At 68.2% G+C, this 112,430-nt stretch carries 108 protein-coding genes and 1 pseudogene; 61 read left to right on the forward strand and 48 right to left on the reverse strand.

The window, feature by feature from the left end:
• From ASD34_RS28255 to ASD34_RS14370, 4 genes and pseudogenes are all read left to right on the forward strand, one after another.
• Positions 1-261, forward strand: a pseudogene (locus ASD34_RS28255) (methyl-accepting chemotaxis protein); the annotation flags it as partial.
• A gap of 123 nt (positions 262-384) precedes the next feature.
• A complete protein-coding gene (gene flgK / locus ASD34_RS14360) occupies positions 385-2,337 on the forward strand; it encodes a flagellar hook-associated protein FlgK (RefSeq protein ID WP_235510071.1) in 1,953 nt (650 codons plus the stop codon).
• A 35-nt stretch (positions 2,338-2,372) separates the two neighbouring features.
• Positions 2,373-3,584, forward strand: a complete 1,212-nt coding sequence (gene flgL / locus ASD34_RS14365) for a flagellar hook-associated protein FlgL (RefSeq protein ID WP_056578530.1) — start codon at positions 2,373-2,375, stop codon at positions 3,582-3,584.
• Between the two features lie 121 nt (positions 3,585-3,705).
• Positions 3,706-4,599 (forward strand): DMT family transporter, encoded by an 894-nt coding sequence (locus tag ASD34_RS14370; protein WP_056578533.1) that lies wholly within the window; start codon positions 3,706-3,708, stop codon positions 4,597-4,599.
• 58 nt (positions 4,600-4,657) lie between these two features.
• Here ASD34_RS14370 and ASD34_RS14375 read toward each other — a convergent pair whose 3' ends face one another.
• Positions 4,658-5,566 (reverse strand): LysR family transcriptional regulator, encoded by a 909-nt coding sequence (locus ASD34_RS14375; RefSeq protein WP_056578536.1) that lies wholly within the window; start codon positions 5,564-5,566, stop codon positions 4,658-4,660.
• A gap of 273 nt (positions 5,567-5,839) precedes the next feature.
• Between ASD34_RS14375 and ASD34_RS14380 the strand changes: the two genes are divergently transcribed.
• The 3 genes from ASD34_RS14380 (at position 5,840) to ASD34_RS14390 (ending at position 8,519) form a co-directional block, all read left to right on the forward strand.
• The gene (locus ASD34_RS14380) at positions 5,840-6,871 is read left to right on the forward strand and encodes an alpha/beta hydrolase (RefSeq protein WP_157609735.1); all 1,032 of its coding nucleotides are present in this window, start codon (positions 5,840-5,842) and stop codon (positions 6,869-6,871) included.
• 71 nt (positions 6,872-6,942) lie between these two features.
• On the forward strand, positions 6,943-8,073 hold the full coding sequence (locus tag ASD34_RS14385) for an MFS transporter (protein WP_056582354.1): 1,131 nt from the start codon (positions 6,943-6,945) through the stop codon (positions 8,071-8,073).
• A gap of 95 nt (positions 8,074-8,168) precedes the next feature.
• Entirely contained in the window at positions 8,169-8,519 is a 351-nt protein-coding gene (locus ASD34_RS14390) for a cyclophilin-like fold protein (protein ID WP_082548692.1), read from the forward strand.
• Here ASD34_RS14390 and ASD34_RS14395 read toward each other — a convergent pair.
• Positions 8,516-9,427: a LysR family transcriptional regulator gene (locus ASD34_RS14395; RefSeq protein ID WP_056578543.1), complete on the reverse strand. Its 912-nt coding sequence runs from the start codon at positions 9,425-9,427 to the stop codon at positions 8,516-8,518. The two genes, ASD34_RS14390 and ASD34_RS14395, sit on opposite strands and share 4 nt — an antisense overlap.
• Positions 9,428-9,563: 136 nt before the next feature.
• On the opposite strand from ASD34_RS14395, the gene ASD34_RS14400 reads away from it, so the two are divergent.
• Positions 9,564-10,055 carry a cupin domain-containing protein gene (locus ASD34_RS14400; RefSeq protein ID WP_056578546.1) on the forward strand — a complete coding sequence of 164 codons (492 nt, stop codon included), beginning with the start codon at positions 9,564-9,566 and terminating at the stop codon, positions 10,053-10,055.
• 94 nt (positions 10,056-10,149) lie between these two features.
• Entirely contained in the window at positions 10,150-10,815 is a 666-nt protein-coding gene (locus ASD34_RS14405) for a carboxymuconolactone decarboxylase family protein (RefSeq protein WP_056578549.1), read from the forward strand.
• Positions 10,816-10,867: 52 nt separating this feature from the next.
• Here the strand turns inward: ASD34_RS14405 and kdsA are convergent, their stop codons facing one another.
• Positions 10,868-11,719, reverse strand: a complete 852-nt coding sequence (kdsA, locus tag ASD34_RS14410) for a 3-deoxy-8-phosphooctulonate synthase (protein ID WP_056578552.1) — start codon at positions 11,717-11,719, stop codon at positions 10,868-10,870.
• A gap of 242 nt (positions 11,720-11,961) precedes the next feature.
• Here kdsA and ASD34_RS14415 point away from each other — a divergent pair, with 242 nt between their 5' ends.
• Positions 11,962-12,393, forward strand: coding sequence for a GNAT family N-acetyltransferase (locus ASD34_RS14415; RefSeq protein WP_056578555.1), 432 nt, complete (start codon positions 11,962-11,964; stop codon positions 12,391-12,393).
• Positions 12,394-12,556: 163 nt separating this feature from the next.
• Here the strand turns inward: ASD34_RS14415 and fliR are convergent, their stop codons facing one another.
• The 13 genes from fliR to fliF all read right to left on the reverse strand — a co-directional run bounded on the left by fliR (position 12,557) and on the right by fliF (position 23,569).
• Complete coding sequence (gene fliR / locus ASD34_RS14420; protein WP_056578558.1) at positions 12,557-13,354, reverse strand: flagellar biosynthetic protein FliR; 798 nt, start codon at positions 13,352-13,354, stop codon at positions 12,557-12,559.
• Positions 13,351-13,620: a flagellar biosynthesis protein FliQ gene (gene fliQ / locus ASD34_RS14425; RefSeq protein WP_056578561.1), complete on the reverse strand. Its 270-nt coding sequence runs from the start codon at positions 13,618-13,620 to the stop codon at positions 13,351-13,353. Before fliQ ends, fliR begins: the two co-directional genes overlap by 4 nt.
• Positions 13,617-14,348 carry a flagellar type III secretion system pore protein FliP gene (gene fliP / locus ASD34_RS14430; protein ID WP_414929887.1) on the reverse strand — a complete coding sequence of 244 codons (732 nt, stop codon included), beginning with the start codon at positions 14,346-14,348 and terminating at the stop codon, positions 13,617-13,619. Before fliP ends, fliQ begins: the two co-directional genes overlap by 4 nt.
• Positions 14,349-14,371: 23 nt before the next feature.
• Positions 14,372-14,854, reverse strand: coding sequence for a flagellar biosynthetic protein FliO (fliO, locus tag ASD34_RS14435; RefSeq protein ID WP_056578567.1), 483 nt, complete (start codon positions 14,852-14,854; stop codon positions 14,372-14,374).
• Positions 14,851-15,279: a flagellar motor switch protein FliN gene (gene fliN / locus ASD34_RS14440; protein ID WP_056578569.1), complete on the reverse strand. Its 429-nt coding sequence runs from the start codon at positions 15,277-15,279 to the stop codon at positions 14,851-14,853. Before fliN ends, fliO begins: the two co-directional genes overlap by 4 nt.
• A complete protein-coding gene (gene fliM / locus ASD34_RS14445) occupies positions 15,272-16,273 on the reverse strand; it encodes a flagellar motor switch protein FliM (RefSeq protein ID WP_056578572.1) in 1,002 nt (333 codons plus the stop codon). The genes fliN and fliM overlap by 8 nt, the downstream gene beginning before the upstream one ends.
• Before the next feature lie 30 nt (positions 16,274-16,303).
• Entirely contained in the window at positions 16,304-16,819 is a 516-nt protein-coding gene (locus ASD34_RS14450; protein WP_056578574.1) for a flagellar basal body-associated FliL family protein, read from the reverse strand.
• Between the two features lie 117 nt (positions 16,820-16,936).
• Complete coding sequence (locus ASD34_RS14455) at positions 16,937-18,229, reverse strand: flagellar hook-length control protein FliK (RefSeq protein WP_157609688.1); 1,293 nt, start codon at positions 18,227-18,229, stop codon at positions 16,937-16,939.
• 19 nt (positions 18,230-18,248) lie between these two features.
• Positions 18,249-18,710: a flagellar export protein FliJ gene (fliJ, locus tag ASD34_RS14460; protein WP_056578580.1), complete on the reverse strand. Its 462-nt coding sequence runs from the start codon at positions 18,708-18,710 to the stop codon at positions 18,249-18,251.
• A complete protein-coding gene (gene fliI, locus ASD34_RS14465) occupies positions 18,707-20,134 on the reverse strand; it encodes a flagellar protein export ATPase FliI (protein ID WP_056578583.1) in 1,428 nt (475 codons plus the stop codon). The genes fliJ and fliI overlap by 4 nt, the downstream gene beginning before the upstream one ends.
• 4 nt (positions 20,135-20,138) lie before the next feature.
• The gene (gene fliH, locus ASD34_RS14470) at positions 20,139-20,903 is read right to left on the reverse strand and encodes a flagellar assembly protein FliH (RefSeq protein ID WP_056578586.1); all 765 of its coding nucleotides are present in this window, start codon (positions 20,901-20,903) and stop codon (positions 20,139-20,141) included.
• Entirely contained in the window at positions 20,890-21,891 is a 1,002-nt protein-coding gene (fliG, locus tag ASD34_RS14475; RefSeq protein ID WP_056578589.1) for a flagellar motor switch protein FliG, read from the reverse strand. The genes fliH and fliG overlap by 14 nt, the downstream gene beginning before the upstream one ends.
• Positions 21,884-23,569: a flagellar basal-body MS-ring/collar protein FliF gene (gene fliF / locus ASD34_RS14480; protein WP_056582355.1), complete on the reverse strand. Its 1,686-nt coding sequence runs from the start codon at positions 23,567-23,569 to the stop codon at positions 21,884-21,886. Before fliF ends, fliG begins: the two co-directional genes overlap by 8 nt.
• A 281-nt stretch (positions 23,570-23,850) precedes the next feature.
• Between fliF and fliE the strand changes: the two genes are divergently transcribed.
• The 24 genes from fliE to ASD34_RS14600 all read left to right on the forward strand — a co-directional run bounded on the left by fliE (position 23,851) and on the right by ASD34_RS14600 (position 47,938).
• Positions 23,851-24,171, forward strand: a complete 321-nt coding sequence (gene fliE / locus ASD34_RS14485) for a flagellar hook-basal body complex protein FliE (RefSeq protein ID WP_056578592.1) — start codon at positions 23,851-23,853, stop codon at positions 24,169-24,171.
• 164 nt (positions 24,172-24,335) lie between these two features.
• Complete coding sequence (locus tag ASD34_RS14490; RefSeq protein ID WP_056578595.1) at positions 24,336-26,012, forward strand: FliC/FljB family flagellin; 1,677 nt, start codon at positions 24,336-24,338, stop codon at positions 26,010-26,012.
• A gap of 169 nt (positions 26,013-26,181) precedes the next feature.
• Positions 26,182-26,541 (forward strand): flagellar protein FlaG, encoded by a 360-nt coding sequence (locus tag ASD34_RS14495; protein ID WP_056578597.1) that lies wholly within the window; start codon positions 26,182-26,184, stop codon positions 26,539-26,541.
• A gap of 55 nt (positions 26,542-26,596) precedes the next feature.
• Positions 26,597-28,045 (forward strand): flagellar filament capping protein FliD, encoded by a 1,449-nt coding sequence (gene fliD / locus ASD34_RS14500; protein ID WP_056578600.1) that lies wholly within the window; start codon positions 26,597-26,599, stop codon positions 28,043-28,045.
• A 14-nt stretch (positions 28,046-28,059) separates the two neighbouring features.
• The gene (gene fliS / locus ASD34_RS14505; RefSeq protein ID WP_056578605.1) at positions 28,060-28,479 is read left to right on the forward strand and encodes a flagellar export chaperone FliS; all 420 of its coding nucleotides are present in this window, start codon (positions 28,060-28,062) and stop codon (positions 28,477-28,479) included.
• Positions 28,479-28,844: a flagellar protein FliT gene (locus ASD34_RS14510; protein ID WP_056578609.1), complete on the forward strand. Its 366-nt coding sequence runs from the start codon at positions 28,479-28,481 to the stop codon at positions 28,842-28,844. Before fliS ends, ASD34_RS14510 begins: the two co-directional genes overlap by 1 nt.
• Before the next feature lie 40 nt (positions 28,845-28,884).
• A complete protein-coding gene (locus tag ASD34_RS14515; protein ID WP_056578612.1) occupies positions 28,885-30,096 on the forward strand; it encodes a flagellar hook-length control protein FliK in 1,212 nt (403 codons plus the stop codon).
• On the forward strand, positions 30,093-30,377 hold the full coding sequence (locus ASD34_RS14520) for an EscU/YscU/HrcU family type III secretion system export apparatus switch protein (protein ID WP_056578615.1): 285 nt from the start codon (positions 30,093-30,095) through the stop codon (positions 30,375-30,377). The genes ASD34_RS14515 and ASD34_RS14520 overlap by 4 nt, the downstream gene beginning before the upstream one ends.
• Positions 30,378-30,719: 342 nt before the next feature.
• A complete protein-coding gene (gene flhD / locus ASD34_RS14525) occupies positions 30,720-31,100 on the forward strand; it encodes a flagellar transcriptional regulator FlhD (protein WP_235510072.1) in 381 nt (126 codons plus the stop codon).
• Positions 31,101-31,161: 61 nt separating this feature from the next.
• Complete coding sequence (flhC, locus tag ASD34_RS14530) at positions 31,162-31,752, forward strand: flagellar transcriptional regulator FlhC (RefSeq protein WP_056578621.1); 591 nt, start codon at positions 31,162-31,164, stop codon at positions 31,750-31,752.
• A 62-nt stretch (positions 31,753-31,814) separates the two neighbouring features.
• A complete protein-coding gene (gene motA, locus ASD34_RS14535; protein ID WP_056578624.1) occupies positions 31,815-32,675 on the forward strand; it encodes a flagellar motor stator protein MotA in 861 nt (286 codons plus the stop codon).
• 13 nt (positions 32,676-32,688) lie between these two features.
• Positions 32,689-33,597, forward strand: a complete 909-nt coding sequence (gene motB, locus ASD34_RS14540) for a flagellar motor protein MotB (protein WP_056578627.1) — start codon at positions 32,689-32,691, stop codon at positions 33,595-33,597.
• A 56-nt stretch (positions 33,598-33,653) separates the two neighbouring features.
• Positions 33,654-35,669, forward strand: coding sequence for a chemotaxis protein CheA (cheA, locus tag ASD34_RS14545; RefSeq protein ID WP_056578630.1), 2,016 nt, complete (start codon positions 33,654-33,656; stop codon positions 35,667-35,669).
• Between the two features lie 25 nt (positions 35,670-35,694).
• Complete coding sequence (locus ASD34_RS14550) at positions 35,695-36,981, forward strand: EAL and HDOD domain-containing protein (protein ID WP_056578633.1); 1,287 nt, start codon at positions 35,695-35,697, stop codon at positions 36,979-36,981.
• Positions 36,982-37,072: 91 nt separating this feature from the next.
• A complete protein-coding gene (locus ASD34_RS14555; RefSeq protein WP_056578636.1) occupies positions 37,073-37,900 on the forward strand; it encodes a CheR family methyltransferase in 828 nt (275 codons plus the stop codon).
• Positions 37,897-38,490, forward strand: coding sequence for a chemoreceptor glutamine deamidase CheD (gene cheD, locus ASD34_RS14560; RefSeq protein WP_082548698.1), 594 nt, complete (start codon positions 37,897-37,899; stop codon positions 38,488-38,490). Before ASD34_RS14555 ends, cheD begins: the two co-directional genes overlap by 4 nt.
• A 2-nt stretch (positions 38,491-38,492) precedes the next feature.
• Positions 38,493-39,584: a protein-glutamate methylesterase/protein-glutamine glutaminase gene (locus tag ASD34_RS14565; RefSeq protein WP_082548939.1), complete on the forward strand. Its 1,092-nt coding sequence runs from the start codon at positions 38,493-38,495 to the stop codon at positions 39,582-39,584.
• A gap of 37 nt (positions 39,585-39,621) precedes the next feature.
• The gene (gene cheY / locus ASD34_RS14570) at positions 39,622-40,014 is read left to right on the forward strand and encodes a chemotaxis response regulator CheY (protein ID WP_056582361.1); all 393 of its coding nucleotides are present in this window, start codon (positions 39,622-39,624) and stop codon (positions 40,012-40,014) included.
• Positions 40,011-40,655: a protein phosphatase CheZ gene (gene cheZ / locus ASD34_RS14575; protein ID WP_056578639.1), complete on the forward strand. Its 645-nt coding sequence runs from the start codon at positions 40,011-40,013 to the stop codon at positions 40,653-40,655. Before cheY ends, cheZ begins: the two co-directional genes overlap by 4 nt.
• Positions 40,656-40,789: 134 nt before the next feature.
• Positions 40,790-41,932: a flagellar biosynthesis protein FlhB gene (flhB, locus tag ASD34_RS14580; protein WP_056578642.1), complete on the forward strand. Its 1,143-nt coding sequence runs from the start codon at positions 40,790-40,792 to the stop codon at positions 41,930-41,932.
• Complete coding sequence (gene flhA / locus ASD34_RS14585; protein ID WP_056578645.1) at positions 41,929-44,040, forward strand: flagellar biosynthesis protein FlhA; 2,112 nt, start codon at positions 41,929-41,931, stop codon at positions 44,038-44,040. Before flhB ends, flhA begins: the two co-directional genes overlap by 4 nt.
• Positions 44,037-46,370 (forward strand): flagellar biosynthesis protein FlhF, encoded by a 2,334-nt coding sequence (gene flhF / locus ASD34_RS14590; RefSeq protein WP_056578648.1) that lies wholly within the window; start codon positions 44,037-44,039, stop codon positions 46,368-46,370. Before flhA ends, flhF begins: the two co-directional genes overlap by 4 nt.
• 5 nt (positions 46,371-46,375) lie before the next feature.
• Positions 46,376-47,179, forward strand: coding sequence for a MinD/ParA family protein (locus tag ASD34_RS14595; RefSeq protein WP_056578651.1), 804 nt, complete (start codon positions 46,376-46,378; stop codon positions 47,177-47,179).
• A gap of 24 nt (positions 47,180-47,203) precedes the next feature.
• Positions 47,204-47,938 carry an RNA polymerase sigma factor FliA gene (locus tag ASD34_RS14600; RefSeq protein WP_056578653.1) on the forward strand — a complete coding sequence of 245 codons (735 nt, stop codon included), beginning with the start codon at positions 47,204-47,206 and terminating at the stop codon, positions 47,936-47,938.
• Between the two features lie 6 nt (positions 47,939-47,944).
• On the opposite strand, the gene ASD34_RS14605 is transcribed toward ASD34_RS14600, so the two are convergent.
• The 5 genes from ASD34_RS14605 to ASD34_RS14625 form a co-directional block, all read right to left on the reverse strand.
• Positions 47,945-48,808 (reverse strand): isocitrate lyase/PEP mutase family protein, encoded by an 864-nt coding sequence (locus ASD34_RS14605; RefSeq protein WP_056578656.1) that lies wholly within the window; start codon positions 48,806-48,808, stop codon positions 47,945-47,947.
• 29 nt (positions 48,809-48,837) lie between these two features.
• Positions 48,838-50,031 carry a 2-methylaconitate cis-trans isomerase PrpF gene (gene prpF / locus ASD34_RS14610; RefSeq protein WP_056578659.1) on the reverse strand — a complete coding sequence of 398 codons (1,194 nt, stop codon included), beginning with the start codon at positions 50,029-50,031 and terminating at the stop codon, positions 48,838-48,840.
• 2 nt (positions 50,032-50,033) lie between these two features.
• The gene (gene acnD, locus ASD34_RS14615) at positions 50,034-52,628 is read right to left on the reverse strand and encodes a Fe/S-dependent 2-methylisocitrate dehydratase AcnD (protein WP_056582364.1); all 2,595 of its coding nucleotides are present in this window, start codon (positions 52,626-52,628) and stop codon (positions 50,034-50,036) included.
• A gap of 61 nt (positions 52,629-52,689) precedes the next feature.
• The gene (gene prpC, locus ASD34_RS14620; protein ID WP_056578662.1) at positions 52,690-53,847 is read right to left on the reverse strand and encodes a 2-methylcitrate synthase; all 1,158 of its coding nucleotides are present in this window, start codon (positions 53,845-53,847) and stop codon (positions 52,690-52,692) included.
• A complete protein-coding gene (locus ASD34_RS14625; RefSeq protein ID WP_056578665.1) occupies positions 53,844-54,254 on the reverse strand; it encodes an acyl-CoA thioesterase in 411 nt (136 codons plus the stop codon). Before ASD34_RS14625 ends, prpC begins: the two co-directional genes overlap by 4 nt.
• 120 nt (positions 54,255-54,374) lie before the next feature.
• Here ASD34_RS14625 and ASD34_RS14630 point away from each other — a divergent pair, with 120 nt between their 5' ends.
• A complete protein-coding gene (locus ASD34_RS14630) occupies positions 54,375-55,802 on the forward strand; it encodes a short-chain fatty acyl-CoA regulator family protein (RefSeq protein WP_056578668.1) in 1,428 nt (475 codons plus the stop codon).
• Between the two features lie 12 nt (positions 55,803-55,814).
• Here the strand turns inward: ASD34_RS14630 and ASD34_RS14635 are convergent, their stop codons facing one another.
• The 4 genes from ASD34_RS14635 to ASD34_RS14650 all read right to left on the reverse strand — a co-directional run bounded on the left by ASD34_RS14635 (position 55,815) and on the right by ASD34_RS14650 (position 62,522).
• Positions 55,815-57,275 (reverse strand): efflux transporter outer membrane subunit, encoded by a 1,461-nt coding sequence (locus tag ASD34_RS14635; protein WP_082548701.1) that lies wholly within the window; start codon positions 57,273-57,275, stop codon positions 55,815-55,817.
• Entirely contained in the window at positions 57,275-60,445 is a 3,171-nt protein-coding gene (locus ASD34_RS14640) for an efflux RND transporter permease subunit (protein WP_056578671.1), read from the reverse strand. The genes ASD34_RS14635 and ASD34_RS14640 overlap by 1 nt, the downstream gene beginning before the upstream one ends.
• A 9-nt stretch (positions 60,446-60,454) precedes the next feature.
• Entirely contained in the window at positions 60,455-61,678 is a 1,224-nt protein-coding gene (locus tag ASD34_RS14645) for an efflux RND transporter periplasmic adaptor subunit (RefSeq protein ID WP_056582367.1), read from the reverse strand.
• A gap of 442 nt (positions 61,679-62,120) precedes the next feature.
• On the reverse strand, positions 62,121-62,522 hold the full coding sequence (locus ASD34_RS14650; RefSeq protein WP_056578674.1) for a phage holin family protein: 402 nt from the start codon (positions 62,520-62,522) through the stop codon (positions 62,121-62,123).
• 185 nt (positions 62,523-62,707) lie between these two features.
• On the opposite strand from ASD34_RS14650, the gene shkS reads away from it, so the two are divergent.
• The gene (shkS, locus tag ASD34_RS14655; RefSeq protein ID WP_056578677.1) at positions 62,708-64,123 is read left to right on the forward strand and encodes a surface-behavior sensor histidine kinase ShkS; all 1,416 of its coding nucleotides are present in this window, start codon (positions 62,708-62,710) and stop codon (positions 64,121-64,123) included.
• Between the two features lie 82 nt (positions 64,124-64,205).
• On the opposite strand, the gene ASD34_RS14660 is transcribed toward shkS, so the two are convergent.
• The 7 genes from ASD34_RS14660 to ASD34_RS14690 form a co-directional block, all read right to left on the reverse strand.
• Positions 64,206-64,808, reverse strand: coding sequence for a LuxR C-terminal-related transcriptional regulator (locus ASD34_RS14660; RefSeq protein ID WP_056578680.1), 603 nt, complete (start codon positions 64,806-64,808; stop codon positions 64,206-64,208).
• Between the two features lie 76 nt (positions 64,809-64,884).
• Positions 64,885-66,216, reverse strand: a complete 1,332-nt coding sequence (locus tag ASD34_RS14665) for a tryptophan--tRNA ligase (RefSeq protein WP_056578685.1) — start codon at positions 66,214-66,216, stop codon at positions 64,885-64,887.
• A 17-nt stretch (positions 66,217-66,233) separates the two neighbouring features.
• The gene (locus ASD34_RS14670; RefSeq protein ID WP_056578688.1) at positions 66,234-66,905 is read right to left on the reverse strand and encodes a site-2 protease family protein; all 672 of its coding nucleotides are present in this window, start codon (positions 66,903-66,905) and stop codon (positions 66,234-66,236) included.
• 43 nt (positions 66,906-66,948) lie between these two features.
• The gene (locus ASD34_RS14675) at positions 66,949-67,584 is read right to left on the reverse strand and encodes an L-threonylcarbamoyladenylate synthase (RefSeq protein ID WP_056578691.1); all 636 of its coding nucleotides are present in this window, start codon (positions 67,582-67,584) and stop codon (positions 66,949-66,951) included.
• 130 nt (positions 67,585-67,714) lie between these two features.
• The gene (locus tag ASD34_RS14680) at positions 67,715-68,692 is read right to left on the reverse strand and encodes a DMT family transporter (RefSeq protein WP_056578694.1); all 978 of its coding nucleotides are present in this window, start codon (positions 68,690-68,692) and stop codon (positions 67,715-67,717) included.
• Positions 68,689-69,546, reverse strand: a complete 858-nt coding sequence (locus ASD34_RS14685) for a 3',5'-nucleoside bisphosphate phosphatase (RefSeq protein WP_056578697.1) — start codon at positions 69,544-69,546, stop codon at positions 68,689-68,691. Before ASD34_RS14685 ends, ASD34_RS14680 begins: the two co-directional genes overlap by 4 nt.
• 106 nt (positions 69,547-69,652) lie before the next feature.
• A complete protein-coding gene (locus ASD34_RS14690) occupies positions 69,653-70,687 on the reverse strand; it encodes a transporter (protein ID WP_056578701.1) in 1,035 nt (344 codons plus the stop codon).
• 194 nt (positions 70,688-70,881) lie between these two features.
• On the opposite strand from ASD34_RS14690, the gene ppk2 reads away from it, so the two are divergent.
• From ppk2 to ASD34_RS14765, 15 genes are all read left to right on the forward strand, one after another.
• Positions 70,882-71,808, forward strand: a complete 927-nt coding sequence (gene ppk2, locus ASD34_RS14695) for a polyphosphate kinase 2 (protein ID WP_200937613.1) — start codon at positions 70,882-70,884, stop codon at positions 71,806-71,808.
• Positions 71,809-71,867: 59 nt separating this feature from the next.
• Positions 71,868-72,902 carry an alpha/beta hydrolase family esterase gene (locus tag ASD34_RS14700; RefSeq protein WP_056578703.1) on the forward strand — a complete coding sequence of 345 codons (1,035 nt, stop codon included), beginning with the start codon at positions 71,868-71,870 and terminating at the stop codon, positions 72,900-72,902.
• A 20-nt stretch (positions 72,903-72,922) separates the two neighbouring features.
• Entirely contained in the window at positions 72,923-74,407 is a 1,485-nt protein-coding gene (locus tag ASD34_RS14705; RefSeq protein ID WP_235510074.1) for an MFS transporter, read from the forward strand.
• A 45-nt stretch (positions 74,408-74,452) separates the two neighbouring features.
• On the forward strand, positions 74,453-74,776 hold the full coding sequence (locus tag ASD34_RS14710; RefSeq protein WP_056578706.1) for a nucleotide pyrophosphohydrolase: 324 nt from the start codon (positions 74,453-74,455) through the stop codon (positions 74,774-74,776).
• A 117-nt stretch (positions 74,777-74,893) separates the two neighbouring features.
• Positions 74,894-76,162 carry an urea ABC transporter substrate-binding protein gene (gene urtA / locus ASD34_RS14715; RefSeq protein WP_056578709.1) on the forward strand — a complete coding sequence of 423 codons (1,269 nt, stop codon included), beginning with the start codon at positions 74,894-74,896 and terminating at the stop codon, positions 76,160-76,162.
• Between the two features lie 161 nt (positions 76,163-76,323).
• On the forward strand, positions 76,324-77,871 hold the full coding sequence (gene urtB / locus ASD34_RS14720) for an urea ABC transporter permease subunit UrtB (protein WP_056582373.1): 1,548 nt from the start codon (positions 76,324-76,326) through the stop codon (positions 77,869-77,871).
• Positions 77,868-79,082: an urea ABC transporter permease subunit UrtC gene (gene urtC, locus ASD34_RS14725; protein WP_056578712.1), complete on the forward strand. Its 1,215-nt coding sequence runs from the start codon at positions 77,868-77,870 to the stop codon at positions 79,080-79,082. Before urtB ends, urtC begins: the two co-directional genes overlap by 4 nt.
• On the forward strand, positions 79,079-79,957 hold the full coding sequence (urtD, locus tag ASD34_RS14730; protein ID WP_056578715.1) for an urea ABC transporter ATP-binding protein UrtD: 879 nt from the start codon (positions 79,079-79,081) through the stop codon (positions 79,955-79,957). The genes urtC and urtD overlap by 4 nt, the downstream gene beginning before the upstream one ends.
• Positions 79,958-79,973: 16 nt before the next feature.
• Positions 79,974-80,666 carry an urea ABC transporter ATP-binding subunit UrtE gene (gene urtE / locus ASD34_RS14735; RefSeq protein ID WP_056578718.1) on the forward strand — a complete coding sequence of 231 codons (693 nt, stop codon included), beginning with the start codon at positions 79,974-79,976 and terminating at the stop codon, positions 80,664-80,666.
• 109 nt (positions 80,667-80,775) lie between these two features.
• Positions 80,776-82,032, forward strand: coding sequence for an MFS transporter (locus ASD34_RS14740; protein ID WP_056578721.1), 1,257 nt, complete (start codon positions 80,776-80,778; stop codon positions 82,030-82,032).
• 191 nt (positions 82,033-82,223) lie between these two features.
• Positions 82,224-83,234: an aldo/keto reductase gene (locus ASD34_RS14745; RefSeq protein ID WP_056578724.1), complete on the forward strand. Its 1,011-nt coding sequence runs from the start codon at positions 82,224-82,226 to the stop codon at positions 83,232-83,234.
• Between the two features lie 149 nt (positions 83,235-83,383).
• Positions 83,384-84,322, forward strand: a complete 939-nt coding sequence (locus ASD34_RS14750; protein WP_056578727.1) for a VTT domain-containing protein — start codon at positions 83,384-83,386, stop codon at positions 84,320-84,322.
• A gap of 34 nt (positions 84,323-84,356) precedes the next feature.
• Positions 84,357-85,721: a cache domain-containing protein gene (locus ASD34_RS14755; RefSeq protein ID WP_157609689.1), complete on the forward strand. Its 1,365-nt coding sequence runs from the start codon at positions 84,357-84,359 to the stop codon at positions 85,719-85,721.
• A gap of 5 nt (positions 85,722-85,726) precedes the next feature.
• Positions 85,727-86,398 carry a response regulator transcription factor gene (locus tag ASD34_RS14760; RefSeq protein ID WP_056578732.1) on the forward strand — a complete coding sequence of 224 codons (672 nt, stop codon included), beginning with the start codon at positions 85,727-85,729 and terminating at the stop codon, positions 86,396-86,398.
• A 53-nt stretch (positions 86,399-86,451) separates the two neighbouring features.
• The gene (locus tag ASD34_RS14765; protein ID WP_056578735.1) at positions 86,452-86,934 is read left to right on the forward strand and encodes a GreA/GreB family elongation factor; all 483 of its coding nucleotides are present in this window, start codon (positions 86,452-86,454) and stop codon (positions 86,932-86,934) included.
• Between the two features lie 276 nt (positions 86,935-87,210).
• Here the strand turns inward: ASD34_RS14765 and ASD34_RS14770 are convergent, their stop codons facing one another.
• Positions 87,211-87,720: a DUF1993 family protein gene (locus tag ASD34_RS14770; RefSeq protein ID WP_056578738.1), complete on the reverse strand. Its 510-nt coding sequence runs from the start codon at positions 87,718-87,720 to the stop codon at positions 87,211-87,213.
• A 293-nt stretch (positions 87,721-88,013) separates the two neighbouring features.
• On the opposite strand from ASD34_RS14770, the gene ASD34_RS14775 reads away from it, so the two are divergent.
• A complete protein-coding gene (locus ASD34_RS14775; RefSeq protein WP_056578741.1) occupies positions 88,014-88,661 on the forward strand; it encodes a DUF938 domain-containing protein in 648 nt (215 codons plus the stop codon).
• A 98-nt stretch (positions 88,662-88,759) separates the two neighbouring features.
• Positions 88,760-89,317, forward strand: coding sequence for a C40 family peptidase (locus tag ASD34_RS14780; protein WP_056578744.1), 558 nt, complete (start codon positions 88,760-88,762; stop codon positions 89,315-89,317).
• Between the two features lie 18 nt (positions 89,318-89,335).
• Here the strand turns inward: ASD34_RS14780 and ASD34_RS14785 are convergent, their stop codons facing one another.
• From ASD34_RS14785 to ASD34_RS14825, 9 genes are all read right to left on the reverse strand, one after another.
• Entirely contained in the window at positions 89,336-90,637 is a 1,302-nt protein-coding gene (locus tag ASD34_RS14785) for an FAD-dependent oxidoreductase (RefSeq protein ID WP_082548704.1), read from the reverse strand.
• Between the two features lie 107 nt (positions 90,638-90,744).
• Complete coding sequence (locus ASD34_RS14790; protein ID WP_056578748.1) at positions 90,745-92,124, reverse strand: DUF5666 domain-containing protein; 1,380 nt, start codon at positions 92,122-92,124, stop codon at positions 90,745-90,747.
• Complete coding sequence (locus tag ASD34_RS14795; protein ID WP_056578752.1) at positions 92,121-92,969, reverse strand: DUF6502 family protein; 849 nt, start codon at positions 92,967-92,969, stop codon at positions 92,121-92,123. The genes ASD34_RS14790 and ASD34_RS14795 overlap by 4 nt, the downstream gene beginning before the upstream one ends.
• Before the next feature lie 119 nt (positions 92,970-93,088).
• Positions 93,089-93,619, reverse strand: a complete 531-nt coding sequence (locus ASD34_RS14800; RefSeq protein ID WP_235510075.1) for a GspH/FimT family pseudopilin — start codon at positions 93,617-93,619, stop codon at positions 93,089-93,091.
• A gap of 4 nt (positions 93,620-93,623) precedes the next feature.
• Positions 93,624-96,713 carry a pilus assembly protein gene (locus tag ASD34_RS14805; protein ID WP_056582379.1) on the reverse strand — a complete coding sequence of 1,030 codons (3,090 nt, stop codon included), beginning with the start codon at positions 96,711-96,713 and terminating at the stop codon, positions 93,624-93,626.
• A 26-nt stretch (positions 96,714-96,739) separates the two neighbouring features.
• Positions 96,740-97,363, reverse strand: coding sequence for a PilX N-terminal domain-containing pilus assembly protein (locus ASD34_RS14810; protein WP_056578755.1), 624 nt, complete (start codon positions 97,361-97,363; stop codon positions 96,740-96,742).
• Positions 97,360-98,490, reverse strand: coding sequence for a PilW family protein (locus tag ASD34_RS14815; RefSeq protein WP_056578758.1), 1,131 nt, complete (start codon positions 98,488-98,490; stop codon positions 97,360-97,362). Before ASD34_RS14815 ends, ASD34_RS14810 begins: the two co-directional genes overlap by 4 nt.
• Entirely contained in the window at positions 98,487-99,041 is a 555-nt protein-coding gene (locus ASD34_RS14820) for a prepilin-type N-terminal cleavage/methylation domain-containing protein (RefSeq protein WP_056578760.1), read from the reverse strand. Before ASD34_RS14820 ends, ASD34_RS14815 begins: the two co-directional genes overlap by 4 nt.
• On the reverse strand, positions 99,035-99,442 hold the full coding sequence (locus ASD34_RS14825; RefSeq protein ID WP_056578763.1) for a type IV pilin protein: 408 nt from the start codon (positions 99,440-99,442) through the stop codon (positions 99,035-99,037). Before ASD34_RS14825 ends, ASD34_RS14820 begins: the two co-directional genes overlap by 7 nt.
• Positions 99,443-99,667: 225 nt before the next feature.
• Between ASD34_RS14825 and ASD34_RS14830 the strand changes: the two genes are divergently transcribed.
• Together ASD34_RS14830 and ASD34_RS14835 are read left to right on the forward strand one after the other, a co-directional pair.
• Positions 99,668-101,740: a carbon starvation CstA family protein gene (locus ASD34_RS14830; RefSeq protein ID WP_056578765.1), complete on the forward strand. Its 2,073-nt coding sequence runs from the start codon at positions 99,668-99,670 to the stop codon at positions 101,738-101,740.
• Positions 101,741-101,757: 17 nt separating this feature from the next.
• Positions 101,758-101,964: a YbdD/YjiX family protein gene (locus ASD34_RS14835; RefSeq protein ID WP_056578768.1), complete on the forward strand. Its 207-nt coding sequence runs from the start codon at positions 101,758-101,760 to the stop codon at positions 101,962-101,964.
• A gap of 52 nt (positions 101,965-102,016) precedes the next feature.
• Here the strand turns inward: ASD34_RS14835 and ASD34_RS14840 are convergent, their stop codons facing one another.
• Positions 102,017-102,910 (reverse strand): LysR substrate-binding domain-containing protein, encoded by an 894-nt coding sequence (locus tag ASD34_RS14840; protein WP_056578771.1) that lies wholly within the window; start codon positions 102,908-102,910, stop codon positions 102,017-102,019.
• A gap of 70 nt (positions 102,911-102,980) precedes the next feature.
• Here ASD34_RS14840 and ASD34_RS14845 point away from each other — a divergent pair, with 70 nt between their 5' ends.
• Both ASD34_RS14845 and ASD34_RS14850 read left to right on the forward strand, forming a co-directional pair.
• A complete protein-coding gene (locus ASD34_RS14845) occupies positions 102,981-104,033 on the forward strand; it encodes a YeiH family protein (protein ID WP_056578773.1) in 1,053 nt (350 codons plus the stop codon).
• A gap of 114 nt (positions 104,034-104,147) precedes the next feature.
• Positions 104,148-104,567, forward strand: a complete 420-nt coding sequence (locus ASD34_RS14850; protein WP_056578776.1) for a sel1 repeat family protein — start codon at positions 104,148-104,150, stop codon at positions 104,565-104,567.
• Positions 104,568-104,569: 2 nt separating this feature from the next.
• Here the strand turns inward: ASD34_RS14850 and ASD34_RS14855 are convergent, their stop codons facing one another.
• From ASD34_RS14855 to ASD34_RS14865, 3 genes are read right to left on the reverse strand one after another with little or no spacing between them, the layout of a single operon-like run.
• Positions 104,570-105,400: an urease accessory protein UreD gene (locus ASD34_RS14855; protein WP_056578782.1), complete on the reverse strand. Its 831-nt coding sequence runs from the start codon at positions 105,398-105,400 to the stop codon at positions 104,570-104,572.
• A gap of 22 nt (positions 105,401-105,422) precedes the next feature.
• Positions 105,423-105,950, reverse strand: coding sequence for a nucleoside deaminase (locus ASD34_RS14860; protein WP_056578785.1), 528 nt, complete (start codon positions 105,948-105,950; stop codon positions 105,423-105,425).
• Positions 105,947-106,981, reverse strand: coding sequence for an ABC transporter substrate-binding protein (locus tag ASD34_RS14865; protein ID WP_056578787.1), 1,035 nt, complete (start codon positions 106,979-106,981; stop codon positions 105,947-105,949). Before ASD34_RS14865 ends, ASD34_RS14860 begins: the two co-directional genes overlap by 4 nt.
• 352 nt (positions 106,982-107,333) lie before the next feature.
• Between ASD34_RS14865 and ASD34_RS14870 the strand changes: the two genes are divergently transcribed.
• The gene (locus ASD34_RS14870; protein WP_056578789.1) at positions 107,334-108,416 is read left to right on the forward strand and encodes an aromatic ring-hydroxylating oxygenase subunit alpha; all 1,083 of its coding nucleotides are present in this window, start codon (positions 107,334-107,336) and stop codon (positions 108,414-108,416) included.
• Positions 108,417-108,441: 25 nt separating this feature from the next.
• Here ASD34_RS14870 and ASD34_RS14875 read toward each other — a convergent pair whose 3' ends face one another.
• Positions 108,442-109,746 (reverse strand): D-amino acid dehydrogenase, encoded by a 1,305-nt coding sequence (locus ASD34_RS14875; RefSeq protein WP_056578793.1) that lies wholly within the window; start codon positions 109,744-109,746, stop codon positions 108,442-108,444.
• A 128-nt stretch (positions 109,747-109,874) separates the two neighbouring features.
• On the opposite strand from ASD34_RS14875, the gene ASD34_RS14880 reads away from it, so the two are divergent.
• Together ASD34_RS14880 and ASD34_RS14885 are read left to right on the forward strand one after the other, a co-directional pair.
• On the forward strand, positions 109,875-110,342 hold the full coding sequence (locus ASD34_RS14880) for a winged helix-turn-helix transcriptional regulator (protein ID WP_056578796.1): 468 nt from the start codon (positions 109,875-109,877) through the stop codon (positions 110,340-110,342).
• Between the two features lie 76 nt (positions 110,343-110,418).
• Positions 110,419-110,820 carry an OsmC family protein gene (locus ASD34_RS14885; RefSeq protein ID WP_056578800.1) on the forward strand — a complete coding sequence of 134 codons (402 nt, stop codon included), beginning with the start codon at positions 110,419-110,421 and terminating at the stop codon, positions 110,818-110,820.
• A gap of 13 nt (positions 110,821-110,833) precedes the next feature.
• Here the strand turns inward: ASD34_RS14885 and ASD34_RS14890 are convergent, their stop codons facing one another.
• Positions 110,834-111,187 (reverse strand): winged helix-turn-helix transcriptional regulator, encoded by a 354-nt coding sequence (locus ASD34_RS14890; RefSeq protein ID WP_056578804.1) that lies wholly within the window; start codon positions 111,185-111,187, stop codon positions 110,834-110,836.
• A 124-nt stretch (positions 111,188-111,311) separates the two neighbouring features.
• On the opposite strand from ASD34_RS14890, the gene ASD34_RS14895 reads away from it, so the two are divergent.
• Entirely contained in the window at positions 111,312-112,187 is an 876-nt protein-coding gene (locus tag ASD34_RS14895) for an NAD(P)-dependent oxidoreductase (protein ID WP_056578807.1), read from the forward strand.
• The last annotated feature ends 243 nt before the right edge of the window (positions 112,188-112,430 follow it).

Here is a 112,430-nt window from a genome sequence, read left to right on the forward strand (position 1 = left end):
TTGGTGGAAGAGGCCTCGGCGGCGGCGCAGTCGCTGCAGGAGCAGGCCGGCAGCCTCGTGCAGGCCGTGAGCGTGTTCAAGCTCGACGCGAACGCGGTCGCGACGACCCGCGCCGGCTTCACGCGCATCACGCCGATTCCGAAAGTACCGAAGCCAACGCCCAAGCCGCGTGCGAAGGCGCTGCCCACGCGCCGCGAGCCCACCGGCACGCCGCAGCTCGCCATGGCCGGCGACGCCAAGGGCGACTGGTCGGAGTTCTGAGCAAGTCGGTATGAGTGCACGCGCCCTCAACTTCGGGCGCGCGCTGCCGATAACTACGGGGAGGCATCACGCGATGCCGCTCCCACACACCCCTTTGACAGGTAAAGCCATATGTCCGGAAGCATGTTCTACACAGGTCTGAGCGGCCTCGCGGTCGCCCGCACCGCGCTGATGACCACGGCCCACAACACCGCCAACGTGTACACGGCCGGCTACAGCCGCCAGATTGCCGAGATCGCCACGGCGGGCGGCATCGCCAGCGGCTCGGGCTTCATCGGTTCGGGCGCCAACGTGACGACCGTGTCGCGCAGCTACGACCGCTACCTCACGGCGCAGCTGGCCACCGCGCAGTCGCAGTCGGCCGCGCTCGCCACCAATGGCGTGCAGGTCAACCGCATCGACACACTGCTGGCCGACAAGACCTCGGGCATCGCGCCGCTGATGCAGAGCTTCTTCACCAGCGTGCAGGGCGTGGCCAACACGCCGGCCGACCCGGCCGCGCGCCAGCAGATGATCAGTGCGGCGCAGTCGCTGGCCAGCAAGTTCCGCGCAACCGACCAGTACCTGTCGGACCTGAACACCTCGGTCAACGAGCAGATCGTGGGCAGCGTCAGCCAGATCAACACCTACGCCGCCAAGATCGCCAGCCTGAACCAGCAGATCAGCCAGATGAGCGCGGTGGCCGGTGGCCAGGCGCCGAACGACCTGCTCGACCAGCGCGACCAGCTCGTGAGCGAGCTGAGCCAGGTGGTCGACGTGCGCGTGCTGCAGCAGGACAACGGCAAGTACAACGTGTTCATCGCCACCGGCCAGTCGCTGGTGGTGGGCGACCACGCGTCGAAGATGGCGGCGGTGGCGTCGTCGTCGGACCCGACGCGCCAGGTGGTGGCGCTGTCGGGCTTTGCCGGCAACACCGTCGAGCTCGATGACGGCGCCTTCACCGGCGGCGTGCTCGGCGGCCTCATGGCCTTCCGCAAGGACACGCTGATTCCCACGCAGAACACCATCGGCCGGCTCGCCATGTCGGTGGCCGACGCAGTGAATGCGCAGCACCAATTGGGCGTGGACCTGAACGGCGTACTGGGCCAGAACTTCTTCTCGCAGGCCGTGCCGGGCACGATCGCCAACGCCGGCAACACCGGCACCCTCGAGTTGGGCGCCACGCTGAGCGACGCGTCGAAGCTCACCACCAGCGACTACAACGTGAGCGTCACCGACGTGGCGGGCACGCTCACCTATACGGTCACGCGGCTTTCGGACAAGACGCCGATGGGCAGCTTCACGACCTTCCCGATCAGCTTCGACGGCGTGAGCCTCGCGGCCGCGAGCGGCACGGCGCAGGCCGGTGATTCGTTCCTGGTGCAGCCCACGCGCACCGGCGCGCGCGACCTCGACGTGCTGGTGCGCGACCCGGCCAAGGTGGCCGCCGCGTCGCCCGTGATCACCGGCAACACCGCGGGCAACAAGGGCAGCGGCGTGCTGGGTGCGGCCACCGTCGATGCCGCCTACCCGGGCGCGCCGCTGGCCGGCACCGTCACGCTGAGCTTCAACGCGGGCACCGGCACGCTGTCGGGCTTTCCCGCCGGCTCGGCCGTGACCGTCACGCGCGCCGACGGCACCACCACCAGCTACCCGGCGGGCACACCCGTGCCGTACACGGCGGGCGCGAAGATGAGCTTCGACGGCATCACCGTGGGCATGACGGGCACACCCGCGCAGGGTGACACCTTCACCATCGGCAAGAACACGGGCGGTGTTTCCGACGGCGGCAACGCGCTGCTGCTGGGCGCACTGCAGCGCAAGACCACGATGTCGAACGGCACCGCGACCTTCAACGGCGCCTACTCGCAGTTGGTGAGCGACGTCGGCAACCGCGCCATGTCGATCAAGGTGGCGGCCACCACGCAGGACAGCGTGACCGGCCAGATCAAGGCCAGCCAGCGCGCGATCTCCGGCGTCAACCAGGATGAGGAAACCGGCAACCTGCTGATGTTCCAGCAGATGTACCAGGCCAACGCCAAGGTGATCCAGACCGCCTCGGCGATGTTCGACGCCATCCTCGGCATCCGCAGCTGAGCGCCACACTTCACGCCAAGATTCCAGGACCCGCGATGCGCATCAGCACCCAATCCTTCTACGAACAGAGCCTGCAGTCGATGGGCTTGCAGCAGCAGAAGCTGTTCAAGGTCCAGCAGCAGCTGGCGACCAACTCCAAGTTCTTGTCGGCCGGCGACGACCCGGTGGGCGCCGCGCGCGCGCTCGGCGTGAGCCAGACGCTGGCCGAAGGCGCCCAGTTCGCCACCAGCCGCCAGCGCGCGGCGCTGGCGCTGTCGACGGAAGAGAACGCGCTCGACTCGGTGACGTCGATCCTGCAGCACGTGAAGACGCTGGTCGTGCAAGCCGGCGGCGGCAGCCTCTCCGACGCCGACCGCGCCTCGCTCGCCACCGCGATCCAGAGCAGCCTGGAGCAGCTCGTGGGCGTGGCCAACAGCGACAACGGCAACGGGCAGTACTTGTTCGCAGGTTTCAAGAGCGGCAGCCCGCCCTTCGTGATGGCCGACGGCGGCGGCGTGCAGTACGTCGGCGACCAGGGGGAGCGGCTGATGCAGATCGACGTGGCGCGGCAGATGTCGACCTCGGACGACGGTCGCAGCATTTTTCAGACGGTGCAGGGCGGCGCGGGCTACGTGGCCTCGGGCGCGCCCGCCAACACCGGCTCCGGCGTCTTCGGCGCAGTGAGCACCACCGATGCCACCGCACCGAACCACGGCCGTGACTTCACCATCCGCTTCAACGGCACCGACTACACGGTAATGACCAGGGACACGCCACCCGTGCTCGCCGCGAGCGGCCCGTTCACGGCCGGAAGCCCGATCACGTTCGGCGGTGTGCAGATCGCGATCAGCGGTACGCCCGCCGACGGCGACAGCTTCGACGTGTCGACCGCACAGAACGCCGGCACCGACATCTTCGCGGCCCTGGGCGAGCTGGTGACCGCGCTGCGCGCACCGCTCGATGGCGGCGGCGCCGCAGCCCAGGCGCAGCTGCGCAACGCCTTGAGCACGGCCAACGTGAAGGTGACGAACGCGCACGACAACGTGCTCACCGTGCTGTCGTCGGTGGGCTCACGCCAGGTCGAACTGGAGGCGCTCGACAGCGCGGGTGCGATGAACAAGCTGCAGGAAGAAAGCTACCTGTCCTCGATCGAGGACCTCGATCCGTACGCTGCAATTTCGGATTTCTACCAGCGGCAGGCCTCGTTGCAGGCGACGCAGATGACGTTTGCGCGGTTGAACAGTATTTCGTTGTTCAACTACCTGTGAGCGTGGAAGGGGCGACCGTGGTGACGGTGGCCCCTGAAGAACCAGGCGTTCGCAGGGCCTATGCTTGGCGGTCAAGAACAAGCCCCGTCTCTGCCGGCCACGGCCGCGAGACAACGTCACCATGCACCCGACCGGAACCCTGCGCGGCATTGCCGCGATGCTGTTGGCTTGCGCCTTCTTCGCCTGCATGGACGCGCTGCTCAAGAACCTCGCCGGGCACTACCCGCCGGTGCAGGTGATGGCATTGCGCGGCCTCACCGCGCTGCCGTTGGTGTGCCTGTACATCGCTTGGCGGCGCGAGGCAGCCGGCGTTTTCAACCGCCGGCTGCGTTGGCCTTTGCACCTGCTGCGCACTGGGTTGAACATGGCGATGCTCGTGCTCTTCGTGCATGGCCTGAAGACCCTGGGCCTGGCCGAGGCCTACACGCTCACGTTCATCGCGCCGCTGCTGATGGTGCTCATCGCCGTGCCGCTGCTGGGCGAGTCGATTCTTCCGCGCCATTGGATCGCGATCGGGCTGGGCTTCGCCGGTGTCGTGATCGCACTGCGGCCCGAGCAGGACGCCTTTCTTTCGACGGGCGCCGTGGCGATTCTGGTGGCCGCCGTCTGCTACGCGCTGTCGAACATGCTGGGCCGGCTCATCAGCCGCACCGAACCGAGCACCGCGGTGGTCTTCTGGACCACCGCGGGCATGGCGCTCGGCGGGAGCCTGCTGGCGGCGCCGCACTGGGTGCCGATCCAGGCCGAGCACACCTGGGTGCTCGCAGGCCTGGCCGTCAGCGGCTTCTTGGGCCAGATGGCCATCGCCGAAGCCTTCCGCCACGGCCAGGCCGCAGCCATCGCGCCCTTCGAATACAGCGCGCTCGCGTGGGCGCTGGTGCTGGACTGGGTGTTCTGGCAGGCCGCGCCCGATGCATGGACGCTGGGCGGCGGTGCGTTGATCATTGCGAGCGGGCTGTGGTTGGCGCGAAGCGAGGCGCCACGGTCTGCGCAGAAAAGGCGTAAGGCCGCCTGACCTGAGGCGTCTTGTTCAGGCGTTCCAGATCAGCCTCGCCACCCACCCTTGCCGTTGACTAGCCGCCTGCGAGTGGAGGCGAGAAGCGCAGCGCGTTGAGCACCAGCGAGAACGCGTGCGATGGCTGCCGACGGCTCGGGTAGTACAGGTAGTAGCCAGGGAATGGAGGGCACCAGTCCTCGAGCACGCGCATCAGTTGACCCTTGCCGAGGTGTGGTGCGAACTCCTCTTCGGGCAGGAAGGCGATGCCCAGCCCGGCCAACGCGGCATCCACCATGCTGGGCGAGGTGTTGAAGGTGAGCTGCCCATCGACCCGCACGTTCAACGGCTTGCCGCGTCGCTCGAAGTCCCAGACCCGCAGCCCTCCCGCGGTCTGCATGCGCATGTTGATGCAGTTGTGCGCGAGCAGATCGCGTGGCGTCTTTGGCGGCGCATGGGCCTTGAAGTAGGCAGGAGAGGCCGCCACCGCCATGCGCAGTTGCGGCCCGATCGGCACCGCAATCATGTCCTTGTCGATGGTGTCGCCCAGACGCACGCCCGCGTCGAAGCGGTCGGCCACGATGTCGCGGAATCCGTAGTTGACGTCGAACTCGACCTTGATGTCGGGGTAGTCGCGCAACAGGGGCGTGAGCTTGGGCAGCAGCGTGGTGCGAAGGATGTGTTCGCCGCAAGTGATGCGCACCGTGCCCGCCGGCTTGTCGCGCATTTGCGTCAGCTCATCCAGTTCGGCGTCGATCTCGTCGAAGCGATGGCCGATGGCGTTCAGCAGCCGTTCTCCGGCGGCCGTGGGCGACACGCTGCGCGTGGTGCGCGTGAGCAGCCGGATCTCCAGCCGCGCCTCCAGGCCGCTGATGGCCTGGCTGAGGGCCGATTGCGTGACACCCAGCAGCGAGGCGGCCCGCGTGAAGCTGCCTTCGCGCGCCACCGTCACGAAGTACAGGAGATCGTTCAGATTGCGTTTGACCATGGGGGCAGTCTCCCATCTGGATTGATTAGCCTGACTTATATAGCTTTTAAGAATTCATTAGCTAGTCAGATCGACTGCCGGGGCCGAACATTCAGGGTAAGAGATCCCGCCGGCGGCCTCCCTGGCCGCCGATTTCGACCCCTCACCAAAGCAGATCGAGCAATGAGCAATGCCTTCAACCCGGAACACGCCGCAGAAACCACGCGCAGCCCTGCGTTCGAGCGGCGCGAATTCCTGAGGCAAGCGGGCACTGGCGCCGCGGCGCTGGGCCTCATGTCGGTCACAGGCCATGCCGCTTTTGCGGCGAACATGAAAGCGAGCTCCGACGTGTCCAACGGCGCAGACAACTTCTACAAGAGCGACAAGGTGACGCTGCAGAAGGTCACCTTCAAGAACCAGTACCAGATGAACGTGGTGGGCAACCTCTTCGTTCCCAAGACCTTCGACCGCAGCAAGGCCCACCCGGCGCTCGTCGTGAGCCATCCGATGGGGGCCGTGAAGGAGCAAAGCGCGAACCTCTACGCGACCAAGATGGCCGAACAGGGCTTCGTCACGCTCGCCATCGATCTGCCGGGCTGGGGCGAGAGCGACGGGCCTCGCAACCTTGTGTCGCCGGAGATGTATGCCGAAGCGTTCAGCGCAGCGGTCGATTTTTTGGGGACGCAGTCCTTTGTGGACCGACGCTGCATCGGCGCGATCGGCATCTGCGGCAGCGGCAGTTTCGTGATCAGTGCGGCCAAGATCGATCCGCGCATGAAGGCGATTGCCACGGTGAGCATGTACGACATGGGCGCCGTCAACCGCCATGCGCTTCAGAAATCACAGACGCTGGCGCAGCGCAAGGCCAGCATCGCCGCGGCCGCCGAGCAACGCTATGTGGAGTTCCAGGGCGGTGAAATCGCTGTCGCGGGCGGCACCGATCTGGCGCTGACCGCAGACACGCATCCGATACAGCGCGAGTTCTTCGATTTCTATCGCACGCCGCGCGGCGAGTTCACGCCTGCTGGCGCATCGCCCCAAAGGACCACGAAGCCGACGGTCGCCAGCAACGTCAAGTTCATGAACTTCTATCCGTTCAACGACATCGAGACGATCTCGCCGCGTCCGCTGCTGTTCATCAGCGGCGACCATGCGCATTCCAAGGAGTTCAGCGAAGACGCCTACCGGCGTGCCGCCGAACCGAAGGAGCTGGTGTGGGTGCGGGGCGCCGGCCACGTCGATCTCTACGACCGTGTGAACCTCATTCCATGGGACAAGCTGACCGCGTTCTTCGGCCGGCATCTGGCGCAGACGGTGGCGTTGTGACGGCGCTGCTGTCCGAGGCCGTCGACCGGAAAAGTCGTCCCACGGCCGCGAATTGGAGCGGCGTGTTCGCGATGTCGCTGTGCGTGTTCGCATTGATCGCTTCAGAGTTCATGCCCGTCAGCCTGCTGACGCCGATCGCGGCCGATCTCCATGTCAGCCAGGGCATGGCCGGGCAGGGCATCGCGATCTCCGGTGCGTTCGCGGTGCTGACCAGCCTCTCGGTATCGACGCTCGCCGGCGGCATGAACCGCAAGACCTTGCTGCTGGGATTGACTGCGCTGATGGCCGTCTCAGGCGCCGTGGTCGCGGCGGCGCCTAGCTATTCGGTCTACATGGGGGGCCGTGCGCTCATCGGCGTGGTCATCGGTGGCTTCTGGTCCATGTCGGCCGCCACGGCGATGCGGCTGGTGCCGCCCCGCGAGGTGCCGCGCGCCCTGGCCATCTTCAACGGTGGCAACGCACTGGCCACGGTGATCGCCGCGCCACTGGGCAGCTATCTCGGTTCGGTCATGGGCTGGCGTGGTGCCTTCTTCTGCCTGGTTCCGGTGGCGGTGATCGCCGGGGTCTGGCAGTGGATCAGCCTGCCGGCCATGAGGGTTCAGGGCGGCGCTCCGGGTTCGGGCCATGTGTTCAAGGTGCTGAAGCGCCGCCCCGTCGCCTTGGGCATCGCGGCATGCGGCGCCTTCTTCATGGGCCAGTTCGCGTTGTTCACTTACGTGCGGCCGTTCCTCGAAACGGTGACGCACGTGAACGTGTCGACGCTGTCGCTCATCCTGCTCGTGATCGGCGTGGCGGGGTTTGTCGGCACGGCGCTGATCGGCGCGGTGCTCAAGCGCGGCCTGTACAAGACGCTGATCACCATCCCGATCCTGATGGCGGTGATCGCGGTGACGCTCATTGCCTTCGGCGCGCGGGTCCCGGCCATCGTGGCGCTGCTGGGCGTGTGGGGCCTGCTGGCGACGGCCGCTCCGGTCGGCTGGTGGAGCTGGATCGCCGATGCCATGCCGCACAACGCCGAAGCCGGCGGTGGGCTGATGGTGGCGGTGATCCAGTTGGCCATCGCACTGGGATCGACCGTGGGCGGTCTGCTGTTCGATGCGACGGGCTATCAGAGCACCTTCATCGCGAGTGCCGCCATGCTGCTGCTGGGGGCTTTCCTCGCCTGGTTGACTGCGCGTTCGCAAGCGCGGCAACCGGCATGAGCCGATGGCATGGAATCGCGCTGTGGTGCGGCCTGCTCGTGCTCGGGGCGTGTGTCGCGGCTCCCGCGGCCGCTGTTCAAACGGAGGAATCACGCATGTGGATGACCGTCGGCGAACGCCGCTTCGCCATCACCCTGGCCGACACCGAGGCAGCCCGCGCCTTCGCCGCGATGCTGCCGCTCTCGATCGACATGCCGGACCTCCACAACAACGAGAAGCATGCGGCGTTGCCGCGATCGCTGCCGACGAGCGAGATCCGTCCCGGCACGATCAGAAGCGGCGACCTGATGCTGTACGGGCCGCGAACCCTGGTCGTCTTCTACAAGACCTTCGAATCGCCCTACGCCTACACCCGTCTCGGCCGCGTGGACGACGCCGCTGGGCTGGCCGAGGCGCTCGGCAGCGGCAGCGTGCGGATCGGGTTCTCGACGGACTCCACGCGCTAGACGCGCTTGGCCAGCGGCGTCCGGTATCTCAGGGCTTCGATGACCAGCGCGAGCGCCGGGGACAGATGGCGACGGTTGGCGTAGTACAGGTGATAGCCCGGGAAGCTCGGCCACCAGTCCTGCAGCACCGGAACCAGTCGACCCTCATCGATGTGCTCTTCCATGATGTCGAAAGGCACGTAGGCGAAGCCCATGCCGTCCAGTGCCGCGCGCAGCATCAGGAAGGTGTTGTTGAACACCGTCTGGCCTTGCACCCGCACGCTGACCTGCTTCTTTCCTTTCTCGAAATCCCAGGCGTACAGCCCGCCGTGCGTGGGAAGCCGCAGGTTCACGCAGCGGTGTGCGGTCAGGTCTTCGGGCTTGCGGGGAACGGACTTGCCCGCGAGATAGTCGGGCGAAGCCGCCACCGCCATCCTCAATGCCGGTGCAATCGGCACCGCCACCATGTCCTTGTCGACACGGTTGCCCACCCGCACGCCGGCATCGAACCTTTCGGCTGCGATGTCGGTGAAGCCGTAGTCGACGCTGAACTCCACCTCGATGTCCGGATACTGCTTGAGCAGCGGCATGAGCCGGGGCCACAGCACCGTGGCAATCGCATGGTCGTGCGTGGTGATGCGAACCGTGCCGGCCGGCTTGTCGCGCATCGCGGTGAGGGACTCGAGTTCGCGCTCGATGTCCTTCAGCCGGGGCGCCAGCGTATTCAGGAGCCGGGCACCTGCGTCGGTGACCGAGACGCTGCGCGTGGTGCGCGTCAGCAGGCGCACGCCCAGCCGGGCCTCCAGCGCCAGCATCGAGTGACTGAGCGCCGAGCGCGACACGCCCATCTGGGCGGCGGCACGGGTGAAGCTGCGTTCGCGCGCGACGACGACAAACGCCTGGAGATCGTTCAGGTTTTCTTTGGCCATTGGTGAGCCCTGTTCACATAAGCATCCCGATTTTGCAGTCTTCTCAATCAAGCACCGGGTCCATAAAGTTGCTTCATCGCGTCGCTTCGACAACGGCGACGCACTTCCTTCCATCGACGACCAGGAGCTGACCCCCATGTGCATCCGACCCTTGAAGGCGGCGCTTTACCTCGCAGCCTTGAACGCCATCGGCGCAGGCGCCGAACCTGCGCCGGCACCCGCAGCGGCCCAGCAGCTCGCTAGGGCCGGCAGCCAACCTTCCGCCGTGGGGCCTGCCGAATATTTCACCGGCCGTGTGCGTGTCGACCCGGTGTGGCCCGCCACCGACACCCTCAATGCCTCCGGCGGCCTCGTGACCTTCGAGCCCGGCGCCCGCTCCGCGTGGCACACCCATCCGGCGGGACAGCGCCTGGTGGTCCAGTCGGGTCTCGGACTGACGCAGGAGTGGGGCAAGCCCGTGCAGGAGATCCGCCCCGGCGATGTCGTCTGGTGTCCTCCGGGCGTCAAGCACTGGCACGGCGCCGCGCCCTTCACGGCGCTGGTCCACCTGGCCGTTACCGGCACCGTGGGTGGAAAGAACGTCGAATGGATGGAGAAGGTCACCGATGCGCAATACAACCGACGCTAGGCAGGGCAACGGCGGGGCACTGGCCCTGGCCTTCGCCCTGTCCCTCGCCGCCGCCCCGTGCCATGCCGCCACCGGGTCCCAGGAGCCCACGAACATGAACGCCACGCGCACCGCATCCGAGACGCTCTCGCAGCGCCAGCAATCGATCATCCCCATCGCGGCGTTCGCAGCGGCCGGCGACATCGCCCGCCTGAACACCGCGCTCGAACAGGGACTCGACGCGGGCCTCTCGGTGAACGATGCGAAAGAGATCCTGGTGCAGGTGTACGCCTATGCGGGATTTCCGCGCAGCCTCAATGCGCTGGGCGAACTGATGAAGGTCGTGCAAGCCCGCAAGCAGCGCGGTGTCCAGGACGCGCAGGGGCAGCAGCCCTCGCGCCCCATTCCGACGGGCGCCGCGCTGCGGGCAGCCGGCACGGCCAACCAGACGAAGCTCGTCGGTCAGCCCGTCAAGGGCGCGTTGTTCGAGTTTGCGCCGGCCATCGACGAGTACCTGAAGACGCATCTCTTCGGCGATGTGTTCGAGCGAGACAACCTCGACTGGCCGAGTCGCGAGCTGGCGACGGTCGGAATGCTGTCGGCGCTTGCGGGTGCCGAGTCGCAGCTCCAGTCCCACATGGGCATCAGCATGAACGTGGGCATCACCGCGGCCCAACTGAACCAGCTGACCCAGGTTCTTGCAGACCGCGTCGACGCGGGCGCAGCCCGCAGGGCGCGTGAAGCACTGGACCGCCAGCTGGCCGCACGCCCCGGACGTTGAAATCGCATCGGGAGAAACGCCGCACACTGCGACGCCCGAAACCGCCAGGCGTTCAGGCGCGGATATGCAACGGCGCGAAAGACTTCACCAGGTCGTCCAACGCCTTCAGCTGCGTGAGGAACGGCTCCAGCTGGTCCAGCGGCAGCGCACTGGGGCCGTCGCATTTCGCCTGCGCCGGGTCCGGATGTGCTTCAAGAAAGAGGCCCGCCAGGCCCACCGCCAGGCCGGCCCGCGCCAGCTCGGCCACCTGCTCGCGTCGTCCGCCCGAGGCGATGGCGTTCGCTTCGCGTTGTTGCAGCGCATGCGTCACGTCGAAGATGACCGGCAGGTTTCCCGTGACCTTCTTCATGGTGCCGAAGCCGAGCATGTCCACCACCAGGTTGTCGTAGCCGAAGCAGGTGCCGCGGTCGCACAGGATGACGGGAGAGGTGCCCGCTTCCTTGATTTTCTCGACGATGTTGAGCACCTGCGTCGGGCTCAGGAACTGGGGCTTCTTGACGTTGATGACCTTGCCCGTCTTGGCGAGCGCGACGACCAGGTCCGTCTGGCGGGCGAGGAACGCAGGCAATTGCAGAACGTCGACCACTTCGGCGACCGGTTTCGCCTGCCATGGCTCGTGCACGTCGGTGAGAACGGGCACGCCGAACGCCGCCTTGACGGCCTCGAAGATTCTCAGACCCTCTTCCAGGCCGGGGCCACGGTAGGAATGGATGGAGGAGCGATTCGCCTTGTCGAAACTGGCCTTGAAGACGTAGGGGATGCCGAGCTTTTGGGTGACGCGGACGTACTCTTCGGCGGCACGCAGGGCCATGTCCTTCGACTCGAGGACGTTCACGCCGCCGAACAAGACGAAGCCGTCGCTGTTGCTGACGTTGATGGCGGGGGTGATGGCGACGGTGGTCAATACGAGCTCCTCTGTGGGTGTTGGCTGCATTCTCGCGGTTCAGGTTTCGGCCGCCAACCAGGTCCTTGCAGGGCGTGCCGGGAGTCGACGCGTTCCTCCGTCGTGGCAAATTTCATCCGGGAACACGTCACTGCCTTGAAGGAAAGTCCACGGGTCGCAAGAGCGCCACATGCCCGCTGTGGGCCTTCGCGACGGTATCGCGACGCGCTACAGTCGGCCACAACCCGACCTCGGAGCCACACGTGACACTCGAATGGAAACACTCCACCGATGGAATCGACTGGGAAGAACTTGCTGCCCTGTATCGGGCCGCCCCACTGGGCGAGAAGAAGCCGCTTCATCTGCAAAAGGTCTTCTCGAACAGCATGTTCAAGTGTTTCGTCTACGAGCACACGAAGCTGGTGGCGGCGGGGCGTGCGCTCGCCGATGGTGGAGACTGCTCGTACATCTGCGACGTTGCGGTATTGCCGAGCCATCAGGGCACAGGCGTTGGCAAGCAGGTTGTCAGCGAGCTGGTGGAAATGTCATACGGTCACAAGAAAATCATCTTGTATGCGGTCCCTGGCAAAGAGCCTTTCTACAGGAAGCTCGGTTTCATGCGAATGAAGACGGCGATGGCCATCTTCGAGAATCAGCAGCAGCAGGTGGAGAGGGGCTACCTCAGTGAAACCTGACGCTTGAATCGAGAGGATAAGCACCAGCAAGCCGTTGGTAGCCTTACAGAGGTCTGCTTCCGGGGAAGCCAGTATTTGCAACGGGCCCGAAGCGCTCCTCCAGCCTCAAGAAAGAGCTTCCGTTCTTCGAAATGGCGGAACAGCCGGAAGCATGCGCCCGGCCTCAAGGCCGAAGCCCCTGCGTGAACCGCAGCATGTTCGCCAGCGACTGCGCAAACCGCGGCTCCAGAAACGCCGCCAGGTGCGGCATCAGCAGCTGCAGCATCACCAGCCCCGCCAGCAGAGTCAGCGGAAATCCCACGGCGAAGATGCTGAACTGCGGCGAGGCGCGGTTCAGGATGCCCATGGCGAGGTTGAGCGTGAGCAGCGCGGTGATCAGCGGCAAGGCCAGCAGCAGGCCGCTCGCGAAGATGTCGCCGGCCGCGAGCACCAGGAACATCCAGCCGCCGGCCGCCAGTGGCGCGTCGGCGACGGGCAGCGTGTGAAAGCTCGCGGCCAATGCTTCGAGCATCAGCAGGTGACCATCGAGCGCCATGAATATCAGCATCGCCAACATGTTCAGCAGCCGCGACACCACCATCGTGCTGCCATGGCTCATGGGATCGAAGAAGGACGCGAACGACAGACCCATCTGCAGGCCGATGTACTCGCCGGCGGCCAGCACGGCGGTGAACACGAGCCGCATCGACAAGCCCATGGCGGCGCCGATCAACACCTGCTGCACAAGAATCCAGAAGCCGCCGGCCGACACCACGGGCACCGCCGGCAGCGGCCCGATGGCGGGCGAGATCACCAGCGCCAGCACGGCGGCGATGCCGACCTTCAGCTGCCGCGTCGCCCAGGGCTCGCCGAACACCGGCGCCGTGGAGACCATGGCCAGCATGCGAACGAAGGGCCATAAAAAAGCCACCACCCAGGCTTCAAGCTGGCCCGAGGTGACGGAGAAAGCCGAGGGCGTCACGCCAGCATCTGCGGGATGCCGGCGAACAGGGCGCGCATGTAGTCGAGCATGCGGTCGAGCATCCACGGCCCGGCGATGACCAGCGTCGCGAACACCGCGAGCAGCTTGGGAATGAAGGACAGCGTGGCCTCGTTGATCTGCGTGGCCGCCTGGAAGATGCTGACCACCAGGCCGATCACCAGCGCCACCAGCAGCAGCGGCGCACCCAGCAGCAGCGAGATCTCCATGGCCCGGTGGCCCATGGTCATGACGGCCTCGGGCGTCATGAGTAGAAGCTCTGCGAGAGCGCGCCGATGAGCAGCTGCCAGCCGTCGGCCAGCACGAACAGCATCAGCTTGAAGGGCAGCGCGATCGATGCGGGCGGCACCATCATCATGCCCATCGACATCAGCACGCTCGCCACCACGAGGTCGATGATGAGAAAGGGAATGAAGATGGTGAAGCCGATCTGGAACGCCGTCTTCAGCTCGCTGATGACGAAGGCCGGCAGCAGGATGCGCAGCGGCACGTCTTCGGGCCCCTGCATCTCGGGCGCCTTGGCGAGCCGCGCGAACAGCGCCAGGTCGGTCTCGCGCGTCTGCTTGAGCATGAAGGTCTTGAAGGGCGCGATGCCGCGTTCCAGCGCTTTCTCGGCACTGAGCTTGCTTTCGGAGAAGGGCACGTAGGCCTCGGTGTAGGCCTTGTCGAACACCGGCGACATCACGAAGAAGGTGAGGAACAGCGACAACCCCACCAGGATCTGATTGGGCGGCGAGGTCTGCGTGCCGATGGCGGTGCGCAGCAGGCCCAGCACGATGAGGATGCGCGTGAAACTGGTCATCGACAACAGCAGCGCGGGCAGGAAGGTGAGCGAGGTCAGCAGCACCAGCGTCTGCACGCTCAGCGACCAGGTCTGGCTGCCGCCGGGGCCCGGCGTGCTCGTGAGGCCGGGCAGGCCTTGGGTCCATGCGGCGGCGGGCAGCGTGGCGGCGAGCAGCAGCAAGGCGGTGCGCAGGCCGCGGTACAGGGCACGGCGCGTCATGGCGTGGTGCGCGCCTTGCCGGCGACAGCGTCGCGCAGCTTCTGGGCGAACAGGCCCATCGGTGTCTGTGCCGGCACAGGCATTGCAACAGAAGGCGTTGCCTGCGCCGGCAGCGTGTGCAGCGTGTGGACCTGGCTGCCGGTGACGCCCAGCACCAGCCACTGGCCCGCCACTTCCACCACGACCACGCGTTCGCGCGGGCCGACCATGGCGGTGGACACCACCTTCACCACCTGGCCGCCGCCCAGGCGCTGCAGACCGAAGCGCCGCGCCAGCCACGCGCACAGGAAGATCAGGCCGACCACCGCTGCCATGCCGAAGCCCGCCTGCAGCAGGCCCGCACCGCCGACTGCGGCGGGCGGCGCGGCTTCGCGCACGGGTGTGGACACGGTGGGCAGCGCCGCATGTGCGGCATGCAGGCCCAAAGCGAGCAGCGCGGTTCCCCGCGCTATCAGCGAAGACACCCGCGCCAGGTTCATGTGCGCGCGAGCTTTTGCATGCGCTCGGAGGGCGTGACGATGTCGGTCAGGCGGATGCCGTACTTCTCGTTCACCACCACCACCTCGCCCTGCGCGATGAGGTAGCCGTTGATCAGCACGTCCAGCGGCTGGCCGGCCAGGCCGTCGAGCTCGACCACCGAACCCTGCGACAGCTGCAGCAGGTTCTTGATGGTGATGCGCGTGCGGCCGATCTCGGCGGTGAGCTGCACCGGCACGTCGAGCACGCGCGCGATGTCCACGGGCGTGGTGGCCGATGCAGCCGGTGCGTCCTGGATCTGCTGGAAGACCTGCGCGGTGGCCGGCGCCACAGCCGGCTCGGGCGTGGGCGCGCTGGCCGCGGTCTGCTCGGCCAGTGCGCTGGCCCAGTCGTCCGCGTCGCTGGCGGCAGAGGTGTTGTCAGTCATGGTCGTTCTTCGAATCGCTGTCTTGGTGGGAGATCATGTGTTGCACGCGCAGGGCGTAGCGCTCGTTGGAGGTGCCGTAGCCGCAGGCCATCACGGGCACGCCGCCGACCTTGGCGACCACCGTCGCCGGCAGCTCGATGGGAATGACGTCGCCCACGCGCAGCTTCATGACTTCGCCCAGCGTCGAGGGCATGGTCACGAAGTCGGCGGTGAGCTCGACGTCGGCCGCCTGCATCTGGCGCGACATCTGCGTGACCCAGCGCTTGTCGACCTCGACCTCGTCCTGGATCGGGTTGGACAGCAGGTCGCGGATCGGCTCGATCATCGAATAGGGCAGGCATACGTGCAGGAAGCCGCCGATGGGGCCGAACTCGATCTGCAGCGTGGTGTTGATCACCACCTCGTTGGGCGCGACGATGTTGGCGAGCTTGCCGTGCATCTCGGCGCGCACGTAGTCGAAGTCCAGCGGGAACACGGGCTGCCACGCGTCGCCGTAGCACTGCAGCGACAGGTCGAGCAGGCGCTTGATGATGCGCTGCTCGGTGCGCGTGAAGTCGCGTCCTTCCACGCGCACGTGGTAGCGCCCATCGCTGCCGAACAGGTTGTCCACCACGAGGAACACGAGCTTCGGGTCGAACACGAAGAGCGCGGTGCCGCGCAGCGGCTTCATGTGGATCATGTTGATGTTCGCGGGCACCGGCAGGTGCCGCACGAACTCGCCGAACTGCTGGATCTGCACCGGCCCGACCGAGATGTCGGGGCTGCGGCGCATGAAGTTCAGCAGCGCGCTGCGCAGGCCGCGCGCAAAGCGGTCGTTGATGACCTCCAGCGTGTGCATGCGGTTGCGCACCACGCGGTCGGGCGCGCCGAGGTCGTACGCCGGCAGGCCGTCGGGCGGCAGCGCGGGCGCGGCGGCCTGGTCGAGGTCGCCGCCGGTGACGCCCTGCAGCAGCGCATCGACCTCGTCCTGGGAGAGCACCTGTTCATACGCCATGGATCGCGGGTCCGCTAGCGAGCATCGTCGTCACTGCACGACGAAGGAGTTGAAGGACACGCTCGCGATGCCCAGCTCGGGCAGCCCGTCGGCCAGCGGCGCGTTGAGCGCGCTGTGAATCTCCGCGGCCAGTCGGGCCTTGTCTTCCGACGTGACCAGCGATTCGGGCGGCCGGTTCGACAGCAGCACCAGCAGGCGGCTGCGCAGCTCCGGCATGAACTCGACGATCTGGGCTTTCGCCCGCTCGTCGCGCAGCTTCAGCGCCATGCCGATCTGCAGGAAGCGCGAGCGGCCCTCGGACTGCAGGTTGACGGTCAGCGGCTCCAGCAACAGGAAGATGGGCTTCTCGGGCATCGGCGCCTTGGTCATCTCGGCGGGGGCGGAGTCGGTGAAGCGGGGAAGCACGAAGACATATGCAGCCGCGCCGGCCACGGCCAAGCCGAAGGCGGCCACGAGCCCGATCAGCAGTTTCGAGGTGCGGCGCGAAGCCGGCGGGTCGGTCGCGACCGACGCAGCCGCGGTGGCGGCGGGAGAAGAGGTAGCCATGGTGAAACGGTGGACGGGTCCGATCTATTCTTTGCGAAGTCCCTTGCGGACGAACGGCCGAACAAGCGCACAAAGGCGCTTCACATCCATTCATTGCGGGAGGCGGGCGGGGCGGTTTCAGGCGAAGGTGTCGAGGCCCGGGCCCGTGCGTGCGGTGGCAACGGGGCGGGGTGCTGCCGCTGTCGTGCGGGCGATGTCGGCGGGAGCGGAAGTGCCCTGCGGTCGCCATGCGCCCTGTCGTTGGTTGTGTTGCTGCTGTTGCTGCTGCGCGAACGCCGCGTCCTGCCCGAACGGCGCGCGCGTGTCCGCGCCCACCGAGGTCTGGCCCAGCGTGATGCCCTGTTCCGACAGGCTGGCGCGCAGCTGCGGCAGCGCGGCCTCGACGGCCTTGCGCACGCTCTCGTGCGCCGACACGAACGCGGCCTGCGCCTGGTGCTCGCCGACCGACAGCGTGACCTTCAGCGGGCCGAGGCCGGCGGGGTTGAGGTTCAGCTCGGCCGTGTGCGTGCCGCCGAGGCTCATGCGCGCGAGCTGCTGGCCGAGCGCGGGCGCCCATTTCTCGCTGCCGACTTCGGGGGCGAGCGTGTGCACGGCGGGGCGTGCGGCGGAGCTTTCGGTCGTGCGCTCGGTGGAGACGGTCGCCGGCTGTTGCAGCGCGAACGGCGCGGTGGACGGCGCCGCTGCGGCGTCGCCCGAAGTGCCGGCCGACACCGCGGTGACGGGGGCGGTGTCCGCTGTCGCGGGCTTCGCGTCGCCAGCGGGCTGGGCTTGCGCAGCGGCTGCGAGTTGTTCGGTGGTGGTGGCGCTCACGGTGCGCGGCGCGCCGGCGCGGCCCGGTGCGGCGGTGCCGACGGGCGGGCCTGCGGGTGCGGCGGCCGGCTTCTTGCCATCGACAGCCATCGGCTGCGCGGCCACGGCGGTGCGCACGATCTCGTACAGCGAGGGCGGCGCGGCGTTGTCGGCTTCAGGCGCTGCGCCCTGTACGGCGGCGGTTGCGGGGGGGGCTTCGCTGCTCAAGCGGACTGTGCCTGCAGGCAGGCCGGCTTGGGCGTCGGGCGTGACCGGCGCCGGTGAAGTTTCTGACGCACTGCTGCCCTGCGTGGCCGCGCCTCCCGCGAGCACCAATGCCTGTTGCGGCGTGACGGCTGCTGCAAGAAAAGCGAAATCCGGCTCCGCAGGCGGTGCATCCCGTATCTCTTCAGCGAGATCTGCCTTGCGCGGCGGCTTGGCATCCGCCACCACGGTGTCGGCATCCGACGCCTTCTCGGCCTGGCTCGCACGCGAGCGCTCGAGCGCGGCACCGAACGCGCGACCCTGCGCCTCGTCGGCAGTGCTGCGGCCACGTGCGCCGGCCTGCGCCACCGGCGAGTTGGTGGCAGGCGTGACGGGCGGCGGAATCATGGGAGGCATGTCGGTTCCTGGAGAAGATTCAGTGGGTGGGATGCGCGGCGCGGTCGAAGAACTGGCGGGCGGCGCGTTCGTCGCTGTCGCGCTGTTCGCGCTTGGCCTGCGTCATCAGCTCCTGCGTGCGCACGCGCTCGGCCAGCGTGTCGAACGAGCTGAGGCGGCGCTTCTCGCGCTGCCAGTCGGTACGGCCCCGGTCGAGCTGGTGGCCGGCCCGCTCGGCGATGGCGCGCTGCTGCGCAATCGCGTGGTCGAGCGTGCCGAGAAAGTTGCGGTAGTTGCGCCACTGCGACGACGGCAGGCCGCCGCGCATCAGCGTGTCGAGTTGCGCGTGGTAGTCCTGGCGGTACTGCAGCAGCAGATCGAGCTTCTGCTGCGCGCCCAGGTGCGCGTTTTGCAAAGCGCCCAGGCGGCGCGCGGCGTCGTCGGTCTGGCTCTGCGCCAGGTCGATGAGCATGCCGAGGGGGAGCTTGTTGCTGCTGCTCATGGGCGTCCCGGTGAAGGTGTGTTCGTGAACAGGCTGTCCATGTGGGCGATGGCCTCCTCGTAGCCGGTGCGTTCATGCATCGACTGCTGCAGGAAGGCCTCGATGCGCGGGTACATCGCGATCGCCTGGTCCAGCTGCAGGTCGTGCCCGGGCGCGTAGGCGCCCACGCTGATCAGGTCGCGGTTGCGCTGGTAGCGCGACAGCATCTGCTTGAAGCGGCGCACGGTGTCGAACTGCGCAGGCGGAATCAGCGATGTCATCGCGCGGCTGATCGAGGCCTCGATGTCGATGGCCGGGTAGTGCCCGGCCTCGGCCAGCGAGCGCGAGAGCACGACGTGGCCGTCGAGTATCGCGCGCGCCGAATCGGCGATCGGGTCCTGCTGGTCGTCTCCTTCGGAGAGCACGGTGTAGAAGGCGGTGATCGAACCGCCGCGCCCCTGCGCGTCGCGCGCGCCGTTGCCGGCGCGTTCGACCAGCGCCGGAAGCCGCGCGAACACCGAAGGCGGGTAGCCCTTGGTGGCGGGCGGCTCGCCCACGGCGAGTGCGATCTCGCGCTGCGCCATCGCATAGCGCGTGAGCGAATCCATGATGAGCAGCACGTCCTTGCCCTGGTCGCGAAAGTACTCGGCCAGGCAGGTGGCGTAGGCCGCGCCCTGCAGGCGCAGCAGCGGCGAGTTGTCGGCCGGCGCGGCCACCACCACGGCGCGGGCCAGGCCTTCCTCGCCCAGCGTGTTCTCGATGAAGTCCTTCACCTCGCGCCCGCGCTCACCGATGAGGCCGACCACGATCACCTCGGCGCTGGTGTAGCGCGCCATCATCCCCAGCAGCACGCTCTTGCCCACACCCGAGCCGGCGAACAGGCCCATGCGCTGGCCGCGGCCGACGGTGAGCATCGCGTTGATCGCGCGCACACCCACATCGAGCACGGAGTCGATGGCCGCGCGCGACAGCGGGTTGATCGGCGGCGCCGCGAGCGGCACCTGGCGCGTCACGTCGAGCGGACCGAGTCCGTCGAGCGGGCGGCCGGCCGCATCGACCACGCGGCCGAGCATGCCTTCGCCCACGGGCAGGCGCTTGGTGTGGGCGTCGCCGGTGGCGTTCGGATCGCGCAGGCCGGGCCGCGCGACCACGCGGGCGCCGGGCAACAAACCCGCCACTTCGGTCTGCGGCATGAGGAAGAGGCGGTCGCCCGCGAAGCCGACCACTTCGGCTTCGGCATGCCGCTGCGGATGGCCGGGTGGCAGCTCGATGAGGCAATCGCTGCCCACGGGCAGTTGCAGGCCCACGGCTTCGAGCACGAGGCCGACGGCGCGCGTGAGGCGGCCCGAGGCGGTGGTGGTTGTGCTGCGGGCGACGTCGGCGCGCGCCTGTTCGAGCACAGCGCGCACGCGGTTCAGATGAGGGTTGGAGCCCGCGGTCTGCATGGATTCAGGAGGCGTCGCCACGCAGCGCCGCGCCCACGCGCTCCCAGCGCGTGGCCAGGCTGGCGTCCAGCTCGCCCGTGGCCGACTGCACGCGGCAGCCACCGCGCGCCAGGCTGTCGTCGGCGCGCAGCTGCCAGCCGGCCGCCTCGATCTCGCTGCCCAGGCTGTTCTTTACCAGCGCCATGTCGTCGGGGTGCAGCAGCAGGCGCGGCTCGCCGCGCAGCGCGGGCTCGGCGTGCAGCAGGTCGCGCACCAGCGGCAGCACCCACTCGGGCTCGGCCTGGTAGGTGCGGTGCACCACCTGGCGCGCCACGTCGAGTGCGAGTGCGAGCACAGTCTCGGCCAGTTCGGCTTCGGCGCCGCGCAAGGCTTCGGGCAGCGAGCGGGCCAGCGCGCGCAGGCGTTCGGCGTGCACGCTGGCGGCGGCGAGGCCGGTGGCCAGGCCTTCGGTGTGGCCGACCTGGCGGCCTTCGGCCAGTCCGGCGGCGCGGCCCTCGGCCTCGCCCGCGGCACGCGCTTCCTTGCGGATGCGGGCCAGTTCGGCGAGGTCGACCTTCGGCGCCGAAGGCGCAGGTGGCGCAGAAGGGCGATGCACCGTCTGGCGCGAAAGCGCCGTGCCCGACGGCGCCTTGCCATCGAGCGTGCCCATCTCCCAGCGCTCCCACGCCGAAAGCGCGGGCGTGCCGGCGCCGGCCTGGCGCGCGGCCGCATGGATGGCGGCGAGTCGCTCGCGCGAGCCACCGAAGGCGCCGGGGTCAGACGAAGTCATCGGTGCCAGGCGCCGCGATCACGATCTCGCCGGCGTCCGCCAGACGGCGGGCGACCTGCAGGATGGCCTTCTGTTCGGTCTCGACCTGCGACACGCGCACGGGGCCGCGCAGCTCCATGTCCTCGCGCAGTGTTTCTGCGGCGCGCTGCGACATGTTGCCGAGGAACTTGTCGCGCAACTCCAGCGGTGCACCCTTGAGCGCGATGATGAGCGAGTCGGACTCGATGTCCTTGAGCAGGCGCTGGATGCTACGGTCTTCCAGGCCCAGCAGGTTCTCGAACACGAACATCTCGTCGACGATGCGCTGGGCCAGCGCCTCGTCCTGCTCGCGCACATGGGCAATGGCTTCTTCTTCGACCGTGGTGCTCATCAGGTTGACGATCTCGGCCGCGGTGCGCACGCCGCCCAGGCGGCTGCGGCGCAGGCCCTGGCCGGCGAGCATTTCCGTCAGCACCTCGGTCAGCTCGTTCAGCGCCGAAGGCTGCACGCCGCCGAAGGTGGCCACGCGCATGATCACGTCGTGGCGCAGGCGCGCGGGCAGCTTCTCGAGCACCTCGGAGGCCTTCATGCGGTCCAGGTGCACCAGCAGCGTCGCGAGGATCTGCGGGTGCTCGTCGCGGATGAGCTCGGCCACCTCGCCGGCCTCGAGTTCGTTCAGGCGCTCGATGCCGCCGTGCGGTTCGTCGGGCTGCAGGATGTCCTCGAGCAGGTTGCTCGCGCGGTCGTCGCCCAGCGCCTTCTTGAGCACGGCGCGGATGTAGCTGGTCGAGCCCAGGTGCAGCGCCGACAGCTGCTCGGTCTCCTGGCGGAACTCGGCCAGCACCGAGGCCAGCTCGTCGCGCGACACCGCGCTGAGCTTCGACATCGCCAGGCCCAGCGCCTGCACCTCGGAGGTGGGCAGCAGGTGCAGCGCGGCGGCGGCGCGGTCTTCGCCCAGCGCCATGAGCAGGATGGCGCTCTTGCGGGTGCCTGCTTCGCTGCTAGTCATCGGTGTGCATCCAGTGCTGGATCAGGGCGGCCACGAGCTTGGGGTCCTTGTCGGCGGTCTGGTGGGCGTAGTCCATGTCGGCCTTCTGGCGTGCGGACTCGCGCTGCTGCAGTGTTTCTTCGGGGTCGTCGGGGGGCGCAGCGGTGTCCGTGGTGACTGCAGTGGCAAGCTGCGCGGGTGGCGGCGGTGCCAGGTGCCGGCGCATCAGCGGACGCAGCATGGCGAACCAGGCGAAGAGCGCGAGCAGGCCGATGAGCAGGTACGGGCCCAGCGCCTTGGCGAGCGCAAGGTTGTCGCGGTCGCGCCAGAACGGCAGCTCGGGCGCGGGGCCGGCCTCGGCGTCGCGGGCAAAGGCACTGTTGACCACGTTGAGCGAATCGCCGCGCTCGGTGCTGAAGCCCATCGCTTCCTTCGCGAGGTTGCGGATCTGCGCCAGCTCGGCCGGCGTGAGGGCCTGCGTGCCGGCCTTGCCCGCGGCATCGACCGTGTCGCGGTGGTTCACCACCACGGCGACCGACAGGCGCTTCACGCCGCCGGCGGCCTGCTGCACGTGGCGGATGGTGCGGTCGAGTTCGTAGTTGGTCGTGACGTCCTTGCGCGTGTTGCTCGGGCCGGCCGGTGCGGTGGCGGGTGCGGGTGATGCGTTCGGCGTGTTCGGCGCATTCGCCGGCCGGGGCGTGGTGATCGGCGCCGTCGGGTTCACCGGCGGCTGGTTCGACAGCGCGCCCGGCACGCCGCCTGGCGGCACGCCGTTGTGCTGCGCCGATTCGCTCGACTGCTGGCTGCGGATCGCGGCCTGCGCCGGGTCCTGGTTGGGCTTGTATTTTTCGTCGGTGTGTTCGACCACCGAGAAGTCGATGTCGGCCGCGACCTGTGCGCGCACATTGCTCGCGCCCACCAGCGGCTGAAGAATGGCCTCGATGCGGCGCACGTAGCCCTGCTCGATCTCCTGCGCGTACTTGAGCTGGCTCACGTCCAGCCCCTGGCTGGTGCCGCGCGCCGACGACAGAAGGTTGCCGCGCTGGTCGACCACCGTCACGTTCTTGGCGTCCAGGTCCGGCACGCTGGCGGACACCATGTGCACGATGGCGCTCACCTGGCCTTCGTCGATGCTGCGCCCGCGCATGAGCGTGAGCACCACCGAGGCCGAGGGCTTCTTCTGGTCGCGCACGAACAGCGAAGGCTTGGGCAGCGCCAGGTGCACGCGCGCCGCCTCGATGGTGCCGATCGATTCGATGGAGCGCGCCAGCTCGCCTTCGAGCCCGCGCTGGTAGTTGACCTGCTCGGCGAACTGGCTGGTGCCGAACTTCTGGTTGTCCATCAGTTCGAAGCCCACGCCGCCGGCCTTGGGCAGGCCCTGCGCCGCGAGCTTCAGGCGCGTTTCCGCGACCTTGTCGCCCGCGATGAGGATCGCACCGCCGCCCTCGGCGAACTTGTAGGGCACGTTCATCTGCTGCAGCGACGCGATGATCGCGCCGCCGTCGCGGTCCGACACGTTGGTGTAAAGCACCTTGTAGTCGGGGCCGCGGCTCCACAGTGCAAAGGCGGCCACCACCGTCACCAGCGCCGCGGCACCGATGATCAGCGGCAGGCGCGGTTGCGCCCGCATGCGTTCCAGCATCGGGGGCAAAACGCTGCCGCCTGCCGGCAGGCTGCCCGTGGGCGTGGCCGTGCTCATCGGCGCGCCTTCGCCGTGGCGGTTGCGCCGCACAGGGCTGGCGCCGGGGTGAGAAAGAGGATTCGGTAGGGGGATGTCATTCCAGGGGCCGGCGATCTCGGCCAGGGCCTGTTCGTTTCGCGAACGATTTTCAGCAGGCACCGCCCGATTCGATCGGTCGAACAGCCGGGGGTTTTGCCCTCAGTTGCGCGTTTGAATCGGGGTCTTCCCTTGGTACGCTGCCTGCCGGTTGGAGGGCTCGCGCGCTCCGTGTCACGTCAGCTGGAAGTGAGATTTTTCCCATGTCCTCCATCAATGCCATCGAATCCGTCCTGCAGCAGATGCGCGCCACCGCACTCGCCAGCGGCATGGGGCCCGCGACCTCTGCGCCCGCCGGCGCGGGCGGCTTCGCGGCCGAGCTGCAGCGCTCGCTCGCCAACATCAGCGGCGCGCAGCAGCAGGCCTATGCGCAGGCCGAATCGTTCGAGCTGGGCAAGCCCGGCGTGGCGCTCAACGACGTGATGGTCGACCTGCAGAAGGCCAACGTGGCGTTCCAGACCGGGCTGCAGGTGCGCAACCGGCTGGTGACGGCGTACCAGGAAATCATGGGCATGCAGGCATGACGAGGCGCAAGGGCGGCATCGAACTTTTTTCGTCGCCGCCCTAAAGGTTTGCGGACACCCGCCGATATCCCCTTCAACGATGGCTTGAGTCTCACCGTGGAAGCGGGTCCAGCGTTACGGCCGATGGCCGGAGTCCACAACCTTTTGTCAATCAGGAGTCGAACATGGCGCAAGTCATCAATACGAACAGCCTTTCTCTTCTCACGCAGAACAACCTCAACAAGTCGCAATCGGCCCTGAACACGGCCATCGAGCGCCTGTCGTCCGGCATGCGCATCAACAGCGCCAAGGACGACGCGGCCGGCCAGGCCATCGCCAACCGCTTCACCGCCAACATCAAGGGCCTGACGCAAGCCTCGCGCAATGCCAACGACGGCATCTCGATCGCGCAGACCACCGAAGGCGCGCTGACCGAAGTCAACAACAACCTGCAGCGCATCCGCGACCTGTCGGTGCAAGCCGCCACCGGCACCAACTCGGCCACCGACCTGGACTCGATCCAGTCGGAAATCGGCCAGCGCCTGGACGAAATCAACCGCGTCTCGGAACAGACCCAGTTCAACGGCGTGAAGGTGCTGTCGGCCAACGCCGGCAAGCTGACGGTGCAAGTGGGCGCGAACGATGGCGAAACCATCGACATCGACCTGAAGGAAATCAGCGCCAAGACGCTGGGTCTGGACGGCTTCAATGTGAACGGCACGGGCACGACCCAGAACAGCAAGGCCACGGTCACGAATCTGATCGGTGCCGGCGGCGCGGAAACCGCCGTGGGTTCGGGCATCTACCGCGTCACGACCAACCACACCGCAGTGACGGCCGAGCAGGCCATCGGCGCGATGAAGGACGGCAACCAGGTCACCGTCGGCACCGCCATCTACAAGTACGACGAAGCTGCCGGCAACTTCAAGACCGACAAGACGGTCCTCTCCGCCGGCGTCGCCGCCTTCGCAGGCGGCCTCGTGCCCGCGGCCGGCAAGACCGTGTCCGGCACGTACACCAACGCAGCAGGCAGCTCGACCGACTTCGAACTCGCCAGTGACGGCTCGATCACGGTGGGCGGCGCCAAGGCCTATCTGGCCGACGGCAACCTGACCACCAACAATGCCGGCGGTGCAACGGCCGCCACGGCCACGGCGCTGTTCGACGCAGGCGACGACTCCCTCGCAGCATCGAGCATCTCGATGGGCGGCAAGACCTACAACTTCGGCGCCGGCGCTGCCTCTGGCTTCAGCTACACCGACACCGTCACCAAGGACCAGGTCCTGACGGCCGTGGCAGCAGCTGCCGCACCGGTGACTGTGGGCCTGGGCTCGGGCATTTACGCTTCGACCGTCACGCTGGCTGCCGCCGGCGGTGCTTCCACCGACACGTGGATGGACGCCCAAGGTGAGATGACCAAGACGGGCGCGAGCTTCACGACCGACTACGCTGTGAACGCCGTCAACGGTGAAGTCACCGTCGATGCAACGACGGGCACGGGCAAGTACGCCGCTGCCGCCGGCGCTGTCGCCTATGTCAACTCGGCTGGCAAGCTGACGACGGAAACGACCAGCAAGGGCAGCAAGACGGCCGACCCGCTGGCAGCGCTCGACAAGGCCCTGGCCAAGGTCGACGCCCTCCGCGGTTCGCTGGGTGCGGTGCAGAACCGTTTCGACTCGGTGATCGCCAACCTCGGCACCACCATCACCAACCTGTCGTCGTCGCGTTCGCGCATCGAAGACGCGGACTACGCCGTCGAAGTGTCGAACATGACGCGCGCGCAGATCCTGCAGCAGGCCGGCACCTCGGTGTTGGCACAGGCGAACCAGACGACGCAGGGCGTGCTCTCGCTGCTGCGTTAATTCGCGAAGAACGCCGGGTGCACCTCACGAGGGCGGCGCCCGGTGTCTTTCCTTTTTGCTCGCAGGCCTTCGGTGAGATCCGAAGCTGCCTGCGTTGTCCTGTGCGGCCATGTTGTTGGCGAGGCCGCACAGGACAACGAACTCCAGAAGAAGAAACGGAACACAGACCATGTCCCAGCCCGTACCCGCCGCCTCTGCCGTGGAAAGCCCGTGGCTGCAGCAACTGCTCGCCGGCCGTGCCGGTGGCGCGGTCCCGGCCGCCGCCGAAGCCACCGCACTGCGCAAGGCCGAGGTCGAAGAGGCGACGCCCGTGCAGATCGAGATGGCGGTGAAGTCCGTCAATGCATCGCTCGAAAGCCGTTCGATCAGCCTGCAGTTCGAGGTCGACCGCGACACCGACCAGCTCGTGGTCAAGGTGGTCGATCGCAGCAACGGGGAGGTCATTCGCCAGATTCCGACCGAAGAGGTCGTTCGCATCGCCAAGGTCATGGACCGGCAGGCCGGGCTGCTGGTGCGCCAGCAAGCCTGAACCCACGCGCTTCCAGACCTTCTTCATTTCATACGCTTTTCAGGACACCCTCGACATGGCATCGATCAGCAGCATCGGCGTTGGCTCCAACCTTGACCTGGGCGCGTTGCTGACCCAATTGCAGACGGCGGAGAACCAGCCGCTGGTGGCCCTGAAGGCCAAGCAGACCAGCTACAACAGCAAGCTCTCGGCCTACGGCACGCTGCAAAGCGCGCTCGCCGGCATCCAGGCGGCTGCCAGGAAGCTGGGCGACCCGGCGCTGTTCCAGGCCATCACCGGCACGCCGAGCGTGAGCGGGATCATGGCGGCCACCGGCACGGATCCGCGTTCGGCGGGTACGTATGCCATCGACATCTCGCAACTCGCGCAGGCCCAGTCGGTCATCGCGAAGGGGCAGGCCAACACCACCACCGCGATCGGCAGCGGCACCATCACCTTCGACTTCGGCAAGGTCTCCGGCGGCACGCTGGACCCGGCGACCGGCCAGTACACCGGCGCCACCTTCGACAAGGACACCGCGCGCACGGCCAAGCCGATCACCATCGATGCCACCAACAACACGCTGGGCGGCATTCGCGACGCGATCAATGCGGCGAACGCGGGCGTGTCGGCCACCATCGTGAACGACGGCAGCGGCACGCCGAACCGGCTGGTGCTCACCTCCGCGCAGACCGGCGAGAGCTCGGCCATGCGCATCTCGGTGGACGGCGATGCCGCGCTGCAGGGCCTGCTGGGCAACGACCCCGCCGGCACGCAGAACCTGCAGCAGACCGCGGCGGCGCAGAACGCCAAGCTCACCGTCAACGGCATCGCTGTCACCAGCACGACCAACTCGGTGACCGACGCCATCCAGGGCACCACGCTCACGCTGGTGCAGACCGGCAAGCTCAACCTCGTGATGAAGGCCAGCACGACGGCGGTGAAGACGGCCGTCACCGATTTCGTGAAGGCCTACAACGCGCTGCAGAGCACGGCCAAGTCGCTCACCGCCTTCGACACCGATGCCGAGACCTCCGCGCCACTGGTGGGCGACTCGACGTTGCGCAACCTGCAGACGCGCATCCGCCAGACGCTCACCAGTCCGCAGCCGGGCGGCGCGAACGACCTGAAGGTGCTCACGGCCATCGGCATCTCGTTCCAGAAGGACGGCACGCTCGCGGTCGACAACGACAAGCTCGACAAGGCCATCGACACCAACCTGGAGGGCGTGTCGAAGCTCTTTGCCAGCGGCACCGGCAGCACCACCGGCTATGGCAAGCAGCTGACGGCGGTGATCGACGACCTCACCGGCAGCAAGGGCGCGCTCAAGGCCGCCACCGACGGCGTGACGAGCACACTCAAGCAGCTCGACACCCAGTACACCGCAATGAAGGAACGCGCCGACGCGACCGTGGAGCGCTACCGCAAGCAGTTCGTGCAGCTGGACGTGGCGATGAGCAGCATGAACGGCACGCTGAAGTACCTCGCGCAGCAGTTCGACGCGATGAACGCCAGCAAGGGCTGAGGACAGGAGGCCGCATGTACAGCTCTCACCATTCCCGCACCGGTGTCGGCGCCTACGCGCGCGTCGGCATCGAGACGCGCGCCATGAGCGCGTCGCCGCTGCAGCTCATCCACATGCTGTTCGACGGCGCGAAGACCGCCATCGGCGCGGCACGCCTGCACATGGCGGCCGGCGACGTCGGTGCCAAGGGCCAGGCGATCTCGAAGGCGATCAACATCGTCGACAACGGCCTGAAGGCCAGCCTCGATGCGGAGGCAGCGGGCGAGGGCGGCACCGACATCGTCGGCAATCTGTCGTCGCTGTACGACTACGTCGTGCAGCGCCTGCTGCTGGCCAATCTGCGCAACGACGTGCAGGCGCTGGACGAGGCCGACCGCCTGCTCGACCACCTCGCTTCCGCCTGGCGGGAGATCGACGACAGGCCTTCCAACTGATGATGCAGAGCGTGAACCGGGGGCAGGAACAGATGGCCGTGCGCAGCGAGATCGTTCATTGCTACGAGCAATTGGCCGCGTGCATCTCGCGGATGCTGGCGCTGGCCCGTGCGAAGGAATGGGGGCAGCTGCCCGAGCTGGAGTCACGGTGCTCGGCATCGGTCGAGCGCCTGAAGGCGATCCAGTCGCTGGCGTCGCTGGAGCCTGCGCAGCGCGACCTCGTGCTGCATCTGCTGGAGCGCATCTGCACCGAGCAGGCCGAGCTGTCGGGGCTCATCAAGCCGCAGCTCGACGACCTGATCCGCCGCATGGATTCGCTGAACCACCAGAAGAACCTCGGCAAGGCCTACGGCCTCGCCCACTGACGCGCGCGACGACAGGACACAGGACAACACCACCGTGGCCATGCTGGGACTCACCGGACTGATCGATGCACTGATGGCTGCGCGCCTGACGCCGCGGCTGGACCTGCTCGGCCTCAAGCCGGAGACCACGGTCGGCGCACCCGGTGCGGCGGTGGCCGTGCCGAAGACGGCGAACGACGTGCGCCTGCCGTCTCGTGCGGCGCTGGACCGGCTGGTGCCGTCGGGCGCTTCGGGTGGTGATGTGACTGCGCCCGCGGCGGGTGATGTGCCATCGTCCCTCGACACCCGCCTGTCGATCGCCGCACGTGTGATCGGTGCGGTGCTGGCCGACCAGCAGGCGGGGCCGGGGCCGGTGCGTGGCGAGGCGCCGTTGTTGTCGCCCGTGGCGCGGCAAGGCGTGAATGCCGTCGCCCTGTCGGGCACGCTGGCGCAGACGGTGTCGGACAGCGGGCTGTTCTACGAGTCGCACCTTGCCGAGTTCGCGGCGGGCACGCGCACGCTCGCGCAGATGGCGCGGGAGCCGCAGGCGCGTTGGGCGACTCCGGTGATGGTGGCGACGAACGGGCAGGGCGCCGTGGCAGCTGCGATGCCGCTTGCCGTCGCGGATGGCGTGGCGCCAACGACGCCGAATGCATCGGTGCCCGCTGCGCAGGCCGACGCGCCGGAAGCTCAAATCGCATCCCATGCGCAGGGCGCCGTGCGCGGCGAAGCCGCTGCCGCTGCGGCGCCCGATGCCGCGCGCGTGCAAGCGGCCTACGGTGTGTCCGATGCGGAGCCGGAGATGCCCGCGCTCCGCAGCGCAGAACACGCACGCGCCGCAGCCGACGTCACCCCCACGCCCGCCCCGCGCGGCGCGGAGGTGATCCATCCGCAAGCTGTCACCGTCGTGCACCAGCAGCTCGACCTGCTGGCCAACGCCGCCTTCCGGTGGAGCGGCCACGCGTGGCCCGAGGTGCCGATGACGTGGTCGATCAAGGAAGAGCAAGCCAAGTCAGGTGCACGGGAAGGCGAGCCATCGGAAGAGGAAGGCGCACGCCGCTGGTCGACCACCGTGTCGCTCGTGCTGCCGCGGCTGGGCGAAGTCGACCTGCGCCTGAGCCTCGGCGGCCCGACCGTGCAGGCGTACCTGCATGCGCGCGAGGACAGCACCGTGGCCCGCCTGCGCGGCGACGCCGGCCGGCTCGCGCAACGCTTCGAGGCGGTCGGCCTTCAGCTGCAGCAGTTGCAGGTCACGGCGAAGGCGGTGGGATGAGCGATGCGCTTCACGGCCGCCACGGCGCCGTCGTGCTCTCGCACGCGGACACGCGCAAGGCGCCCGTCGTGGTCGCCAAGGGCTATGGCGTGGTGGCCGAATCAATCATGCGCGAGGCGCGCGCGCACGGGCTTTACGTGCATGCCTCGGCCGACCTCGTGAAGCTGTTGATGCAGGTCGACCTCGACCGCCAGATCCCGCCGCAGCTGTACCAGGCGGTCGCGGAAGTGATGGCCTGGATTCACCGGCTCGAAGGCGGCACCGAGGCCGCGGCGCCGTGACGAAAAAGGCGGATCTATGGAAAGTCATTGACTATGGAGCGGATGCGGAAAACCAGCCCACCGATTAACACCCGGCGGCACTCGATAGTCTTGATGAATTCAATTCGCGGGCTGATTTCCAAGGCCGGAATACACACGTTGGTAACAATTACTTGCATTGGCTGACGGCTGGCGGGAATCGACCATGAAACCGATTCCCTAGAGGAGCGGTCAGGCATTTCGTGTCGCCCTTTCACTGAACTTTTGCTCTACTTTTACGCCGAAGTGTAAATAAGTGTGTATATAATGTATACATGTTGGATGGACAGCGGAGTCGACATGGAATCGGAAATGGAAGTAGACGTGGAAAATTGCAATGTCAACGCAAGCGGCGTGATTTCCAAGGAAATCGGCGAGATCAATCTGGCCTATATGCTGCTCGCCCAGAAGCTGGTGAAGCGGGACCGGGCGGAAGCCATGTTCCGCCTCGGCGTGGGGCGTGAGCTGGCCGATCTGCTCATGAACATGTCGCTCAGCCAGATCGTGAAGCTGGCCGCGTCCAACTTCCTGCTGTGCAGCTTTCGCCTGGACGACCGGCCGATGTTTGCCGTGGTCGGCGAGGGCAAGGAGCCCGCGCTGCAGCAGGCCCACATGTCGATCCTGATGAGCGCGCGCCAGACGCAGGCGCAGGCACAGGCCCACGCCCAACCGCAGATGCGCAAAGCAGGTGCGGCCAGCGCATGAGCGCCGCGCCGGGCCGCCCCAAGCAAGCTCGCACCGCAGTGCGAAGCACGAAGGTATTCGAATGACTGCCAAGAGCATCCTGGGCGAAGTCCGGCAGGTGCAGCTCGCGGTCGAACTCATCGGCCTGGGCGCCCGCCTGCAGTTCCTGGAGGCCGTGGTCGCGCTGAGCCGCGAGCGGCTGATCCGCCTGTACAAGGAGCTCAAGGGCGTCTCGCCGCCCAAGGGCCTGCTGCCGTTTTCCACCGACTGGTACATGACCTGGCTGGCGAACATCCACTCGTCGATGTTCTACAACATCTACCGCTTCATGCGCGACGAGGCCGGCGAGGACGAGCTGCCCGCGCTCATCAAGGCCTACCGCCTGTACACCGAGCAGGTCCAGGCGCAGGGCAGCGAGGTCGTGCTCGACTTCACGCGCGCCGAAACCATGGTGCGTTTCTTCGACAGCGACATGCTGCAGCTGAGCCCGTGCAGCCGCTGCGGCGGCCACTTCGTGGCGCATGCCCACGACCACAAGCACGGCTACGTGTGTGTGCTGTGCCGCCCGCCTTCGCGCGCGGGCAAGGCGCGCAAGCCCAAGCTCGCACCGGTGCGCCGCAGCGGCCTGATCGCCGGCGGCCCGGTGCTCGACATCGGCGGCGCCATCTCGTGAAAGCGCCCCGGCGCCCGGCGCGGGTTTTTTGTTTTGGACGCCTCAGGGCATAGGGGAAGCGCGTGCTGGTTCTGGTGGGATATCTGGTGGTGATCGGCGCCGTCTTCGGCGGCTACGGCCTCATGGGCGGGCATTTCGGCGTGCTGTTCCAGCCGGTGGAACTGCTCATGATCGGCGGCTCCGCGCTCGGTGCATTCATTGCGGGCAACAACGGCAAGACCATCAAGGCGACCATCCGCGAGCTGCCGCTCCTGCTGCGTTCTTCCAGGCACAACCGCCAGCTCTACATGGACCTGCTGGCGCTGCTGTACGAGTTGCTCGCCAAGGCCCGCAAGGAGGGCATGATGAAGCTCGAGTCCGACGTGGAAGCGCCGCAGCACAGCGAGATCTTCGGCCGCTACCCGACGATCCTGGCGCACGAGGGCATCACCGTGTTCCTGTGCGACTACCTGCGCCTGGTCATCAGCGGCAACACCGACGCGCACGAGATCGAGGCCCTCATGGACCACGAGATCGACACGATCCGCCACGAAGCCGCCGTGCCCGGCCACAGCCTCTCGCGCGTGGGCGACGCGCTGCCCGCGCTGGGCATCGTCGCGGCTGTGATGGGCGTGGTGCATGCGCTGGGTTCGGCCCACCTGCCGCCTTCGGAAATGGGCGCGCTCATTGCGCATGCCATGGTCGGCACCTTTTTGGGCGTGCTGCTGGCCTACGGCTTCGTGTCGCCGCTGGCCTCGCTGATCGAGCAGAAGGTCGAGGAGGGCATGAAGATCTACCAGTGCGCCAAGGTCACGCTGCTGGCCAGCCTGAACGGCTACGCGCCGCAGCTGGCCGTGGAGTTCGGCCGCAAGGTGCTGTTCTCCACAGAGCGCCCGTCCTTCACCGAGCTGGACGAGCACGTACGCGAAGTCAAGGCGCGCTGACCTGCCCACAGCCATGAACGACGCGAAGCCCCGCATCATCATCAAGCGCGCCCATGGCGGCGGGCACGGCGGCGGCCATGCGGGCGGCGGCTGGAAGATCGCCTATGCCGACTTCATGACGGCCATGATGGCCTTCTTCCTCGTCATGTGGCTGCTGTCGATCTCCAGCCCCAAGCAGCGCGAAGGCATTGCCGAGCACTTTCGCATGCCGCTGCGCGTGGCGCTGGCCGGGGGCGACAAGAGCAGCATGAGCACCAGCATGATCCCTGGTGGTGGCGCCGACGTGATGCACACCGAGGGCGAAGTGCGGCACACCGAGGCCGACAGCGAAGACGCGGCCGACGCCAGCCGCCTGGCCGAGATGAAGAAGAAGCTCGACGAGCTGATCGAGAAGAGCCCGGCGTTTCAGCAGTTCCGCTCGCAGATCCTCATCGACATCACCACGGAAGGCTTGCGCCTGCAGATCGTGGACAGCGAGAACCGTCCCATGTTCGAGCTGGCCAGCGCCCGCGTGGTGCCGCACATGCGCGCCATCCTTCGCGAGCTGGCGCCGGTGCTCAACGGTCTGCCCAACAAGCTCACGCTGTCGGGCCACACCGACGCCATCGTCTACACCAACGACCGTTCGTACGGCAACTGGGAACTCTCGGCCGACCGCGCCAACGCCTCGCGCCGAGAGCTGGTGGCGGGCGGCATGGCCGAGGACAAGGTGCTGCGCGTGATCGGCCTGGCCGACAGCATGCACCTGGACCGCGCCGACCCGCGCAACCCCATCAACCGCCGCATCAGCATCATCCTGCTGAACCACCGCACGCAGGAGCGCATCGAGCGCGAGAACAGCAACGACGCCGGTGCCACGCGCATCGGCCTGCCGCCACCGGCCGCGCAGGCGCGCACGGCGGTGGGACACACGGCGGGATAACAAGAACGAAAAAGGAAGCGGCCGCGCGTGTGAGCGTGGACCCGGAGCAACCACAGATGGACCTCAGTCAATTCACCCAGGCCTTCTTCGTCGAAGCCATCGAGCTGCTGGCGCAGATGGAGCAGCTGCTGCTCGACCTCGACGTCGAGGCGCCCGACGGCGAGCAGCTCAATGCCATCTTCCGCGCGGCGCACTCGATCAAGGGCGGCGCGGCCACGTTCGGTTTCACCGCCTTGACCCACACCACGCACGTGCTCGAAACGCTGCTGGACAGGGCCCGCCACGGGCAGCTGCACCTGAACGCTTCGATGATCGATGCCTTTCTGGAAACGAAGGACGCCTTGCAAGAACAACTCACCGCCTACCAGGCCGGCAAGGAGCCGGACGCCGACCGGGTCGCCCACATCTGCGGCGTGCTTCAGCAACTGGCGATGGAGACCCACGCCGCAGCGCCCGCGCCTGTGCCCGCACAGGCGCCGGTCGTTCAGGCCATTGCGCCGGCCGATGAAGGCCGCAGCGACGGCGTGCTCGTCATCCGCTTCGCGCGCCTGTCCGACAGCGAGTGCGATCTGCTCGCCGGCGAGCTGACCAACCTCGGCTCCGTGCTGACGCGCACGCGCAGCAACGACCAGCTCACGGTGCGGCTCGCGACCACCTGCGACCCCGACGACATCGTGGCCGTGTGCTGCTTCGTCATCGATGAATCGCAGATCGACATCACGCGCGAGGTGGCGCAAGAAGCCGCGCCCGTGGCTGTGGCGACGGTGCCGGTCGTGCAACCGACCGCCGCACCGCCCGCCGCACCGGCCGCTGCAGCGGTCGCGGCTGCACCTGCCAGCGCGAAGGAGTCCAGCTCCCTGCGCGTCGATGTCGAGAAGGTCGACCAGCTCATCAACCTCGTGGGCGAACTCGTCATCACGCAGTCGATGCTCACGCAGGCCGCCACCGTGCTCGACCCCGTGGCCTACGAGCGCTTCCTGAGCGGGCTGGGCCACCTGGAGCGCAACGCGCGCGACCTGCAGGAATCGGTGATGTCCATCCGCATGATGCCGATGGACTACGTGTTCAGCCGCTTCCCCCGCGTGATCCGCGACGTGAGCGCCAAGCTCGGCAAGCAGGTGCGCCTGGACACCTACGGCAAGGAGACCGAGCTCGACAAGGGCCTCATCGAACGCATCGTCGATCCGCTCACGCACCTCGTGCGCAACAGCCTGGACCACGGCATCGAGGCCCCCGAGGTGCGCCTGGCCAAGGGCAAGGACGCCACCGGCCAGCTGTTGCTGTCCGCGCAGCACCACGGCGGCAACATCGTGATCGAGGTGAGCGACGACGGCGCGGGCCTGAACCGCGAGCGCATCCTCGACAAGGCGCGCCAGCAGGGCCTGCCGGTGAGCGACGCCATGCCCGACGAAGAAGTGTGGCAGCTGATCTTCGCGCCCGGCTTCTCCACCGCCGAGCAGGTCACCGACATCTCGGGGCGCGGCGTGGGCATGGACGTGGTCAAGCGCAACATCCAGGAGATGGGCGGCCACGTGGAGATCCATTCGCGCGGCGGGCAGGGAACGTCGACGCGCATCGTGCTGCCGCTCACGCTGGCCATTCTCAACGGCATGTCGGTGCGCGTGGGCAGCGAGGCCTACATCCTGCCGCTGAGCTACGTGATCGAGTCGCTGCAGCCGCTGCCCGAACACCTGCACTCCATCACCGCCGATGGCCACGTGATCCGCGTGCGCGGCGAGTACCTGCCGCTCATCGAGCTGCACCGCGTGTTCGACGTGGCCGGCGCGCAGACGCAGCCCACGCAGGGCATTCTCGTGATCGTGCAGGCCGACGACAGCCGCTTTGCGCTCCTGGTCGACGAGCTGCTGGGACAGCACCAGGTGGTGGTGAAGAACCTGGAGACCAACTACCGCAAGGTGCCGGGCATCTCGGCCGCCACTATCCTGGGCGACGGCAGCGTGGCCTTCATCGTCGACGTGGGGGCGATGCCGCGCATCCAGCGCGCGCAGGCCGCAAGCACGGCGGCGCTGGCCGGCGCCGCACGCCGCAGCACCGACGCCCTCATTTCCTGAACCGGTTCATTCGACGGACGGCCGCATGAGGTTCGATTTCTTCCGGCGCCTCGGCGCCGACGGCAACGGCGCGCACGCCGACATAGCCCCCGCACCTGCACCCGCGATCGGCGCTGACGGCCACGTCGCCTACGCCATGCTGCTCGACGGCAAGCGCCGCGTGGTCGGCTACCGCATGGCCTGGCGCGTGGCCGGGCAGGGCACCGACGCCGGTGCCGCGGCCGGCGTCAAGGCGTTGATGGACACGCTGGGCCTGCACCTGAACCCGGGCGGCCACGGCTGGCTGCTGGGTGAACAGCGGGTGTTCGTCGACGTCACCGTCGATGCGCTGTTCCAGAGCGAGCTGCAGTCGCTGCCGCCGCGCAATGTCGTGCTGTGCATGAAGGCCGACGAGCTGATGGACGCCGACATGCGCTCCATCCTGCTGTTCCTGCGCGAGCAGGGCTTCGGCTTCATGCTGTGCGGCGGCGTGGCGCTGCCGGACGATGACGAGCTGCGTGCCATCGTCACGCACCGCGAGGTGGCGCCCTCCCACCTGGCGGACGTGTCGCCTGGAGGCCTGGTGCCCATCGCCGCACGCGCCGCGAACTGGTCCGAGTTCGAGGCCTGTGCCGCACGGGGCGCGCAGGTCTTCGTCGACGGCGCCGTGCGCCTGCCGCCGGCGCGCGACAGCGCCGACGCGCTGCAGCCCGAGTCGCAGCTCATCGTGCACCTGATGCAGATGATCCTGCGCAACGAGGACGTGCGCGCCATCGAGAGCGCGCTCAAGCACGACGCCGCGCTCACCTACCGGTTGCTGCGCTACATCAACTCGCCCTCGGTCGGGCTGGCGGTGGAAATTCACTCGCTGCGCCATGCGGTGGCCATGCTCGGCTATTCGCCGCTGTACCGCTGGCTGTCGCTGCTGCTGGCCACCAGCAACAAGGTCAGCTCGCCCTTCATGATGAAGAAGGCCATCCTGCGCGGGCGCTTCGTCGAGCTGATGGGGCAGGGCATGCTGCCGCCGAGCGAGGCCGACAACCTGTTCGTCGCCGGCATGTTCTCGCTGCTCGACCAGCTGCTGGGCGTGCCGATGGAAGGCGTGCTGCGCAAGGTGCAGCTCACCGAGGCGGTGCAGCAGGCGATTCTTTCGCGCAGCGGCGTCTACGGCCCCTTCGTGGCGCTGGCCGAAAGCTGCGAGACCGATGACGGCCGCGCGGCGCGGCTGTCGGAGGCGCTCTTCCTGAGTGCCGCGCAGGTCAACGCCGCGCAGCTGTCGGCGCTGGTGTGGGCGCTCGACGCCGGCCCCGCCGTGGCCGCATCGACCGTCTGACCTGCGGAAATGCAAGGCTTTTGCGTGTCTGATCGGCCGATTGGAAACGGCGGCCTCTGTGAACATTGAAGGTCACGCTTCCAGGCTGGCTGTGACGACCGAGTTCCTTTTTACCGACCACGACTTCTCCAGAATCCGGACCCTCATCCATCGCCGCGCCGGCATCGCCCTGGGCGAGCAGAAGCGGCAGATGGTGTACAGCCGGCTGTCGCGGCGCCTGCGCGAGCTGGAGTTGCCGGCGTTCGCGTCGTACCTGGACCAGCTTGAGGCAGGCCACGACGGCGACGAGTGGCAGCTGTTCATCAACGCGCTCACCACCAACCTCACCTCGTTCTTCCGCGAGGCGCACCACTTTCCCACGCTGGCCGACCATGTGCGCAAACGCCCGGGCCCGGTCACCGTGTGGTGCGCCGCCGCCTCGACGGGCGAGGAGCCCTACTCCATCGCCATCACGTTGATGGAAGCGCTGGGCGACCGCGCCAGCTCGGCCCGCGTCATCGCCAGCGACATCGACACGGCCGTGCTGGCCAAGGCCGCCACCGGCGTCTTCACCACCGAGCAGGTGCGGCGGCTGTCGCCCGAGCGGCTGCGGCGTTTCTTCAACAAGGGCACCGGTGCCAACGCCGGCAAGGTGCGCGTGCGCACCGAGGTCGCCGCGCTGGTGAAGTTCTCGCGCGTCAACCTGCTGGACAGCGCCTGGTCGGTGAAGGAACCGGTGGACGCGATCTTCTGCCGCAACGTGATGATCTACTTCGACAAGCCGACGCAGAAGAAGGTGCTCGACCGCTTCGCGCCGCTGCTCAAGCCGGGCGGCCTGCTGTTCGCCGGCCATTCCGAGAACGCGTCGCTCGTCAATCCGGCCTTTCGCCCATTGGGGCAGACCGTGTACGAGCTGTCGCGCACGCCGGGCATCGCATGAGCCTGGCGAGCCACCACTACTTCGATCGCGATGTCGGGCGCATGGCCATCAAGCTGCTGCCCTCCGAGTACTACGTGACCACCGACCACACCGTGCTGAGCACCGTGCTCGGCTCGTGCGTGGCTGCCTGCCTGCACGACGCGCAGGCGGGCGTGGCCGGCATGAATCACTTCATGCTGCCCGACGACGGCGAGCCCGGTGGCGGCTCTATGCGCTACGGCGCCTACGCCATGGACGTGCTGGTGCGCGAGCTGGTGCGCGCGGGTGCGCGGCGCGAGCGATTGCAGGCCAAGGTGTTCGGCGGCGGCGCCGTGCTGGCCGGCATGACCACGCTGAACATCGGCGACCGCAACGCCGACTTCGTGCTGCGCTACCTGGAGGCGGAACGCATCGAGGTCGCGGCACAGGACCTGCGCGGCCCGCACGCGCGCCGCGTGTGCTTCCTGCCCGAAAGCGGCAAGGCCGTGGTGCGCCGCCTGCGCGCGCAAGCCGAGGTGCTGCGCGTGCGCTGCGACGAAGGCGAGCTGCTGCGCCGGTTGTCGGTGCCCGGCATGCCGCATGAGATCGACAGAACCAAAGGAAGCCGGTGAGCCTGACCAGCCCCAAGAAGATCAAGGTGCTCTGCGTCGACGATTCGGCGCTGATCCGCAGCGTGATGAGCGAGATCATCAACAGCCAGGGCGACATGACCGTGGTCGGTACCGCGGCCGACCCACTGGTGGCGCGCGACCTCATCAAGGTGACGAACCCCGACGTGCTCACGCTCGACGTCGAAATGCCGCGCATGGACGGCCTGGAGTTTCTCGAGAAGCTCATGCGCCTGCGGCCGATGCCGGTGGTCATGGTGTCGTCGCTCACCGAGCGCGGCTCGGAGATCGCGCTGCGCGCGCTGGAGCTGGGCGCCATCGACTTCGTGACCAAGCCGCGCCTGGGCGTGCGCGACGGCCTGCTCAACTACACCGAGCTCATCGCCGGCAAGATCCGCACAGCCGCCAGCGCGCGGCTGCTGCCCGCCCGGCCCGCGGCCACCGCGGCACGCGCCACCCACGAGGCCGCGCCCGAAGCGCTGTTGCGCAGTCCGTTGCTGAGCACCGAGAAGCTGCTCATCATCGGCGCCTCCACCGGCGGCACCGAGGCCATCCGCGAGGTGCTGCAGCCGCTGCCGCCCGATGCGCCCGCGGTGCTCATCGCGCAGCACATGCCCGCTGGCTTCACGCGCTCCTTCGCGCAGCGCCTGGACGGCCTGTGCCGCATCCGCGTGACGGAGGCGCAGCAGGGCGAGCGCGTGCTGCCGGGCCATGCCTACATCGCGCCGGGCGGCTTTCACCTGTCGCTGGCGCGCAGCGGCGCCAACTACGTGGCGCACCTGGACCAGGAGCCGCCCGTGAACCGCCACCGGCCGTCGATCGACGTGCTGTTCGATTCGGCGGCGAAGCACGCGGGCAAGAACGCCATCGGGATCATCCTCACCGGCATGGGCAAGGACGGCGCCGAAGGCCTCTTGCGCATGCGGCGTGCCGGCGCGCACACGCTGTCGCAGGACGAGGCCAGCTGCGTGGTCTTCGGCATGCCGCGCGAGGCGGTGGCGCTGGGCGCGGTGGACGAGGTGTCGCCGCTGAACGAGATCAGTCGCCGCGTGATGGCGCACCTTCGCACGTTCGGTGAGCGTGCGAACCGGGTATGACGAGTTTGAACAACGACCTGTGGAGCTGGAAAAAATCGTGATCGACAAGAGCATCAAGATTCTGGTGGTGGATGACTTCCCGACCATGCGGCGCATCGTGCGCAACCTGTTGAAGGAGCTGGAGTTCCTCAACGTCGACGAGGCCGAGGACGGCGTGGCCGGCCTGGAGAAGCTGCGCGGCGGCAGCTTCGGCTTCGTGGTCTCCGACTGGAACATGCCGAACATGGACGGCCTGACCATGCTGCAGACCATCCGCGCCGACCCCGAGCTGAAGACGCTGCCGGTGCTGATGGTCACGGCCGAGGCCAAGAAGGAAAACATCGTCGCGGCCGCACAGGCCGGCGCCAACGGCTACGTGGTGAAGCCCTTCACTGCGGCGACGCTGGAAGAGAAGATCACGAAGATCTTCGAGAAGCTGGCCAAGGCATGAGCCACGATGCCCTCGGCGCAGCGGACGCCACCAGCAACACCACCGAAGAACTGCTCGGCCGCATCGGCCACCTCACACGCCAGCTGCGAGAAGGGCTGCGCGAGCTGGGCCTGGACAAGCAGGTGGCCAAGGCCGCGCAGGCCATCCCCGATGCGCGGGACCGCCTCAACTACGTGGCGGCCACCACCGAGCGCGCCGCGCACCGCGCGCTCAACGCCATCGACGTGGCGCAGCCGCTGCAGGAAGCCCTGGCCACCGACGCCAAGGCCCTGACGCAGCGCTGGGACCAGTGGTTCGAGAACCCGATCGAACTCGACCAGGCGCGCGAGCTCGTGCTGGACACGCGCGGCTACCTGAGCGATGTGCCTCAGCGCGCCAGCGCCATCAACACGCAGCTCATGGAGATCCTGATGGCGCAGGACTTCCAGGATCTCACCGGCCAGGTCATCAAGAAGATGATGGAAGTCGTCAACGACGTCGAGACGCAGCTGCTGCAGGTGCTCATCGATAACTCGCCGCCCGAGAAGCGCCACGAGGCCGTGCAGAGCCTGCAGAACGGACCGCAGGTGAAGCCCGGCAATCCCGATGCCGTGACCGACCAGGCGCAGGTGGACGACCTGCTGGAGAGCCTCGGCTTCTGAGCTTTCCGCGGGCTGCTTGATTGCCTGAATTGCAGGGCGATACCCGCCCTGATCGACAAATTGTTTCGAACGACCGAATCCAATAATTTGGTCAAGGGCAGGGCGTGCGTCGTCCCTGCTGGTTCGGAGCATGAATGGCTGAGGAAAGCGATCTCGAGAAAACGGAACCCGCCTCCGAGCGGCGCCTGGAGAAGGCGCGCGAGGAAGGCAACGTGGCCCGTTCGCGCGAGCTCACCACCTTCGTCATGCTCGCCACCGCGAGCGCCGGGCTGTGGTTCGCGGCGGAGTCGCTCGGCGCGAGCCTGAGCGGCGCGCTGCGACGCGGCCTGCAGTTCGAACGCGCCAGCGCCTTCGACCCCGCGCACATGCTTTCGCAGAGCGGGCTCATGGTGCTGCAGGCGCTCGTTGCCATCGGGCCCCTGTTCGCCATGATGGTCGTGGCCGCGGTGGCCGCGCCGCTGATGCTCGGCGGCTGGATGTTCTCGGGCAAGGCCGTGGCACCGAACTTCGGAAAACTCAATCCACTGGCCGGCATCGGCCGCATGTTCTCGGCGCAGGCGCTGGCCGAACTCGTGAAGGCGCTCGCCAAGTCGGCACTCATCGGCGGCGTGGCGTGGTGGGTCATCGTGGACGACATCGAGGCCGTGATGGCGCTCATGTCGCAGCCCGCGCACGAGGCGCTGCCGCACGCGCTCGTGCTGGTGGCCAGGTACTGCGCGCTCATCGCCGCCACGCTCTTTCTCGTCGCGCTCGTCGACGTGCCCTTCCAGCTCTGGAACTACTACCGCAAGCTGCGCATGTCGCACGAGGACGTGCGCCAGGAGCACAAGGAAAGCGAAGGCGATCCGCATATCAAGGCACAGATCCGTCGGCAACAGCAGCAGATGGCACGCCGCCGCATGATGGCCGAGGTGCCCAAGGCCGACATCGTGCTGACCAACCCGACGCACTTCGCCGTCGCGCTGCAGTATCTGGACAGCGACATGCGTGCGCCGCGCGTGGTCGCCAAGGGCACCGAGCTGGTGGCCGCGCGCATCCGCGAACTGGCGAAGGAACACAAGGTCGCGATCCTCGAAGCGCCGCCGCTCACGCGTGCGCTCTACCGGCACACGAAGCTGGGCGAGGAAATTCCGGCGGGGCTGTACACCGCGGTGGCCGAGGTGCTGGCGTGGGTGTACCAGCTCAAGCGCTGGAACAGCGAAGGCGGTGAGGCGCCGCGCACGCCGACAGACCTGCCGGTGCCGGCCGATCTGCAGTACTCGCCGGCCGCCGCATGAACGCATTGAATGATCTGATGCGCCTGCCGGCGCGGATGTTCTCCGGCTCGCACGTGAAGGGCCTGGCGGGCCCGATCCTCATCATCCTCATCCTGAGCATGATGGTGCTGCCGCTGCCGCCGTTCCTGCTCGACCTGCTGTTCACCTTCAACATCGCGCTGTCGGTGATGGTGCTGCTGGTGAGCATGTACACCATGAAGGCGCTCGATTTCGCGGCCTTCCCGGCGGTGCTGCTGTTCTCGACGCTGCTGCGCCTGTCGCTCAACGTGGCATCGACGCGCGTGGTGCTGATGCACGGCCACACCGGGCCCGACGCGGCCGGCAAGGTGATCGAGGCCTTCGGCCACTTCCTCGTGGGCGGCAACTTTGCGGTGGGCGTGATGGTGTTCATCATCCTCGTGCTCATCAACTTCATGGTGATCACCAAGGGCGCGGGCCGCATCGCCGAGGTGGGCGCGCGCTTCATGCTCGACGCGATGCCGGGCAAGCAGATGGCGATCGACGCCGACCTCAACGCCGGCCTGATCGGCGAAGAGATCGCCCGCAAGCGCCGCGCCGAGGTGGCGCAGGAGGCCGACTTCTACGGCTCGATGGACGGCGCCAGCAAGTTCGTGCGCGGCGATGCCATCGCGGGCCTGCTCATCATGGTCATCAACATCATCGGCGGGCTGGTGGTCGGCATGGTGCAGCACGGGCTCGACTTCTCGACCGCCGGCAAGACCTACACGCTGCTGGCCATCGGCGACGGCCTGGTGGCGCAGATTCCGGCGCTGGTGATCTCCACGGCCGCCGGCGTGATCGTGTCGCGCGTGACCACCGACGAAGACGTCGGCAGCCAGCTCACGGGCCAGCTCTTTTCCAACCCGCAGGTGCTGTTCCTCACGGCCGGCATCGTCGGCCTGCTGGGCATGATCCCGGGCATGCCGAACCTGGCCTTCCTGCTGATCGCGGGCGGTCTCGTGTGGCTCGGCAAGCGGCTGGTGCAGCGCAAGCCGCAGGAGGCCGCCAAGCAGGCTGCAGCTGCTGCCGCCGCGCAGGGCACGGCGGGCGTTCCGGCCGCGGCCGAGCAGGCCGAAGCCACCTGGGACGACGTGGCGATGGTCGACCCGCTGGGCATGCAGGTCGGCTACCGGCTGATTCCGCTGGTGGACCAGTCGCAGCAGGGCGAGCTGCTGGGCCGCATCAAGAGCATCCGCAAGAAGATCGCGCAGGAGCTGGGCTTCCTGGTGCCGGTGGTCCACATCCGCGACAACCTGGAGATCAAGCCCAACGCCTACGTCATCAGCCTGAAGGACGTGGAGATCGGCCGCGGCGAAGCTTTCCCCAACCAGTGGATGGCGATCAACCCCGGGCAGGTGACGGGCACGCTCGCTGGCACGCCTACGCGCGACCCGGCCTTCGGCCTGGAGGCCACCTGGATCGACGCCAGCCTGCGCCAGCAGGCGCAGGTGTACGGCTACACCGTGGTCGATGCCTGCACCGTGATGGCCACGCACCTGAACCACCTGATCCACACCCACGCGGCCGAGCTGCTGGGCCGCCAGGAGGTGCAGCAGCTGCTCGACCAGATCGCCAAGACCGCGCCCAAGCTCACCGAAGACCTGGTGCCCAAGGTGCTGTCGCTGAGCACGCTGCACAAGGTGCTGCAGAACCTGCTCGACGAAGAAGTGCCGATCCGCGACATGCGCACCATCCTCGACGTGATGGCCGAGCACGCGCCCACGGTGAAAGACCCGACTGAGCTCACCACGCTCACGCGCCTGGCGCTGGGCCGCGCCATCACGCAGCAGCTGTTCCCGGGCGACGAGGAGATGCAGGTGATCGGCCTGGACGGCTCGCTCGACAGCGTGCTGCAGCAGGCCCTGAACAGCAGCAGCGGCATCGAGCCGGGCATCGCCGACAACCTGCTCAAGCAGGCGCAGGCCGCCATCGTGCGGCAGGAGCAGATGGGGCTGGCGCCGGTGCTGGTCGTGCAGCACGCGCTGCGCGTGCTGCTGTCGCGCTTTTTGCGGCGCAGCCTGCCGCAGCTCAAGGTGCTCTCGCATGCCGAGATTCCTGACGCCCGGACCATCAAGATCACCGCCGCCATTGGAGGACGAGCCGTTTGAATTCCCAGACAGACGTGCGCGATGTGCGCACCACCGCGCGCAAGTTCGTCGCGGCCACCGGCCGCGAGGCCCTGCGCCTGGTGCGCGAAGCGCTCGGCGCCGAGGCCATCGTGCTCACCCACCGCGCCACCGCGCAAGGCGTCGAGATCGTCGCCATGGCCGAGGGCGATGTGCAGCAAACAGTGCAGGCCGCGGTGCCTGCAGTGCCGATCGCGACCGCTCCCGCACCCGCCGACCCCACCGTGCTCAGCGAACTCCATTCGATGCGCGGCATGATCGAGGAACAGCTCGCCAGCGTGGTCTGGAGCGACAGCCAGCGCCGCGACCCGGTGCGCGGTCGCCTGCTGCGCACGCTGCTCGGCGCCGGCTTCAGCGCGCGCCTGTCGAAGGCCATGCTCGAGAAGCTGCCCACGGGCCAGAGCTACGCCGATGGCATGGCTTTCGTGCGTTCCGAACTCGTGCGCGCGGTGCCGGTGCATGAGGATGAAGACGCGCTGTTCGCGCAGGGCGGCGTCTATGCCTTGATGGGCCCGACCGGCGTGGGCAAGACCACCACCACCGCCAAGCTGGCCGCACGCTGCGTGATGCGCTTCGGCGCCGACAAGCTCGCGCTTGTCACCACCGACAGCTACCGCATCGGCGCCTACGAGCAGCTGCGCATCTACGGCCAGATCCTCAATGTGCCGGTGCATGCCGTGAAGGACGCGGCCGACCTGCAGCTGGTGTTGCACGACCTGCGCGATCGCCACATGGTGCTCATCGACACCGTCGGCATGAGCCAGCGCGACCGCGCCGTGCCCGAGCAGATCGCCATGCTCGGCAGCAGCCAGCGGCCGGTGAAGCGGCTGCTGCTGCTCAACGCCACCAGCCACGGCGACACGCTCAACGAGGTGGTGCACGCCTACCGCCAGGGCCGTGCGCTGGCGGGCTGCATCTTCACCAAGGTTGACGAGGCCACGCACCCGGGCGCGCTGATCGACACCGTGATCCGCCACCGCCTGCCGGTGCACTACATCTCGGGCGGCCAGAAGGTGCCCGAGAACCTGGTGCGCGCCGACCGCGCGCAGCTGATCGACAGCGTGTTCCAGCCGCGCCAGCACAGCCCGCTCTTCGTGCCGGCCGAAGCCGACCTGCCCGACGAGGCCGCGCCTTCGCCGCAGGCGCAGGGCGAGACCGATCGCCTGCGGCTGCGCTACCAGAGCCTGATCCGTGCGATGGCGCACGACGCGCAGGAGCTGGCGACGACGGCCGGCGCACTGGCGGGTGCGCACATCGGTTTCGACGGTGCGCGCACGCTGTGGCGTCAGGCCGGTGACGAGGCCATCGATGCCAAGGCCGTGCTGCACGAGCTGTCGGCGCTTGCGCGTGGCGAGGTGGCTGCGGGATGCGGCACCCATGTGCTCGCGCTGGCCGGGCAGGTGGGCCTGCGCGCGACAGACAGCGGTGACGCCTACGTGTGCCACGGCAGCCTGCTGCTGTCGGACCGCAACGGCCTGCCGCTGGCGGCACCGAACCAGTGGCTTTCGACCGCTGCGGCGCGCCAGGCGGCCGCACCGGGCCAGCGTCAGGCGCAGTGGCTGCAGCAACAGGATTTCGGCAAGCGCCTCGTGCACGTGCTGGGCAAGCCGCCTGCTGTCGAACAGATGCTGGCGTGGCAGGCCGGAGGCACGCAGTGGCTGGCGCGCGCGCCCGGCAGCACGGCCGTGACCGACGTGCGCACCGGCGCCGCGACCACGCTCGCGCGCCTGGCTTTCGCGTTCGACGACACGACCGAGCGGCCCGTGCGCTATCGTGGCAAAGCCGCGCTGCAATGCGAAGCGCAGATCGAGGTGCTGCCACGTACCGCCATGGACCGCGACACCCTGCCCACGCTGCGCTGGGTGGCCGTGCGCGTGGTCGACGCGCGCAGCCGCAAACTGCTGTCGCACACCTGCGTGCTCACCAACCTGGGCGATGAAGTGAGCGCACCGCAGCTCGCGCAATGGCAGGGCTGGGCCGCCGACGCCGAGCCGTGCTTCCGCCTGCTGCGCGACGGCGTGCAGCTCGTGGGCGGCATGGGCGAGCCCGGCGATCCGGACATGATGAAACGCCTGCTCGTCGCCGGTCAGGTCACGACCACCGTGTGGCGCCTGCTGCAGGCCGAGGGCGAGTGGGCCGACCGCACGCGCCAGCTGCTGGGCCGGCTCACGGGCCGCACCCCGCGCGCCGGCCGTGCGATGACCGGCGGCGCGCTGTATGCGGGCGTGGGCAAGCTCTTCCTGCTGCTCGATGCGCTGGGCACCGAGTCGGCCGTGCCCGCGCAGGCACCGTGCGCGCTGGAGCGGGGCTGAGTCGCATGAGTGCACGGGTCACGGACCAGGCCGACGGGCTGCGGCGGCTGCTCGGGCAGGCGCCGGTGCGCGTCGTCGCCGTGGTGGGCATGGGCCCCGGCGCGGGTGCGACCACGGCCGCGATGAGTCTGGGCGCAGCCCTGGCGCAGCAGGGCAAGGACGTGCTGTTGCTCGATGAACATCACCCGACCGTGCGCTCGGTGTGCGATGTGTGGGCGCTCGGCCCACGCGGCACGCTGGCCGATGTGGCGGGGCGGCGGTTGCGCATCGACCAGGTCGCTGCGAGCGCCGTGTGCGGCGTGCAGGTGCTGCCCGCATCGCCCGGCGCGAGCATCGACCCGCGCACGCTGTGGCCGCGCGGCATCGTGCTCGTCGATGCGGCTTTCGACGACGAAGGCCGCCTGTCGTCGTTGGCGGAAAGCGCCGACGAACTGCTGCTGGTGCTGCAGCCGCACCCGGCGGCCATCACCTCGGCCTACGCGGGCATCAAGCGCCTGCACCGTGCGCATGCGCTGAAGCAGCTGCGCTTCCTGCTCAACGGCGTGGCCGATGCGGGCACCGCGCAGCAGGTCATGCACAACCTCGCGCAGGCCGCCAGCCGCTACCTCGCGCTGTCGCTGTTGCCCGTGGGCTGGGTGCGCACCGACCCTCGGCTCGCGGATGCGGCGCGGCTGCGCCAGACCGTGGTCGAGGCCTTTCCGGCCAGCGCGGCGGCGGTCGATTTCCGCGCCATCGCCGACGAGATGGGCCGCGGGACCTGGCGCACGCCGGCGCGGCCCGCTGTGTTTCCACAGGCGCTCGCGGCCTGAGAGACGACCACGGAACGCACGGCCGTGTACACCGCACAGGGCACCATCGAGAAATCGCATCTGCTGGAACAGCACCAGCCGCTGGTGCGCCGCATCGCGCTGCAGATGATGGCGCGGCTGCCGGCCAGCGTGGAGCTGGACGACCTGATCCAGGCCGGCATGCTCGGCCTGCTCGATGCGTCGAGCCGCTACCAGGACCACCGCGGCGCGCAGTTCGAGACCTTCGTCAGCCAGCGCATCCGCGGCGCCATGCTCGACGAGCTGCGCGCCAGTGACTGGGGTTCGCGCGGGCTGCGCCAGTCGGCGCGCGGCATCGAGAAAGCGATCCAGGCGCTGGGCCACCGGCTGGGCCGCGCGCCTACCGAAGGCGAGATCGCGAAGGAGCTGAAGGTCGACCTGGAAACCTACCAGTCGATGCTGCAGGACATCCAGGGCTGCCAGCTGCTGTACGTGGAAGACTTCGCCAAGGGCGACCCCGACAACCCCTTTCTCGACCTGCATGCGCAGGAGGCGCGCAAGGGGCGCGGCGAACTCGACGACCCGCTGGCGCGCCTGCTGGAGAGCGGCTTTCGCCACCAGCTGGTGGACGCCATCGGCGCGCTGCCCGAGCGCGACCAGTTGCTGCTCAAGCTTTACTACGAGGAAGAGCTGAACCTGCGCGAGATCGGCGCGGTGCTCGAAGTGAGCCAGTCGCGCGTCTGCCAGCTGCACGGGCAGGCAGTGAGCCGGCTGCGTGCGAAGCTGAAAGACGCGTTGTAGAAAAAGTCAATTGGCGTAGCGCGCGTCGAGCGCATCGAGCTCGGGCTTGCGCACCAGCCGCTGCCGCTCGGCGAAGGGCGCGACCAGCGATGGGTCTTCGTCCATGCGCCGCGTGTCGCGCAGCACCGTGAGCGCCTTCTGCATGCCCGCCAGCGCGCCCTGCAAGGCGGCGTTGGCGTACAGCACGATGCCGTAGCCCAGGCCGCCGAGTTCCTCGGCGCCGAAGATCGGCGTCTTGCCGCCGATCACCATGTTCATGAGCTGAGGCTTTGCCAGCCGCTGCGGCAGCGCGCGGATTTCGTCGGCCGTGGTGACGGCTTCGACGAACAGGATGTCGGCACCGGCCTCGCTGAACTTCTGCGCGCGCTCGATCGCGGCCTCGAAGCCCAGCGTGGCCGCCGCGTCGGTGCGGGCCATGATGAGCAGGTCGGGGTCGGTGCGGGCATCGACGGCGGCCTTGATCTTGTTGACGGCTTCCTCGGTGGAGATCACCTCCTTGCCCGAGAAATGGCCGCAGCGCTTGGGCGCGACCTGGTCCTCGAACTGGATGCAGTCGGCGCCCGCGCGCTCCAGCACGCGCACCGTGTGGCGCACGTTCAGCGCGTTGCCGAAGCCGGTGTCGGCATCGACGATCAGCGGCAGGTTCACCGCGTCGCGGATGCGCGCCGTGTGGTCGGCGATCTCGTGCAGGCCCATGAAGCCCTGGTCGGGCAGGCCGAACCACATGTTGGTGACGCCCGCGCCGGTGATGTAGATGGCCTCGAAGCCCAGGTCTTCGATGACGCTCGCCGACAGCGCGTTGAAGGCGCCCGGCACCAGCACGCCGCGGCGGGCTTCGGCCAGGGAACGGAGGGTCTTGCGGGTGGACATCGGAATTTCCTGTGAATGAATCTGAAAGCTCAAAGGGTGTCGCCGGGCACACGGACCCAGCCTTCCATGAGGACGCGCGCGCTGCGGCTCATGACAGCTTTGGTCACCTGCCATTCGCCCTCGGCCTGCTGAGCCTGCGCGCCCACACGCAAGGTGCCCGAGGGGTGGCCGAAGCGCACGGCCTCGCGCGCGCCGCCGCCGGCCGCGAGGTTCACGAGCGTGCCGGGAATGGCGGCGGCCGTGCCAATGGCCACGGCCGCCGTGCCCATCATGGCGTGGTGCAGCTTGCCCATCGACAGTGCGCGCACAAGCAGGTCGATGTCGCCGGCCGCCACGGCCTTTCCGCTCGATGCGGTGTAGCCCGCGGGCTTCGCCACGAAGGCGACCTTGGGCGTGTGCTGGCGGCTGGCCGCTTCGTCGAGCGTGCGGATGAGGCCCATGCGCAGCGCGCCGTGCGCGCGGATGGCCTCGAAGCGAGCGAGCGCGGCGGCATCGCCGTTGACCGCGTCCTGCAGCTCGGTGCCCGTGTAGCCGAGCGCCTCGGCGTTCACGAAGACGGTGGGGATGCCGGCGTTGATCATCGTGGCCTGCAGCGTGCCGAGGCCAGGCACCTCCAGGTCGTCGATGAGGTTGCCGGTCTGGAACATCGCGCCGCCCGCGCCGTCTTCTTCCTCGGCGGCGGGGTCCATGAATTCGAGCTGCACCTCGGCCGCGGGAAAGGTCACGCCGTCGAGTTCGAAGTCGCCGGTCTCCTGCACCGCGCCACCGGTCATCGGCACGTGCGCGACGATGGTCTTGCCGATGTTGGCCTGCCAGATGCGCACGACGGCCACGCCGTCGCGCGGCACACGGTCGGCATCGACGAAGCCGTTGCTGATCGCGAACGGGCCGACAGCGGCCGAGAGGTTGCCGCAGTTGCCGCTCCAGTCCACGAAGGGCTGGTCGATCGACACCTGGCCGAACAGGTAGTCCACGTCGTGGCCGGGCCGTTCGCTCTTCGACACGATCACGGCCTTGCTGGTGCTCGACGTGGCGGCGCCCATGCCGTCGATCTGCTTGCCATAGGGGTCGGGGCTGCCGATCATGCGCAGCAGCAGCGCATCGCGCGCCTTGCCCGGCATCTGCGCGGCCTCGGGCAGGTCCTGCAGGCGGAAGAACACGCCCTTGCTGGTGCCGCCGCGCATGCAGGTGGCGGGGATCTTGATCTGCGGAAGGTGCGGCATCGTCAGTCGGCTTTCGTGGCGGCGAGGAAGTCCTGCGCAAACCGCTGCAGCACCCCGCCGGCTTCGTAGATGGAGACCTCCTCGGCGGTGTCGAGGCGGCAGGTCATGGGCACGTCGAGCCGTTCGCCGTTGCGGCGGCGCACGACCAGCGTGAGGTCGGCGCGCGGGGTGCGCGCGCCGGTCACATCGTAGGTCTCGGTGCCGTCCAGGCCCAGCGTGAGGCGGTTCGTGCCGGGCTTGAATTCGAGCGGCAGCACGCCCATGCCGATCAGGTTGGTGCGGTGGATGCGCTCGAAGCCTTCGGCCGCGATCGCTTCCACGCCGGCCAGCCGCACGCCCTTGGCGGCCCAGTCGCGCGACGAGCCCTGGCCGTAGTCGGCGCCGGCCACGATGATCAGCGGCTGCTTGCGACGCATGTAGGTCTCGATGGCTTCCCACATGCGCATCACCTCGCCCTCGGGCTCCACACGCGCGAGCGATCCGGCGCGCACCGTGCCGTCGGCCTTGCGCACCATCTCGTTCTTCAGCGTGGGGTTGGCGAAGGTGGCGCGCTGCGCTGTGAGGTGGTCGCCGCGGTGGGTGGCGTACGAGTTGAAGTCTTCCTCGGGCAGGCCCATGCGGTGCAGGTACTGGCCGGCGGCGCTGTCGAGCAGGATCGCGTTCGACGGCGACAGGTGGTCGGTCGTGATGTTGTCCGGCAGGATCGCCAGCGGGCGCATGCCCTTCAGCGTGCGCTCGCCTGCCAGAGCGCCTTCCCAGTAGGGTGGGCGGCGGATGTAGGTGGAGGTGGGGCGCCATTCATACAGCGGCGCGACCTTCTCGCCGGTGTCGGGCTGGATCGCGAACATCGGTTCGTACACCTGCCGGAAGTGCGCGGGCTTCACGCTGGCCTTCACGATGGCGTCGATCTCTTCGTCGCTGGGCCAGAGGTCCTTCAGGCGGATCTCCTTGCCATCGACCACGGTGAGCACGTCCTTCTCGATGTCGAAGCGCACCGTGCCCGCGATGGCGTAGGCCACCACCAGCGGCGGTGAAGCCAGGAAGGCCTGCTTCGCATACGGGTGGATGCGCCCGTCGAAGTTGCGGTTGCCCGAGAGCACGGCCGTGGCATACAGGTCGCGATCGACGATCTCCTGCTGGATGGCCGGATCGAGCGCGCCCGACATGCCGTTGCACGAGGTGCAGGCATAGGCGACCACACCGAAGCCGAGCTGTTCTAGCTCGCGCATCAGGCCGGCCTCTTGCAGGTAGAGCGTCACGGCCTTGGAGCCCGGCGCCAGCGAGGTCTTGACCCACGGCTTGCGCGACAGGCCCACGCGGTTGGCATTGCGCGCGAGCAGGCCTGCAGCGATCACGTTGCGCGGGTTGCTGGTGTTGGTGCAGCTGGTAATGGCCGCGATGATCACCGCGCCGTCGGGCATGCGGCCGGGCACGTCGTTCCACGCGGCGGCGATGCCGCGCGCCGCGAGGTCGGCGGTGGCCACGCGCGCATGCGGGTTCGAGGGGCCGGCCATGTTACGCACGACCGTCGACAAATCGAAGTGCAGCACGCGCTCGTATTCGACCTCGCTCAGCGTGTCGGCCCACAGGCCTGCCTGCTTTGCGTAGATCTCGACGAGGCGCACCTGCTCGTCGGCGCGGCCCGTGAGGCGCAGGTAGTCGAGCGTCTGCGTGTCGATGGCGAACATCGCGGCGGTGGCGCCGTATTCCGGCGCCATGTTGGAGATGGTCGCGCGGTCGCCCAGCGTGAGGCTGGCCGCGCCTTCGCCGTGGAATTCGAGGTACGCGCCCACAACCTTCACCGCGCGCAGGAACTCGGTGAGCGCCAGCACGATGTCGGTGGCCGTGATGCCTGGTTTCGGCCGGCCCGCGAGCCGCACGCCGACGATGTCGGGCAGGCGCATCCACGAGGCGCGCCCGAGCATCACGTTCTCGGCCTCGAGCCCGCCCACGCCGACGGCGACCACGCCCAGCGCATCGACGTGCGGCGTGTGGCTGTCGGTGCCCACCAGCGTGTCGGGGTAGGCCACGCCGTCCTGTGCATGCACGACAGGCGACATCCGCTCCAGGTTGATCTGATGCATGATCCCGTTGCCCGGCGGGATCACCTCCATGTTGCGGAAGGCCCGCTTCGTCCATTCGATGAAGTGAAAGCGGTCTTCGTTGCGCCGGTCCTCGATGGCACGGTTCTTCGCGAAGGCATCGGGGTCGAAGCCGCCACACTCCACCGCCAGCGAATGGTCGACGATGAGCTGCACAGGCACCACGGGGTTGACCTGCGAGGGGTCGCCGCCCTGTTCGGCGATGGCATCGCGCAGGCCGGCCAAGTCGACCAGCGCGGTCTGGCCGAGGATGTCGTGGCAGACCACGCGCGCGGGGAACCACGGAAAGTCATGCGCGCGCCGGCGCAGTGCGAGCTGCGTGAGGCTTTGCACGAGGATCGCCGGGTCGCAGCGGCGCACGAGGTTCTCGGCATGCACGCGCGCGGTGTAGGGCATCGTGGCCCAGGCGCCGGCCTGGATGGCTTCGACGGCTTCGCGCGCATCGAAATAATCCAGCGCGGTGCCGGGAAGGTTCTTGCGGTAGTCGGTGTTCATGGGGCGCTTGTCGCTCGGCACCCGCGTGCAGGCACGGGCGCTTTTTCTTCTTCCTGGATTTTTACTTTCGATCCTGGATCGGCGCGAACTTCAGGTCTTCGGGGCCCGTGTAGTTGGCGCTCGGCCGGATGATCTTGTTGTCGAGGCGCTGCTCGATGATGTGCGCCGCCCAGCCGGAGGTGCGCGCAATGACGAACAGCGGCGTGAACATGGCCGTGGGCACGCCCATCATGTGGTAGCTCACGGCGCTGAACCAGTCGAGGTTGGGGAACATCTGCTTCACGTCCCACATCACGGCTTCGAGCCGCTCGGCAATGTCGAACATCTTGGTCGAGCCGGCCTCCTGCGACAGCGTGCGCGCCACGCCCTTGATGACCACGTTGCGCGGGTCGCTCACGGTGTAGACGGGGTGGCCGAAGCCGATCACCACTTCCTTGGCGGCGACGCGGCGGCGGATGTCGGCCTCGGCCTCGTCGGGTGCGTCGTAGCGTTTCTGGATCTCGAATGCCACCTCGTTCGCACCGCCGTGCTTGGGGCCGCGCAGCGCGCCGATGGCGCCGGTGATGGCCGAGTACACGTCCGAGCCCGTGCCCGCGACCACGCGCGCCGTGAAGGTCGAGGCGTTGAACTCGTGCTCGGCGTAGAGATTGAGCGAGGTGTGCATGGCGCGCTCCCACTGCGCACTGGGCTTGCGCCCGTGCAGCAGGTGCAGGAAGTGCGCGCCGATCGAGTCGTCGTCGGTCTCGACCTCGATGCGCCGGCCTTGCGTGGACCAGTGGTACCAGTACAGCAGCATCGATCCGAGCGAGGCCATCAGGCGATCGGCGATGTCGCGCGCACCAGGCAGGTTGTGGTCTTCCTTCTCGGGCAGCAGGCAGCCCAGTGACGAGACACCGGTGCGCATCACGTCCATCGGGTGCGCGCTGGCGGGCAGTTGCTCCAGCGCCTCCTTCAGGCTCGCGGGCAGGCCGCGCATGGCCTTGAACCTGGCCTTGTAGGCGCGCAGCTCGGCGGACGTGGGCAGCTTGCCGTGCACCAGCAGGTGCGCGATTTCCTCGAACTCGCAGACCTCGGCGATGTCCAGGATGTCGTAGCCGCGGTAGTGCAGGTCGTTGCCGGTGCGGCCGACGGTGCACAGCGCCGTGTTGCCCGCGGTGACACCCGACAGGGCGACGGATTTCTTCGGCTTGAAGCCGGTGGGGGTGGCGATGTCGTTCATGCGGGTTCCTTGTCTGTGGGCACGGGGTGCAGGCAGGCGTTGCGCAGGCGTGCCGGACGGCCGCTGCCATCGACGGCCACCATCTCGAACAGGCCCTTCAGTGAAGGGCGAGGCTCGCCGTCGGGCGCCTCGGCTGCGCCGGTGACGCAGACCGTGAGCGAGCTGCGCCCGGCGCGCGTCACCCAGGCCCGAAGGCGCAGCACATGGCCGACGGGCACCGGCGCCAGAAACTGCGCGTCGCCCAGGCGGGCCATGACGACGTCGGACTTCGCGAACGCGCGCGCGGCGAGGAACGCGGCCTTCGACATCAGCAGCAGGGCGTTGCCGCCGAACAGCGTGCCGTAGTGGTTGGCATGCGCGGGGAACACGATGTCGGTCAGCTCGATGGCGGCGGATCGGTGGGTCATGCTTCGCAATTTACGCAATCGAATGCCCATAATGAAGGCCTGAATTGGCGAATCATTGCGAACGAAGATGGCTGATTTTGCAAATATTGCGAATTTCACAAAGACCCACGAGGTGACCCGATGAGCAAGACCTTCATGGGCGTGCGCCTGCGCACGCTGCGCGCCGAACGCGGCCTCACGCAGGTAGCGCTGGCCCAGATGCTGGGCCTGTCGCCGAGCTACCTGAACCAGATCGAGCAGAACCAGCGCCCGCTCACCGTGGCGGTGCTGTTGCGCATCAGCAAGACGCTCGGCGTCGATGTGCAGCAGTTCTCCGACGACGAAGAAGCGCGGCTCGTGGCCAGCATGCGCGAGGCGCTGGCGGACAACCCCGGCGGCGAGGCCGTCGCGCTGCCCGAGCTGCGCGAGGTGGCGTCGCAGATGCCGGCCGTGGCGCGCGCGCTGCTGGCCTTGCACCGCCGCCACCAGGAGGCGCAGGAGCGGCTGGAGTTCATGGCCGCCGAACTCGGCGATGGGCGCGGTGACATCTCGCGCAGCCGGCCGATGCCCTTCGAGGTGGTGCGCGATTTCTTCTTTGCCCACCAGAACCATTTCGATCCGCTCGACACCGCCGCCGAATCGCTCGCCGCCGAGGCCCGTGCGCACGGCGGACCGCTCGCCGAATGGCTCCAGCAGCGGCTTCTTTCGTCCCACGGCGTGCGCGTGGTGCCGGGCGACGAAGGGGAGGGCGCGCTCGACAGCCAGCGCCGCTACGACCCGGCCCGCCGCGTGCTGCGCCTGTCGGTCGGTCTGGAGCCGGGCCAGCAGGCCTTCCAGCTGGCCACGCAGCTGGCGCTGCTGGAGCAGGCCGCGCTCATCGAATCGCTGGTCGTGCAGGCCGATTTCGGCGACGCGCCGGCCCACGCGCTCGCGCGCATCGGGCTGGCCAACTACTTTGCGGCCGCCGTGCTGCTGCCTTATGGCCCGTTTCTGCAGGCGGCCGAAGCGCTGCGCTACGACATCGACCTGCTCGCACGCCAATTCGGTGTCGGCTTCGAGACCGTGTGCCACCGCCTGAGCAGCATGCAGCGCCCGGGCGCGTCGGGCGTGCCCTTCTTCTTCATCCGCGTGGACCGGGCCGGCAACATCTCCAAGCGGCAGTCGGCCACGCACTTCCACTTCTCCAAGACCGGTGGCACGTGCCCGCTGTGGAACGTGTACGAGGCCTTCGCGCAGCCCGGGCGCGTGCTGCCGCAACTCGCGCGCATGCCTGATGGCCGCGCCTACCTGTGGATCGCGCGCACCGTGTCGCACGGCCAGCGCGGCTTCGGTTCACCGAGCAAGACCTTCTCGATCGGCCTGGGCTGCGATATCCGCCACGCCCCGCGCCTGGTCTACGCCAAGGGCCTGGACCTGAAGGACCCCGACGTGCCCACGCCCATCGGCATGGGCTGCAAGGTGTGCGAGCGCGTGGCCTGCCCGCAGCGCGCGTTCCCGTTCATCGGGCGGCCGCTGGATGTGAACGAGAACGAAAGCAGGTTCACGCCCTATGCGGTGGCCGGTGCGTAGGGCGGTGGCGCGTCAGTCGCCTTGCGGCGACTGTGGTGCTGCCCCGGATGCCTCGCTCCACCCGCCCCCCAGCGCCTTGTAGATCGCCAGCCGGTTCGTCTGCTCCGTGAGCTGCAAACCGATGAGCGTCTGCTGCGCCGCATAGTCGCTGCGCTGCGCGTCCAGCACGTCGAGGTAGTTGGCGGCGCCACTCTTGAAGAGCGCCTGCGAAAGATCGAAGCTGCGCGCGGTGGCGCTGCGCAGTGAGCGCTGTGCGTCGAGGCGCTCGGCCAGCGTGCGGCGTTCGGCCAGTGCATCGGCCACTTCGCGGAAGGCAGTCTGCACGGTCTTTTCGTAGGTGGCGATCTGGATCTTCTGCTGCGCCTGCGCGACCTGCAGGTTGGCGCGGTTGGCGCCGCCGTCGAAGATCGGCACGCTGATCGACGGCGCGAAGCTCCAGGCCTTGCTGCCGCTGGTGAACAGGCCCGAGAGCGTGCTGCTCGCGGTACCGGCCGAGGCCGTGAGTGCGATGCGCGGGAAGAAGGCCGCGCGCGCCGCGCCGATGTCGGCGTTGCTCGCACGCAGCGCGTGTTCGGCGGCGCGCACGTCGGGGCGCTGCTGCAGCACGCTCGACGACAGGCCGGCCGGCGGCACGAGCAGTTGTGCCACCTGGGCGGTCGTCGCGGCGGTCGGCAGCAGCTCGGGCGGCGGCGTGGCACCGACCAGCAGCGCCAGTGCGTTGCGGTCCTGCTCCACTTGACTGTCGAAGGCCGCCGCGTCGGCGCGCGCAGCATCGACGGTGCTCTGCGACTGCGCCAGCGCCAGGCCCGACTGCGCACCGAGCGCATGGCTGCGCTGCACCAGCTCGAACGATTTGCGCTGGCTCTCGAGCGTGCTGCGCGCGAGTTGCAGGCGCTGCTCGTCGGCGGCCAGCTGCAGCCACGCCGTGGCGACCGAGGCCACGAGGCTGATCTGCGTGCTGCGCTGGGTTTCCTCGGTCTGGAAGTAGCTCTGCAGCGCCGATTCGCCGAGGTTGCGCACGCGCCCGAACAGGTCGAGCTCATAAGCCGTCATGCCGAGGTTGGCGCTGTACTGCGAGGCGATGCGCGATTCGCCGCTGGTCGACAGGTTGCCCGGCGTGCGCGAGCGCGTGCCGCCCGCGCCTGCGTTGACGGTGGGGAACAGGTCAGCCCGCGCGATGCCGTACTGGGCGCGCGCACGCTCGATGTTGAGCGCCGCCACGCGCAGGTCGCGGTTGTTGGCGAGCGCGAGTTCGATCACGCCCTGCAGCTGCTTGTCGACGAAGAAGTCGCGCCAGCCGATATCGAGTGGCGTCGCTGCGGTGACGCCGGCCGAGGGCAGGGCCGCAGGGACCGGCGAGGCCGGCATTTCGTACGCGGGCGCGAGGTTGACGCAGCCTGCGAGCACGACGCAGGCCATGGCGGCGCAGGCCAGTGCGCGCAGGGGAAGGCGGGGCAGGGTGGTGCGATTCATCAGTGCGCTCCCTGCTCTGCGACCGGTGCCGTGGGCAATGCATCCGGGCCGGCCGGCGTGCGCCGGCCTTCCAGCCAGCCGCGAATCAGCGCGAAGAACAACGGCACGAAGAAGATGCCCAGCGCCGTGCCGACCACCATGCCGCCGAGCACCGCCGTGCCGATCGAATGGCGTCCGCCTGCGCCTGCGCCGGTGCCGATGGCCAGCGGCAGCACGCCGAAGCCGAAGGCCAGCGAGGTCATGAGGATGGGGCGCAGCCGCAGTCGCACGGCTTCCAGCGTGGCCTCGATCACGCCCTTGCCCTGCTCCTGCAGCTGCTTGGCGAACTCGACGATCAGGATCGCGTTCTTCGACGACAGGCCCACCGTGGTCAGCAGGCCGACCTGAAAGTACACGTCGTTGCTCAGCCCGCGCAGGCTGGTGAACAGCAGCGCGCCGACGATGCCCAGCGGCACCACCAGGATCACCGAGAACGGCACCGACCAGCTCTCGTACAGGGCCGCGAGGCACAGGAACACGAACAGGATCGAGATGGCGTAGAGCAGCGGCGCCTGCGCGCCCGACAGTCGCTCCTGGAACGAGGCACCGGTCCATTCGTAGCCGAGGCCGGCGGGCATCTGCTTCATCACTTCATCGACGGCGGCCATGGCGACGCCCGAGCTCACGCCGGGAGCGGCATCGCCGACGAACTCGTAGCTGGGGCTGCCGTTGTAGCGCTGCAGTTGCGGCGAGCCGTAGGTCCAGCGCGAGCTGGAGAAAGCCGGGAACGGCACCATCTGGCCCAGGCTGTTGCGCACGCTCCAGCGGTCGATGTCGGTGGGCAGCATGCGAAAGGCCGTGTCGCCCTGCATGTACACGCGCTTGACGCGGCCGTTGTCCAGGAAGTCGTTGATGTAGGTCCCGCCCATGGCGCTGGACAAGGTGCTGTCGATGTCGCCCGTGGCCAGGCTCGATGCACCGGCGCGCGCGTCGTCGATGTCCACCGCGAACTGCGGCGTGTCGTCCAGGTTGTTGCTGCGCACGTTCGCCACTTCGGGCCGCTTGGAGAGCAGGTCGAGGAGCTGATCGCGCGCCTTCACGAGTGCGTCGTGGCCCAGCCCGTTGATGTCCTTCAGGTGGAAGTTGAAGCCCGCGTTGGCGCCCAGGCCGCGCACCGCCGGCGGCAACAGCACGAAGATGCGCGCGTCGCGCAGGGTCGACAGCTCCTTGTTGGCACGCCGCGCGAGTTCGGCGGCCGACTGGCCGGCACCTTCGCGCTCGCTCCAGTCTTTGAGCTTCACGAAGGCGCGCGCCGAACTCTGGTCGCCGTTCTGCCCGGTGATCACGTTCACGCTCACCACCTCGGGCTGCCTGGTGAAGTAGTCCTGCATCTGTGTGACCACCGGCTGCAGGCGCGCATCGGACGCGCCCGGCGGCAGCGTCACCTGCACCTGCAGGAAGGCCTGGTCTTCATCGGGCAGGAAGGACGTGGGCAGGCGCATGAACAGCAGCGCCATCACGGCCGCGATCAGCACATACACCACGAGGCTGCGCTTGCCGCGCCGCATGATGCCGCCGACCACGCCCTGGTAGCGGTCGGCGCCCTTGTCGAAGGTGCGGTTGAAGGCCGCGAAGAAGCGGTCGACCGCACCCAGCACGCCCTTGCGCGGCGCCGCGTGCCCCCCCTTGGCCACAGGCTTGAGCAGCGTGGCGCACAGCGCCGGCGTCAGCGTGAGCGCCACGAACACCGACAGCGCCATGGCCGAGACGATCGTGATCGAGAACTGGCGGTAGATCACGCCGGTCGAGCCGCCGAAGAATGCCATGGGGATGAACACCGCCGACAGCACCAGCGCGATGCCGATCAGCGCAGGCGTGATCTCGGCCATCGACTTGCGCGTGGCCTCCTTGGGCGAAAGCCCTTCCTCGTGCATCACGCGCTCGACGTTTTCCACCACCACGATGGCGTCGTCCACCAGAAGGCCGATGGCCAGCACCATGCCGAACATGGTGAGCGTGTTGATCGAATAGCCAGCCATCGACAGCACGCCGAAGGTGCCCAGCAGCACCACCGGCACCGCAATGGCCGGGATCAGCGTGGCGCGGAAGTTCTGCAGAAAGATGTACATCACCAGCACGACCAGCAGCATCGCTTCGGCCAGCGCCTTCACCACCTCGTCGATCGACGCGCTCACGAAGGGCGTGGTGTCGTAGCTCACGAAGGTCTGCATCTGGTTCGGAAAAAGCGGCTGCAGCTCGGCCACCTTGGCCTTCACCGCCTCGGCCACCTGCACTGCGTTGGCGCCGTCGGCCAGTACGATGCCCATGCCGGCGCCCGGACGTCCGCCGAGCACCGAGCGCACCGTGAGGTTCTCGGCGCCCAGCTCGACGCGGGCCACGTCTTTCAGGCGCACCACGGCGCCGTCGGGCGTGGCGCGCAACACCACGTTCTCGAACTCTTCGACGGTCTTCAGCTTGCTGCGCGCGGTGATGGTGGCATTGAGCTGCTGTTGCGCGCCGGCCGGCAGCGCGCCGAGCTGGCCTGCCGAGACCTGCGCGTTCTGCGCGGTGATGGCACTGCCCACGTCGGAGGGCATGAGCGCGTACTTGCGCAGCTTGTCGGGGTCGAGCCACAGGCGCATGGCGTAACCGGTGCCCAGCGTCTGTACTTCGCCCACGCCGTCGATGCGGCTGATGACGTCGACCAGGTTGCTGCTGATGTAGTCGCCCACGTCCACCGCCGAGGCGCTGCCGTCGCCGGAGAACATCGAGACGATCATGAGGAAGTCATTGCCGCCCTTGGTGACGGTGACGCCGCGGCTTTGCACCTGCTGCGGCAGGCGCGACATGGCCTGCTGCAGCTTGTTCTGCACCTGCATCTGGGCCACGTCGATGTTGGTGCCCGCGTCGAAGGTGAGCGACAGCCGCGCCTGCCCCGACGAATTGCTGGTCGACTGCATGTACAGCAGGTTGTCCAGCCCCTTCATCTGCTGTTCGATGACCTGGGTGACGGAGTCTTCGACCGTCTTGGCCGAGGCGCCGGTGTAGGTGGCGCCGATGGACACGCGCGGCGGTGCGATGTCGGGGTACTGCTCCAGCGGCAGCGTGCGGATGGCCATCAGGCCGGCGAGCATGACGACGATGGAAAGCACCCACGCGAAGATGGGGCGGTCGATGAAGAACTGGGCCATGGCGTGGCCTCAGCGTGCGACGGTGGTCGGGGCGGCCGGCGTGGCGCTCGCGACCGAGGTGCCGGCCGGCTTGGCGCCCAGGTCGACCGTGCGCACCTTGTCGCCGACCTTCACGCGCTGCGAGCCTTCCATGAGCACGCGGTCGCCTGCGGCCAGGCCGTCGATCACCTGCCAGCGCGTGCCGATGGCGCGGCCGATGCGGATGGGCCGCTTCTGAACCTTGTTGTCGGTATCGATCACCAGCGTGGAGGCGCTGCCGTCGGGCGCGCGCGTGACGGCCTGCTGCGGCACCAGCAGCGCGGCGTCGTTCACGCCCTCCTGCAGCACGGCGCGCACGTACATGCCGGGCATCAGCAGCTTGTCGGGGTTGGGCACCACGGCGCGCAGCGTGACGCTGCCGGTGCCGGCATCGACCGTCACGCCACTGAAGGTGAGGCGGCCCGCGTGCGGGTAGGGGCTGCCGTCTTCGAGCAGCAGCTGGATGCGCGCCTCGGCCTCGCTGGCGCGCTGCAGGCGCCCGCTGGCCAACTCGCGCTTCAGGCGCAGCAGCTCGCTGCTCGACTGCGTGACGTGCACATGGATCGGGTCGAGCTGCTGCACGGTGGTCATGGCGGCCGCCTGGTTGGCGGTGACCAGCGCGCCCGGCGTGACCGTGGACAGCTCGGCCCAGCCGGTGATCGGCGAGGTGATGCGCGTGTAGCCCAGCTGGATGCGCGCGGTCTGCTCGGCGGCGCGCGCCACGCCGAGGTCGGCCTCGGCCTGCTGTTCGGCGGCCTGGGTTTCGTCGAACACCTGGCGGCTGATGGCGTCGATCTTCACCAGCTCGGCATTGCGCCTGGCCACCGTGCGGGCCGTCGCCAGGGCGGACTCGGCCTTGCGCACGCTGGCCTGGGCGCTGGCATGCGCCGCCTGCAGCGAGGCCGGGTCGAGCTGGTAGAGCACCTGGCCGGCCTTGACCTGCGAGCCTTCGGTGAAGAGCCGCTCCTTGAGGATGCCGCCGACCTGCGGGCGGATCTCGGCGATCACCGGGGCGGCGGTGCGACCGGGCAGTTCGGTGCTCAGGGCCAGCACTTCGGGCTTCAGCGTGACGATGCCGACTTCTTTTTCCGGGGCGCTGGCCGCCTTTGCCGTGCCGGGAGACTCCACGTTGGTGCGCGAGCACCCCACGAGGGCGGCGGCGATGCACAGGGCCGTGAGGAGCGGGGCGGAACGGAAGGCAAGGTGGGCAGGCATGGGCGAGCAGAAGTAACGAAAGCCAAAGATGGAGCGGGCGCGCGCCGTCGAGTTCAATGCCGCGGCGCGGGGGGCTGCGAACTTTACAGAGCGGAAACCGTGCCATGCCCGGGAAGGGCTGGCGGGTGGGCTCGAGTGTGCTGTCCCACGGTTAAGCAGGTGTAAAGCAGGGCGATGCCTGTGGCCGTTCCGGTTCTTTTTCGCCTGCGCGACCAGGAAATCGACCCGTAGCACCAAGGCCCGCACCTGGTCCCGGGGCTGCAGCGCGTGCCCGGCGCCACGCCACCCGGGCGCGATGCGAGCAGGGCCAAACCCAGCCACGCGCCGCGCTTCTTCGTCGATGAAGCCAGCCTACCGACCGGCGTGTGCACGCTGTCGCAGCCGATGATGGGCTGCATGGCGGGCGCGCAGCGCTGGGCGCCGCGCGTCCTGAGGGGGCCGCTCAGAGCCAGTTGCCGCTTTGCGGCATCTGGATCTGTTCCGCCGGATCGCTGCTGGTCACGAACGAGCCGATGAGGATGCTCAGCAGCGAGATGAAGATGCTCGCGAACAGGGCGGTCCAGAATCCCGACACCTTGAAACCCTTCACGAGCGCGGCCACCAGCATGATCATCAGCGCGTTGATGACCAGCAGGAACAGGCCGAAGGTCAGCAGCGTCAGCGGCAGCGTGAGCACGATCAGGAGCGGCTTGACGATCGCGTTGGCCAGGCCCAGCAGCAGCGCCGAGATCACCAGCGCCGAGGCGCTGTCGAACTTGAGCCCCTTGAAAAGGTGGCTGGCCACCCACAGCGAGACGCCGGTGATGGCCCAGTGGATGAGGAAGGGGGTGAGGTTGTTCAGCATGGCGTTCGGTGTGTGGCTTTGGGCCCCATGGTAATGCTGGCCACGGCGCTCGGAAGGGGCGCTGCGCGTGGCGGCATTTCTACGGAAAACGATGCTGAACTGCCCGTTAAGATCGCCTGCTTCCGGCGTCTGCGGCAAGCGCGCCTTCCTTTCCTCCCACCCGAACCAACCGAGGTCGTGTGCCTATGGCGACTGCGTCGATCGCAAGCGTGACACCTGCTCCGGCATCGGCCGACGAGGCCGAGTCGTGGGTTCGCGGGGAACTCATCCGCAGCCTGATGCGCTCGGCGCGCGGCTCCTACCTCGTCTCGGCGGCGCTCATGCCCGCCATGGTCGGCCTCAGCTGGGGCCACGTGGCCCGCTGGGAGCTGCTGACCTGGCTGGCGGCCGGCATCATCGCCACCGCTTGCCGGGCCTGGGGCGCGCGCGTGTATGCCGTGCGCTATGCCGGGCGCAGCGCGGTCGCGCAGCAGCAGTTCACCGACCGCTACGGCTTCGTGTGGAGCACCAGCGCGGTGGTGTGGGGCTGTTCGGTGCTGCTGTTCTTCGAGCGCACGCCGCAGGTCAATCAGTTCATGAGCTGGCTCATCGTGGCCGGCGTGGGCACCTTCCCGCTCAACGGGCTGGCGTTGCACCCGCCGCTGCTCAAGCGCTACGTCAACACGCTGTTCATCACCATGCTCGGCGCGGTGCTGGTGCGCCTGGCGGCCGTCACGTTGCAGCAACCGCAGTTCCAGTACGGCTACCTCCTGCCGCTGCTGCCGATACTGCACTGGTTCCTGCTGCTGCGCGCCGGCCGCAACATCCATGAGACGGCGCGCAACAGCCTGGAGCTGCTGTTCCACAACCACATCCTGATCAAGTCGCTCACGCAGCAGCGGCAGGCGGCGGTGTCGGCCGTGGCCATGAAGAACCGCTTCCTGGCCAGCGCCGCACACGACATGCGCCAGCCTGTGCTGGCGCTGTCGCTGTACGCCGACTGGCTGCGCAACGAGCCCGAACTGGTGCTCGAGCTCGCGCCGAAGATCGTGCGCGCCACCCATGCGGTGAACGCGCTCTTCGATTCCATGTTCGACCTGGCGCGCATCGACGCGGGCCAGGTGCGGCTGCACATCGAGCGCGTCGATGTGGCTGAGCTGCTGCACGACCTGGAGCTGCAGTACCGCCCGGTGGCCGAGAGCCGGGGCCTGGACTTCCGCGTGCACGTGACCGAGGGCTCGTTCCTCACCGACCCGATCCGCGTGCGCCGCATGATCGGCAACCTGCTCGCCAACGCCATCAAGTACACGACCGAAGGCGGCGTGCTGCTGACCGCACGCCGCGGCGCCGACGGCATGCGCGTGGAGGTGTGGGACACCGGCATCGGCATCGCGCCGGAGCACCTGCGCGACGTGTTCCTGGAGTTCTACAAGGTCGCCGACCACGCCGGCACCTCCGACGGTTTCGGCCTCGGCCTGGCCATCGTTGCGCGGCTGTCGCACGTGCTGGGCCACCCGGTCAGCGTGCGTTCGCGCCTGGGCAGCGGCAGCGTGTTCCGCGTGGCGCTGCACGATGCGGACGAAGCGGTGGCGCAGGCGCGGGTGAGTGCGTCGGGCGGCTGATCGGTGGTTGTTGCAATTGCACCGCCCATGAAAAAACCGCGCACGAGGCGCGGTTCCTGATCAAGCCAGCAGCTTTGCGGGATCAGCCCGAGAGCAGCCCATTGGTACGTGCGTAGTGCAGCGCCTGCGTGCGGCTCTTCACGCCCAGACGGCGGAACAGTCGCCACAGGTGCACCTTCACCGTGTGTTCGCTGATCTCCAGGTCGGTCGCGATGTCGCGGTTGCTCATGCCCTTGTCGAGCATGGCGATCAACTGGGTCTGGCGCTTGGAGAGCTTGCCGCTGTTGGCGGCGGGCATTTCCTCGGTGTCGTCTTCCGAGCCGGCCATCAGCAGGCCGCGCAGGGCGGCTGCCAGCTCGTTGGAACTGGCCGACTTCTCGATGTAGGTGTCGGCACCGGCCTCGATGCAGGCGTCTTCCATGTCGGCAGCCGGGGCCGCCGAGTACACGGCGATCGGCACGTTCGGGTAGACCTGCTTGACCGCGATCACGCCCGAGACGCCATTGGTGTCCGGCAGCTTCAGGTCCAGGCAGAAAAGGGTGGGCGCGCCGCGCTGCTGGACCGAACTGGCGAGCTTGTCGAGCCGCTCGAGCTCGACGATGTTCTCGGCGGGGCGCAGGCGTCGCAGGACCATCACGATCGCGTCGCGCATCAGGGGGTGGTCGTCGATGACATAAATGCTCATGTTTTCTTCCTTTGTGATCGCACCGTCTTCTCTCTTGTCGCGCCCGCCGGTAGATGGCCCGCGGGTCGTTGCTGGATCAATGTCCCTGGGTGGTGGACGTTGCCTCCGCCAGTGCCTCCAGCGCCTCGGTGGCGGCGCGAGCCTGTTGCGCGTCGACCGGTTCGAGCTGCGCGGCCAATGCCGTGAGCGCCGCGCCGCGTTGCGCCTGCAAGTCGGCGATGGTACGGCCCGCTTCCTGCGGCGACGCGAATCCACGGCTTTGCAAAAGGGTTTCGCCGCGCGCATCGAGCAGCTTGAAATAGAAAAGGCCGTCGGCCTTCTCGCGGTATTGCTTGAAGCTGGGCTTTGCCACCTTGGCGGCCTTGGCGCCGGCACTGTCGCGGCCCGCGGCGAGGTTGCGCAGGCCGACCGCGTGGCGCAGCGAGGTCATGAAGGGGCGCGACAGCCGGCGCGCCTTCTCGGCGCCCAGCAGCAGGATGCGCTCGATCTCGGCGGGGTCGTTCATCAGCGCCTCGTAGCGCGCGCGCAGCGGCGCCACTTCGCGGTCGATGCGCTCGAACAGCACCTGCTTGGCGTCGCCCCAGGCGATGCCGTCGGCGAACGCCTTGCGCAGTGCCTCGGTTTCCTCGGCGCTGGCGAAGGCCTGGTAGATCTGGAACAGGGCCGAGCCCTCGGTGTCCTTGGGCTCGCCGGGCGCGCGCGAGTCGGTGACGATGCTGGCAATCTGCTTTTGCAGCTGCGCGCGCGGCGCGAACAGCGGGATCGTGTTGTTGTAGCTCTTGCTCATCTTGCGGCCGTCCAGGCCGGGCAAGGTGGCGACCGCATCGTCGATCTCGGCGTCGGGCAGCGTGAAGTGCTCGCCGTACTGGTGGTTGAAGCGCTGCGCCATGTCGCGCGCCATCTCGATGTGCTGCACCTGGTCGCGGCCCACGGGCACCTTGTGGGCGTTGAACATGAGGATGTCGGCGCCCATGAGCACCGGGTACATGAACAGGCCGGCCGTGACGTCGGCGTCGGGCTCTTCACCCTTGGCGATGTTCTTGTCGAGCTGGGCCTTGTAGGCGTGGGCGCGGTTGAGCACGCCCTTGCCGGTGACGCAGGTCAGGAACCAGGTGAGCTCGGTGATCTCGGCGATGTCCGACTGGCGATAGAACGTGACGCGTTCGGGGTCGAGCCCGCAGGCCAGCCAGCTGGCAGCGATCTCGAGCGTGGAGCGCTGGATGAGCGCGGGCTCCTGCACCTTGATGAGCGCGTGGTAGTCGGCCAGGAAGAAGTAGCTCTCGACGCCGGCCGCGACGCTCTGGCGCACCGAGTGGCGGATGGAGCCGACGTAGTTGCCGAGGTGGGGCGTGCCCGACGGCGTGATGCCGGTCAGGACGCGCAGGGGAGCGGGGGAAAACGAAGCCATGGGACGAAAGAGAAGACTTAGAGCAGCATTGCCTTGAGCGGCGTGATGAGAAGGTTGACCACGAAGTAGCCGGCATCCATCAGCGGGCGCAGCCAGTAGTTGCTGACGATGCCGGCAAGCACCAGCGCCATCACGATGAAGAAACCATAGGGCTCGATGCGCGCCAGGAAGTTTTGCGCCGGGCCGCTGGGCAGCAGGCCGGCGAGCACGCGGCCGCCGTCGAGCGGGGGCAGTGGGAACAGGTTGAAGGCCCACATGACGAGGTTGACCAGCACGCCGCCCTGCGCCATCTTGATGAAAAAGGTTTCACTGACGCCGGCCGCGACGATCACGATCAGCAGCACGGCCCACAGGATGGCCTGGATGAAATTCGACGCCGGGCCCGCGAGCGCAACCCACACCATGTCGCGCTTGGGGTGGCGCAGGCGATTGAAGTTGACCGGCACCGGCTTGGCGTAGCCGAACAGGAAGGCGCCCGAGGTCGCGAAGTACAGCATCAGCGGCATCAGGATGGTCCCGATGGGGTCGATGTGCTTCATGGGATTGAGCGTCACGCGGCCCATCACGGCGGCGGTGTTGTCCCCGAAGTGGCGCGCCACGTAGCCGTGCGCCGCTTCGTGCACGGTGATCGCGAAGATCACCGGCAGTGCGTAAATCAGGACCGTCTGTATCAGATTGGAAATATCCACTGCGCGATTGTGTCAGAGAGGAATGGGGCGGCTGAGCCGTTTGTCAGAGGCCAAGCACCGCGAGTGCACCCCGGCCCTGGCGCACCACGACCGGGTCGTCGCCCGTGCCCATCGGCGTGAGGTCGACCACGGTGGTCGGCTGCGAAGGGCAGGCACCGGCATCGATGACGGCACTGATCTGCTTCTCGAAGCGGTCGCGGATTTCCTGCGCGTCGTTCAGCGCCTCGGTCTCGCCGGGCGCGATGAGGGTGGTGGCCAGCAGCGGTGCGCCGTGCAGCGCCAGCAGCGCCAGCAGCGCGTTGTGGTCGGGCACGCGCAGGCCGATGGTCTTGCGCTGCGGATGGCTCACGCGGCGCGGCACTTCCTTGGTGGCTTCGAGCAGGAAGGTGTAGGGCCCGGGCGTGGCGGCCTTCAGCAGGCGGTACTGCTTGTTGTCGACGCGTGCGTAGTTGGCCAGCTCGCTCAGGTCACGGCACAGCAGCGTGAGGTGGTGCTTGTCGTCGACCTGGCGGATGCGGCGCAGCTGGTCGACCGCGTCCTTGTCGTCCAGGTGGCAGGCCAGCGCGTAGCTGGAGTCGGTGGGCACCGCCACGATCTCGCCGCGGCCGAGCAGCGCAACGGCCTGCTTCAAGAGGCGCTGCTGGGGGTTCTCGGGGTGGACTTCGAAGTACTGGGCCATGATTACCTGGAGAAAGGGTTGAACATACACGGCCTCGATACGGTCGAGAACCGAGCGCCGCCGGGCCGCCCCAAGGCGCGAGCGGCCCCCGCGGGGGGCAGCGAGGACACGAAGTGCCGAGCGTGGGGGCTCATGACTCCGCAGGCTCGATCGGCACACGCCGCTCGCGCACGGTGAGCCACGCGCCGGCGGCGCCGCACACGGCGATCATCGCCATGCCGATCAGCGAGAAGCGGTCGGGCACGTGGGAAAAGATGAGCCAGCCGCCCAGCATCGCAAAGGCGATCTGCGCGTACAGGTACGGGGTGAGGGTGGACGCAGGCGCGCGCTGGTAGGCCAGGATCAGCATGAAGTGGCCCACCGTGCCCATGAAACCCATGAGGCACAGCAGCGCCCACCATTCCCACGAGGGCAGGGCGGTCCAGGCGAAAGGCACGGCCACAGAGGCCAGCAGCGTGCCGACCCATCCCGTGTAGAAGTGCATGGTCAGCGGGTTCTCGGTCTGCGCGAGCTTGCTGGTGAGCACCTGGAACCAGGCGTTGGTCAGCACCAGCCCCAGCGGCAGCAGCACGGCCCAGCTGAAGCTGCCGCCGCCCGGGCGCAGGATGACCAGCGTGCCGATGAAGCCGCCGGCCACCAGCGTCCAGCGCAGCGGCGACACCTGCTCCTTGAGCGTGGTGGCGGCCAGCAGCGTGATCACCAGGGGCGCGATCAGCACGATCGACGTGAACTCGGCCAGCGGCATGTAGCGCAGGCTCAGGAAGGCAAAGAGGCTCGAACCCAGCAGCAGCGCCCCGCGCAGCGCCTGGTAGCGCGGGTGCTGCGTGCGCAGCAGGGCCGTGCCGCGCAGCGGTAGCAGCACCAGCGTGGTGGCGACTGCCTGGAAGGCGTAGCGGAACCACACGCCCATGAGCACGGGCACGGCGAGCGTGGAGTACTTGGTGGCGGTGTCGAGCGTGGCGAAGCAGGCCACCGCCAGGATGACCAGGCCGATGCCCGCGAGGATGCGTTCGGATTCGGTGCGGCGGCTGGCTTGCGCTGCGGCGCGTGCCTGGGCCAGCGCGGCGCTGGCCGCGTTGTCGGTGCCGGGCCCGGGGCTCTGGCTCACTGCTGGATGCGGTGGCCGAGCAGTTCCCACACCGGCGTGAGGGCGCCGGGCAACGGTGGCAGCTTGCCGAGATCGCAGTGGCTCTCGTCGGGGCTGTGGAAATCGCTGCCGCGCGAGGCGGCGAAATCGAACTCGAGCGCCTTGTCGGCGTACTCGACGAACTCGGCCGGTGTGTGGCTGCCCGTGACGACCTCGATCGCCTGGCCGCCGTGCGCCTTGAATTCGAGGAACAGCGCGTACTCCTCGTTGGCCGTGAACTTGTAGCGGCCCGGGTGCGCGATCACGGCCATGCCCTTGGCGGCGGTGATCCAGTGCACGGCGTCCTTCAGCGAGGCCCAGCGGTGCGGCACGTAGCCCGGCTTGCCTTCGGTGAGGAACTTGCGGAACACCTCGGGGGTGTCGCGGCAGTGGCCCTGCTCGACCAGGAAGCGCGCAAAGTGCGTGCGCGAAATCAGTTCGGGGTTGCCGACGAACTTGAGCGCGCCTTCGTAGGCGCCGTGGATGCCGACCTTGGCCAGCCCCTCGGACATTTCCTGCGCGCGCTTGCCGCGGCCGCCGCGCGTGTCGTACAGGCCTTGCGTCATGGCAGCGTCGTCGGGGTCGAAACCCAGGCCGACGATGTGCACGGTCTCGTTCGCGAAGGTCACCGAGATCTCGGTGCCGGTGAGGTAGCGCATGCCGTTCTGGCGTGCGGCCGCAGCGGCGCGGTGCTGGCCGCCGACCTCGTCGTGGTCGGTGAGGGCCCAGAGCTCGACCCCGTTGGCGGCGGCGCGGGCGGCCAGTTCTTCGGGCGTCAATGTGCCGTCGGAGACCACGGAGTGGCAGTGAAGATCGGCATTGAGAATGGAGGACACCCCGCCATTCTAGGGGGTCTGGAATATTGACGCGGGCGCATGGATGCTGTCGAAGATGCTACTAAATAAATAGCATTAATGCGCCGGTGCATGCGGGGCGCGTGGCTCAGCGCTTCTTGCGGAAAGCCGTCCATGCGGCCACCGCGGTGAACGTGGCCACGATCGCCACCACGATCCAGAACCCGTGCTTGTGCTCCGCCAGCGGAATGCCGCCCACGTTCATGCCGAACAGGCCGGCCAGGATGTTGATCGGCAGCGCCAGCACCGTGACCACCGTCAGCACGAACAGGCTGCGGTTGTTGTCCTCGTTGACGTTGGCGGCGATTTCTTCCTGCAGCAGCTTGATGCGCTCCTGCAGCGCCTGCATGTCGCGCAGCACCACCGAGAACTCCTCGGTCGAGCCGCGCAGCTCCTGCACGTCGGGCTCGGCCATCCACGCTGGCGGGCCCTGCAGCAGGCGGAACAGCGCGGCCGGCTCGGGCGCCAGCAGCCGCTGCAGCCGCACCAGCAGCCGGCGCAGCACACCCAGCCGCGCGCGCTTGTGGTCCAGGCGGCCAGCCAGCAGTTCGTCCTCGATGCGGTCGATGCGCGAGGTGACGCCGCGCACGATCTTCACCAGCACGTCGGCCTGCGCGCGCAGCAGGTGCTCCAGCAGCTCGGTGCTGGAGCGCGGCGCCTCGCCCGCCTTCACGGCCGTGCGCAGCGCATCGACCGAGCGCAGCGGCTTGGTGCGCGCCGTGACCACGAGGCGCGGGCCCACGCTGATCCACAGCGTGGAGATGTCCGAGGGCTCGAAGCTGAACTCGAAGTGCACGTCGTTGATGACTGCGATCAGCGAATCGTCGGCGCGCTCGATGCGCGTGGAGGGCAGGCCTTCGTGCAGCGTCTCGTAGAAGGTGTCCGACAGCGCCGCGTGCCGCACGAGCCAGCGTTCGGCATGCGCATGGCTCAGGTTGAAATGCAGCCACACGTAGGCGCCGCTGTTGCCAGGTCTGCCCGCATCTGCCAGCCACGAGGCGGCCTGCGCCGAATCGATCGCCCGCGCGGGCTCCGGCGCCGCGGCGTCGAACAGATAGCCGCAGATCAGCCCGGCTTCGTCGCCACCATAGGACTGCGCGGCGAGGTCATGAAATACCGACAAGGTGCGTGGTCAGAAAGGACGTGTGAACAGGCGGCCGCCCGGTCGGCGGGCTGCCAGCGTGCCCCGGATGGTGTTCGCGCCATGTGACAACGGCGTGTCGGCTGACAGAAATCAGCCGCAAAACCGTCACGCCGCCGTCATGCAGCGGGTGCAGCATGCTTTTTGTCTACCCGCCACTCTTGCCCCTTTTCATCATGCTGACGAGCGCACTTCCCGACCACGAAGACCTGATGCAACGCATCGCCCGCGACCTGATCGACAGCTACGACGAAGAGCTCGAGCTGGAAATCGAAGATCGCAACCTCGACGGACTCGACCCCGCCGCGGCGGCCTCATCCGTCTCCGACAAGGCGGCGCGCCAGGCGTACTTCAAGGAACTCTTTCGCCTGCAGGGCGAGTTGGTCAAGCTGCAGGACTGGGTGCAGCACAGCAAGCAGAAGGTGGTCATTCTTTTCGAAGGCCGCGACGCGGCGGGCAAGGGCGGTGTCATCAAGCGCATCACCCAGCGCCTGAATCCGCGCGTGGCCCGCGTGGCCGCGCTGCCCGCGCCCAACGACCGCGAACGCACGCAGTGGTACTTCCAGCGCTACGTGGCACACCTGCCGGCCGCCGGCGAGATCGTGCTGTTCGATCGCAGCTGGTACAACCGCGCCGGCGTCGAGCGCGTGATGGGCTTTTGCAGCGACGACGAGTACGAGGAGTTCTTCCGCACCGTGCCCGAGTTCGAGAAGATGCTCGTGCGCTCGGGCATCAAGGTCATCAAGTACTGGTTCTCCATCACCGACGACGAGCAGCACATGCGCTTCCTGGGCCGCATCCACGACCCGCTCAAGCAGTGGAAGCTCAGCCCCATGGACCTCGAGAGCCGCCGCCGCTGGGAGGAATACACCAAGGCGAAAGAGATCATGCTGGAGCGCACCCACATCCCCGAGGCGCCGTGGTGGGTGGTGCAGGCCGTCGACAAGAAGAAGGCGCGCCTGAACTGCATCAGCCACCTGCTGGGCCAGCTGCCCTACCAGGAAGTGGCGCATCCGCCGGTCGAGCTGCCGGCGCGCGAGCGGCACGACGACTACCTGCGCCAGCCCGTGCCCGCCGACATGATCGTTCCGGAGATCTACTGAGGGTTCAGCGGCCGCTTGAGTCAGTTGGCCGCCCGGCGCTTTTGCCTGCACACTGCGCCATGGCCCGTCGCTCCACCGCTTCTTTCTTCGCCCGTGCCTACGAGCGCAACCTGAAGGCGCTCACCAAGCTCACGCTGAGCAACGGCAAGCGCGTGGCCGGCCAGGTGCAACGCGCGACCGCCAAGCGGCTCAAGCCGCCGCCCGGCAAGGGCGACTGGCTCAGCGGCATGGCGATGGGCGCGGGTGGGGCGCGCGGCTATCACCTGTTCCGTCCGGCCGACCTGGTGCTGCAGCCCGGCGAGAAACTCCCGCTCATGGTCATGCTGCACGGCTGCGGCCAGACCGGTCGCGACTTCGCCGCCAGCACGCGCATGAACGCGCTCGCGGTGCGCCAGCGCTTTCTCGTGCTCTACCCCGAGCAGGACCGCATCGCCCATCCGCAGGGCTGCTGGAACTGGTACGAGCGCCGCTCCGGCAAGGCCGACGCCGAGGCCGCCACGCTGATGGCCGCCGTCGACCAGGCCTGCATGCTGTACCCCGTGGACCGCGACCGCGTGGCCGTGGCCGGCCTGTCGGCGGGCGCGAGCATGGCGGCGCTGCTGGCCACGCGCTATGCGAACCGCTTTCGCGCCGTGGTCATGCACTCGGGCGTGGCGCCCGGCGCCGCGAAGTCATCGGCCACCGCGCTCGGCGCCATGCGCGGCCAGCACGTGCCGCCGATGCCCGTCACCGCGGTCGGCAAGGCCATGGGCGCGGCGGCCGTCTTCACGACGCTGCCGCCGATGCTGGTGCTGCACGGCGACGCGGACGCGGTGGTGGCGCCCAGCAACGCCATGAGCAGCGCGGCCGTCTGGGCCACCGCCGTGGGCGCGCACGCCGGCATGGCGCGCGACCTGCAACGCGGCCAGCGCCGCGCCATGCGCGTGACCGACTTCAAGCGCCAGGGCCGCACCCTGGTCACGCTGTGCGAGATCGCGGGGCTCGGCCACTCGTGGAGCGGCGGGGCGCGCGGGCAGCTGTTCAGCGACCCGCTCGGGCCCGATGCCACGCGCATGACCTGGGCCTTCGCGTCCGCGCAGTTCGACAAGCGCTGAACGCGCGGCGCCCTGCGCGCATGACCTCGCAGGTCATTGCCGCGATGCCGGCCGGTGCCGACAGTGGGGTCATGACCTCGTCGAACCCCGCCGCTTCTGCCTCATCGATCACGTCCGCCACACCGGGCCCGCTGGGCCTGTGGGTCATGCTCAGCGGCACCTTCCTGGTGGTGCTCGATTTCTTCATCGTCAACGTCGCGCTGCCGTCCATGCAGCACGACCTGCAGGCCAGCGCGGGCACGCTGCAGCTGGTGGTGGCGGGCTACGGCCTGGCCACCGCCGCGGGCCTGGTCACGGGCGGCCGGCTGGGCGACCTGTTCGGGCGGCGCCGCATGTTCATGCTCGGCCTGCTGCTGTTCACGCTCGCCTCGGCCGCCTGCGGCGTGGCGCCGAACGCCGAACTTCTCGTGGCCGCGCGCGTTCTGCAGGGACTGGCCGGGGCGCTGCTGCAACCGCAGGTGCTCGCGATGATCGGCCTGGCCTACGCAGGCGAAGACCGGGCGCGCGCCTTCGCCGCCTACGGACTCACGCTGGGCCTGGGCGCCACGCTGGGGCAGCTGGTGGGCGGGGTGTTGATCCATGCCGACCTGGCAGGACTTGGCTGGCGCAGCTGCTTCCTCATCAACGTGCCGATCGGCCTGCTCGCGGTGGTGCTTGCGCCGCGCGTGGTGCCGCCGCTGGCACAAGGGAGCGGCGGCAGCCGGCTCGACCTGGCCGGCGTGGCGCTCGTCGCGGCAGGCTCTGTCGCCGTGGTGCTGCCCCTGGTCGAGGGGCGCCAGCAGGGCTGGCCGCTGTGGAGCTGGCTGTGCCTGGCCGCCGCCGTGCCGCTGTGGGGCCTCTTCGCAAGGCAGCAGCGCCGGCTCGCGGCACGCGGCGGTGCGCCGCTCGTGGCGCCGGTGCTGCTCGCCAACCGCCGCTTCGTGACCGGGCTGCTCACCACGCTGGCCTTCTATGCGGGCAACGCCTCGTTCTACTTCGTGCTCGCGCTGTACCTGCAACAGGGGCTGGCGCTGGGCCCGCTCAGCTCGGGCATCGTCTTCACCGCGCTCGCCGTCGGCTTCTTCGCGACCTCGATGGCCGGCGCCCGCATTGCCCGCCGCTTCGGCGGCACGCCACCGATCGCACTCGGCGCTCTCGTGCTCGCGGCGGGCCACGCGCTGCAGTGCGCCAACGTCGCCGGCTGGTTGGGCCACGCGCATGTCGTGGCGTGGATGGTGCCGCTGCTGTTCGTGCAGGGCGCGGGGCTCGGCATGGTGATGGCGCCGCTGGTGTCCACCGTGCTGGCCGGCCTGCCGCCGCAGCACGCGGGCGTGGCCTCGGGTGTGCTGTCGATGGTGCAGCAGGCGGGCAATGCGCTGGGGGTGGCGTTGATCGGGATCGTGTTCTATGGCCAGCTGGGGCGTTCGGACGACCACACCGCCGCGTTCGGCATGGCACTGGTCTACCTGCTGGGGTCGGCGCTGCTCGTGGCGGCGCTGCACCGGCGGGGCCGCCGCATCGCATAGCCGGGCGGCCGTGCCAAACTCCCGGCAGACCTTTGCAGGATCGACATGGCCACCGAGCTTCAAGAACTGACCCAGGCCTTGCGCGACTTCGCGCAGGCCCGCGACTGGGAGCAATTCCATTCCCCCAAGAACCTTGCCGCCGCGCTGTCGGTCGAGGCTGCCGAGCTGCTTGAGCACTTCCAGTGGCTCACCGAAGCACAGAGCCGGGCCTTGCCTGACGACAAGCGTGCCGAGATCGGCACCGAGATCGCGGACGTCCTGCTCTACCTGCTGCAGCTCGCCGACAAGCTCGGCATCGACCCGGCGGAGGCCGCGAGACACAAGATGCTTGCCAACGCCGTGAAGTATCCAGCCCCGCCCCCCGCCTGAGTACCTCCGTGTACGCCACCCGGCGTATTTCCCCTTTGTGGTGCGTTCCGCAGACTCCCCTCCATCGCCAGCCTCGCGCTGTCGACAAGGTTCAACCCACCCGGAGCAGGAGTCCACATGCAACGTCGTTTCACCCTCAAGGCGCTCACCGCCGCCGTCGCGCTGGCCAGCATTTCTGCTGCGCCCGCATTCGCTGCCGACACCATCAAGGTCGGCGTGCTGCACTCGCTGTCGGGCACGATGGCCATCTCGGAAACCGTGTTGAAGGACACGGTGCTGATGGCCATCGACGACATCAACAAGAAGGGCGGCGTGCTGGGCAAGCAGCTGGAGCCCGTGGTGGTCGATCCGGCCTCCAACTGGCCGCTGTTCGCTGAAAAGACCAAGCAGCTGCTCGGCCAGGACAAGGTCTCGGTGATCTTCGGCTGCTGGACCTCGGTGTCGCGCAAGTCGGTGCTGCCAGTGGTCGAGGAAATGAACGGCCTGCTGTTCTACCCCGTGCAGTACGAGGGTGAAGAGCTGTCGAAGAACGTGTTCTACACGGGCGCCGCGCCCAATCAACAGGCCATTCCGGCCGTCGACTACCTGATGAGCAAGGAAGGCGGCGGCGCCAAGCGCTGGGTGCTGCTGGGCACCGACTACGTGTACCCGCGCACCACCAACAAGATCCTGCGCGCCTACCTCAAGAGCAAGGGCGTGGCCGACAAGGACATCGACGAGAAGTACACCCCCTTCGGCCACAGCGACTACCAGACCATCGTCGCCGACATCAAGAAGTTCTCTTCGGGCGGCAAGACGGCGGTGGTCTCGACCATCAACGGCGACTCCAACGTGCCCTTCTACAAGGAACTGGGCAACGCAGGCCTGAAGGCCAAGGACGTGCCGGTGGTCGCCTTCTCGGTGGGCGAAGAAGAGCTGCGCGGCGTCGACACCAAGCCGCTGGTGGGCCATCTCGCCGCATGGAACTACTTCATGTCGATCAAGAACCCGACCAACACGGCGTTCATCAAGCAGTGGAGCGACTACGCCAAGGCCAAGAACATCGCCGGCCACAAGGACAAGCCGCTCACCAACGACCCGATGGAAGCCACCTGGATCGGCATCCACATGTGGAAGCAGGCCGTGGAGAAGGCCAAGTCGACCGACACCGACAAGGTGATCGCGGCGATGGCCGGCCAGACCTTCACGGCACCGTCGGGCATCGTCTCGAAGATGGACGAGAAGAATCACCACCTGCACAAGAGCGTGTTCATCGGCGAGATCAAGGCCGACGGCCAGTTCAGCGTGGTGTGGAAGACGCCGGGTCCTGTGAAGGCCAAGCCGTGGAGCCCGTACATCGAAGGCAACGACAAGAAGCCTGATTACCCCGCTGGCAAGTCGATGTAACTGGGCTCGCCCCCAGGCTTCGCGCACTTCGTGTCGCTACGCCAACCCCCTACGGAGGGCAACACCTGCGGCCCGGCAAAGCCGGTTCCGCGGTGTTCCCGAATGAGAGAAACGCTGTGCATCCACTATTGCGCTCCATCTGTTCCGGCGCGACGGCGCTGCTGCTCCTGGCGGCAGCGCCCGTCCACGCGCTGACCACCGACGAGGCCAAGGCCATCGCCTCGGGCGAGTCCGAAGCCCGCATCGCCGCGCTCAACACCGCCGTGCTCACCGCCGACGACAAGACCGCCGCCTTCATCCAGGCCATGGCCGACGATGCCGTGAAGTACACCGAAGACAAGGTCTTCGTGATGAAGGACGACAAGGGTTATGACCCCGTCACCGGCACCGAGCTGAAAGTGCCCGACACCGCCGAAGACGTCGTCAACAACAATCTCATGCGCGGCGCGCTCGATGCCGCGCAGGCCGCGCTCAAGCTCACGAGCAAAGACGACGCGGTGCGCGCCGAAGCGGCACAGGCCCTTTTCAAGGAGCCTGACGAATCGCGCATCCCCATGGTCGAGAAGGCGCTGGCCGCCGAGACCAACCCGAAGATCAAGGCGCAGCTCGAACTGGTGCGCGCCGCCAGCATGCTCACCAGCACCGACAAGGCCAAGCGCCTCATTGCCGCGAAAGAGCTGGGCAACAACCGCAACCCCGACACCAAGCTGTTGCTCAACCAGCGCCTGGCCGACGAAACCGAAGCCGACGTCAAGGCCGCCATCGTCGCGTCCATCGCCAGCATCGACGGCTCGCTGGTCTGGGGCGACCGCATCAACGCCGTGTTCAGCGGCATCAGCCTGGGCTCGGTGCTGCTGCTCGCCGCGTTGGGCCTGGCCATCACCTACGGACTGATGGGCGTCATCAACATGGCGCACGGCGAGTTGATGATGATCGGCGCCTACGCCACCTACGTGATGCAGGGCATCTTCCAGAAGTACATGCCCGAGGCGGCGTTCGGCCTGTACCTGGTGGCCGCCATTCCCGTGTCGTTCCTCGCATCGGCGCTGGTGGGCGCGGTGCTCGAACGCGGCGTCATCCGCTTCCTGTACGGCCGGCCGCTCGAAACGCTGCTCGCCACCTGGGGCATCAGCCTGATGCTGCAGCAATTGGTGCGCACGCTGTTCGGCGCGCAGAACGTCGGCGTCGAAAACCCAGGCTGGATGAGCGGCGGCTTCACGATGCTGAGCAACGTCACGCTGCCGTGGAACCGGATCTGCATCATCGTCTTCGCGGCGCTGGTGTTGCTTGCGATGGGCTGGCTCATCGGCAAGACGCGTCTGGGCCTGTTCGTGCGCGGCGTCACGCAGAACCGCCCGATCGCCTCGTGCATGGGCGTGAACACCGCGCGCATCGACACCTACGCCTTTGCGCTCGGCTCGGGCATCGCGGGGCTGGCGGGCTGCGCGCTGAGCCAGATCGGCAACGTCGGCCCCGACCTGGGCCAGAGCTACATCGTCGACAGCTTCATGGTGGTCGTGATGGGCGGCGTCGGCCAGCTCGCGGGCACCGTGTATGCGGCGCTGGGGCTGGGCATTCTCAACAAGTTCATCGAAGGCTGGGCGGGCGCGGTGCTCGCGAAGATTGCGGTGCTTGTCTTCATCATCATCTTCATCCAGAAGCGGCCACAAGGCATCTTCGCAATGAAAGGCCGGAGCGCAGAGGCATGAGCAAGGTCGTACTTCCCACCAAGGGGCCGCTGCTGAGCGGCAAGGGCTGGACGGCCTTCTTCGTCGCGCTGATCGTGGTGTGCGCGGTGGCGCCGGTGCTCAACATGTGGGTGCCGGCCGACAGCCCATTGCACATGAGCGACTACGCCGTGGCACTGGTCGGCAAGATCATGTGCTACGCCATCTGCGCGCTGGCCATGGACCTGATCTGGGGCTACACCGGCATCCTGTCGCTGGGCCACGGCCTGTTCTTCGCGCTCGGCGGCTACATGATGGGCATGTACCTCATGCGCCAGATCGGCCGCGACGGCAACTACAAGAGCGACCTGCCCGACTTCATGGTGTTCCTCGACTGGAAGGAACTGCCCTGGCACTGGACCTTCAGCGGCAGCTTCGGCATGACGCTGCTGCTGATCGTTGCGGTGCCCGGCCTCATCGCCTTCGTGTTCGGCTTCTTCGCGTTCCGCTCGCGGATCAAGGGCGTGTATTTCTCGATCATCACGCAGGCCATGACCTTCGCGGCCATGCTGCTGTTCTTCCGCAACGAGACAGGCTTCGGTGGCAACAACGGCTTCACCGACTTCAAGCGCATCCTGAACATTCCCATCGCCACGCAGGAGATGCGCATGACGCTCTTCGCGCTCACCGGCCTCACGCTGCTGGGCTTCTTCCTGTTCGCCAAGTGGCTCATCGGCAGCAAGTTCGGCCGCGTGCTGCAGGCCATTCGCGATGCCGAAACGCGCGTGATGTTCTCGGGCTACAACCCGCTGCCCTACAAGCTCACGATCTGGGTCATCTCCGCCGTCATGTGCGGCGTGGCCGGTGCGCTGTACGTGCCGCAGGTCGGCATCATCAACCCGGGCGAGATGAGCGCGGCCAACTCCATCGAGATCGCCGTATGGGCCGCGGTGGGCGGGCGCGCCACGCTGATCGGGCCGATCATCGGCGCCTTCATCGTGAACGGCGCGAAGAGCTGGCTCACCGTCGCGTACCCCGAGTACTGGCTCTACTTTCTCGGTGCGCTGTTCATTGCCGTCACGCTGTTCCTGCCGAACGGCATCGTGGGGCTGGTGAAGAAGTGGTTGTCCCGCGAGAAGACGGCGCTGGCCGAACCCCTGCAGGAAGCGCGACGCGCCATCGCCGCAGAGAAGGGCGTCGAGCCCGAGGCGCTCGTCGCGCTTCCCGTGGACGCGAAGGGAGCCCGCGCATGACGCCCGACCTGATGGACGCCGGCGCCGAGCGCGCCGCACGCGCGGCCGGCCTGCACATGGCCACGGGCCAGACCGAATCGGGCGGCCGCACCGCGGGCTTCAGCCGCATCGCCACGCCGGGCGAGGTCGACGTCACGCACGGCCGCATCCTGTACCTCGAAGACGTGAGCGTGAGCTTCGACGGCTTCAAGGCCATCAACAAGCTCTCGCTCGACATTGCGCCGGGCGAGCTGCGCTGCATCATCGGCCCCAACGGCGCGGGCAAGACCACGATGATGGACATCATCACCGGCAAGACCCGGCCCGATTCGGGCACCGTGTTCTTCGGCAGCACCATCGACCTCTTGCGCCACCGCGAGGCCGACATCGCCCAGTTGGGCATCGGCCGCAAGTTCCAGAAGCCGACGGTGTTCGAGCACCTCACCGTGTTCGAGAACCTCGAACTCGCGCTCAAGACCAACAAGGGTGTGCGCGCGTCGATGCTGTTCAAACTCGATTCGACGCAGAGCGATCGCCTGGCCGAAGTGCTGGAGACCATCCACCTGGCCGACAGTGTGTCGCGCCTGGCCGGCAACCTGAGCCATGGCCAGAAGCAGTGGCTCGAGATCGGCATGCTCCTCATGCAGGACCCGAAGCTGCTCTTGCTCGACGAGCCCGTGGCCGGCATGACCGACGAGGAAACGGCGCGCACTGCCGAACTCTTCCTCACGCTCAAGGGCAAGCATTCGCTGATGGTGGTGGAGCACGACATGAGCTTCATCCGCACCATCTCCGAGATCGTGACCGTGCTGTGCGACGGCTCCGTGCTGGCGCAAGGCACGCTCGACGAGGTGCAGGCCGACGAGCGCGTGATCGAGGTCTACCTGGGCCGCTGACGGAGGAACCGACGCCATGCTGACAGTCAAGAACATCCACCAGTACTACGGCGGCTCGCACATCCTGCGAGACGTGAGCTTCGAGGCGCATCTGGGCAAAGTCACCGTGCTGCTGGGCCGCAACGGCGTCGGCAAGACCACGCTGCTGAAATCGCTCATGGGCCTCGTACCCATCAAGAGCGGCAGCATCGAGCTCGAAGGCAAGCCGATCCACAAGGCCACGCCGTACGAGCGTGCCCGCGCGGGCATCGGCTTCGTGCCGCAGGGCCGCGAGATCTTCGCGCGGCTCACGGTCGAAGAGAACCTGCGCATGGGCCTGGCCTACAAGAGCGGCAGCACGCCCATTCCGGCGGAACTGTTCGAGTTGTTCCCGGTGCTCAAGCAGATGATCCACCGGCGCGGCGGCGACCTCTCGGGCGGGCAGCAACAGCAGTTGGCGATTGCCCGCGCGCTGGCGCCCAAGCCCAGGCTGCTGATCCTCGACGAGCCCACCGAGGGCATCCAGCCGAGCATCATCAAGGACATCGGCCGCGTCATCCGCATGCTCGCCGACCGCGGCGACATGGCCATCGTGCTGTGCGAGCAGTACTACGACTTCGCGCAGGAGCTGGCCGACGACTACCTCGTGATGGAGCGCGGCGAAGTCATTGCGCGCGGCCTGGGCAAGGACATGGAAGCGCAGGGCGTGCGGCAGCTGGTTGCGATCTGAACTGCAAGACGGTACCGATGCCGCGCACGAGCGCATCTTCACAATTTAGGGGTTTACCCTAGAATCGGGCCTTGCCCGCGCTCGCCGGGCACCCCCCAGGAGCCCGGCCTTGAACGCCTCACCGTCCGCCCGCGAAGGCGCGGAAACCACCGCCATTTCACCGTCCGTCTCGTCGGCGCAGTTCCTGCGCGCGGTGCTCGCATTGGGCGTCGGCGGCTTTGCCATCGGCACCGGCGAGTTCGTCATCATGGGCCTGCTGCCCGAGGTTGCGAAAGACATCGCCGTCACCATCCCGCAGGCCGGCCACGTCATCAGCGCCTATGCGCTGGGCGTGGTCATCGGCGCGCCCGTGCTCGCGGTGCTGGCCGCCGGCTGGGGCCGCCGCGCGCTGCTGATCGCACTGATGGCTGTGTTCGCGGCCGGCAACTTCGCCAGCGCGCTGGCGCCCGGCTACCTGTCGCTCAACCTGCTGCGCTTTGCCACCGGCCTGCCGCACGGCACCTACTTCGGCGTGGCCGCGCTCGTGGCCGCCACGCTCGCGCCGCCGGGGCGGCGGGCGAGGGCGGTGGGCCTCGTGATGCTGGGGCTCACGGGCGCCACGCTGGTGGGCGTGCCCATCGCGGCGTGGCTGGGCCAGCTGTTCGGCTGGCGCGCGGCCTTCGTGTTCGTGGGCGTCATCGCGCTCGTCGCCGTGGCGCTGCTGCGCCGCGACGTGCCCGACATTGCGCCCGCCGCCGGCGCCAGCCCCTGGCGCGAACTCGGCGCGCTCAAGCGCAAGCAGGTGTGGTTCACGCTGGGCATCGGCGCCATCGGCTTCGGCGGCATGTTCGCCGTGTTCAGCTACATCAAGCCCACGCTGATCGAAGTGGCCGGCCTGCCGCTGGGCGGCGTGCCCTTCGTGCTCGCGCTGTTCGGCCTGGGCATGGTCACCGGCAACCTCGTGGGTTCGCGGCTGGCCGACAAGTCGCTCATGCGCACCATCGGCGGCGTGCTCGTGTACGCGGCGCTGGTGCTCGCCAGCTTCACCTTCGCGGCGCACCACGTGGTGACGGCGGCCTTCACCGTGTTCCTGATCGGCACCACCGTCGCCATCGGCCCGGCCCTGCAGATCCGCCTGATGGACGTGGCCGGCGACGCGCAAACGCTCGCCGCCGCGCTCAACCACTCGGCCTTCAACATGGCCAACGCCCTCGGCGCCTGGCTCGGCGGCGTCGCCATCGCGGCCGGCCTGGGCTGGACGTCGACCGGCTGGGTCGGCGCGCTGCTGGCACTGGCGGGCGTGGGCATCTTCGCCTGGGCGCTGGCGAGCGCGCGTGCGGACGCGCGGCGGCCGGTGGACGTGGCTTGCGAAGGGTCGGCAAGCTGAGAGTGAGAGGCTGCTCTGCGGCGCAGATGCCGTCAGAGCGCCGAGCGCCGAGCGACGCGCCGGCCTGTTTCCCCGCAGGCCGCCAGGCGCGCCGCGCGCCTGAATCTCGCCCGCCTGCAGGAATGCGCGGCCGTGCCTATGATGACCGCCGCCCCCTACCTCCTACCTCTCCTACCCCTTGGAGCGCGCGCATGAGCATCCCCACCACCCGCCTGGGCCGCACCGGCCTCACTGTGTCCCGCCTGGCCCTGGGCACCATGACCTTCGGCCTGCAGACCGACGAGGCCGTGTCGTTCCAGATCCTCGACAAGGCCGCCGACGCCGGCATCAACTTCCTCGACACCGCCGACGTTTACCCGCTGGGCGGCACCGTCGAGACCACCGGGCGCACCGAAGAGATCATCGGCAACTGGCTCGAGAAGCAGGGCGCCGCGGGCCGTCGCCGCTTCGTGGTCGCGACCAAGGCCGTCAACAAGGTCGGCCCCAACCCCTGGGACCAGGGCGCCTCGCGCAAGCATCTGCTCGACGCCATCGATCTCTCGCTCAAGCGCCTGAAGACCGACCACGTCGACCTGTACCAGCTGCACATGGACGACCGCGAGACCCCGCTCGAAGAGAGCCTCGAAGCGCTCGACGTCATCGTGAAGTCGGGCCGCGCGCGCTACATCGGCGTGTCGAATTTCCTGGCCTACCGCCTGGCCCGTGCGCTGGGCAAGTCGGAGCTGCACCGATTCACGCGCTTCGTGTCGGTGCAGCCGCGCTACAGCCTGCTGTTCCGCGAGATCGAGCGCGAGCTGCTGCCGCTTGCGGGCGAAGAAGGCCTGGGCGTGATCCCCTACAACCCGCTGGCCGGCGGCCTGCTCACCGGCAAGTACAAGCCCGGTGCCAAGCCCGAGGAAAACACCCGCTTCACGCTCGGCACCGCTGGCGGCATGTACCAGGACCGCTACTGGAATGAGCGCAGCTTCCAGACGGTGACGCAGCTGCACGCGCTCGCTGACGAGGCCGGCGTGCCGCTGGCCACGCTCGCCGTCGCCTGGGTCATGGCCAACCCGCTCATCACCGCGCCGCTGCTGGGCGCCAGCCGCCCCGACCAGCTCGACGCCACCGTGGCCGCCGCCAGCTACGTGCTCGACCCCGCGCTCAAGCAGAAGCTCGACGCGCTCACGGCCGAGTACCGCAAGGGCGACGCGCCCCGCTGAGCGAACGGGCGCGTGCCGGCGCCCCGGATGGCCTGCGCCCCGTACGTGCTTGGGCCATGCGGGAGAATCGCGGCCGGCATGACGACTTCCCACACCCCCTTCCGGCGCGCCGCCCTGCGGCACCCGGCATCGACCGAACGGCGGCCCGCATGGCGCAGCTGATGTCGCTGCTGGTGCAGAACGCGATCCTGGTGGTGTTTGCCGCCAGTTTTGCCGCGCGCCTGGGCCTGCCCGTGCCGGCCGCGGCCGTGCTGGTCGTCACCGGCGCGCTGCTTGCGGCGGGCGATGTGTCGGTGGTCGGCGTGGTGCTGGCTGCCGTGGTCGCCAACCTGCTGGGCGACGGCGCATGGTTCTATGCCGGGCGCCGCTTCGGCTACCGCTTCATGCGGCTGCTGTGCCGCATCTCGCTGTCGCAAGACTCGTGCGTGCGCCGCGGCGAATCGCTCATTTCAGACTGGGGCGGCATGTCGCTCGTGGCCGCCAAGTTCGTGCCGGGCGTCTCCGTGGTGGCGCCGCCCATGGCCGGCGCACTCGGCATGTCGGTGCGGCGCTTCGTCGGCTTCGACATCGTCGCCGCGCTGGTCTGGACGGGCCTGTTCCTGGGCCTCGGCTGGCTCTTTCGCAACCAGATCCAGCAGGTGCTCGCCGTGCTGGCACAGGCCGGCGGCATCGCCACCGCCGCGCTGGGCGTGGTGCTGCTCGTGATGCTCGTCGTGCGCTACTGGCGCCGCCGCGCCTTTGCCAAGCTCACCGGCATGCCGCGCATCAGCGTCGACGAACTGTTCGACCTGATGAGCGGCGACGTGCCGCCGCTGGTGATCGACGTGCGCGGCGAAGCCGGCGTGCAGGTCGACCCGCGCCGCATTCCGGGCGCGCTGTCGTACACCCTCAAGGCGCTGCAGCAGCGCCAACTCGACCTGGCGATCGATCCGAATCGCGACGTGGTGCTGTACTGCAACTGCCCCAATGAAGTCTCGGCCGCGCAGGCCGCGCGCGTACTGCTGGCGCGCGGGGCGCGGCGGGCGCTGCCGCTCACGGGTGGGCTCGATGCGTGGGTGGCGTCGGGGCGCCCGACCAGCGTGCACTGAACGCACCAGGACGAACGAGGCACGCACCCCGCCGATGAACCTCCGCACCAAGATCGTCGCGCTGGCAGTCGCGCCCCTGCTGATCGCCCTGGTGCTCGTGGCCCTGGCCGTGCGCCACCAGGAGCACGACCTCGCCCAGCGCGAGCGGGCCCTCATCGAACGCAGCTACATGGCGCAGCGCCGCAGCGAGCTGCGCAGCTATGTCGAGCTGGCCGTGAGCAACCTGCTGCCGCTGTACGAATCGGGCCTGGACGACGAGGCCACGCGCACCGAGGCGCTGCGCCGCCTGGCCACGCTCAACTACGGCGACGACGGCTACTTCTTCGTCTACGACATGGACGGCAACTCGCTCATGCACTCGCGCCAGCCCGAGCTGGTCGGCCAGAACCTGTGGAACCTGCGCGATTCGCATGGCCGCTTCACCATCCAGGAGCTGATCAAGGGCTCGCGCGACAAGGGCGGCGCCTATGTCGAGTACGAATGGCGCAAGCCCTCGAGCGCGCAGATGGCGCCCAAGCTCGGCTACGTCACCGCGCTGCCGCGCTGGAACTGGATGGTCGGCACCGGCCTGTACCTGGACGACATCCAGTCGACCATGGACACGCTCGACCGGCAGATGAACGCCAACGTCACCGCCACGCTGCTGTGGATTGCCGGCATCGCCGCGCTGTGCCTGGGTGTGGTCAGCGCTGCGGGGCTGCTGCTCAACCTCAGTGAGCACCGCACGGCCGAAGCCAAGCTGCGCCTGCTCGCGCGCCGCGTGGTGCAGTCGCAGGAAGAAGAGCGCGGCTATCTGGCGCGTGAGCTGCATGACGGCACCAGCCAGACGCTGGTGTCGGCCAAGCTGCTGATCGAATCGGCCGTCGAGTCGCTCGACCGCGCGCACCAGCCGTCGCCACCTGCGCTCGGCAAGGCGCTGCAGCGGCTGAACGATTCGCTCACCGAGGTGCGCCGCATCTCGCACCGGCTGCGCCCCGCGCTGCTCGACACCCTGGGCCTGCCCGCCGCGCTGGAGCGCCTGGGCGCGGAGTTCGGCGAAGAAGGCGGCATCGACGCGTCGATCATGGTCGAGGGCGAGCCCTTCGAGCTGTCGCAAGAAGCCAAGACCGCGCTCTTTCGCGTCACGCAGGAAGCGTTGACCAATGTGCGCAAACACGCCCGTGCGCAGCAGGTGCACATCGCACTGGGCTTCGACGAAGAGGCCGTGCGCCTGGAGATCAGCGACGACGGCGTCGGCTTCAACGTCGAGGCCATGCAGCTCGACCCGCAGCGCGGTATCGGCCTGCGCAACATGCGCGAGCGCATGGAGTCCATCGAAGGCCGGCTGCGCATGCGCTCGGGCCGGGGCCACACCTCCATCGTGGCCGAAGTGCCCGCGCGGCGCGCAAAGCCAGAATAGCGGCCATGAATGAAGTCCCCGCCACCGCCGCTGCTGCCCCTGTGGTCGTGCGCCTGTTTTTGGTCGACGACCACCCGCTGGTGCGCGACGGCCTGCGCGCGCGCCTGGGCGCCATGCCTGGCCTGGAGATCGTGGGCGAGGCTGGCAGCGGGGCCGAGGCGCTGGCGCTCGTCGGCCCCGCGCAGCCGCACCTGGTGCTCATGGATGTCGGCATGAAGGACATGAACGGCATCGAGCTGGCGGCGCTGCTGCTGCAGCATCAGCACCAGCCCGCGCCGCACATCGTGATGCTCAGCATGTACGACAACCCCGAGTACGTGCAGAAGGCCCTGCAGGTCGGCGCGCGCGGCTACGTGTTGAAAGATGCGCCGGCTGCAGAGATCGTGGCCGCCATCGAGGCCGTGTCGGCGGGCGGTACCTTCCTGAGCCCGGCCGTGTCGAAGAAACTCTTTCGCAACCAGACGCCGCGCCCGCTGCTCACGCCGCGCGAGAGTGAAATCCTGAGCGCGCTCGGCCGTGGCGAATCGAGCAAGCAGATCGCGCGCGACCTCGGCCTGAGCGTGCGCACCGTGGAGGCGCACCGCCAGAGCATCAAGCGGCGCCTGGGCATCGAAGGGCAGGCGGAGCTCATCAAGTACGCGGTGGAACATGCGCGAGCGTTTGACGGGCAGGGGTGAGGTGCTGCGGATGTGGGGTGGCTTCCGCTTGTTCGAGACGCCGACCTTTCGTCATGGATAAATTCTTGCTGCAACAGCAGGTGCTGGAACGGCTCGCCGAAGACCTGCTGCAAGCCGAACAGGCAGTGCGGGCGGCCCATGAAACGGCGACTCACGAAGAAAACATCGCCGAAAACAAATACGACACATTGGGACTCGAAGCCGCCTACCTGGCCACCGGCCAAGCCCGGCGCGCCGAAGCCATACGCCAGGCGATGGCCCATTGGCGCCGATTCCGCCCGCGTCCCTACGACGCCAGCAAAGGCATACAGCTCGGCTCGCTGGTCTGCCTGGTCGATTCCGATGACAAGCAACAACAGCTCTTTCTCGGCCCGGATGGGGGCAGCATGAAGTTGGTCAGCGGCGCTGAGCTTGTTCAGGTCATCAGCAGCAAAGCCCCTTTGGCCAGGGCAATGCAGGGAAAGTGCGAAGGTGATGAGGTGTCGATACAGGACGCTCCAATCCGACAGCAGTTTGAGGTGCTGCGGGTTCTTTAAGCCGCAAGCAAGTTCACGCCGAATTGGCCAAGGTCAGCAGACGTGCAGGCGTCGTGAACGTACCGGCTGGTAGCAAGGCCAGCGGTACTCAAAACCGGCCACTGGGTCGAGATGACATGCGCACATGAATGACCGCCGCGTGGCCATGACCAGGCGCCAAGCAAACCAGGGTAGACAAGCCTCCATCCACAGCGAGATGAAATCGCGCAGCGATGGAGGCTCTGGTTGCTATCGAGTGGCAGTGGCCAGGGTGGCTGAACTCTGGAGTGCCGTGGGTTAGTAGGCACCCATGTAGTCGCGCTTGCCGATCTCGATACCGTTGTGACGCAAGATGGCATAGGTGGTGGTCACGTGGAAGAAAAACTGCGGCAGTCCATAGTGCAGAAGATATGCGCTGGCGGTCAGCTTCTTTTCCTTTGGAGTGCCGGGGCGCAATACGATCTCGCGGCTCTCGCTTGAATCAAATTGCTCAGACTTGAAGGAGCCGACATGAGCCAAAGCTTTGGCGATCAACGCTTGCAGGTCGGCGAAGCTGACCTCGGTGTCGGGCCAGGACGGCACCTCGGCCCCAGCCAGGCGCGAGGCAATGCCCTTGGAGAAGTCTGCGGCGATCTGTACCTGACGTACCAGCGGAAACATGTCGGGGAACAGCCGCGCCTGCAACAGCGCATTTGGATCGATATTTTTTTGCGTCGCTTGGTCTTCGGCCTTCTTGAGCACGTCGGACAGGGCGCGCAGCATCTGCTGCATGACGGAAACGGAGGCGTTGTACAGCGGGCTGGTCATGGTGAATTCACTTCAAAAATTGGACGCGATGGTCGGAGTTGGCGTGGCAGAGATACTGCCGACCATGCAAGGCTAACAGCATGGGGCGAACTGAATTGCCGCGGCTTTTGTGGCCAGATTTTCTTCCCGATCGTGGTTGGAGCAGCCGCGGTGAAGGGCAGTTCATTGGCAAAAATGCAGACGCCCGACAGGCCGTGATCGCTGCATTGCCGACGCAGCCGAACTGCGAAAAAGGGGGCTCATCGATCTCGTTTTGTTACCCTGAAAGCTGTAGCAGACCCAAGCCTCTCTTGATGTCCACCCTTCCCTCCAGCCCCGCCGCCGACCGCAACAAGCAACCCATCCTCGATGCCCTGACCCGCATCCTCGGTGAGCGCGGCACCGCACTTGAAATCGCCTCCGGCACAGGCCAACACGCCGCCTGGTTCGCCGCTGCCATGCCCGCATGGATCTGGCAGCCCACCGACGCAGACGCCCGCATGCTCCCCACAATGGCCAGTCGCGTCGAGCAAGCCGCGCTGCCCAATCTGCGCCCGCCGCTGTTGCTCGACGTGACGGCGCCGCAGTGGCCGTCGCAAGGCTCCACGTTCGCTCAAGAAGGCAAAGAAGAAGAAAAGTTCGACGCCATCTACTGCGCCAACATGCTGCACATCGCACCCTGGTCCACCTGTGCCGCGCTGATGGCCGGTGCCGCGCGGCATCTGCGGTCCGGCTCCGGTGTGCTGATCACCTACGGGCCTTACTTCGAAGACGAGGCACAGCACGGCCCGACCGCACCGAGCAACCTGGCGTTCGACGAAGACCTGCGCGCGCGCAATCCCGCCTGGGGTATCCGGCGCATTGAGGATGTGGTGGCCGAGGCGCGCCGTGTCGGCCTCGCGTTGCGTGAGCGGCACGCGATGCCTGCGAACAACCTGCTGTTGGTCTTCGGCTTCAACTGAGATGCGCGAAGGCGGCGTCGCCCGCCAAGGGGCTCTGCATGGCGATTCGGCTCACTCGCGCTAGAGTCGGCCCACGTCCACAAGACCGGCCTGCGCCCATGCTCGACACCTCCCTGCCGACGCCTCCTCGTTCATCCGCACCGCTGTTGCTGCCCCGACAGCGGCTGCTGCTCCGACTGATCCCCGCCGTCACCGCCTGCCTCCTGGCCATCGGCTGCGCGAGCCCGCCGCCCGTGCGCGCACCGGGTCGTTCGGTTCCCAGCAGCAACATCCCGCCGTTGACCTCCGAGCAATCGAACAGCATCACGATCCACGCGCTGGGGCTGGTCGGCACGCCGTACCGCTATGGCGGCAATTCACCCGAGGGCGGTTTCGATTGCAGCGGGCTCATCGGCTACGTGTACCGCCACAGCGTGGGGCAGGTGCCGCCGCGCACGGTGTCGCGCATGGCGGGATTCGGCCGGCCGGTGCCGATGTCCGAGCTTCGCTCGGGTGACCTGGTGCTGTTCGGCTCGGCATCGCCCACGCATGCGGGCATCTATGTGGGCGACGGGCGTTTCGTGCATGCGCCGTCCACGGGCGGCGAGGTGCGGCTCGACCGGCTCGATGGCGTGTACTGGTCGCGCCAGCCCACGCAGGCGCGCCGGCCCGGTTGATCCGGCAAGGCGGACGCGCTACTTCCGCGGCGACTGCACATGCTCGGGCCGCACGCCGATGCCCACGGCGCGCGCGGGCAGGGTGCGCAGCCACGGCCAGCGCGCGAGCAGGCGCAGGGGCCAGGGCATGGGGCGGGGAGCGGTCGATGCCGCTGCCGCCGTGGCCGCCTTGCGGCTGAGCACGGGCATCAGCACGCGGTCCTGCACGAGCCGCTGCGCGGCCTGCGTGACGCGCACGGGCCATTCGCGGCGGCGCTGCAGCTGGGGCAGCAGGTTGTCGATTTCCTTGTCTGTGGCGGTGCCGGCCAGCGACGCGGCCAGCAGGTTGGCGGCGGCCACGGCGTCCTGCACGGCGAGGTTGATGCCCACGCCGCCCACGGGCGACATGGCGTGCGCGGCGTCGCCGATGCACAGCAGGCCGGGACACGCCCACGACTCGAGCCGGTCGACGGTCACTTCGAGCAGCTTCACGGCCTCCCAGTCGGGCAGGGCCTCGGGCAGACGCGTGGCGAAGAAGGGCGCGATGCGCGCCACTTCGGCATGGAAGGCAGCAATGCCGCGCGATTGCAGTTCGGCCCGGCCGCCCTTGCGGATGACGAAGGCGCACTGCCAGTAGTCGCCGCGGTTGAGTGTCACGAGAAAGCGGCCGGCCGCGATGTGGCCGGCGGTGGCCTCGGGGTCGCCGGGCAGCTTGGGAATGCGCATCCACAGCACGTCGATGGGCGCACCGTAGCTGATGTGCGGCAGTGCCGCCGCGTCGCGCAAGGTGGAGTGGCGGCCGTCGGCGGCCACGATGAGACAGGCGTGCAGCTCGATGTCCCTCGGGCCGCCGCTGTCGGGGCTGCGCGCGCCGACGCGCACTTTCACGCCGTTGACGCGGCCCTTGTCCTGCAGCAGGCCGGTGGCCTCGGCGTCGGTCCACAGCTCGAAGCCGGGGTAGCGCCGTGCCTCGTCGCACATGAAATCCAGGAACTCCCACTGCGGCATGAGCACCAGAAAGCGGGCATGCGTGGGCAACCGCGTGAAGTCGGCAATGGGCACGCTGCGGCCCTCGTAGGTGGCGCGCAATTCTTCGATGCGGTTGTGCGGGCGCTGCAGGAAGGTGTCGAGCAGGCCGAGCTCGTGCAGCACTTCGAGCGTCGAGGGGTGCACGGTGTCGCCGCGGAAGTCGCGCAGAAAGTCGAGGTGCTTCTCGAGCACGACGACGGGCACGCCGGCGCGCGCGAGCAGCAGGCCCAGCACCATGCCGGCCGGGCCGCCGCCGGCGATGCAGCAGCGGGGCGACGTGGCAACGGGGGCAGCGGTGGTGTGTGTGTCCATGGCTCCAATCGATCCGGTCGCGCCAGGGGTGGCGTGGCCTGTGGGGTGCGCAGTGCGTGCACCGCTCGGTGTACGCACTGCGCGGCCAGACCGCGGGGGCCCGGACCTCAGGGCAACGTGAAGCTCACGCGTTGTGCAATCAGCACGCCGTCGACCACGCGGTCGCCGACAACGGTCACGCGCTTGCCGTTGCCCAGGTCGGTGGCGCTGCCGTTCTCGAAGATGGTACCGCCACCGCTGGCATTCACGCGCTGGCCGCGCACGGTGAAGTCGGTGGCCGACAGGTAGTTGGCGACGGGGCCGATCACGGTGAACGACACGGGTCCGCCGGTGCCGGGCACGTAGCGGATGCGCAGCTTCTTGACCACGAGCACCTGGCCCGAGAGGAAGCCGTCGACCTCGACCTTCACGCCGTTGCCGATGGCGCTGGCCAGCCCGCCGGTGATCTGCGCATTGCGCGCGTCGATCCGGTGGCCGAGCACGCGGAAGTCGCCAAGCGCGGCGAAGTCGGTGACCACGCCCGCCAGTTGCAGCGCGATGCCGTCGGCCGAGGGAATGGCGTACCAGCCCTGCACCTGGGTGGCGGTGAAGCGGCCGGCGACCGGCGCCGCCGTGCCGCGTACGCGGACGATGGTGCCGTTGGCCAGGCTCGCGGCGTCGATGCCGGGGCCGAAGGCGGCGCTGCCGAAGTCGATGGTCAGCTGGCCAAGCACGAACTGCCTGGTGCCGCGGTCGAGGTTCTGCACGGTGCCGGTCACCAGCGGGGCGGTGCCGGTGGGCGTCACCTGCACGCGCGTGGCGCGCAGCGTGCCCGGTCCGGCGGGCAGGCCCCACACCTGCACCACGGCGCCGTCGACGAGGTCGGTGGGGCCCTTGGCGTCGCCCCAGACGGTGGCGTTGTCGGTGGTCACGCGGGCGCCCATCACGGTGAAGCTGCCGTCCTTCAGGTCGATGGCCGACACGGCGCCGCGCAATTCGGCGGCCGAGACGACCGTGGCGGCGGTGCCGCTGGTGAAGCCGGCATCGACCTTGCCGGCGATGCGCGCGCTCATGCCGATCTGCAGCTCGGTGGTGTCCTCGAGGCTGAAGGTGGCGCTGTCGGTGTTGTAGCGCAGGCCGTTGAGGATCACGCTGCCCATGCCGTCGGCCGCACCGATGCCGGTGGCGTCGGCCGTTGCGCCGGTGCCGCCGGAGCCCACGCCCGAGCCGTCGCCGTTGGTATTGCTGGCGGAGCTGTCGCCACCGCCACCGCCCCCGCCACCGGTGCTGCCTGTGCCCGCGCCGGTGCTGCTGCCTGCGTCACCCGAGCCGCCGTCGCCGCCCCCACCGCCGGTGCTGCTGCCGGGGGCCGTGGTGCCGGACGCGCCGAGGCCCGGCGTGCCGCCGCCACTGCCGCCGCCGCCTCCTCCGCACGAGAAAAGCAGGGCCAGCGCGCCGGCCATGAGCAGGCCGCGCGCGAGTCGAAAGGAGGTGAGGGTGGTGTTCATCGGGGAGGCTCGTTCTTCTTTGGCGCGCCGGAGGCGGGCGCGCCCTCATCGTCTTCGTAATAGGTGTAGATGCCGACGCGGATGCGCGCCCTTGTCGTGGCCCTGGCCTCGGTCGGCACGCGGTCGACGGCCTGGGTCATTTCGCGGGCCAGTTCGTGGTGCAGGGCGCTCCAGCGCTCGCGCACGAGGCGCTCGATGGCGGCGCAGTCGTCCAGCGTGAGGCCGCGCGCGTACACGGCGCGCTCGAGCATGCGGGGCGTGTCGCCCAAAGTGTTGGAGACGGCGGCCAGCAGGTGGTCGCGGCCGTTGTCGCCGAGAAAGGCGAGCATCGATTGCAGGTCTTCGACCGGCACGAAGCCGTCGGCCGTGAGTTCGGCGCAGCCGTCGCTTTCGGCCACCATCTGCAGGCGCACCAGTTCGTCGAGGATGGTGCGGTGGTGCACGTTGCCCCGGCTGGCCAGGCGGGCCACGCGCTCGAACGACGGGCCTTCACCCTCGGTGACGACAGGCAGGCGGCGCAGGGTGTCGTCGTCGGTGGTCATCTGCAGCCACAACGTGAAAGTCTTGGCGGCGGCCGACAGCTCGGTGTGCGGCAGCGGATCGACCGTGGCGCGCACCTTGGCGGTGACGACCTTGCGGTTCAGCCCGGTGGTGACCGAAATCTGGCTGAGATTGGGCTTGGACACGCCCTGGCCGCGCCAGGAGCGCTGGGCTTCCTCGATGAGCAGGTCGCGCAGCAGGGCCTCGAGGTGCGGGTGCTTGACGCCCATGGCCAACGCCAGCCGGACCACGGGCCGAAGGATGCGAGCGCAGGCGGCAAGGGCCCAGTCCAGCCGGTGTTCCATGGATGCGGTGAGCGTTGTTCCTGGTGAGGTGGTGGTCGAAGCAAGAAGGGCGGGGCCGGCGCCGGGCCTTCACGGGGCGCTATTGTCGTTGTTCATTCAGCGGCCCGCGCCGGCCGGCGTCAGGTCGCCGGGCAGGTGACGCTGTTCGACCGCGTGACGGTGGTGCGTCCCGTGGCGCTGATGCTCACGGCGCGGGACGGGTCGGCGCTCGGGTTGGCCCGGCAGATGGTGATGGTGCTCTGGCCGGCGCCCAGGCCGGTGGCCTGGAACACGACGGCGCTCGCGCCGCCCGTTGCACGCAGCCGGTAGCCGCTGGCCGCCGCGGGCTCGACGCGCAGCACCTGGGTGTCGCTGCGCACGATCCAGCCGGCTTCCCACTGCCCGTTCGTGCTGCAGCTGGTGCCGTTGGCCGAGGCGCACAGGGTGACGGGGGCGTTGCGCTTGATGGCCTCGCTGCGCGCCAGCTGGGTGCCCGCAACCAGCGCGGTGGCGTAGCTGCTCAGACGCGTGGACAGCCGGATGCCGTCGAACGAAGGCACGGCGATGGCGATCAGGACGACCAGCACGGCGAGCGTGACCATCAGCTCGATCAGCGTGAAGCCGCGGGCACGGGCGAGGGCAAGGCGGGCGTGGCGCATGCGCAGGCTCACCGGCTTACTTCTGGATGAACCAGTACACCCGGCCCTTGGGCTGCTTGAACGCGGCCTTGGGTGCGGTGCCCTTGGGGCTGAGGAAGGAGTCGGGGTTGGCGCCGATGACCACGTCCCGGATGTTGCCATTGTCGAGCTCGACCCGGCCCACGACTGGCGTGGGGGCGAGGCCGCCGCCCTCCACGTTCTGGAAGCGGCCCTTGATGCTCTGGGCGGCCGCGTCGACGTAGGACACGTTGTAGACCCGCGCGGTGCCGAGGTCGGGCTTGCACGTCAGCGCGTTGGGAACGGTGGGTGTGTGGGTGTTGAAGGTGGTGTTGCCGTAGGCGGTCACCGAGCCGGTCACGACCTGCTCGCCCTGAGCGAGGGCGAGGTACCAGCCCTTCTTGGTGGCGAGGGCGGTGGATGTCGGGTTCTCGGTCGTGGTGATGGCCTGCAGCGAGGCGTGGCACAGGAGCTTGTTGTCGGTGCCGCAGTGGTCAGGGGCCGCCTCGCTGGCCAGCCAGTTGTCGTCGGCGGGCTTGTCCACCAGCATGTAGAAGCGATTGGCCACGCCGAACGCCGCGGTGTAGCTGCGCAGCGGTTTCTCGCGGTCGCCCGAACCCAGCAGCACGACGTAGGAGCCGGTGTCCTCCAGCACGTCGGGGCCGAACATGAACTTGCGGTTGGGCGTGCAGGTGGTCACGGTGTCGCAGCCGAGCGATGCGATCTTCTTGATTTCCCAGGTGGACGGTGCCGCGCTGCCGATCTTGATGCGGTAGACGTTGCCACCCAGGTCGGCGGCATAGGCGATCTTGGCAAAGCCGAGGGCGTCGGTGACGACCGTGACTTCGCCGACCACCGGGCGCGCGGTGGCGAACACGCTGATCCGCGTGCCGGTATCGGCGTCCAGCAGGTAGATCCCGCTTCCCTTGGTGTTCGCGCCACAGGCAGCCGGGTCGGATGGGCCGACGTCGGCGTCCTCGCACTTGTCGTAGCCACCGCCGAAGATCAGCAGCGGGCTATTGCCGCTGCCGTAGCCGCTGGCCCGCAAAGCCTTCGGGGCCGACCAGGTCTGGCCGATGCCTTCGAAGCCGGAGTCGCAGCCGGTGTCGTCGCCCTGGTTCGGGCAGCCCTTGCGCCACTTCAACGTGGGCGTTGTGGGTGAGGAAACGTCGAAGGCGTAGACCTGCCGTCCGCCCCGGCGCATGCTGGCGTAAAGCCAGGTGTTGCTACCCTGGCGGTAGGCCGAAACCGGACCGTCCATGCCGTAGGGCTTGGGGGCCGTCGGGCCCAGGCCGACCGGCCGGCCCGGGAAGTTGATGCGCGTGGTGTTGTCGTACAGCCTCTTGAGGCTGCCATAGAACTCGGGCGGCATGAAGGACCACAGCTCGGCACCTGCGGCGACCCCGCCGATGGCGGTGTTGCGGTTGCCGTTGACGGCTCGCAGCACGCCGTCGTTGCCACCGTAGAACACCACCACCTGGGGCGTCCTGGTGGTGCCGGCGGCCGGTGTGGTGCTGTAGTCGATGGCGACCGGCCGTGAATGAACCACGTCGCCGTGCACGGAGGGACGCATTGCGTCCTTGGTGACCAGCGTGCCGTCGGCCCGGACCCTGTCGTCGCCCTTGTTGTCGAGGCCGCGTGCCCAGTTGACGAGCTGGGTGCGGTCGGCGTCTGTTGCGACGCCGAGGGCGAGATTGGTGACCGCCGCGTCGTTGAATGCGGTGAGCGTGGCGCAGTTGCCGGCCGCGCAGGTTTTCATGTTGCGGCTGGCCGGCACAATCCCTCGCAGCATGCGGGCTTGCGCGCCCTTTTCCACCACGTTGCCGTCGGGGCCGTCCGCAGCTTCCTTGCCGATGCAATCACCGGAGGGCCGGAAGCTCCAGTAGGCGTCGTTGTCGTCGGCGGAGGGTGACCAGAAGCTGCGGGCGCAGGGCGCAATGAAGCCGCTCTCGATCGCGTTCTTGTTGTCCGCGTCCTGCAGAATCAACTGGCTGCTGCCGTCCACCCCTAGCTTGTACTGCTTGAGGTTGCCGTTCCAGCGCGGGAGCGCACTCCCGTCGGGGCGGAACATGCCGACGAACACCTGGTTCAGGTGGGTGCCCTGGGTGTTCACGCTCACGGGCAGGCTCACCGAGGAGAACACGCTGTTGACCGACTGGATCTTGCTGAAGATGTCGTCGAACGCCTCGGCGAGCGCTTTGCCGAGATCGGCCTCGGGCTTGTCCGTGAGATCGTAGTGCGCGCCCTTGCCCTCCCTGGCGACGCTTTGCATCAGCGCGGTCCAGCCCGGCCCCTGGCCCTGGTCGGCCTTGGCGGCCTCGATGGTGTAGACCTTCACGCCCATGCTGGTCTGCAGGAAGCGAGCCCATTCGTCGGCTGTGTTGTCCTGCGAGCCGCTGGTGCCCAGGGTGATCTGGGCGGTGCTGCCGCCCGCGGCTCGCAGGGCCGCGTTGGACAGCTCGTTGTCGTTGCTGTTGTCTTGCGCCGCACCGTTGCTGATGTAGATGACGAAGGTGCCAATGCAGTTTTCGGTGCTCGGGCCGACGTAGGTGGTGGCGTTGAAGCTGGCGAGCGCGTTGCGCGGCAGCGCATAGATGGCCTTCGATGCCGTGGTGCCGCTCACGTTGCCGGCGTAGTCGGTCTTGACCTTGCCGTTGCCGGCGATGGGCGCACCGCTGGCCAGGTAGCGATAGACCTCCGCCATGGTCTTGCCGGCCTTGCCACCGTTGGACTTGTCGCCCTCCTTGTCGAGGCTGAGGATCATGTCGCGGTAATTGTCCTTGGTGCCTGCGTCGAGCGTGCGCACCGCGGCCCGCACGTAGCCGCCGTCGCTGTTCGAGTTGCCCTGGCCGGTCTCGGTGAACATCATCAGGCCGATCTTGAAATTGCCGTCCTTCAGCTTGCCGAAGGCGTCGGCGAGCGCCTTCTTCTCGGCCGTGAAGGGCTGGTTCCAGTTGGCGGTGTTGTCCAGCACGAACAGCACGTTCGGCGCCTGGACGGCGCTGGGGTTGTAGCCTGCGAAGAGATCGATGTCCTCCGCCTGCGCGGCCTGCATCGGCAACGCGAGCAGCACGGCGGCCCACAGCGTGGTGAGTAGTTTCCTTGTCATGGCGGGGACCCGTTCTTCGTCGTGGTTCAAGGGGAGGCAGGCGCAGGTTCGGCCGGCGCGGCGGGCGGCGGCGCGCACAGCGCTTCGAACTGCGCCTTGTTGAGCAGTGCACGCACGCCCTGGCGCACGGAGGTGGTGGTGCCGGTGGCGCCGGGGGTGGTGTCGGTCACGGTGGTGCTGATGTCCCACACGGCGTTGTACTGGTCGGGCAGGGCCGCGAGCCCCGAGCCGCTGCTCGATGCACCGCCCGTGATGCCGCCCGGGCCAGCGGCGCCGCCACCGCCGCTGTCGACAGCCTTGGTGGCGCGCACGCACACGGGCGGGGCGACAGTGACCGTGTAGTCGTTCACGCCGTCGTTGTTGATGTCGACCATGCTCACCGTGCCCTGCGGCGGCGTGAGCGACGGGGTGCCGTCTTCGCCGGGCACCACCAGCAGGCTGGTGGCGACTGCCTCGATCGCGCGGTTGGCGGCGGCCACGGCTTCGTTGCGGGTCTGCAGGTTGCCCACGGCCTTGAGGTTGGCGCCACTGAGGTTGAAGGCGGCGGTGACCACGAGCGTGATCAGCAGCAGCATGACCATGCCGATGATCAGCGCGGCGCCGCGCTGGGCGGCAGCGGCTGCGGTGGTGGACGGTACGCGTGGTTTCATGGCGTTTCCCTCCGGCCGGTGACGTTGGTCAGGCGCACGGTGGTCGCGAAGGCGTGCCGCTTGTAGTGGTCGTTGAACGGCCCGAGCGCCACGGCGCCCATCTGGTAGCTGCGCGTGTCGTTGTGGCCCGGCGAGATGGCGGAGGCGCGCGCGAGCACGTGCAGCTTTACCGCCACCACGTTGACCAGCTGGTCGGCGGTGCAGGTCGCGCCGCAGTGCACGAACGCGCCGTCGGGGCTGCCGTCGCCGCGGTTGGACGGGGTCGATTTGTTCGCGGGGTCGGCCCACGAGATGGCCTGGGCGTAGTTGACGGCTGCGCCGGTCTTGCTCAGCGTGTCCAGGCCGAGCTCGACACGGAAGCTCTCGACGCCTTCGATGAGCGGCGTGGGCGGCTGCTGCGCGAGCGTGCCGCCCACCAGGTCGAAGCGCGAGCGCGCCAGGGTGGGAATGCCGTCGCCCACGGCCGCGGCGTAGTCGCGCACGTAATAGATGTCGGCCACCAGCTTGCGCTTGGGCGAAGGAGTGGTGCAGTCCTTGAGAAACATCTGGTCGAACGCGCCCGTCGAGAGGTCGAACGACGAGGGCTTTTGCGTGCCGCACAGAGACGACTGGAAGTACATGGCGCCGGCCACGTCGGCCTCGCAGTTGGGGGTGCCGGGCAGGCAGGTTTCGGCGTGGCGCACGACCAGGACGTCGGTGTCGTCCTTCTTGTGCGTCAGCAAGTCGGTGCAGGTGGCGGGCACGCTGTCGTACACCTGCACGGGCAGGTCGAGCAACTGGCGCTTGTAGGTCTCGGTCCAGTTCGCGGCCGAGTAGGCCAGGCAGGGGTCGGGCAGGGTGCCGGTGGGGACGTTGGCGGGCGCGGCGCTGACCGTGAGGTCGTCGAACTCGGGCATGTAGTTTTCCCAGAAGCCCGCGTGGGAGATCTCGTTTTCGAGCACGAAGATGCTCAGGCGCCCCGTTTCGATCTGCCGGTTGACGCGCTCCATCTCGCGCTGGGAGCCGCTCACGTTGAGGAACAGCGCAAGCAGCGCAGCCACCACGATGAGCATGATGGTGATGGCCACCATCAGCTCGATCAGCGTCAGCCCGCGCTGGGCGCGGCGTGCTGTGGTGCGCGGGCTCATGAGAGCGACCCGATGCGCACGAGCGTGGTCACGGTGCGGCGGCACTTGTCTTCGGTGCACAGCGTGCCGGTGTCGTAGGCGTTCTTGCCGCAAGGCACGCCCGCGGGCGGCGCCGAGATGGGGCCGAGCCCTTGCCAGGCCACGGTGACGAGGTATTCGTTGCTACCCATGTCCTGCACGCAGCCGCGCCCGCCGATGACGGTGCCGAGCTTGCTGTCGCCCGAGAACTCGGCCGCGCCCTGCAGCGCATTGCACCACTCCTTGGCGTCGATCTGCTGGCGCGTGCCGGTACCGCTGGGGCAGGCATCGTCCCCGCCCAGTGCGGCACTGGTGACGTAGCTGGCCGCCATGCGGCGGTTGATGGCGATTCGGCTGGCCATGTCATTGAGCAGGATCAGCGCCTGCGAGCGCTGGTACGACTCCATCTCGGAGGCCTGCAGCCGGGCCTGCAGCCCCACGAGGCCGAAGAGGCCGAAGGCCAGGATCAGCAGGGTGACCAGCACTTCGAGCAGCGTGGCGCCGCGCTGGCGCTGCGAGACGGTGCTCACCATTTGTTGCCCGGCGTCTTCACGCCTTCGCTGGTGAGTCCGAGGTCGCCGTCGCCCACCTGGCTGCCGATCGGCGTGAAGGTGATCGTGAAGGCGGGCGGGAGGCCGGCTTCCTGGAGCGTGACCTCGTAGCTGTAGTTGCTGCTGACCTCGGCGGGCAGGATGTAGCCGCTGCCGGTCAGCGCTGTCTTGTTGGCATAGCTGCGGTTGGCGATGAGGAACTGCTGCTGCCGGTTGGCGATGTCCATCATCTGCGCCTGGGCCGCCGAGCGCTTCGATCTCACGATGTACTGCCGGTAACTGGGCAGGGCGATCGACGCCAGGATGGCCACGATGGCCACCGTGATCATCACTTCGATCAATGTGAAGCCGCCGCCTCGGCGCGTCTGCGAATGCTGGGTCATCGTGGGACTCGTCAGAGATGTTTCACATTGTTAGTTAATGTGAATTTATCACATCTAAGGTAAACGCAAGCGTCTGCGGTGGCGCCGACCGCCGCGCTCCGCTGCGAAGGGATTAGGGGTTATCCATTAGGCAATTCCGCCTACCTGGTCCGCGCAGTTCGACGGATGCGGGCCCGCGGCGGGCGGGGAACACTCGCCCGGGTCCATTTCCGAGGAGACATCCGCATGCACAACATTCGCCGCCATCTGGTGTGGCTGGCCGTGGCCGTGCTCGGCGCATTTGCGCTGGGCACGGTCGCCCTGAGCCGGGGAGAGAGCATCAACGCCCTGTGGGTCGTGACCGCCGCGCTCTGCACCTACCTGATCGCCTACCGCTACTACAGCCTGTTCATCGCCGACAAGGTGCTGGGGCTCGACGCCAACCGCAAGACGCCCGCGCACCGCCACAACGACGGCCTGGACTACGTGCCGACCGACAAGAACGTGCTGTTCGGCCACCACTTCGCGGCCATTGCGGGCGCCGGTCCGCTGGTGGGCCCGGTGCTCGCCGCGCAGATGGGCTACCTGCCCGGCCTGCTGTGGGTGCTGGCGGGCGTGGTGTTCGCGGGGGCGGTGCAGGACTTCATCATCCTGTTCATCTCCACGCGCCGCGACGGCCGCTCGCTGGGCGACTTGGTCAAGCAGGAGATGGGGGTGGTGCCCGGCATGATCGCGCTGTTCGGCACCTTCATGATCATGATCATCATCCTGGCGGTGCTGGCCCTGATCGTGGTGAAGGCGCTGGCCGAATCGCCCTGGGGCAGCTTCACGGTGGCCGCGACGATTCCTGTGGCGCTGTTCATGGGCGTGTACCTGCGCTACATCCGCCCGGGCCGCATCGGCGAGGTGTCGGTGATCGGCTTCGTGCTGCTGATGGCGGCCATCTTCGGTGGCCAGTGGGTCAGCCAGCACCCGGTGTGGGGCCCGGCCTTCACCTTCGACGGCAAGGCGCTCACCTGGATGCTCGTGGGCTACGGCTTCGTGGCCGCCAGCCTGCCGGTGTGGCTGCTGCTGGCGCCGCGCGACTACCTGTCGACCTTCCTGAAGATCGGCACGATCATTGCGCTGGCCATCGGCATCGTGGTCGTGATGCCCACGCTGCAGATGCCCGCCATCACGCAGTTTGCGCAGGGCAACGGCCCGGTGTGGTCGGGCAGCCTGTTCCCGTTCCTGTTCATCACCATCGCCTGCGGCGCCGTCTCGGGCTTCCACGCGCTGATCTCGTCGGGCACCACGCCCAAGATGCTCGACAACGAGCGCCACGCGCGCTTCATTGGCTACGGCGGCATGCTGGCCGAATCATTCGTCGCCGTGATGGCGCTGGTGGCCGCCTCGTGCATCGAGCCGGGCATCTACTTCGCGATGAACAGCCCGGGCGCGCTGGTTGGCACCACGGTGCAACAGGCCGCGGCCACGATCTCCGGCTGGGGTTTCGTGGTCACGCCCGAGATGCTGCTGCAGACCGCCAAGGACGTGGGCGAGACCACCATCCTCGGGCGCACCGGCGGCGCACCGACGCTGGCCGTGGGCATGGCCCACATCCTTCACCAGGTGATGGGTGGGCAGGCCATGATGGCCTTCTGGTACCACTTCGCGATCCTGTTCGAGGCGCTGTTCATCCTCACGGCGGTGGACGCCGGCACGCGCGCCGGCCGCTTCATGCTGCAGGACCTGCTGGGCAGCTTCGTGCCCGCGCTCAAGCGCACCGATTCGCTGCCGGCCAACCTGATCGCCACCGCGCTGTGCGTGGCGGCCTGGGGCTACTTCCTGTACCAGGGCGTGGTCGATCCGCTGGGCGGCATCAACACGCTGTGGCCGCTGTTCGGCATTTCCAACCAGATGCTCGCCGCGGTGGCGCTGATGCTGGGCGTGGTCGTGCTGTTCCGCATGAAGCGCGAGCGCTACGCCTGGGTGGCGGCAGCGCCGGCCGTGTGGCTGCTGGCCTGCACGCTGACGGCGGGCTGGCAGAAGATCTTCTCGAGCGATCCGAAGATCGGCTTCCTCTCGCACGCCGCGAAGTACGCCGATGGCCTGGCCAACGGCGTGCTGATCGCGCCGGCCAGGACGCCCGAGGCCATGTCGCGCATCGTCTTCAACGACCGGCTCGACGCGGCGCTGTGCGCGCTGTTCATCTTCGTGGTGCTCAGCGTGCTGCTCTACAGCGTGAAGGCCTGCCTTGCAGCGCGCGCGGCCCACAGGCCGACCACGCAGGAAACGCCGTTCGAGCCGATGGGCGCGGCCTCGTCCGCCGCCCACTGAACGAGCGAAAGCACGCCATGGGACTCGCCATGCCCGAAGCCGGGCGCTACATCGCCCGTTCGATCAGGCAGTCGCTGCGGCTCATGGTCGGGCTGCCCGACTACGACGTCTACCTGACGCACATGACCGCCACCCACCCCGACCGGGCACCGATGAGCTACGAGGAGTTCTTCCGCGAACGGCTCGAGGCGCGCTACGGCGCCGGCAAGGGCCGCTGCTGCTGACGGGGCGCAGCTCACGGAAAAAAGGGCGCACACGGTGCGCCCTTTTGTCATTTCAGGAGGCGTCGAGGATCTGCGCCATCCGCAGCGCCGCCGGCGAGAGCGGCCGGTTCTTCAGGCTCAGCCGGTACAGCGGGCGCGAGAGCACCACGCCCGGCAGCTTCAGTTCGCGCAGGGTGCCCAGCGCGAGCATGTCGGCCACCACCACGCGCGGCAGCATCGAGATGCCGACGCCGCTGGCCACGGTGCGCGCAATGGCCTCGTTGCTCGCCATTTCCATCCACGCCGGTGCGTCGATGCCGTGCGCTGCACACAGCGCCTCGGTGGCCTGGCGCGTGCCTGAGCCGGGCTCGCGCAGGATCCAGTTCTGCCGGCCCAGCAGCGCGGCCGTCACGCCGCGACGAGGCAAGGCGGCGTCGGGCGGCGCCACGATGGCAAGTGGGTCGGTGGTCCATTCGCGCACGTCGATGCGCTCTTCACTTGCTGCATCCACGCGGCCCTCGACCAGTGCGAGGTCGATGCGGCATTCGAGCAGTTGCTCGCACACCCACTGCGTGTTGCCGACGGTGACGCGCGGCACCACTGCCGGGTAGGCCGCGCAGAAGGCCGCGATCTGCGGCGGCAGCCAATAGCTCGCCACGGTGGTGCTGGCGCCCAGCGTGAGGCTGCCGCGCTGCACGCCGACGCGCGCACGCACGTCGTCGAGCGCCGCGCGCTCCATCGCGAAGATGCCGCGCGCATGCGTGAGCAGCGACGCACCGGCCTCGGTGAGCCGGAAACCCTTGCCCGCGCCGCGCTCGATGAGCGTCAGGTCGAGCTGGTGCTCCAGCTCGCGAATGCCCTTGGACACGGCGGGCTGGCTGATCCACAGGCCCTCGGCCGCGCGCGAGAAGCTGCCCGCCTCGGCCACGGCGACGAACAGGCGCACCAGGTGCAGGTTGAGGGTCATAACTTAACTTCATGCATTGGTGAAGTTTATGTCTTTGACTCATGTCATGTCGATTCCTAAGCTCAGGCCCATGTCATCCCTTGCCGCCTCCTTGCCCGGTTTTTCCTTCGTTCGCCGCTGCGGCCCGGGCGTGCTGTTCTCTGCGGTGCTGGCGGCGGCGGCCGCGCTGCTGGCCGAATGGCCGCCGATGGTGCACCTGGGCCTGAGCGCGCTGACCCTGGCCATCGCGCTGGGCATGGTGGCGGGCAACACGGTGTTCCCCGCGGTGTCGGCCCGTGCCGGCGCGGGGGTGGACTTTGCGCGCAGCGTGCTGCTGCGCGCGGGCATCGTGCTCTACGGTTTTCGGATCTCGCTGAGCGACATCGGCGCTGTGGGCTGGCCCGGCGTGCTGATCGCGGCGGCGATGGTGGCGCTGACCTTCGGCTTGGCGGTGCGCATTGGCACGCGCTGGCTGGGGCTCGACCGCGAGACGGCCGCGCTGATCGGCGCGGGCAGCGCGATCTGCGGTGCCGCCGCCGTGATGGCCACGCAGCCCGTGGTGCGCGGCGAAGAGCACAAGGTGTCGATCGCCGTTGCCACGGTGGTCGTGTTCGGCACGCTGTCGATGGTGCTGTATCCGCTGCTCTATCCGTACCTCGGCCTCACGGAACATGCCTTCGGCCTCTTCGCGGGCTCGACGATCCACGAGGTGGCGCAGGTGGTCGCGGTCGGCGAGGCGGTGAGTCCGGGGGCGGCGAACGCGGCCGTGGTCGAGAAGATGCTGCGCGTGATGATGCTGGCGCCGTTCCTCATGGGCCTGTCGTTCCGCGTGGCGGCATCGACGCCGGGCGCGGCGAGCCTGCGCGCTTGCTGGCGCCAGGTGCGCGTGCCATGGTTCGCGGTGCTGTTCATCGCCGTGAGCGCCGTGCATTCGCTCGACGTGCTGCCGCGCGCCCTGGTGGCCGCGCTGGTGCAGCTCGACACGCTGCTGCTCGCTACCGCCATGGCCGCGATGGGCCTGCGCACCAGCGCTGCGAGCCTGCGCAAGGCCGGTGCGCAGCCGCTCAAGCTGGGGGCGCTGCTGTTCGTGTTCCTGACGGCCGGCGGCTATGCGGTGAATGCGGCCGTGCTGGCGATGTTCTGATCGACTTTTGTGGGGGGCTCAGGCGGTGCCTGAGGCGCCCTGCGTGAATTCCAGTTTCTCCTGCGCGCGGCTTCGCGGGACCATCGGTGCCACGCAATTCGTGGAGAACAACCGATGTCATCCGAACTCAACCAGATCGCCAGCTGGTCGCTGCGCTGGCGCATTTTTCTGTTTGGCGCGCTGTGCCTCGTGGCCGCCGTCGCCGCGGCCAAGCCTTTCGATGCGAACACCGATCTGCAGACCGAGCAGCGCTACCAGCTCGCCCTCGAAGCGCAGGCTGCACGCGACTACCGCGCGATGCTCGTGCAACTGCGACAGGCCGCGACCGAAGGCCATCCCGAGGCGCAGGAGATGCTGGGCATGGTGCTGCTGACGGGGCCGACGCTGTACGGCTCCGCCGTGACGGCCGACCGTTGCGAGGCGCGCAACTGGATGCGCCGCGCGGCCGTGCAGGGCAGCGAGACGGCGAAGGTGCAGCTCGTGTTTCTCAACCGGCTGCGCAGCGCGCCGGCAGGCCGCATCGACTGCGAGTGAGCCTAGGTTGACCAGATGCGCGGCGTGGCTGGCGGCAGTTGCCACAGCTCGCTGCGCCACGCCTGCCAGACCTGCCGCAGCAGCTGCATCGCGGGCTCGACCACTGGCGCGAGCACGCGCAGCACCACCACTTCCGCGTGCGGGCTGGTCGCGCCCGCGCTCTCGTGCAGTTCGTGCGCTTCGAGCTGCGTGCGCGCCTGGGCGAGCAGGGCTTCGCGCCGTGCCTTGGCCATTGGCGAACCGGCCACGACGAACACCGAGGCCAGGCAGCGGTGGCCGCCCAGGCCCAGCGGGCTTTGCAGCAGGCGGTGATCGCTGGCGTCGATGCGCCCGCGCTCCAGCCACACGCCAGGGGCTTCGATGTGCTGCAGGTAGGTGCCGCGTTCGAAGGGCTGGCGGGCGTTGGGCAGGCCGAGTGCGCACACGTCCCAGCCGATCATCTCCGCGCCCGGGGCGGCTTCGAGGGTGAGCCGGTTTTCGGCCTGGCAGCCGCTGTAGCAGATGGCTTCGAGCGGCAGCCATTCGAGCCGCGCGCCCGGTGCGAGGCGGATGCGCGTGCGCTGCAGCGCGGTCTCGCCTTCGGAACGGTAGAAGCGCGAGGCGCCGGGCGTGGTGATCAGGCCGTGGCTGCCGTCGGCTGCCTCGATGTCGATGTCGAGCGTGTCGCCGCCCACGAGGCCGCCGGGCGGGTGCACCAGCACGTTGTGGCACACCGCATCGCCCTCGGGGTAGAGACTCTGCAGGATGCGCAGTGGACCGTCGTGGCGGAAACGGGCGACGCTGCGGTCGGCTTCTTTTTGGTAGGCGAGGTGGAGACGGGCGTGCCAGGGCATGCGGGGAGTCTAGTGCGCCGGCTCAGGTCTTCCAGGCGCCATCGTGCGCGGCGGCCGCTTCATCGATGAGCGCAGGCCCGATGCATTCGATGGCATGCGGCGACGCGCGGAACACGTCGCGGCACGACAGTTCCGCGTCACGCTGGTCCTGTCGTTCGCCACGGAACACGCGCAGGCGCTGCGCGTCGAGGCCGAACACCACGCGGCCGATGTTCGACCAGAAGATCGCGCCCGCGCACATCACGCAGGGCTCGCCCGATGCATAGAGCGTGGCGCCGGCCAATTCCTCGCGCGTGAGGCCGCGACCGGCCAGTGCGCGCAGCGCGTTCACCTCGGCGTGCGCGGTGCAGTCGCCGGTTTCGCTGTTGCTGTTCGCCGCCTCGGCCAGCACCTCGCCGGCGGCCGAGACGATGACCGAGCCGAAGGGCCGGTTGCCGCGCCGACGCGCAGCGTGTGACCACACGATGGCCTTGCGCAGGTAGCGGCCGTCGCGCTCGTCGAGCGTGGTTTCTTCGGGGAGGGCGGAGGTGGAGTTTTCAGGAAGGTTCATGCCTTGGGTGCGGGAAGAAAGCGCTCGCTGCGCGCTGGGAGCATCGAGCTGTTGAAGAGGGCATCGGCCGAGGGCCGCATCTTGAGGCCGAAGGTGTCGGCCACCTCGTCGACCTGCTGTTCGAGCGTGAGCTTGCGGATGTCGCCCAGCCCGTGGCCGCGCGTGTCCGCCGCGCCCACGTACTGCGCCGTGAGGCCCCAGCGTTCGAGTTCGACCTTCTCGTCCAGGATCGGTTCGCGCTGGCGCATGGCCGCGATGCTCGGCGCAGGATTGGCAAAGGTCTCGACGATGGCGCGGTGGGTCGCGCGCAAGAAAGCCGCCACCACCTTCGGGTTCTGCGCAATGAGGTTGCTGCTCGCCAGGATCGCGTTGCCGTACAGGTTGACGCCCGCGTCCGAATACTTGAGCACCGAGAGTTCGTCGGCCTTCATGCGCGCGAAGAGCGAAACGGCCGAGTCGTGGAAGTAGGTGGCGGCATCGACGTCGCCGCGCACCATCACGTTGTCGCGCGCGCTGAAGTCGGTGGTCTGCCACTGGAAGGCGTCGCCGCGCATGCCCTGCTTGCGCGCCACCATCGGCCAGGCGCGGCGCGTGGACTCGACGGCGGCGGCGGCCACCTTCTTGCCCGTGAGACTCCTGAAGTCGCCGGTCACGCCGCGGTCCTTGCGGCCGATGATCACGAACGGTGCACGGTTGTAGTACTGGTACACGGCCTGCACCACGGGCGTGCCCGGGTTCTGTGCATTGAACTCGACCAGCGAGCTGATGTCGCCCAGGCCCAGCTGGTAGACGCCGCTGGCGATGCGCGTGATCGAGGCGACCGAGCCGGCGCCGGTGTCGATCGTCACGTCCAGCCCCTCGTCGCGGTAGTAGCCCTTGGCCTGCGCCAGGAAGAAGGGCGCGGTCTGGCCGTTGATGCGGAAGTCGAGCGTGAACTTGAGCGGGGTGAGCTTGCCGCCCTGCGCGAACACGGCAGGGGCGGCGAGGGTGGCGGCGGTGGCAGCTGCGGCAAGAAAGGATCGGCGTTGCATGGTGGGGCCTCGGAGTCGGTGGTCTTGACGGATGCCTCCCACCGCGGGCGGGAGGCGCCTCAAGAGCAATTTCCGGGCGGGCGCACGGGGATGGTGCGTGCGCTGCTGAACGCTTCTACTCTTGTCGGCTGTCTTGCATGAGGCATGCCAGGGTGCGGCGCTCGGGCATCGCGGCAAGGTGCTTGGAAGCGTGGCCGGGGGGCGCCACAATCCGGGCGCGCTAATTGCAAGTCGATCGGCGCAGAGTAGAAGCGTTCAGCCTCGCGCATGTCTTTTTCATAAGGCAGGCCGACGAAGCAGGAAATTGCTCTTTCACGTTCGTCCCCCCACGCAACAACGAAGGAGTTCGCCCATGCTCGTCACCCAACAACCCGTCTTCCGCAAGTTCTGGCATGCCGTCATGCCGCTCACCGAACTGGCCCAGGGCCCCAAGCCTTTCCGGCTGCTGGGCGAAGACATCGTTCTGTTTCTCGATGCCGACGGCCAGCCTGCCGCGCTGCGCGACCGCTGCTGCCACCGCACCGCCAAACTCTCGAAGGGCTGGTGCGTGGATGGCGAAGGCAAGGCCTGCGGGCAGGGCGCGATCCAGTGCGGTTACCACGGCTGGACCTACGACCGCAGTGGCCAGGTGGTGCGCATCCCGCAGTACGAGCCCGACCGCAAGATCTCGCCCGAGTACAAGACCACCGCCTACCGCTGCACCGCGCGCTACGGCTATGCCTGGGTGGCGCTGGAGGAGCCCATCGCCGACATCCCGGTCATTCCCGAGTTCGAAGATCCGGGCTACCGCACGATCTTCCAGTTCTACGAGCAGTGGCAGACCAGCCCGATGCGTGCGCTCGAAAACTCCTTCGACAACTCGCACTTCAGCTTCGTGCACCGCGCCACCTTCGGCGTGGCCGCGAGCCCGAAGCCGAGCAAGTACGAGTTGGTGGAAAACGAATCGGGCTTCCATGCCGAGACGGTGATCGAAGCGACCAACCCGGTGAAGTTCCACGCCATCAGCGGCGTGATCGATGCGATCACCACGCGCCACATGCGCAACGCCTACTTCCTGCCGTTCGCGCGCCGGCTCGACATCGAGTACCCAAGCGGCATCCGCCACATCATCATCAACTGCTTCACACCCATCGACGACGGGCGCATGCAGCTGTGCCAGTGGCTGTTCCGCAACGACACCGAGGCCGACTGCGCGGCGCAGATGCTGATCGACTTCGACGAGGAGATCACGCGCGAGGACAAGGACATCCTCGAATCGACCGACCCGGATGCGCTGGTCGATACACGGCGGCGCGGCGTGGAGTATTCGATGGAGTCCGACCGGCCGGGGATGCTGATCCGCAAGCACCTGATGCAGCTGCTGGCGAAGCACGGCGAGGCGGAGGTGCATCGGGGAATGAGCGCCACGGTCATCCCCATCGCCAAGGCCGCCTGAGCGGCGGCCCTTTTCGCCTCGCGCCTCAGGCGTGGGCGGCTGTGGGCGCCGGGCGCGAGGCGCCGCGCGACGAATCCTGCGTGTAGCGGTCCATCGCCAAACCGTCCGTGCGAATCTCCGGCCGCTGGCCCGTCACGAGGTCGGAAACCAGCTTGCCCGAGCCGCAGGCCATGGTCCAGCCCAGCGTGCCGTGGCCGGTGTTCAGGAACAGGTTGGGGTAGCGCGTGGCGCCGACGATGGGCGTGCTGTCGGGCGTCATCGGGCGCAGGCCGGTCCAGAAGCTGGCGTTTGGCACGTCGCCGCCCGGGAACAGGTCGGTCACGACCTTCTCGAGAGTGGCGCGCCGCGCCGGGTTCAGGCGCAGGTCGAAGCCGCCGAGCTCGGCCATGCCGCCCACGCGGATGCGGTTGTCGAAGCGCGTGACGGCGACCTTGTACGTTTCGTCGAGCACGGTCGATTGCGGCGCGAGCGATTCGTCGAGCAGCGGCACGGTGAGCGAGTAGCCCTTGACCGGGTACACGGGGATGTCCAGGCCCAGCGAGGCGATGGCGGCGCGCGAGTAGCTGCCGAAGGCCATCACGTAGCGGTCGGCCGTGAGGATCTTGCCGGCACGGGTGCGCACGCCGGTGATGCGGCCGCCGTCGGTTTCGAGGCCGTCGATGGTCTGGCCGAAGCGGAAGTCCACGCCCAGGCCGCGTGCGATGTCCGCGAGGCCGCGTGTGAAGAGGTGGCAGTCGCCGGTTTCGTCATTGGGCAGGCGCAGGCCGCCCGTGAGGCGGTCGCGCGCGCCGGCCAGGCCGGGCTCGACGCGCGCCAGGGCGTCGCGGTCGAGCAGTTCATAGGGCACGCCACATTCCTCGAGCACGGCGATGTCGCGCTGCACCGCGTCCAGCTGGGCCTGCGTGCGGAACAGTTGCAGCGTGCCGCCGGTGCGGTGCTCGTACTGCAGGCCGGTGTCGGCGCGCAGCTGCTGCAGGCAGCCGCGGCTGTATTCGGCCACGCGCATCATGCGTTCCTTGTTGACCGCATAGCGCTCGGGCGAGCAGTTGCGCAGCATGGCCGCCATCCAGCGCAGCTGGAACAGCGTGCCGTCGGGGCGGATCGACAGCGGCGCGTGCTTCTGGAACATCCACTTGAGCGCCTTCAGCGGAATGCCGGGCGCGGCCCACGGCGTGGAGTAGCCGGGCGACACCTGGCCGGCGTTGCCGAAGCTCGTTTCCTCGGCCGCACCGGCCTGCCGGTCGAGCAAGGTCACCTCGGCGCCGGAGCGCGCGAGGTAGTACGCCGTGGTGGTGCCGATCACGCCGCCGCCGAGAACGATGACTTTCATGGTGTATTCGCGTATCTGAGTGGAATGATGTGAATCTAAGGTCCACAATGAAGTGGATTTCATTGTTTTTGGGAATTTCGCGGTGAAAATCACTGCCGAAAGCGACTCAGAACCCTGCGCGAAGTGAAATGCCCGAACTCGACCGAATCGACCGCAAGATCCTCGACCTGCTGCAGCGCCAGGGCCGCATCGCCATGACCGAACTGGCCGAGCGCATCGGCCTGTCGGCCTCGCCCTGCGCCGAGCGCGTGAAGCGCATGGAGCGCGACGGCGTCATCACCGGCTACCACGCGCACGTGTCGCCCGAGGCGCTGGGCAAGACGCTGCTGGTGTTCGTGGAGATCAAGCTGTCGGCCAAGTCGGGCGACGTGTTCGACAAGGTCAAGCAGGAGCTGCTTCACATGCCCGAGGTGCTCGAATGCCACCTGGTGTCGGGCAGCTTCGACTACCTCGTGAAGGCGCGCCTGAGCGGCATGAGCGAGTACCGGCACCTGCTGGGCGACATCCTCAAGAAGCTGCCGGTGGCGGCCGAGTCGCATAGCTACGTGGTGATGGAAGAGATCAAGGAAACGCTGATGCTGGCGGTGGACCGGTGAGGGCCGCCCAGGCGCCGTGGCTACCATCGGTTCGCGCCCCGAATCCTCTTTTCATCTCGCCCCAAAGGAAACCGGCATGAGTATTTCGATCCGCCGCGACGGCACCACCGGCACGCGCCACATCCTCAAGATCCGCAACCACGAGATCCCGGTCGATGCCTCGCCCGCGGGCGGCGGCAGCGACGGCGGTGCCGAGCCGCACGACCTGTACGACGCGTCCCTCGCGGCCTGCAAGGCGCTCACTGTGCTGCTCTATGCGCGTCGCAAGGGCATTCCGGTGGAAGACATCGAGGTCGTCGTCGACCGCGACGACAGCGAGGAGCGCAAGGGCGTCTACCGCCTGAAGTCGGGCCTGCGCCTGACCGGCGATCTGACGGACGCGCAGCGCGACGAACTGCTGCGCGTGGCGGGCAAGTGCCCGATCCACAAGCTCATGACCGAGGTGAAGACAGAAATCGAAACCGGCTGGGCAGACTGAGCCCGCAGCCTTCTTACTTCGCCGCTTCGGCCAGCTTGCGCGCCGCCTCCACGCGCTTGGCGTAGCGGTCGCCCCAATCGGCCAGCGGCGCGAGTGCCGCGTTGAGCGTGGCGCCGAGTTTCGTCTCGGAATAGACCACGCGCGGCGGCACTTCATGGAACACCTCGCGGTGCACGAGGCCGTCGGTTTCCATCTCGCGCAGCTGCTGGATCAGCATCTTCTCGCTGACCTCGGCCAGCAGCCGCTTCAGCTCGCCGAAGCGGTAGGGCTGCAGATGCAGCTCCCACAGGATGACGGCTTTCCACTTGCCGCCGATGACCTCGAACGCGGGGCCGATGCCGCAGTTGTAGGGCTTCCTCGCTGCCATCCGTTGCTCCTTGCAGTTCCAATACTTCCAATTTGGTAAGTACCTTGCTTTATCGTAGGTACTTGACCACACGGAAGTGTAATTCCTACGATGCAGGCGTCATCAACCACTGCATCGGATTGCCATGAGCAACAAGAAGGAAGTTTCGGTTCTGGGCCTGGGCGCCATGGGCGCCGTCATCGCGCGGCTCTTTCTCGACCAGGGCTGCAAGGTCACGCTGTGGAACCGCTCGGCCGACAAGGCCGACGCGCTGGTCGCCCGGGGCGCCGTGCTGGCGCGCAGCGCGGCCGAGGCACTGCGCGCGAGCCGCATGGCCGTGATGTGCGTGTACGACTACCGCGCCGCCGACGCGATCTTCGCGATGGACGGCGTGGCCGCCGCCATGGACGGCCGCCTGCTCGCGCAGCTCACCACTGGCAGCCCGAAGGATGCGCGCGAGGCCGAAGCCTGGGCCCACCGCCATGGCGCCGCGTACCTCGAAGGCGCGATCCAGGCCGCGCCGGACCAGATGGGCCGGCCCGACACGCCGCTGCTGGTGTCGGGCGCGCAGGCCGTGTTCGCCGAGGCCGAGCCCTTCCTGAAGGTGCTGGCCGGCGGCATCGTCTACCTGGGTGAAAAGGCCAGCGCGGCCGCGGCCATGGACCTCGCCACGCTCTCCAGCATTTACGGCACGCTGCTCGGTTTCATGCACGGCGCCCGCATCGCCGAGCACGAAGGCTTCGACGTGGCCGAATACGGCCGCATCGTGGCAGGCATCATGCCGACCTTCGCGGGCTTTCTTCAGCACGAGGGCGCGGTCATCCAGTCGGGCGACTTCGCGATCACGCAGAGCCCGATGCGCATTTCGGTCGAGGCCACGCAGCGCATCCTGCAGACCGCGCAAGAGGCGGGCATCAACACCGAGTTCCCGGCCTTCGCCGCAGGCCTGTTTCGGCGCGCCGATGCGGCGGGGCTCGGTGGCGAGGAACTCGCGGCGTTGATCAAGCTGCTGCGGCAATAGGCGCGCGCCCCGGGGCGCGCAGCGACGCGGTGGCCACCCATGCGCTGCCCGCGATGCTGTCGCTCGTGCTGGGCGAGGTCCCGGGCGGGGCTTGCGGGCCAGGGTGCGCTGCCGCTGGCGCAGGCCGACCTGCCGCAGCCCTTGCTCGTGGGCGCCTGAGCCCAGGGGAAAAGGCCCCGACCGGGCCTGTTCCGGGGCAACGATTTACACTAGCCGGTTCCCCCGGCGCTCGTCTACAGGACA

The sequence above is a fragment of the Variovorax sp. Root473 genome, assembly GCF_001426505.1.
Lineage (GTDB): Bacteria > Pseudomonadota > Gammaproteobacteria > Burkholderiales > Burkholderiaceae_C > Variovorax.

Excerpts from the sequence above, each read along its gene's own strand:
- ASD34_RS14850 (WP_056578776.1), top strand. The coding sequence starts at position 104,148 with ATGTCATCCGAACTCAACCAGATCGCCAGCTGGTCGCTGCGCTGGCGC.
- ppk2 (WP_200937613.1), top strand. The coding sequence starts at position 70,882 with ATGCTGACGAGCGCACTTCCCGACCACGAAGACCTGATGCAACGCATC.
- ASD34_RS14405 (WP_056578549.1), top strand. The coding sequence starts at position 10,150 with ATGAACGCCACGCGCACCGCATCCGAGACGCTCTCGCAGCGCCAGCAA.
- ASD34_RS14815 (WP_056578758.1), bottom strand. The coding sequence starts at position 98,490 with ATGAGCCCGCGCACCACAGCACGCCGCGCCCAGCGCGGGCTGACGCTG.
- cheA (WP_056578630.1), top strand. The coding sequence starts at position 33,654 with ATGGACCTCAGTCAATTCACCCAGGCCTTCTTCGTCGAAGCCATCGAG.
- ASD34_RS14785 (WP_082548704.1), bottom strand. The coding sequence starts at position 90,637 with ATGGACACACACACCACCGCTGCCCCCGTTGCCACGTCGCCCCGCTGC.
- fliQ (WP_056578561.1), bottom strand. The coding sequence starts at position 13,620 with ATGACGCCCGAGGCCGTCATGACCATGGGCCACCGGGCCATGGAGATC.
- ASD34_RS14780 (WP_056578744.1), top strand. The coding sequence starts at position 88,760 with ATGCTCGACACCTCCCTGCCGACGCCTCCTCGTTCATCCGCACCGCTG.
- ASD34_RS14660 (WP_056578680.1), bottom strand. The coding sequence starts at position 64,808 with ATGAGCATTTATGTCATCGACGACCACCCCCTGATGCGCGACGCGATC.
- ASD34_RS14395 (WP_056578543.1), bottom strand. The coding sequence starts at position 9,427 with ATGGCCAAAGAAAACCTGAACGATCTCCAGGCGTTTGTCGTCGTCGCG.
- ASD34_RS14490 (WP_056578595.1), top strand. The coding sequence starts at position 24,336 with ATGGCGCAAGTCATCAATACGAACAGCCTTTCTCTTCTCACGCAGAAC.
- ASD34_RS14375 (WP_056578536.1), bottom strand. The coding sequence starts at position 5,566 with ATGGTCAAACGCAATCTGAACGATCTCCTGTACTTCGTGACGGTGGCG.
- ASD34_RS14645 (WP_056582367.1), bottom strand. The coding sequence starts at position 61,678 with ATGCCTGCCCACCTTGCCTTCCGTTCCGCCCCGCTCCTCACGGCCCTG.
- ASD34_RS14625 (WP_056578665.1), bottom strand. The coding sequence starts at position 54,254 with ATGACCCACCGATCCGCCGCCATCGAGCTGACCGACATCGTGTTCCCC.
- ASD34_RS14510 (WP_056578609.1), top strand. The coding sequence starts at position 28,479 with ATGATGCAGAGCGTGAACCGGGGGCAGGAACAGATGGCCGTGCGCAGC.
- flgK (WP_235510071.1), top strand. The coding sequence starts at position 385 with ATGTTCTACACAGGTCTGAGCGGCCTCGCGGTCGCCCGCACCGCGCTG.
- ASD34_RS14380 (WP_157609735.1), top strand. The coding sequence starts at position 5,840 with ATGTCGGTCACAGGCCATGCCGCTTTTGCGGCGAACATGAAAGCGAGC.
- ASD34_RS14845 (WP_056578773.1), top strand. The coding sequence starts at position 102,981 with ATGTCATCCCTTGCCGCCTCCTTGCCCGGTTTTTCCTTCGTTCGCCGC.
- urtE (WP_056578718.1), top strand. The coding sequence starts at position 79,974 with ATGCTGACAGTCAAGAACATCCACCAGTACTACGGCGGCTCGCACATC.
- cheD (WP_082548698.1), top strand. The coding sequence starts at position 37,897 with ATGAGCCTGGCGAGCCACCACTACTTCGATCGCGATGTCGGGCGCATG.
- ASD34_RS14750 (WP_056578727.1), top strand. The coding sequence starts at position 83,384 with ATGGCGCAGCTGATGTCGCTGCTGGTGCAGAACGCGATCCTGGTGGTG.
- urtA (WP_056578709.1), top strand. The coding sequence starts at position 74,894 with ATGCAACGTCGTTTCACCCTCAAGGCGCTCACCGCCGCCGTCGCGCTG.
- fliN (WP_056578569.1), bottom strand. The coding sequence starts at position 15,279 with ATGACTGACAACACCTCTGCCGCCAGCGACGCGGACGACTGGGCCAGC.
- ASD34_RS14515 (WP_056578612.1), top strand. The coding sequence starts at position 28,885 with ATGCTGGGACTCACCGGACTGATCGATGCACTGATGGCTGCGCGCCTG.
- ASD34_RS14885 (WP_056578800.1), top strand. The coding sequence starts at position 110,419 with ATGAGTATTTCGATCCGCCGCGACGGCACCACCGGCACGCGCCACATC.
- ASD34_RS14875 (WP_056578793.1), bottom strand. The coding sequence starts at position 109,746 with ATGAAAGTCATCGTTCTCGGCGGCGGCGTGATCGGCACCACCACGGCG.
- ASD34_RS14455 (WP_157609688.1), bottom strand. The coding sequence starts at position 18,229 with ATGCCTCCCATGATTCCGCCGCCCGTCACGCCTGCCACCAACTCGCCG.
- flhC (WP_056578621.1), top strand. The coding sequence starts at position 31,162 with ATGACTGCCAAGAGCATCCTGGGCGAAGTCCGGCAGGTGCAGCTCGCG.
- fliO (WP_056578567.1), bottom strand. The coding sequence starts at position 14,854 with ATGAACCTGGCGCGGGTGTCTTCGCTGATAGCGCGGGGAACCGCGCTG.
- ASD34_RS14385 (WP_056582354.1), top strand. The coding sequence starts at position 6,943 with ATGTCGCTGTGCGTGTTCGCATTGATCGCTTCAGAGTTCATGCCCGTC.
- ASD34_RS14895 (WP_056578807.1), top strand. The coding sequence starts at position 111,312 with ATGAGCAACAAGAAGGAAGTTTCGGTTCTGGGCCTGGGCGCCATGGGC.
- ASD34_RS14755 (WP_157609689.1), top strand. The coding sequence starts at position 84,357 with ATGAACCTCCGCACCAAGATCGTCGCGCTGGCAGTCGCGCCCCTGCTG.
- ASD34_RS14860 (WP_056578785.1), bottom strand. The coding sequence starts at position 105,950 with ATGAACCTTCCTGAAAACTCCACCTCCGCCCTCCCCGAAGAAACCACG.
- ASD34_RS14370 (WP_056578533.1), top strand. The coding sequence starts at position 3,706 with ATGCACCCGACCGGAACCCTGCGCGGCATTGCCGCGATGCTGTTGGCT.
- fliJ (WP_056578580.1), bottom strand. The coding sequence starts at position 18,710 with ATGAGCAGCAGCAACAAGCTCCCCCTCGGCATGCTCATCGACCTGGCG.
- ASD34_RS14390 (WP_082548692.1), top strand. The coding sequence starts at position 8,169 with ATGTGGATGACCGTCGGCGAACGCCGCTTCGCCATCACCCTGGCCGAC.
- urtD (WP_056578715.1), top strand. The coding sequence starts at position 79,079 with ATGACGCCCGACCTGATGGACGCCGGCGCCGAGCGCGCCGCACGCGCG.
- shkS (WP_056578677.1), top strand. The coding sequence starts at position 62,708 with ATGGCGACTGCGTCGATCGCAAGCGTGACACCTGCTCCGGCATCGGCC.
- fliI (WP_056578583.1), bottom strand. The coding sequence starts at position 20,134 with ATGCAGACCGCGGGCTCCAACCCTCATCTGAACCGCGTGCGCGCTGTG.
- fliH (WP_056578586.1), bottom strand. The coding sequence starts at position 20,903 with ATGACTTCGTCTGACCCCGGCGCCTTCGGTGGCTCGCGCGAGCGACTC.
- ASD34_RS14830 (WP_056578765.1), top strand. The coding sequence starts at position 99,668 with ATGCACAACATTCGCCGCCATCTGGTGTGGCTGGCCGTGGCCGTGCTC.
- fliE (WP_056578592.1), top strand. The coding sequence starts at position 23,851 with ATGTCCTCCATCAATGCCATCGAATCCGTCCTGCAGCAGATGCGCGCC.
- fliS (WP_056578605.1), top strand. The coding sequence starts at position 28,060 with ATGTACAGCTCTCACCATTCCCGCACCGGTGTCGGCGCCTACGCGCGC.
- fliD (WP_056578600.1), top strand. The coding sequence starts at position 26,597 with ATGGCATCGATCAGCAGCATCGGCGTTGGCTCCAACCTTGACCTGGGC.
- ASD34_RS14495 (WP_056578597.1), top strand. The coding sequence starts at position 26,182 with ATGTCCCAGCCCGTACCCGCCGCCTCTGCCGTGGAAAGCCCGTGGCTG.
- ASD34_RS14765 (WP_056578735.1), top strand. The coding sequence starts at position 86,452 with ATGGATAAATTCTTGCTGCAACAGCAGGTGCTGGAACGGCTCGCCGAA.
- ASD34_RS14605 (WP_056578656.1), bottom strand. The coding sequence starts at position 48,808 with ATGTCCACCCGCAAGACCCTCCGTTCCCTGGCCGAAGCCCGCCGCGGC.
- ASD34_RS14450 (WP_056578574.1), bottom strand. The coding sequence starts at position 16,819 with ATGGCTACCTCTTCTCCCGCCGCCACCGCGGCTGCGTCGGTCGCGACC.
- ASD34_RS14630 (WP_056578668.1), top strand. The coding sequence starts at position 54,375 with ATGAGCAAGACCTTCATGGGCGTGCGCCTGCGCACGCTGCGCGCCGAA.
- ASD34_RS14870 (WP_056578789.1), top strand. The coding sequence starts at position 107,334 with ATGCTCGTCACCCAACAACCCGTCTTCCGCAAGTTCTGGCATGCCGTC.
- ASD34_RS14705 (WP_235510074.1), top strand. The coding sequence starts at position 72,923 with ATGACCTCGCAGGTCATTGCCGCGATGCCGGCCGGTGCCGACAGTGGG.
- ASD34_RS14400 (WP_056578546.1), top strand. The coding sequence starts at position 9,564 with ATGTGCATCCGACCCTTGAAGGCGGCGCTTTACCTCGCAGCCTTGAAC.
- ASD34_RS14550 (WP_056578633.1), top strand. The coding sequence starts at position 35,695 with ATGAGGTTCGATTTCTTCCGGCGCCTCGGCGCCGACGGCAACGGCGCG.
- ASD34_RS14890 (WP_056578804.1), bottom strand. The coding sequence starts at position 111,187 with ATGGCAGCGAGGAAGCCCTACAACTGCGGCATCGGCCCCGCGTTCGAG.
- ASD34_RS14520 (WP_056578615.1), top strand. The coding sequence starts at position 30,093 with ATGAGCGATGCGCTTCACGGCCGCCACGGCGCCGTCGTGCTCTCGCAC.
- ASD34_RS14880 (WP_056578796.1), top strand. The coding sequence starts at position 109,875 with ATGCCCGAACTCGACCGAATCGACCGCAAGATCCTCGACCTGCTGCAG.
- ASD34_RS14855 (WP_056578782.1), bottom strand. The coding sequence starts at position 105,400 with ATGCCCTGGCACGCCCGTCTCCACCTCGCCTACCAAAAAGAAGCCGAC.
- ASD34_RS14820 (WP_056578760.1), bottom strand. The coding sequence starts at position 99,041 with ATGGTGAGCACCGTCTCGCAGCGCCAGCGCGGCGCCACGCTGCTCGAA.
- ASD34_RS14840 (WP_056578771.1), bottom strand. The coding sequence starts at position 102,910 with ATGACCCTCAACCTGCACCTGGTGCGCCTGTTCGTCGCCGTGGCCGAG.
- ASD34_RS14665 (WP_056578685.1), bottom strand. The coding sequence starts at position 66,216 with ATGGCTTCGTTTTCCCCCGCTCCCCTGCGCGTCCTGACCGGCATCACG.
- fliM (WP_056578572.1), bottom strand. The coding sequence starts at position 16,273 with ATGGCGTATGAACAGGTGCTCTCCCAGGACGAGGTCGATGCGCTGCTG.
- flhB (WP_056578642.1), top strand. The coding sequence starts at position 40,790 with ATGGCTGAGGAAAGCGATCTCGAGAAAACGGAACCCGCCTCCGAGCGG.
- ASD34_RS14635 (WP_082548701.1), bottom strand. The coding sequence starts at position 57,275 with ATGAATCGCACCACCCTGCCCCGCCTTCCCCTGCGCGCACTGGCCTGC.
- ASD34_RS14745 (WP_056578724.1), top strand. The coding sequence starts at position 82,224 with ATGAGCATCCCCACCACCCGCCTGGGCCGCACCGGCCTCACTGTGTCC.
- urtC (WP_056578712.1), top strand. The coding sequence starts at position 77,868 with ATGAGCAAGGTCGTACTTCCCACCAAGGGGCCGCTGCTGAGCGGCAAG.
- flhA (WP_056578645.1), top strand. The coding sequence starts at position 41,929 with ATGAACGCATTGAATGATCTGATGCGCCTGCCGGCGCGGATGTTCTCC.
- ASD34_RS14775 (WP_056578741.1), top strand. The coding sequence starts at position 88,014 with ATGTCCACCCTTCCCTCCAGCCCCGCCGCCGACCGCAACAAGCAACCC.
- cheZ (WP_056578639.1), top strand. The coding sequence starts at position 40,011 with ATGAGCCACGATGCCCTCGGCGCAGCGGACGCCACCAGCAACACCACC.
- ASD34_RS14675 (WP_056578691.1), bottom strand. The coding sequence starts at position 67,584 with ATGGCCCAGTACTTCGAAGTCCACCCCGAGAACCCCCAGCAGCGCCTC.
- ASD34_RS14805 (WP_056582379.1), bottom strand. The coding sequence starts at position 96,713 with ATGACAAGGAAACTACTCACCACGCTGTGGGCCGCCGTGCTGCTCGCG.
- ASD34_RS14835 (WP_056578768.1), top strand. The coding sequence starts at position 101,758 with ATGGGACTCGCCATGCCCGAAGCCGGGCGCTACATCGCCCGTTCGATC.
- ASD34_RS14865 (WP_056578787.1), bottom strand. The coding sequence starts at position 106,981 with ATGCAACGCCGATCCTTTCTTGCCGCAGCTGCCACCGCCGCCACCCTC.
- prpC (WP_056578662.1), bottom strand. The coding sequence starts at position 53,847 with ATGAACGACATCGCCACCCCCACCGGCTTCAAGCCGAAGAAATCCGTC.
- ASD34_RS14795 (WP_056578752.1), bottom strand. The coding sequence starts at position 92,969 with ATGGAACACCGGCTGGACTGGGCCCTTGCCGCCTGCGCTCGCATCCTT.
- fliF (WP_056582355.1), bottom strand. The coding sequence starts at position 23,569 with ATGAGCACGGCCACGCCCACGGGCAGCCTGCCGGCAGGCGGCAGCGTT.
- fliG (WP_056578589.1), bottom strand. The coding sequence starts at position 21,891 with ATGACTAGCAGCGAAGCAGGCACCCGCAAGAGCGCCATCCTGCTCATG.
- prpF (WP_056578659.1), bottom strand. The coding sequence starts at position 50,031 with ATGCCGCACCTTCCGCAGATCAAGATCCCCGCCACCTGCATGCGCGGC.
- ASD34_RS14825 (WP_056578763.1), bottom strand. The coding sequence starts at position 99,442 with ATGACCCAGCATTCGCAGACGCGCCGAGGCGGCGGCTTCACATTGATC.
- ASD34_RS14790 (WP_056578748.1), bottom strand. The coding sequence starts at position 92,124 with ATGAACACCACCCTCACCTCCTTTCGACTCGCGCGCGGCCTGCTCATG.
- ASD34_RS14810 (WP_056578755.1), bottom strand. The coding sequence starts at position 97,363 with ATGAAACCACGCGTACCGTCCACCACCGCAGCCGCTGCCGCCCAGCGC.
- ASD34_RS14640 (WP_056578671.1), bottom strand. The coding sequence starts at position 60,445 with ATGGCCCAGTTCTTCATCGACCGCCCCATCTTCGCGTGGGTGCTTTCC.
- flgL (WP_056578530.1), top strand. The coding sequence starts at position 2,373 with ATGCGCATCAGCACCCAATCCTTCTACGAACAGAGCCTGCAGTCGATG.
- ASD34_RS14710 (WP_056578706.1), top strand. The coding sequence starts at position 74,453 with ATGGCCACCGAGCTTCAAGAACTGACCCAGGCCTTGCGCGACTTCGCG.
- ASD34_RS14650 (WP_056578674.1), bottom strand. The coding sequence starts at position 62,522 with ATGCTGAACAACCTCACCCCCTTCCTCATCCACTGGGCCATCACCGGC.
- ASD34_RS14770 (WP_056578738.1), bottom strand. The coding sequence starts at position 87,720 with ATGACCAGCCCGCTGTACAACGCCTCCGTTTCCGTCATGCAGCAGATG.
- ASD34_RS14760 (WP_056578732.1), top strand. The coding sequence starts at position 85,727 with ATGAATGAAGTCCCCGCCACCGCCGCTGCTGCCCCTGTGGTCGTGCGC.
- ASD34_RS14700 (WP_056578703.1), top strand. The coding sequence starts at position 71,868 with ATGGCCCGTCGCTCCACCGCTTCTTTCTTCGCCCGTGCCTACGAGCGC.
- ASD34_RS14595 (WP_056578651.1), top strand. The coding sequence starts at position 46,376 with ATGAGTGCACGGGTCACGGACCAGGCCGACGGGCTGCGGCGGCTGCTC.
- motB (WP_056578627.1), top strand. The coding sequence starts at position 32,689 with ATGAACGACGCGAAGCCCCGCATCATCATCAAGCGCGCCCATGGCGGC.
- acnD (WP_056582364.1), bottom strand. The coding sequence starts at position 52,628 with ATGAACACCGACTACCGCAAGAACCTTCCCGGCACCGCGCTGGATTAT.